Source organism: Escherichia sp. E2586, assembly GCF_005781105.1.
Taxonomy (GTDB): Bacteria; Pseudomonadota; Gammaproteobacteria; order Enterobacterales; family Enterobacteriaceae; genus Escherichia.
The window spans coordinates 57,672-162,278 of sequence record NZ_VATN01000022.1; the positions used below are offsets into that span (position 1 = coordinate 57,672).

General features: G+C 53.0%; 105 protein-coding genes, 1 tRNA gene and 1 pseudogene (1 of these 107 cut by a window edge). 58 read left to right on the plus strand and 49 right to left on the minus strand.

Translation table 11 applies throughout. The features are described from left to right. From mdtO to yjcS, 4 genes and pseudogenes are all read right to left on the minus strand, one after another. Positions 1-1,543: pseudogene (mdtO, locus tag FEK50_RS19545) on the minus strand (multidrug efflux transporter permease subunit MdtO) (it extends 508 nt beyond the left edge of the window). Next, on the minus strand, positions 1,543-2,574 hold the full coding sequence (mdtN, locus tag FEK50_RS19550) for a multidrug efflux transporter periplasmic adaptor subunit MdtN (RefSeq protein WP_000446357.1): 1,032 nt from the start codon (positions 2,572-2,574) through the stop codon (positions 1,543-1,545). The pseudogene mdtO and the gene mdtN overlap by 1 nt, the downstream one beginning before the upstream one ends. Positions 2,575-2,592: 18 nt before the next feature. Continuing rightward, positions 2,593-2,868: a YtcA family lipoprotein gene (locus FEK50_RS19555; RefSeq protein WP_001308208.1), complete on the minus strand. Its 276-nt coding sequence runs from the start codon at positions 2,866-2,868 to the stop codon at positions 2,593-2,595. 208 nt (positions 2,869-3,076) lie between these two features. Further along, positions 3,077-5,062 (minus strand): alkyl sulfatase YjcS, encoded by a 1,986-nt coding sequence (yjcS, locus tag FEK50_RS19560; protein WP_131161372.1) that lies wholly within the window; start codon positions 5,060-5,062, stop codon positions 3,077-3,079. Between the two features lie 290 nt (positions 5,063-5,352). On the opposite strand from yjcS, the gene FEK50_RS19565 reads away from it, so the two are divergent. Beyond that, complete coding sequence (locus FEK50_RS19565; RefSeq protein WP_130224323.1) at positions 5,353-6,060, plus strand: response regulator transcription factor; 708 nt, start codon at positions 5,353-5,355, stop codon at positions 6,058-6,060. Here FEK50_RS19565 and FEK50_RS19570 read toward each other — a convergent pair. The 6 genes from FEK50_RS19570 to FEK50_RS19595 are packed head-to-tail and all read right to left on the minus strand — an operon-like array spanning position 6,057 to position 12,131. Further along, positions 6,057-7,058 (minus strand): carbohydrate kinase family protein, encoded by a 1,002-nt coding sequence (locus FEK50_RS19570; RefSeq protein ID WP_131161371.1) that lies wholly within the window; start codon positions 7,056-7,058, stop codon positions 6,057-6,059. The two genes, FEK50_RS19565 and FEK50_RS19570, sit on opposite strands and share 4 nt — an antisense overlap. After that, positions 7,055-7,915: a ketose 1,6-bisphosphate aldolase gene (locus tag FEK50_RS19575; RefSeq protein ID WP_130215626.1), complete on the minus strand. Its 861-nt coding sequence runs from the start codon at positions 7,913-7,915 to the stop codon at positions 7,055-7,057. The genes FEK50_RS19570 and FEK50_RS19575 overlap by 4 nt, the downstream gene beginning before the upstream one ends. A 14-nt stretch (positions 7,916-7,929) precedes the next feature. Then, positions 7,930-8,613: a D-lyxose/D-mannose family sugar isomerase gene (locus FEK50_RS19580; protein WP_130205865.1), complete on the minus strand. Its 684-nt coding sequence runs from the start codon at positions 8,611-8,613 to the stop codon at positions 7,930-7,932. Between the two features lie 54 nt (positions 8,614-8,667). Further along, on the minus strand, positions 8,668-9,609 hold the full coding sequence (locus FEK50_RS19585; RefSeq protein ID WP_131161370.1) for an ABC transporter substrate-binding protein: 942 nt from the start codon (positions 9,607-9,609) through the stop codon (positions 8,668-8,670). Positions 9,610-9,639: 30 nt separating this feature from the next. Then, positions 9,640-10,614, minus strand: a complete 975-nt coding sequence (locus FEK50_RS19590) for a ribose ABC transporter permease (RefSeq protein ID WP_130215630.1) — start codon at positions 10,612-10,614, stop codon at positions 9,640-9,642. Next, complete coding sequence (locus FEK50_RS19595) at positions 10,611-12,131, minus strand: sugar ABC transporter ATP-binding protein (protein ID WP_131161369.1); 1,521 nt, start codon at positions 12,129-12,131, stop codon at positions 10,611-10,613. Before FEK50_RS19595 ends, FEK50_RS19590 begins: the two co-directional genes overlap by 4 nt. A 113-nt stretch (positions 12,132-12,244) precedes the next feature. Between FEK50_RS19595 and FEK50_RS19605 the strand changes: the two genes are divergently transcribed. The 3 genes from FEK50_RS19605 to yjdP all read left to right on the plus strand — a co-directional run bounded on the left by FEK50_RS19605 (position 12,245) and on the right by yjdP (position 15,620). After that, positions 12,245-14,509 (plus strand): hybrid sensor histidine kinase/response regulator, encoded by a 2,265-nt coding sequence (locus tag FEK50_RS19605; RefSeq protein ID WP_131161368.1) that lies wholly within the window; start codon positions 12,245-12,247, stop codon positions 14,507-14,509. A gap of 80 nt (positions 14,510-14,589) precedes the next feature. Further along, positions 14,590-15,222, plus strand: coding sequence for a GNAT family N-acetyltransferase (locus FEK50_RS19610; protein WP_131161367.1), 633 nt, complete (start codon positions 14,590-14,592; stop codon positions 15,220-15,222). A 68-nt stretch (positions 15,223-15,290) separates the two neighbouring features. Continuing rightward, positions 15,291-15,620 (plus strand): DDRRRQL repeat protein YjdP, encoded by a 330-nt coding sequence (gene yjdP / locus FEK50_RS19615; protein WP_130205873.1) that lies wholly within the window; start codon positions 15,291-15,293, stop codon positions 15,618-15,620. Positions 15,621-15,646: 26 nt separating this feature from the next. Here the strand turns inward: yjdP and phnP are convergent, their stop codons facing one another. The 16 genes from phnP to FEK50_RS19695 form a co-directional block, all read right to left on the minus strand. Then, entirely contained in the window at positions 15,647-16,405 is a 759-nt protein-coding gene (phnP, locus tag FEK50_RS19620; RefSeq protein ID WP_131161366.1) for a phosphonate metabolism protein PhnP, read from the minus strand. Between the two features lies 1 nt (position 16,406). Next, complete coding sequence (gene phnO, locus FEK50_RS19625) at positions 16,407-16,841, minus strand: aminoalkylphosphonate N-acetyltransferase (RefSeq protein ID WP_131161365.1); 435 nt, start codon at positions 16,839-16,841, stop codon at positions 16,407-16,409. After that, a complete protein-coding gene (phnN, locus tag FEK50_RS19630) occupies positions 16,828-17,385 on the minus strand; it encodes a ribose 1,5-bisphosphokinase (protein WP_131161364.1) in 558 nt (185 codons plus the stop codon). Before phnN ends, phnO begins: the two co-directional genes overlap by 14 nt. After that, the gene (gene phnM, locus FEK50_RS19635; RefSeq protein ID WP_131161363.1) at positions 17,385-18,521 is read right to left on the minus strand and encodes an alpha-D-ribose 1-methylphosphonate 5-triphosphate diphosphatase; all 1,137 of its coding nucleotides are present in this window, start codon (positions 18,519-18,521) and stop codon (positions 17,385-17,387) included. Before phnM ends, phnN begins: the two co-directional genes overlap by 1 nt. Beyond that, a complete protein-coding gene (gene phnL / locus FEK50_RS19640) occupies positions 18,518-19,198 on the minus strand; it encodes a phosphonate C-P lyase system protein PhnL (protein ID WP_000611425.1) in 681 nt (226 codons plus the stop codon). Before phnL ends, phnM begins: the two co-directional genes overlap by 4 nt. 110 nt (positions 19,199-19,308) lie before the next feature. Then, positions 19,309-20,067: a phosphonate C-P lyase system protein PhnK gene (gene phnK, locus FEK50_RS19645; protein ID WP_097750848.1), complete on the minus strand. Its 759-nt coding sequence runs from the start codon at positions 20,065-20,067 to the stop codon at positions 19,309-19,311. Further along, positions 20,064-20,909: an alpha-D-ribose 1-methylphosphonate 5-phosphate C-P-lyase PhnJ gene (phnJ, locus tag FEK50_RS19650; RefSeq protein WP_000002284.1), complete on the minus strand. Its 846-nt coding sequence runs from the start codon at positions 20,907-20,909 to the stop codon at positions 20,064-20,066. The genes phnK and phnJ overlap by 4 nt, the downstream gene beginning before the upstream one ends. After that, on the minus strand, positions 20,902-21,966 hold the full coding sequence (gene phnI, locus FEK50_RS19655) for an alpha-D-ribose 1-methylphosphonate 5-triphosphate synthase subunit PhnI (protein ID WP_131161362.1): 1,065 nt from the start codon (positions 21,964-21,966) through the stop codon (positions 20,902-20,904). The genes phnJ and phnI overlap by 8 nt, the downstream gene beginning before the upstream one ends. Further along, a complete protein-coding gene (gene phnH / locus FEK50_RS19660; RefSeq protein WP_089574897.1) occupies positions 21,966-22,550 on the minus strand; it encodes a phosphonate C-P lyase system protein PhnH in 585 nt (194 codons plus the stop codon). The genes phnI and phnH overlap by 1 nt, the downstream gene beginning before the upstream one ends. Next, positions 22,547-22,999: a phosphonate C-P lyase system protein PhnG gene (phnG, locus tag FEK50_RS19665; RefSeq protein ID WP_131161361.1), complete on the minus strand. Its 453-nt coding sequence runs from the start codon at positions 22,997-22,999 to the stop codon at positions 22,547-22,549. The genes phnH and phnG overlap by 4 nt, the downstream gene beginning before the upstream one ends. Further along, entirely contained in the window at positions 23,000-23,725 is a 726-nt protein-coding gene (phnF, locus tag FEK50_RS19670) for a phosphonate metabolism transcriptional regulator PhnF (protein ID WP_001295387.1), read from the minus strand. 20 nt (positions 23,726-23,745) lie between these two features. Then, complete coding sequence (gene phnE, locus FEK50_RS19675) at positions 23,746-24,525, minus strand: phosphonate ABC transporter, permease protein PhnE (protein ID WP_130259490.1); 780 nt, start codon at positions 24,523-24,525, stop codon at positions 23,746-23,748. Positions 24,526-24,585: 60 nt separating this feature from the next. Continuing rightward, entirely contained in the window at positions 24,586-25,602 is a 1,017-nt protein-coding gene (gene phnD, locus FEK50_RS19680) for a phosphonate ABC transporter substrate-binding protein (protein ID WP_000991997.1), read from the minus strand. 24 nt (positions 25,603-25,626) lie between these two features. Then, positions 25,627-26,415 carry a phosphonate ABC transporter ATP-binding protein gene (gene phnC, locus FEK50_RS19685; protein WP_001193408.1) on the minus strand — a complete coding sequence of 263 codons (789 nt, stop codon included), beginning with the start codon at positions 26,413-26,415 and terminating at the stop codon, positions 25,627-25,629. Positions 26,416-26,547: 132 nt separating this feature from the next. Next, a complete protein-coding gene (gene yjdN / locus FEK50_RS19690) occupies positions 26,548-26,991 on the minus strand; it encodes a VOC family metalloprotein YjdN (protein WP_131161360.1) in 444 nt (147 codons plus the stop codon). A 284-nt stretch (positions 26,992-27,275) separates the two neighbouring features. Then, positions 27,276-27,611, minus strand: coding sequence for a zinc ribbon domain-containing protein YjdM (locus FEK50_RS19695; protein WP_001300891.1), 336 nt, complete (start codon positions 27,609-27,611; stop codon positions 27,276-27,278). Between the two features lie 397 nt (positions 27,612-28,008). Between FEK50_RS19695 and crfC the strand changes: the two genes are divergently transcribed. The 4 genes from crfC (at position 28,009) to pmrR (ending at position 33,081) form a co-directional block, all read left to right on the plus strand. Then, positions 28,009-30,237 carry a clamp-binding protein CrfC gene (gene crfC, locus FEK50_RS19700; protein WP_131161359.1) on the plus strand — a complete coding sequence of 743 codons (2,229 nt, stop codon included), beginning with the start codon at positions 28,009-28,011 and terminating at the stop codon, positions 30,235-30,237. After that, positions 30,234-31,112 (plus strand): diguanylate cyclase regulator RdcB family protein, encoded by an 879-nt coding sequence (locus FEK50_RS19705; RefSeq protein ID WP_131161358.1) that lies wholly within the window; start codon positions 30,234-30,236, stop codon positions 31,110-31,112. The genes crfC and FEK50_RS19705 overlap by 4 nt, the downstream gene beginning before the upstream one ends. 262 nt (positions 31,113-31,374) lie before the next feature. Next, positions 31,375-32,877 (plus strand): glycine betaine/L-proline transporter ProP, encoded by a 1,503-nt coding sequence (proP, locus tag FEK50_RS19710; protein WP_131161357.1) that lies wholly within the window; start codon positions 31,375-31,377, stop codon positions 32,875-32,877. Between the two features lie 114 nt (positions 32,878-32,991). Continuing rightward, positions 32,992-33,081, plus strand: a complete 90-nt coding sequence (pmrR, locus tag FEK50_RS19715; protein ID WP_074399408.1) for an LpxT activity modulator PmrR — start codon at positions 32,992-32,994, stop codon at positions 33,079-33,081. On the opposite strand, the gene pmrB is transcribed toward pmrR, so the two are convergent. The 7 genes from pmrB to melR form a co-directional block, all read right to left on the minus strand. Continuing rightward, positions 33,057-34,157, minus strand: a complete 1,101-nt coding sequence (gene pmrB, locus FEK50_RS19720; RefSeq protein ID WP_165383162.1) for a two-component system sensor histidine kinase PmrB — start codon at positions 34,155-34,157, stop codon at positions 33,057-33,059. The two genes, pmrR and pmrB, sit on opposite strands and share 25 nt — an antisense overlap. Then, the gene (basR, locus tag FEK50_RS19725; protein WP_130205907.1) at positions 34,158-34,826 is read right to left on the minus strand and encodes a two-component system response regulator BasR; all 669 of its coding nucleotides are present in this window, start codon (positions 34,824-34,826) and stop codon (positions 34,158-34,160) included. Beyond that, positions 34,823-36,466, minus strand: a complete 1,644-nt coding sequence (gene eptA / locus FEK50_RS19730) for a phosphoethanolamine transferase EptA (protein ID WP_130205909.1) — start codon at positions 36,464-36,466, stop codon at positions 34,823-34,825. The genes basR and eptA overlap by 4 nt, the downstream gene beginning before the upstream one ends. 104 nt (positions 36,467-36,570) lie before the next feature. Beyond that, positions 36,571-37,908: an arginine/agmatine antiporter gene (adiC, locus tag FEK50_RS19735; protein ID WP_131161356.1), complete on the minus strand. Its 1,338-nt coding sequence runs from the start codon at positions 37,906-37,908 to the stop codon at positions 36,571-36,573. 136 nt (positions 37,909-38,044) lie between these two features. Continuing rightward, entirely contained in the window at positions 38,045-38,806 is a 762-nt protein-coding gene (gene adiY, locus FEK50_RS19740) for a DNA-binding transcriptional activator AdiY (RefSeq protein ID WP_130221796.1), read from the minus strand. 333 nt (positions 38,807-39,139) lie between these two features. Continuing rightward, positions 39,140-41,407: an arginine decarboxylase gene (gene adiA / locus FEK50_RS19745; RefSeq protein ID WP_130206100.1), complete on the minus strand. Its 2,268-nt coding sequence runs from the start codon at positions 41,405-41,407 to the stop codon at positions 39,140-39,142. A 198-nt stretch (positions 41,408-41,605) separates the two neighbouring features. After that, positions 41,606-42,514: a transcriptional regulator MelR gene (gene melR, locus FEK50_RS19750; protein ID WP_131161355.1), complete on the minus strand. Its 909-nt coding sequence runs from the start codon at positions 42,512-42,514 to the stop codon at positions 41,606-41,608. A 282-nt stretch (positions 42,515-42,796) separates the two neighbouring features. On the opposite strand from melR, the gene melA reads away from it, so the two are divergent. Further along, positions 42,797-44,152 (plus strand): alpha-galactosidase, encoded by a 1,356-nt coding sequence (gene melA / locus FEK50_RS19755; RefSeq protein ID WP_130259498.1) that lies wholly within the window; start codon positions 42,797-42,799, stop codon positions 44,150-44,152. On the opposite strand, the gene FEK50_RS19760 is transcribed toward melA, so the two are convergent. From FEK50_RS19760 to FEK50_RS19780, 5 genes are all read right to left on the minus strand, one after another. After that, entirely contained in the window at positions 44,149-44,799 is a 651-nt protein-coding gene (locus tag FEK50_RS19760; RefSeq protein ID WP_131161354.1) for a DUF2238 domain-containing protein, read from the minus strand. The genes melA and FEK50_RS19760 overlap by 4 nt on opposite strands. A 122-nt stretch (positions 44,800-44,921) precedes the next feature. Beyond that, positions 44,922-46,568: a class I fumarate hydratase gene (fumB, locus tag FEK50_RS19765; RefSeq protein ID WP_131161353.1), complete on the minus strand. Its 1,647-nt coding sequence runs from the start codon at positions 46,566-46,568 to the stop codon at positions 44,922-44,924. A gap of 77 nt (positions 46,569-46,645) precedes the next feature. Further along, the gene (gene dcuB, locus FEK50_RS19770; protein ID WP_000899528.1) at positions 46,646-47,986 is read right to left on the minus strand and encodes an anaerobic C4-dicarboxylate transporter DcuB; all 1,341 of its coding nucleotides are present in this window, start codon (positions 47,984-47,986) and stop codon (positions 46,646-46,648) included. A 556-nt stretch (positions 47,987-48,542) separates the two neighbouring features. Next, complete coding sequence (gene dcuR, locus FEK50_RS19775; RefSeq protein WP_130205923.1) at positions 48,543-49,262, minus strand: two-component system response regulator DcuR; 720 nt, start codon at positions 49,260-49,262, stop codon at positions 48,543-48,545. Continuing rightward, positions 49,259-50,890: a sensor histidine kinase gene (locus tag FEK50_RS19780; RefSeq protein ID WP_131161352.1), complete on the minus strand. Its 1,632-nt coding sequence runs from the start codon at positions 50,888-50,890 to the stop codon at positions 49,259-49,261. Before FEK50_RS19780 ends, dcuR begins: the two co-directional genes overlap by 4 nt. A gap of 179 nt (positions 50,891-51,069) precedes the next feature. On the opposite strand from FEK50_RS19780, the gene yjdI reads away from it, so the two are divergent. The 4 genes from yjdI (at position 51,070) to ghoT (ending at position 52,298) form a co-directional block, all read left to right on the plus strand. Then, on the plus strand, positions 51,070-51,300 hold the full coding sequence (gene yjdI, locus FEK50_RS19785; RefSeq protein ID WP_130205927.1) for a 4Fe-4S mono-cluster protein YjdI: 231 nt from the start codon (positions 51,070-51,072) through the stop codon (positions 51,298-51,300). 11 nt (positions 51,301-51,311) lie between these two features. Continuing rightward, on the plus strand, positions 51,312-51,584 hold the full coding sequence (locus FEK50_RS19790; RefSeq protein ID WP_000405647.1) for a GNAT family N-acetyltransferase: 273 nt from the start codon (positions 51,312-51,314) through the stop codon (positions 51,582-51,584). Between the two features lie 217 nt (positions 51,585-51,801). Next, positions 51,802-52,098, plus strand: a complete 297-nt coding sequence (ghoS, locus tag FEK50_RS19795; RefSeq protein ID WP_130205929.1) for a type V toxin-antitoxin system endoribonuclease antitoxin GhoS — start codon at positions 51,802-51,804, stop codon at positions 52,096-52,098. Positions 52,099-52,124: 26 nt separating this feature from the next. After that, positions 52,125-52,298 (plus strand): type V toxin-antitoxin system toxin GhoT, encoded by a 174-nt coding sequence (gene ghoT / locus FEK50_RS19800; protein WP_130205931.1) that lies wholly within the window; start codon positions 52,125-52,127, stop codon positions 52,296-52,298. Positions 52,299-52,416: 118 nt separating this feature from the next. Here the strand turns inward: ghoT and lysS are convergent, their stop codons facing one another. The 6 genes from lysS to FEK50_RS24230 all read right to left on the minus strand — a co-directional run bounded on the left by lysS (position 52,417) and on the right by FEK50_RS24230 (position 61,830). Beyond that, positions 52,417-53,934 carry a lysine--tRNA ligase gene (gene lysS, locus FEK50_RS19805; protein ID WP_131161351.1) on the minus strand — a complete coding sequence of 506 codons (1,518 nt, stop codon included), beginning with the start codon at positions 53,932-53,934 and terminating at the stop codon, positions 52,417-52,419. A 237-nt stretch (positions 53,935-54,171) separates the two neighbouring features. Next, on the minus strand, positions 54,172-55,629 hold the full coding sequence (gene dtpC, locus FEK50_RS19810; protein WP_130205935.1) for a dipeptide/tripeptide permease DtpC: 1,458 nt from the start codon (positions 55,627-55,629) through the stop codon (positions 54,172-54,174). 58 nt (positions 55,630-55,687) lie between these two features. Then, positions 55,688-57,835, minus strand: coding sequence for a lysine decarboxylase CadA (gene cadA, locus FEK50_RS19815; protein WP_130205937.1), 2,148 nt, complete (start codon positions 57,833-57,835; stop codon positions 55,688-55,690). A gap of 79 nt (positions 57,836-57,914) precedes the next feature. Further along, a complete protein-coding gene (gene cadB / locus FEK50_RS19820) occupies positions 57,915-59,249 on the minus strand; it encodes a cadaverine/lysine antiporter (RefSeq protein ID WP_130205939.1) in 1,335 nt (444 codons plus the stop codon). 361 nt (positions 59,250-59,610) lie between these two features. Next, complete coding sequence (gene cadC / locus FEK50_RS19825) at positions 59,611-61,149, minus strand: lysine decarboxylation/transport transcriptional activator CadC (RefSeq protein ID WP_131161350.1); 1,539 nt, start codon at positions 61,147-61,149, stop codon at positions 59,611-59,613. Between the two features lie 602 nt (positions 61,150-61,751). Continuing rightward, positions 61,752-61,830: transfer RNA gene (locus FEK50_RS24230), tRNA-OTHER, on the minus strand. 61 nt (positions 61,831-61,891) lie between these two features. Between FEK50_RS24230 and FEK50_RS19835 the strand changes: the two genes are divergently transcribed. The 11 genes from FEK50_RS19835 (at position 61,892) to FEK50_RS19890 (ending at position 70,569) form a co-directional block, all read left to right on the plus strand. Next, positions 61,892-62,770 carry a ParA family protein gene (locus FEK50_RS19835; RefSeq protein WP_001023817.1) on the plus strand — a complete coding sequence of 293 codons (879 nt, stop codon included), beginning with the start codon at positions 61,892-61,894 and terminating at the stop codon, positions 62,768-62,770. Then, the gene (locus FEK50_RS19840; RefSeq protein ID WP_089643058.1) at positions 62,764-63,024 is read left to right on the plus strand and encodes a hypothetical protein; all 261 of its coding nucleotides are present in this window, start codon (positions 62,764-62,766) and stop codon (positions 63,022-63,024) included. The genes FEK50_RS19835 and FEK50_RS19840 overlap by 7 nt, the downstream gene beginning before the upstream one ends. A gap of 270 nt (positions 63,025-63,294) precedes the next feature. Beyond that, entirely contained in the window at positions 63,295-64,662 is a 1,368-nt protein-coding gene (gene dnaB-PI / locus FEK50_RS19850; protein ID WP_094276114.1) for an SPI-7-type island replicative DNA helicase, read from the plus strand. Beyond that, a complete protein-coding gene (locus FEK50_RS19855; protein ID WP_094276113.1) occupies positions 64,662-66,338 on the plus strand; it encodes a ParB family protein in 1,677 nt (558 codons plus the stop codon). The genes dnaB-PI and FEK50_RS19855 overlap by 1 nt, the downstream gene beginning before the upstream one ends. Beyond that, the gene (locus FEK50_RS19860) at positions 66,331-67,056 is read left to right on the plus strand and encodes a DUF2786 domain-containing protein (RefSeq protein WP_089644308.1); all 726 of its coding nucleotides are present in this window, start codon (positions 66,331-66,333) and stop codon (positions 67,054-67,056) included. Before FEK50_RS19855 ends, FEK50_RS19860 begins: the two co-directional genes overlap by 8 nt. Beyond that, positions 67,053-67,631 carry a DUF2857 domain-containing protein gene (locus FEK50_RS19865; protein ID WP_001065818.1) on the plus strand — a complete coding sequence of 193 codons (579 nt, stop codon included), beginning with the start codon at positions 67,053-67,055 and terminating at the stop codon, positions 67,629-67,631. The genes FEK50_RS19860 and FEK50_RS19865 overlap by 4 nt, the downstream gene beginning before the upstream one ends. Further along, positions 67,628-67,876 (plus strand): hypothetical protein, encoded by a 249-nt coding sequence (locus FEK50_RS19870; protein WP_135524434.1) that lies wholly within the window; start codon positions 67,628-67,630, stop codon positions 67,874-67,876. Before FEK50_RS19865 ends, FEK50_RS19870 begins: the two co-directional genes overlap by 4 nt. Before the next feature lie 100 nt (positions 67,877-67,976). Next, positions 67,977-68,363, plus strand: coding sequence for a hypothetical protein (locus FEK50_RS19875; protein ID WP_000994918.1), 387 nt, complete (start codon positions 67,977-67,979; stop codon positions 68,361-68,363). Position 68,364: 1 nt separating this feature from the next. Then, on the plus strand, positions 68,365-68,730 hold the full coding sequence (locus FEK50_RS19880) for an HNH endonuclease signature motif containing protein (protein WP_001229294.1): 366 nt from the start codon (positions 68,365-68,367) through the stop codon (positions 68,728-68,730). Then, complete coding sequence (locus tag FEK50_RS19885) at positions 68,727-69,221, plus strand: hypothetical protein (RefSeq protein WP_126510105.1); 495 nt, start codon at positions 68,727-68,729, stop codon at positions 69,219-69,221. The genes FEK50_RS19880 and FEK50_RS19885 overlap by 4 nt, the downstream gene beginning before the upstream one ends. Before the next feature lie 103 nt (positions 69,222-69,324). Next, positions 69,325-70,569, plus strand: a complete 1,245-nt coding sequence (locus FEK50_RS19890; protein WP_094276112.1) for an STY4528 family pathogenicity island replication protein — start codon at positions 69,325-69,327, stop codon at positions 70,567-70,569. 18 nt (positions 70,570-70,587) lie between these two features. On the opposite strand, the gene FEK50_RS24235 is transcribed toward FEK50_RS19890, so the two are convergent. Next, positions 70,588-70,854 (minus strand): hypothetical protein, encoded by a 267-nt coding sequence (locus FEK50_RS24235; protein ID WP_164717070.1) that lies wholly within the window; start codon positions 70,852-70,854, stop codon positions 70,588-70,590. Between the two features lie 225 nt (positions 70,855-71,079). Here FEK50_RS24235 and FEK50_RS19900 point away from each other — a divergent pair, with 225 nt between their 5' ends. From FEK50_RS19900 to FEK50_RS19970, 15 genes are all read left to right on the plus strand, one after another. Continuing rightward, a complete protein-coding gene (locus tag FEK50_RS19900) occupies positions 71,080-71,826 on the plus strand; it encodes a MipA/OmpV family protein (RefSeq protein ID WP_000161351.1) in 747 nt (248 codons plus the stop codon). Between the two features lie 164 nt (positions 71,827-71,990). After that, the gene (locus FEK50_RS19905; protein WP_094276111.1) at positions 71,991-72,683 is read left to right on the plus strand and encodes a PFL_4669 family integrating conjugative element protein; all 693 of its coding nucleotides are present in this window, start codon (positions 71,991-71,993) and stop codon (positions 72,681-72,683) included. 15 nt (positions 72,684-72,698) lie between these two features. Continuing rightward, positions 72,699-74,708, plus strand: a complete 2,010-nt coding sequence (locus FEK50_RS19910; RefSeq protein WP_094276110.1) for a DNA topoisomerase III — start codon at positions 72,699-72,701, stop codon at positions 74,706-74,708. Positions 74,709-75,298: 590 nt separating this feature from the next. Continuing rightward, positions 75,299-75,754: an STY4534 family ICE replication protein gene (locus tag FEK50_RS19915; RefSeq protein WP_000115787.1), complete on the plus strand. Its 456-nt coding sequence runs from the start codon at positions 75,299-75,301 to the stop codon at positions 75,752-75,754. A gap of 90 nt (positions 75,755-75,844) precedes the next feature. Continuing rightward, positions 75,845-76,048, plus strand: a complete 204-nt coding sequence (locus FEK50_RS19920; protein ID WP_021555970.1) for a hypothetical protein — start codon at positions 75,845-75,847, stop codon at positions 76,046-76,048. A 15-nt stretch (positions 76,049-76,063) separates the two neighbouring features. Beyond that, entirely contained in the window at positions 76,064-76,600 is a 537-nt protein-coding gene (gene ssb, locus FEK50_RS19925; RefSeq protein WP_021555969.1) for a single-stranded DNA-binding protein, read from the plus strand. Between the two features lie 48 nt (positions 76,601-76,648). Further along, positions 76,649-77,545, plus strand: coding sequence for an Rpn family recombination-promoting nuclease/putative transposase (locus FEK50_RS19930; protein WP_097292613.1), 897 nt, complete (start codon positions 76,649-76,651; stop codon positions 77,543-77,545). A gap of 191 nt (positions 77,546-77,736) precedes the next feature. Further along, positions 77,737-78,333, plus strand: a complete 597-nt coding sequence (locus FEK50_RS19935) for a PilL N-terminal domain-containing protein (RefSeq protein ID WP_171025407.1) — start codon at positions 77,737-77,739, stop codon at positions 78,331-78,333. Continuing rightward, positions 78,330-79,103, plus strand: coding sequence for a Tat (twin-arginine translocation) pathway signal sequence (locus FEK50_RS19940; RefSeq protein ID WP_135524435.1), 774 nt, complete (start codon positions 78,330-78,332; stop codon positions 79,101-79,103). Before FEK50_RS19935 ends, FEK50_RS19940 begins: the two co-directional genes overlap by 4 nt. A 6-nt stretch (positions 79,104-79,109) precedes the next feature. Continuing rightward, a complete protein-coding gene (locus FEK50_RS19945; RefSeq protein WP_135524436.1) occupies positions 79,110-79,829 on the plus strand; it encodes a TIGR03759 family integrating conjugative element protein in 720 nt (239 codons plus the stop codon). After that, positions 79,808-80,467, plus strand: coding sequence for a transglycosylase (locus FEK50_RS19950; protein ID WP_126510101.1), 660 nt, complete (start codon positions 79,808-79,810; stop codon positions 80,465-80,467). The genes FEK50_RS19945 and FEK50_RS19950 overlap by 22 nt, the downstream gene beginning before the upstream one ends. Continuing rightward, positions 80,464-80,988, plus strand: coding sequence for an integrating conjugative element protein (locus FEK50_RS19955; RefSeq protein WP_135524437.1), 525 nt, complete (start codon positions 80,464-80,466; stop codon positions 80,986-80,988). Before FEK50_RS19950 ends, FEK50_RS19955 begins: the two co-directional genes overlap by 4 nt. Positions 80,989-81,042: 54 nt before the next feature. Continuing rightward, on the plus strand, positions 81,043-83,139 hold the full coding sequence (gene traD / locus FEK50_RS19960; protein WP_135524438.1) for a type IV conjugative transfer system coupling protein TraD: 2,097 nt from the start codon (positions 81,043-81,045) through the stop codon (positions 83,137-83,139). Beyond that, the gene (locus FEK50_RS19965) at positions 83,132-83,884 is read left to right on the plus strand and encodes a TIGR03747 family integrating conjugative element membrane protein (protein ID WP_135524439.1); all 753 of its coding nucleotides are present in this window, start codon (positions 83,132-83,134) and stop codon (positions 83,882-83,884) included. The genes traD and FEK50_RS19965 overlap by 8 nt, the downstream gene beginning before the upstream one ends. A gap of 270 nt (positions 83,885-84,154) precedes the next feature. After that, positions 84,155-85,105 carry a hypothetical protein gene (locus FEK50_RS19970; protein WP_126510098.1) on the plus strand — a complete coding sequence of 317 codons (951 nt, stop codon included), beginning with the start codon at positions 84,155-84,157 and terminating at the stop codon, positions 85,103-85,105. Positions 85,106-85,171: 66 nt separating this feature from the next. Here the strand turns inward: FEK50_RS19970 and FEK50_RS19975 are convergent, their stop codons facing one another. Together FEK50_RS19975 and FEK50_RS19980 are read right to left on the minus strand one after the other, a co-directional pair. Further along, entirely contained in the window at positions 85,172-86,182 is a 1,011-nt protein-coding gene (locus FEK50_RS19975; RefSeq protein WP_000720071.1) for a spore coat protein U domain-containing protein, read from the minus strand. A gap of 241 nt (positions 86,183-86,423) precedes the next feature. Beyond that, on the minus strand, positions 86,424-87,377 hold the full coding sequence (locus FEK50_RS19980; RefSeq protein ID WP_001237404.1) for an omptin family outer membrane protease: 954 nt from the start codon (positions 87,375-87,377) through the stop codon (positions 86,424-86,426). Between the two features lie 347 nt (positions 87,378-87,724). Here FEK50_RS19980 and FEK50_RS19985 point away from each other — a divergent pair, with 347 nt between their 5' ends. The 17 genes from FEK50_RS19985 to FEK50_RS20065 all read left to right on the plus strand — a co-directional run bounded on the left by FEK50_RS19985 (position 87,725) and on the right by FEK50_RS20065 (position 102,026). Beyond that, a complete protein-coding gene (locus FEK50_RS19985) occupies positions 87,725-88,069 on the plus strand; it encodes an RAQPRD family integrative conjugative element protein (RefSeq protein ID WP_001256160.1) in 345 nt (114 codons plus the stop codon). After that, positions 88,069-88,311, plus strand: coding sequence for a TIGR03758 family integrating conjugative element protein (locus tag FEK50_RS19990; protein ID WP_000525827.1), 243 nt, complete (start codon positions 88,069-88,071; stop codon positions 88,309-88,311). The genes FEK50_RS19985 and FEK50_RS19990 overlap by 1 nt, the downstream gene beginning before the upstream one ends. 43 nt (positions 88,312-88,354) lie before the next feature. Further along, positions 88,355-88,753, plus strand: a complete 399-nt coding sequence (locus tag FEK50_RS19995) for a TIGR03745 family integrating conjugative element membrane protein (RefSeq protein WP_170987251.1) — start codon at positions 88,355-88,357, stop codon at positions 88,751-88,753. 12 nt (positions 88,754-88,765) lie between these two features. Continuing rightward, complete coding sequence (locus tag FEK50_RS20000; RefSeq protein WP_135524440.1) at positions 88,766-89,131, plus strand: TIGR03750 family conjugal transfer protein; 366 nt, start codon at positions 88,766-88,768, stop codon at positions 89,129-89,131. Then, complete coding sequence (locus FEK50_RS20005) at positions 89,128-89,790, plus strand: PFL_4703 family integrating conjugative element protein (RefSeq protein WP_069914673.1); 663 nt, start codon at positions 89,128-89,130, stop codon at positions 89,788-89,790. The genes FEK50_RS20000 and FEK50_RS20005 overlap by 4 nt, the downstream gene beginning before the upstream one ends. A gap of 38 nt (positions 89,791-89,828) precedes the next feature. Next, positions 89,829-90,737: a TIGR03749 family integrating conjugative element protein gene (locus FEK50_RS20010; RefSeq protein WP_240782315.1), complete on the plus strand. Its 909-nt coding sequence runs from the start codon at positions 89,829-89,831 to the stop codon at positions 90,735-90,737. Next, positions 90,727-92,217 carry a TIGR03752 family integrating conjugative element protein gene (locus tag FEK50_RS20015; RefSeq protein ID WP_135524441.1) on the plus strand — a complete coding sequence of 497 codons (1,491 nt, stop codon included), beginning with the start codon at positions 90,727-90,729 and terminating at the stop codon, positions 92,215-92,217. Before FEK50_RS20010 ends, FEK50_RS20015 begins: the two co-directional genes overlap by 11 nt. Positions 92,218-92,249: 32 nt before the next feature. Then, positions 92,250-92,642, plus strand: a complete 393-nt coding sequence (locus FEK50_RS20020) for a TIGR03751 family conjugal transfer lipoprotein (protein ID WP_050187686.1) — start codon at positions 92,250-92,252, stop codon at positions 92,640-92,642. A gap of 251 nt (positions 92,643-92,893) precedes the next feature. Next, positions 92,894-95,590 carry a conjugative transfer ATPase gene (locus FEK50_RS20025; protein WP_135524475.1) on the plus strand — a complete coding sequence of 899 codons (2,697 nt, stop codon included), beginning with the start codon at positions 92,894-92,896 and terminating at the stop codon, positions 95,588-95,590. Positions 95,591-95,594: 4 nt separating this feature from the next. After that, complete coding sequence (locus FEK50_RS20030) at positions 95,595-95,975, plus strand: acetyltransferase (protein ID WP_135524442.1); 381 nt, start codon at positions 95,595-95,597, stop codon at positions 95,973-95,975. 100 nt (positions 95,976-96,075) lie between these two features. Beyond that, positions 96,076-96,420, plus strand: coding sequence for a hypothetical protein (locus tag FEK50_RS20035; protein WP_131162456.1), 345 nt, complete (start codon positions 96,076-96,078; stop codon positions 96,418-96,420). Positions 96,421-96,486: 66 nt separating this feature from the next. Continuing rightward, positions 96,487-96,690, plus strand: coding sequence for a DUF1187 family protein (locus FEK50_RS20040; RefSeq protein ID WP_042093783.1), 204 nt, complete (start codon positions 96,487-96,489; stop codon positions 96,688-96,690). Positions 96,691-97,295: 605 nt separating this feature from the next. Further along, positions 97,296-97,691 carry a TIGR03757 family integrating conjugative element protein gene (locus tag FEK50_RS20045; RefSeq protein ID WP_089644293.1) on the plus strand — a complete coding sequence of 132 codons (396 nt, stop codon included), beginning with the start codon at positions 97,296-97,298 and terminating at the stop codon, positions 97,689-97,691. Further along, entirely contained in the window at positions 97,688-98,662 is a 975-nt protein-coding gene (locus FEK50_RS20050) for a TIGR03756 family integrating conjugative element protein (protein WP_135524443.1), read from the plus strand. The genes FEK50_RS20045 and FEK50_RS20050 overlap by 4 nt, the downstream gene beginning before the upstream one ends. A 13-nt stretch (positions 98,663-98,675) precedes the next feature. Further along, the gene (locus FEK50_RS20055) at positions 98,676-100,130 is read left to right on the plus strand and encodes an integrating conjugative element protein (protein ID WP_135524444.1); all 1,455 of its coding nucleotides are present in this window, start codon (positions 98,676-98,678) and stop codon (positions 100,128-100,130) included. After that, positions 100,123-100,470 carry a hypothetical protein gene (locus FEK50_RS20060; protein ID WP_237581285.1) on the plus strand — a complete coding sequence of 116 codons (348 nt, stop codon included), beginning with the start codon at positions 100,123-100,125 and terminating at the stop codon, positions 100,468-100,470. Before FEK50_RS20055 ends, FEK50_RS20060 begins: the two co-directional genes overlap by 8 nt. Before the next feature lie 2 nt (positions 100,471-100,472). After that, a complete protein-coding gene (locus FEK50_RS20065) occupies positions 100,473-102,026 on the plus strand; it encodes a conjugal transfer protein TraG N-terminal domain-containing protein (protein ID WP_053296111.1) in 1,554 nt (517 codons plus the stop codon). Positions 102,027-102,070: 44 nt separating this feature from the next. On the opposite strand, the gene FEK50_RS20070 is transcribed toward FEK50_RS20065, so the two are convergent. Continuing rightward, complete coding sequence (locus tag FEK50_RS20070; protein ID WP_135524445.1) at positions 102,071-102,439, minus strand: hypothetical protein; 369 nt, start codon at positions 102,437-102,439, stop codon at positions 102,071-102,073. 124 nt (positions 102,440-102,563) lie between these two features. Between FEK50_RS20070 and FEK50_RS20075 the strand changes: the two genes are divergently transcribed. Together FEK50_RS20075 and FEK50_RS20080 are read left to right on the plus strand one after the other, a co-directional pair. Beyond that, a complete protein-coding gene (locus FEK50_RS20075; protein WP_138211673.1) occupies positions 102,564-103,139 on the plus strand; it encodes a hypothetical protein in 576 nt (191 codons plus the stop codon). A gap of 261 nt (positions 103,140-103,400) precedes the next feature. Beyond that, the gene (locus tag FEK50_RS20080) at positions 103,401-103,706 is read left to right on the plus strand and encodes a DUF4282 domain-containing protein (protein WP_042093893.1); all 306 of its coding nucleotides are present in this window, start codon (positions 103,401-103,403) and stop codon (positions 103,704-103,706) included. Positions 103,707-104,056: 350 nt separating this feature from the next. Here the strand turns inward: FEK50_RS20080 and FEK50_RS20085 are convergent, their stop codons facing one another. Next, positions 104,057-104,341, minus strand: coding sequence for a hypothetical protein (locus tag FEK50_RS20085; protein WP_135524446.1), 285 nt, complete (start codon positions 104,339-104,341; stop codon positions 104,057-104,059). Positions 104,342-104,607 lie beyond the last annotated feature (266 nt).

A 104,607-nucleotide genomic window follows, 5' to 3' on the forward strand; every position in this document is an offset into this window, starting at 1 on the left:
CCAGCCAGTTTTTGCGGCAGCGTGCGCGCTTCACTTTCGGGCCAGACAAAGGTGTAAATCACCGCGGACACCACGGTACCAATGATGATACCCAGGGCGCGATCGCGAATTTCCACCAGGTCGTACACCGGGCCAAAAACGTTTTCGAGCGTGGCGAGCGCGAAGGTGACCACCATCTGTGTGCCGATATAAGAAGAACGTTCGGAGCTGGTGGCAATCCATGCGCCCAACAGGAAAATCGGTGCCAGCACAAACAGCAATTCGACAATATTGTCCAGCCAGGGCATGACCAGTAGTGTAAATAACAGCGCCAGAATCGCGCCGCAAAAAGCCCCGCCAAAACGCAGCACCATCTTCTGGTACGACGAACCGACATTTGGATTAGCGACGATCACGCAGGTCAGCATACAGGTGTGAATGCCTTCCCAGTCCACGCCGCTGTAGAAGGTGTAACAGATCAAACAGGCGAGCAGCGTTTTTACCGCGTAGCGCATATAGTCTGGATTGGTAAAAGCATCGGCGACCATTGACGGCGGTTTGGCTGCGGGCGTTGGCGGCGTATTCGGGTCCATCTGACCCAGTTGCAATAACGTCTGGCAGATATTCTCCAGGTTACATTCCCGTGCCGCCATCGCTTCATCTTCACTAAGTCGCCAGTCGCTTTGCCAGCACTGACCTTTGGCAATGGCATGCTTCAGCTTGTTGATTTCTGAGGCTAATTTTTGTCGGAATTCAATAATTGTCTGAGAATCAGCAAAAGAGGTGGGATCGTAGCGATTCAGCGTCGAGTAAATGTAGGTTACCGTTGCCACGCAGCTTTGCCACCATGCGCTTTGAGTTCGCCAGTTGGCATCGTCCGCGAGACAAAAGACATTGAGTTTTTGCAGCGCCAGCGCCTCTCTTTCAATCCGCGTTTCGGGTAGCGGTGCGAGGCTGTCTGTCAGGTGACCAATGGCATCATCAAGCCGATCATTAAGCGCCTGATGCATTTGTGTAATGGCACGACTGGGAAACCACAGCACGCCGATTAACGTCATCAGCAAGGTTGGATAGAGGCCAACAACGATACACCACAGCGTTAAGCGCACGACCACTTCCGGATAGTCGAGCAGGCGGGGAAGGTTTGCCCGTAAATAGCGACAATGGCGACGGCGAAAAAGACCAGCCCCAGCCGATGGGTGCGCATCAAAAACATGCAGCCCATCAGGATCGGTCCGGCGATGATCAATCGGATCAACGGTTCGCCGTATGACCATTTGTAGATCAAAAACAGGCTGGCGATCTCCAGCACCGTGGCGACCACAAACAAGATCGCCACAAATTTGGTGTAAAACGCGTTCGACTGAATACCGTAAAACAGCACTGCCAGCGATAACGCCACAAAAGGGATCTCAAAGGTCATCGAGATCAGAATCACCAGCAGGCAGCCTACCCAGAGTTGCACGGTCTGCGGCACGCGGCCTGGTCGCCGCTCGCTTAACTCTTCATGAAAGAACGCCAGCAGCCTGACCACCGGTAATGGCAGGGAGTTGAGCGCGCTCATTATTGCGGCTCAAGATTAGCGACTGCCGAAGCACCGATGCGGAACATTTCCGGATCGGGTTTATCAACCATGATTTTGACCGGAAAACGCTGGGCGACGCGGACCCAGTTAATAGACCGTGACACTTTCGGCAGGCCGCCCAGCACCAGGCCGCCGTCATCCGGTAGCACGCCGTAGCCAATCGAATCCACTTTACCCTCGAAGGTTTTGCCGCTGTCGCTCATCAGGCGAATCGTTGCGGGTGTACCGGCATGAATGTTTTTCAGATCAGTTTCGCGGAAGTTGGCGATAACGTACCAGTGACGAGTGTCGATTAGGGTGAAAATAGGGCGCATGGCAGAAGCAAATTGCCCGACGGAGGTTTTGAGGGAAATGACCCGGCCATCAAACGGCGCGCGAACGGTTGCCATTTCCAGATGCAGTTTCGTCAGCGCGATATCCGCTTCGACTGCCGCACGCTGGGCAACTAATGCATCGACGCCGCTGACGGCGCTGGCGGCTGACTGCGCCTGCAACAATACGGCATTAAGATCCGCTTCTGCGGCGCGCTGCGCCGTTCTTGCACGGTCAACGTCTTCCGCTGAGACAAAACCTTCTTTCAGTAATGGCTCGGTGCGGCGTAATGTATCGCTGGCCTGTTTTGCAGCGGCACGGGCTTTTTCTACCGTGGCATTAACCGAGTCGGCACCAAACTGTTGCGCGTCAACGCTACGCTGGGTGAGCATAATTTGCTTATCCAGCGCCGCGAGGGAGGCTTCAGCTTTCGCCAGATTGGCTTCGTACGGGCGCGGGTCGATGCGGAACAGCAAATCGCCCTGTTTCACCGCCTGGTTGTCGGTGACCGCCAGTTCTACAATGCGACCGCTGACTTCCGGCACCACATCAATGGTATCTGCTGACGCGTAAGCGTCATTAGTTGATGGCGCACTGTCTACGCGCCAGATAACGAAAACAAGGGCAACCAGCGCCAGCGCAACCACTAACAGAGCAGGGAATTTACTGCGAGGAGCTTTTTTCGGCGTACTTTCCATGAGCGCGTCTCAAATAGATTAGAAAAATGCCAGCCAGAACAGCATGGCGTAGAGAGCAAAAAGGGCGGTATAAATAATTCCGACAAATGCCAGATTGATATTTGTCCGCTGAATAATTCGCCTCGTGATGAGCGTCAAAATAAGGCTGGCAATAGCGCAGAAAAACCAGCTGGGATAATAAGCGCCGATCACCGGGATTGCCGGAGATAATGAACATCCCGAAACCATGAAGACGGGAATTATCCAGGCTGTTTTTTTGAGTTGCATCGCCATGCGAGAGAGAACTGTTGGCATATTAAATACATCCTGTCTGCTGCGAACAATATCTGTAGTGAATATCAATATCCATTGAAGGCGTCAGTATGGCTATTTTCTCGATGAATAAAAATAGCTTTATTCAGCCACCGCATTCATAACTTATATATTTTATGTATTAATTTGTTGTATGTATTTTTAAAATAAATACTTTTGGGGGCTTAAGCGCCCCCAAAAGCGAGTGGCATTAATTTGGAGTTACGATATTCACCCACAAATCGAAATTATCCAGACAGGCAATAATTTCTTCCAGTTTCGCGCCATTGCCAATAATTTTGGCTTTCTTCGCTTTTACCAGATCCGCCATTTTGGCTTGCCCGGTCAGCACGGCGTGAAGATCTTCACGGCTGATGTAGAAAGAGGCGTTGGCTTGCGGTTGCAGTGTTTTACGGTAGTTAAGCACGCTATCGTTCAGCGTCAGGTTGAGGTTATCGCCGTTGCTCATATTGAAGTTCAGGCTGATATTTTTACCCGCGGCTTTCGCGCTATCGAGGCGAACGGCCATAAAGTCGAACAGCATTTCGACCGACATTCCGCGAATGGTGTCCGGGGAACCGGTGGTGCCGTGGCTGAACTTATGTACCCCTTCGCGCAGTTCTTTCGCGCCGGTCAGGTAGAAACCGCGCCAGGTAGCGGACTCGGCCTGATAGCCCAGCTGTTCAAAGTTATTCGCTTGCAGATTCTTCGCCACCTGGTCACCCGGGTTGGCGGCGATCACCTGTTTCAGCAACTCTGCGGACCAGCGATAATCACCTTGCTTGTTCGCTTCTTTCGCCAGGTTGATGACACGGGCAGAACCGCCCAGCGCCTGCACATAACGTTTACCCATCTCCACCTGACCATACGGATGCAGGTTAGCCGGGTTACCGTCGTAATAGCCAAGATAGAAGTTATACACCGCGCGGGCGTTGTGGCTGACAGAACCGTAATAGCCGCGGCTGGCCCAGTTATTGGCAAGCGCAGGTGGCAGCTTAATCATGTCGCCGATTTCATTCATGGTGTAGCCCTGGTTCGCCAGGTGCAGGGTCTGGTCGTGAATGTACTTGATAGTATCGCGATATTTACCAATATAATCATTGATATGCTTGTTGCCCCAGACCGGCCAGGTGTGCGGCATAAACAGTACTTCCGCTTCGTTACCCCACATATCCAGCGTTTCGTTCAGATACTCGGTCCACTTGCTGGTGTCGCGGGTTTTCGCGCCGCGCAGAGTGTAGAAGTTGTGCAGGGTATGCGTGGCGTTTTCGGCGGTACACAGGGCTTTCAGGGCCGGAATATAGAAGTGCATTTCGGCTGGCGCTTCGCTGCCTGGGGTCATCAGGAAGTCAAACTCCAGGCCGTCGATAATCATCTTCTCGCCAGTTCTGACGATAGTTTTAGTCGGTGCAATAATGCTCGGGTCGCCCGTTGCCAGCGTCACACCGAGGCCGTTGCCCACGTTGCCTTGCGCGTTGTGCGGCAGTAACAGACCGTAAGAGTAGAGCGCACGGCGGCTCATGATGTTCCCCGCCAGCACGTTTTCGCTGATGGCTTCGTCCATAAAACCAGCTGGGGCAATCACCTGAACTTTGCCGGATTTCACATCGGCTTCAGAGATAATACCTTTCACGCCACCATAGTGGTCGGCGTGGCTGTGAGTGTAGATAACGGCAACAATCGGTTTTTGCGGACGATGCTGGAAGTAAAGGTCAAGTGCGGCTTTTGCGGCAGGCGGCGTCACCAGCGGGTCGATAACAATAATGCCTTTCTCGCCCTCAACGAACGTAATGTTAGAGATATCCTGGCCGCGCACCTGATACATTTTATCGGTGACTTTGAACAGGCCAGAAATACCGTTGATTTGCGACTGACGCCACAGGCTGGGGTTTACGGTTTCCGGCGCAGCGGCATTAATATCAAATTTGTAATCGTCCGCGCGGTAGTAAACTTTACCGTTCTCATCACGCAGAATACCTTCATCCAGCAGCGGGGCGATAAATCCACGCTGGGCATCGTCAAAATCCTGACGATCGCTAAACGGTAATGATTTGGCGTAATTCTGATTAACCTGCTGGGTATATTGAGTGGCGCCTTTCGCTTCATCTGTTGCGTAAGCGGTATTTATCATCATGCCGCTGACGGCGGTTAAGGCAATAACAATCCTGCTCAAACGGAATAACCGAGAGTTATTCATATAAATCTCCATTTATCATTTATGTCGTAAATATGTAATCCATGCAAAATACGTCATTTAAAGCTGGCGTTATCATAATTGGGAATTTGCGACTTTAATAAGTGGAAGTGTGAGCGGAACGAGCCATTTTATTAGGCATTTGTGCTGAAGAGGGAAAATTACGGCATATTTATTATTGTCATCAATAATGTGACCTAACTTATGTTTTTATTATATATATTGCTTTTCTCTTTCACTTCGGCAAGAAGTCCGCACAATGATTAATCAGGTGAATAATTCGGAGTATAACCATGAAACCTGTTGTGCTGGTGGTGGATGATGACACGGCTATCTGCGCACTGTTGCAGGACGTGTTAAGCGAACATGTCTTTACGGTTTCGGTCTGCCATACCGGGCAGGAGGCAATATCACGTGTTGAGGGCGATCCTGATATCGCGCTGGTAGTGCTGGATATGATGCTACCCGATACCAACGGCCTGAGGGTATTGCAACAATTACAGAAAATGCGTCCTGCACTGCCGGTGGTGATGCTGACCGGCCTGGGCAGCGAGTCTGATGTGGTGGTCGGGCTGGAAATGGGCGCAGATGATTACATCTGCAAGCCGTTTACCCCACGGGTCGTGGTCGCGCGACTAAAAGCGGTGCTACGGCGCGTTGGCGCGCTGGCAGTCAATGAGGAGAAAAACGCCGGGCTGTCATTCAATGGCTGGTATCTCGATACCACGCGCTGCCAGTTGCACAATCCGCTACAACAACATGTCGAGCTGACCCAGGGCGAATATGGCTTGTTACTGGCCCTGGCGCAAAACGCTCGTCGGGTATTGAGCCGCGAGCAGTTGCTGGAGTTCACCCACAGCGATAGCGTGGAGGTGTTTGATCGCACCATCGACGTATTAATCATGCGCTTACGCCGCAAAATCGAACTAAACCCGCATCAGCCGATGTTGATTAAAACTCTGCGCGGTCTGGGGTATGTCTTCGCTGCCGACGTGCACTAATCCGACAATTCTGTTTGTAGTTCTTCCAGCGTTTTTGCCCCGTCGATAGCATTGGCACATAACAGGCTTGCCCGCGCGCAGGCGTGTGCCAGTTTGATGCTCTCGGTAAGCGTCCAGCGTTCATGGCAGCCATATAAAAATCCGGCACAAAATGCATCGCCCGCGCCGACGCTGCCGATAATTTCCCGTTGTTCTAACTTTTGCGAAGGGATCCACACGCCGCCCTGTTCCGGTGTCTCTCCCCAGGCACCTTCCGGGCAGTGGATCACCACTCGCTGGCGTACGCCCGCATCTAACAGTTCACGCGCGGCGGCAGCAATATGCACGATATGCGGTTCGCCGTTGGGTAAGCGAATTTCCAGCCCGCTAAACTCCCCGGCCTCCAGTTCGTTAATTATCAGATAATCCAGATGGCGCAACGCGGGCAGCACCATCGGCTGATAACGCGGATCGCCCTTGCGGGAGACAAGGTCGAGCGAGGTTTCAAAGCCATTATCACGCATTTGCGCCAGCAGACGCGCGCTACGAGTACCGTAAACATCGTCCGGCATATCTAGGCTATCGAGCAACAGTAAATAGCCGAGATGGAAAATCTTCATGCTGTTATCAAGCTGATCGAACGCCGGAAGATCAAGCAGTCGGTTAGCGCCCGGCGAATGGAAAAAGGTGCGCTGCCCGCCGGGGTCGCTCATCACCTGCGACATCGACGTCGGGGCAAAGGTGGTGCGCTGCACATGCTGGCGATTGACGTGATATTGCTCAAGCATCGCCATGATGTAATCGCCGTCGCTGTCCTGACCGATTAGCCCGACCGCCTGTAACGGCAACCCGGTGCGCATTTTCGCCAGCGTCAGCAGGACGTTAAGCGGCGCGCCTCCGGTTGAGCGTTCGCTGTGGGTGATTTCCGCCAGCCAGCCGCGCTCTGGCCACTGGATAATCTGATGGACGTGGTCAACCAGCATATTGCCTGCGGCGATAATCCCTTTACGTTCCATCATGCTTGCCCCGCACTGCCGAAAATACGCATCTGTTGTGCAACCGTATCGCTGATGGCGGCTTCCACTGCCAGCAGTAACTCGGCAAACTCGTCATACATCGGCTGACGGCGCGCCATTCGGGCCTCAACGGCTGCCAGCGCCGCTTGCGACATACCCGTGTAGAAATTGATTTTGTGGATACCCCGTTCGATGGCGCGGCGGAAATCGGCATCGCTAATCCCTGAGCCGCCGTGTAACACCAGCGGGATAGCCGCCTGCTGGCGGATAGCGTCGAGGCGCGGGAAATCGAGTTTCGGTTCGCCGCGATATTTGCCGTGTGCATTGCCAATCGCCACGGCCAGCGCGTCAATGCCGGTACGGTCGACAAAATCACGCGCCAGTTGCGGATCGGTAAACAGAGATTCATCGGCATGACCGTAAAGCGCACCGCCTTCGTCGCCACCTACCGCGCCCAGTTCAGCTTCTACCGATACGCCAACGGCATGGCACATTTTCACCACTTCCCGCGTCTGGCGGACATTTTCTTCATACTCCAGCGTGGAGCCGTCAAACATTACCGAGCTGAATCCCAGCCGCAACGCTTGCACCACCGATTCAAAATGCAGCCCGTGATCGAGATTTAACACCACCGGAATGGCATGGCGCGCCGCTTCAAATTTCACGGCTTCGACCAGGGAATCCAGCGAGATATATTTAAAATGTACTTCGGCAATGTTGATAATAAACGGCGAGCGTTCCTGTCTGGCCGCAGCGAATAGCGCGCGTAAAAAGTGTGAGTCCAGCACATTAAACGCGCCTAACGCATAGTGATGTTCGCGGGCATGAGCCAGCCCTTCAGCGAGAGAAATCAACGGCATAACGTTCTCCTTATTCAGCGGAACTGGCGGTATTCGTTACACAACACCAACTGGGCCGGTTCGTCTTCGTCAATCAGGTTGTAGCGGTCCAGCGGCTGTAAAAAGTGGTTATCGTGGTCGTCGTCATTAACAGAAGAGACTTCGCCAACCAGCACATCGCCAAAACCGGCTTCTGCCCAAAAGCTGTGATAAAGGCCAGGCGGCAGGCAGATACTTTCGCCGGGAGACAGGCGCAACTGACTGCCTGCGGTATGTTTCTGGCGGCAGCCGTCGATCACCACCGTAACGTCGCTATCAACCGTTTGCTCGTTGCTATCGGCATTCCACAGTTCAACAATCAAATTGCCGCCGCCGCGATTGATAATGTCCTCACGCTTACGCCAGTGAAAATGCATTGGCGTTACCTGCGCATCGCGCACATGCATGATCTTCTCGGCGTAACATTTCACATACGGCATTCCTTTTGGTGAGCCGTTACGCAGGGTAAACAGCGTCAGCCCCTGTGCAGCAAAGTCGTTGCCACCAAAAGCGGTAACATCCCAGCCGAGTTTGAGCTCAAAAACTTCCTCCCACGCAGTGGAGTCGAGTTGTTGCCATTGGGCAGGCGTGAAACTGGCAAAGGGCGGAAGATGCACGTCATGTTGCGAAAAGAATTGCCGTGTATGGCCGAGAATGTCGTTTATAGCGGAGCGTTTCATCGAAAGCGTTCTCCTTAGCGGTGGCCGGGCAGCTGCGCCGCCCGGCGTGTGGACTTATTTCACCGTCCAGCCTTTGTAATTGCCGACGTTGTTTTTGTCGATCATCGTCACCGGGATCAGCACCGGCTCTTTCGGCGCGGGTTTGCCCTGCAAAATGTCGTAGCCAATTTCCACCGCTTTCGCTGCCATCACCTGGGGATCTTGCGCAGGGGTGGCGACAAACAACGAGTTCTCACGTTTCAGCGCCTCTTCGGCGTCCGGGCTTCCGTCAACGCCGACAATAAAGAACTCGCTACGTTGTGCCTGTTTGGCTGCCAGATCGGCACCGATCGCGGTGGGATCGTTAATGGCAAATACGCCGTCGATCTTCGGATTTGCCGCCAGCAGTCCGGTCATTACCTCCAGCCCGCCTTCACGACTGCCTTTGGCGTTCTGGTTGTCAGAGAGCACCTTGATATCAGGATGGCGTTTAAATTCAGTCTGGCAGCCTTCAACGCGGTTTTGCACGGCGGACACCGGAGGCCCGTTGATGATCACCACGTTGCCTTTGCCTTTCAGGCGATCGGTGATGTACTTACAGGCCATTTCGCCTGCCTGGGTGTTATCGGAAGTGATGGTGGCATCGGCGCCTTCTGCCGCTACGTCAACTGCGACGACCACGATCCCGGCGTCTTTCGCCCGTTTCACCGCCGGGCCGATCCCTTTTGAATCGGCAGCGTTGAGGATGATCATATCGACGTTAGCGGCGATAAAGTTGTCGATCTGCGACACCTGCTGGCCCAGATCGTAGCCGCTGGAAACCAGCGTCACTTTGACGTTATCGCCTGCCAGTTTGCGTGCTTCCAGCTCCGCGCCTTTGGTTATCTGTACGAAGAACGGGTTCGCCAGGTCGCCCACCGTCACGCCTATCGATTTCAGATCTTTCGCCTGGGCGAACGGTGCCGCTGCCAGCAGCGCGCCTGCACAGAGCGCGGTCACTAAGGGCTTCAATCTCATGCTGTATTCCTCATGTGTAGGGTATTGTTGTTATGCGCTTTGATGATGTCGGGTACGGTATTTATCGATCAGCACCGCAATGATGATCACCGCCCCTTTGATCACCAGTTGCCAGAAGTAAGAGACGCCCATTAGGGTCATGCCGTTGTTTAGCGTGGCGATAATCAGCGCCCCAACCAGCGTGCCGGTGATGGTGCCGATGCCGCCAACGAAACTGGTGCCGCCGAGGATCACCGCCGCAATGGCATCCAGTTCGTACCCCATGCCTAAGTTGCCGTTGGCGCTGTACAGCCGCGAGGCGCTCATAATCCCGCCAAGCCCTGAAAGCAGGCCGCTCATGCCATAAACAAACAGCAGCACCAGCCAGACCTTAATGCCGGTAAGACGCGCTGCCTGCATATTGCCGCCGACGGCGTAGATATGAACGCCAAGCGTGGTGCGGCGCAGAATAAACCAGCACAGCACAATCACTGCGAGGGCAATCACCACCAGCCACGGGACAGGCCCAAGATAGTTGTTGCCTATCCACTCGAAATTAATGTTGGAGTTGATGACCGTGGTGCCATCCGCCAGCAGATACGCCGCCCCGCGCAGCGCCGTATAGGTGCCGAGTGTGACAATAAAGGGCGGCAATCCGGCAAAGGCCACCAGCGCGCCGTTGAACAACCCCAGCAGCAGGCCGAGCATCAGCGCCGCTGGAATCGACAGCATGGCGAACTCCGGGCTAAGGGAGACGACCATCGCCGCTACCGCCGTGGTGCCGAGGATCGACCCTACGGAAAGGTCGATCCCGCCAGTCAAAATGATGAAGGTCATCCCCGCCGCCAGCACAATGTTGATCGACGCCTGGCGGGTAATATTCAGCAGGTTACTTTCGGTAAAAAAGTTAGGCGCGATAAAGCCAAATACCGCCACGATCAGGATCAAAATGGGCAAAATGCCGACCGTTTGCATCAGATCGCTCATCAGCATTTTTTTGGCAGAGGTCTTTGCAGAGGTCATCATGAGGGCACCGCCTGGGAATGGGCGTCGTTGACGCCAGTCGCTAAGGTCATAATGTTTTCCTGGGTGATGTTTTTGCCGTTTAACTCGTCGGCAATGCTGCCTTCGCGCATCACATAAACGCGATCGCTCATGCCAACTATCTCCGGCAGTTCGCTGGAGATCATCAGGATCGCCACGCCTTTGCGCGCCATCTCGTTCATGATCCGGTAGATCTCGCTTTTTGCGCCGACGTCCACACCACGCGTGGGTTCGTCGAGCAGTAAAATACGCGGGCCAATCGCCACCCAGCGGGAGATCAACAGTTTTTGCTGATTGCCGCCCGAAAGCCCGCCCGCTCGCACCTGGGCATGAGGCACGCGAATGTTGAGCAACTTGATGGCGTCATCGGAGATGGTTTGTGCTTTTTTGCGGTTGAGCATTCCCCAGCTGGCATCGCGCTCCAGGGTTGCCATGGTGATGTTTTCGGCTGCCGCCATTTCAAGGAACAAACCTTGTTCTTTGCGATTTTCGGTGAGAAAACCAATGCCAAGATCGATAGCTTCGCGCGGGGAGTGGATCACCACCGGTTCGCCATCGACTTCAATCATTCCGCCCGTCGCTTTACGTACGCCGAAGATCAACTGCGCCAGCTCTGAACGTCCGGCTCCTACCAGCCCGGCGAGGCCGACAATTTCGCCGGAACGCACCAGCAGGCTACTCGGCTGGACTTTGCCACCGTCGGTCAGGTGGTGAACATTCAGGCGGGCTTTGCCGAGCGGGATATCGCGCTCTTTATTGAACAGATCGCTCAGTGGCCTGCCGACCATCATCCGTACCAGTTCAGCGGCGTTGAGGTTATCGCGGGTCAGGCTGCCAACGTATTGCCCGTCGCGCAGCACGCTGACGCGATCGGAAAGCTCATACACTTCCGCCATGCGGTGGCTGATATAGATAATCGCCATCCCTTCATCGCGCAGCCGCATAATCAGTTCAAACAGGCGGTGAGTTTCACGCGAGGAGAGGGCGGCGGTGGGTTCGTCCATCACCAGAATGCGGCTGTTGCGATGCAGCGCGCGGGCGATTTCGACCTGTTGTTGCTCGGCAATGGTCAGCGTCATGACTTTATCGCTGGCGTTAAACTGCGCGCCGAGGCGGTCGATCACTTTTTGCGCCTGCATCAGCATCTCTTTGCGCTGCACCAGCCCGCCGTGGGAAAGCTCGCTGCCGAGGAAAATGTTTTCAGCTACCGTCAGATTCGGTGCCAGCTGCATCTCCTGATAAATCAGCGTAATACCGGCGCTTAAGGCATCTTTTGGCGTGCGAATGTGAAAGGGCTTGCCGTCAATCAGGATCTCGCCGCTGGTGGCGGTATAAGCCCCCGCCAGCACCTTCATCAGCGTGCTTTTTCCCGCGCCGTTTTCCCCCATCAGGGCATGGATCTCGCCAGGGTAAACCGTCAAATCCACCCCCTTGAGCGCATAAAATTTGCCGAAGGCTTTGGCAATATTGCGCATCTCCAGAACCGGCGTGCTGTTCATGGCGGACTCCTGCGAGGTTGTCGATATCAGCACTCCATCACAGGAAAGTAAATGCAAAATGTCAGAAGCCGTTCATATTTGTCATATTGCGATTTTTCTTTACGGAGCGTGATATGGCGCACCCCGGACGTCACTTTTTTGCCAGCGCGCGCGGGCGATTGCTGCTTTTGAATTTGCTGGTGGTGGCGGTGACGCTGATGGTCAGCGGCGTGGCGGTAATGGGCTTTCGCCATGCCAGCCAGATGCAGGAGCAGGTGCAGCAGCAAACGGTGGATGATATGACCGGCAGCCTGAATCTGGCGCGCGACACGGCAAACGTGGCGACGGCGGCGGTGCGATTGTCGCAGGTGGTGGGGGCGCTGGAATATAAAGGTGAAGCCGAGCGATTGCAGGAGACACAGCGGGCATTAAAAAGCTCGCTTGAGCAACTGGCGGACGCGCCTTTAGCGCAGCAGGACGCCGGGCTGGTGACGCGAATCATCACGCGTAGTAACGAACTGCAAACCAGCGTCGGCGGAATGCTGGAGCGCGGGCAAAGGCGGCATCTGGAGCGTAACGCGCTGTTAAGTTCGCTATATCAAAACTTAAGTTATCTGCGACATTTGCAAAAAGTCACTCACGCGGAAGATGACATTTTGCTTAACGAGATGAACCGACTGATTGTTGCCGCTATTGCCACCCCCGCGCCACAGGCGATTATTCATCAACTGGTCGGGGTAATGTCTGTATTACCGACCCACAGCGATACGCCGTTGGTCAATACGCTACTCACTGATTTCAATGATGAACTGCGCAAGCTGGCGCCGCTTTCGGCCGCTCTCGAGCAAAGCGATCTGGCGATCAGCTGGTATATGTTCCACATCAAAGCGCTGGTGGCGATCCTCAATAGTGACATTAACCGTTACGCCGAACAGGTGGCGACGCTCTCCGGTCAGCGGGTGGCGCAAAGTTACCAGGATCTGCGCTCCGGCGAGAGGCTGATCATGATTTTCGCTCTGTTAGCGGTGGTGATCACCGCGTTTGCAGGCTGGTATATCTATCGCAATCTCGGCTCTAACCTGACGGCAATTTCCCGCGCCATGAGCCGCCTGGCGCACGGTGAAGCGGACGTCACTTTTCCGGCGTTACAGCGACGCGATGAGTTGGGTGAACTGGCGCGCGCCTTTAACGTTTTTGCCCGCAATACCGCGTCACTCGAACGAACCTCATGGCTGTTGAAAGAGAAAACCACGCAGATGGAGATTGCCCAAACCGAGCGGCAGGGGCTGGAAGAGGCGCTATTGCACAGCCAGAAGTTGAAAGCGGTCGGGCAACTGACGGGCGGGCTGGCGCATGATTTTAATAATCTACTGGCGGTGATCATTGGCAGCCTGGAGCTGGTGAACACGGACTCTCCCGACGCGCCGCGAATACAGCGGGCGCTGCAAGCCGCCGAACGTGGGGCGCTACTGACCCAGCGGCTACTGGCGTTTTCCCGCAAGCAGTCCTTACATCCGCAAGCCGTTGAACTGAAAACTCTGCTGGAAGAGTTAAGCGAATTAATGCGCCACTCCTTACCGGCAACCCTGGCGCTGGAGATTGAAGCTCAGTCTCCGGCGTGGCCCGCGTGGATTGACGTCAGCCAACTGGAAAACGCCATCATCAACCTGGTAGTGAACGCCCGCGATGCGATGGAAGGGCAGACGGGAATCATCAAAATTCGCACCTGGAATCAGCGTGTCACCCGCAGCAGTGGGCAGCGACAGGACATGGTGGCGCTGGAGGTTATCGATCATGGCTGTGGTATGTCGCAGGCGGTGAAAAGCCAGGTGTTCGAGCCGTTCTTTACCACTAAACAGACGGGCAGTGGCAGCGGTCTGGGCTTGTCGATGGTCTATGGGTTCGTGCGCCAGTCCGGCGGGCGCGTGGAAATTGAAAGCGCGCCAGGGCAAGGAACAACGGTCAGATTACAGCTTCCCCGCGCGCTGGTGGCGGAGAAAAACGTATTGCCAGCGGTGGTAGAGCAGACAGCCGTCAGCGGCGATAAACTGGTGTTAGTGCTGGAAGATGAAGCCGCGGTGCGCCAGACCATCTGCGAGCAGTTGCACCTGTTGGGCTATTTGACGCTGGAAGCGAGCAGCGGCGAACAGGCGCTGGACCTGCTGGCGACATCAACGGAAATCGATATTTTTATCAGTGACTTAATGCTCCCCGGCGGTATGAGCGGCGCAGAAGTGGTCAATGCAGCCCGCAAACTTTACCCGCACCTGACGCTGCTACTCATCAGCGGCCAGGATTTACGCCCCAGCCATAACCCCGCGCTGCCCGATGTGGCGCTACTGCGCAAACCTTTTACCCGCGCGCAGCTGGCGCAGGCGCTGGGGCAAATTGAGGGATGATTTTCAGAATTTATCAAGAGGCCTGAAGCAAACGTGCTGCTATTGTGAGCAATTCTGTTCTGAATTGAAGTGATTTACATATGATCGTGATGCCAACCACCTATAGCCCTATGACGGTTGCTCGTTCTTTTCGCGTGGTGGAAGAGATCGAGCTTTCTGGACGTCTGTTACAGGTAATTTATGACAAGCAGACGCCAAGAGCGGCCATCATTGAAGCGGACATTGAAGTTTTTGCAGGCGTGCCGCGTCATCGGGTACTTGCCGCTCTCGATCTGCAGCGTAAAAAAGAGTTCGGCAGCGATATCATTGCCGTTGAACGCTGGTGGGAAGACTCGGATCTGGTACAGGTGGAAGGTATTTGTGTCTCTCCTGGTGAGCGCGATAAGGGGCTGGCAACTCGGCTGTATGAAGCGCTAATTCTGCAATGCGGTATCACGCTAATCAGCGATTTTGATCAATATGATGGCGGGAAGATGCTCTGGCAGAAGATCGCGCGCGAGTCCGATCAGATTTCCGTGTTTGTATTAGACACTGAACAAGGGGCATTTTGGCCTTACGATAGCACGAAAGTGATCTACGATGGCGGTTGCATTCCGGAAGAGCGTATCTGGAGTATTTCACCGGATCAAAAATGTCATGGCATTGTGCTGGTGGCGGAAAATAAACAGCGAGCTAACCAGCTAATGGAAGAGTCTGCGCCTTACCGAATTTGAGATTACTCCGCTACTCCGCTCATTCACACTCAACTAACGTTAAGCCAGTCCATTGCAGAGACTGGCTTATGAAACCTTACTCCACGCTCTTTCTTTTCACCCTGCTCACGCTGTCCACCGTTCCGGCCCAGGCCGATATTATCGACGATACCATTGGCAATATTCAGCAGGCGATTAACGACGCTTATAACCCTGACCGTGGGCGTGACTATGAAGATTCGCGCGACGACGGCTGGCAGCGTCAAGTGAGCGACGATCGTCGCAGACAATATGACGACCGCCACCGCCAGTTTGAAGATCGCCGCAGGCAGCTGGACGATCGCCAGCGCCAGCTTGATCGGGAGCGTCGGCAACTGGAAGATGAAGAGCGGAGAATGGAAGATGAGTATGGGCGGTGAGGGGGCCAGTGCGCACATTCTCCCCATCACGCTACCCCAATCTCCATCCTATCAAATCCCGCCTCAAATCCCGACGGCAGCGCGTTCTCCATCAGCCACGCATCAAACTGGTGGCTGATGTGCGTCAGAATCACGCGCGGCGAGCGGATAACTTCATTCAGCGCCAGCACGGTGTTTAAATCGCAGTGATTACGCGGCGCATCCTCGCGCGGCGGGTGGCTGCAATCAATCACCATCACTTGCGGCTGGTTATTGCGTAAAAATTTCAGCGTTTTTTCCGGCAGGCCAGCGGTGTCAGACAGCCACGCCACCCGGCTATGTGCCGTTTCCAGTAAATAGCCGAAAGTGAGTTTTGAGTGGTTGAGCGGCAGGGGCGTGACCTGCACCCCCTGCAAATCAAACACTACAAACGGTTCCACCGTGTGGCTGAAATCAAGCAGGCCCGGATGTTTAAACAGATCGTCGCAACCCTGTTCATCCGGCGGGCCGTAAACCGGGATCGGATCGCCAACGCCCCAGCGCAGCGGAAACAGCCCCTGCACGTGATCCATATGATAATGCGTCAGCAAAAACTGCTGGAACGATCCGGGTGACCAGCGATCGGCGAGATCGTGCCGCCCGGCGTCGATCAGGGTGACAGCCTCGTTAAACTTCACCACGCCGCTGCATGGCTGGCGGCGATACCGCGGTGAGCGCCGCGCTCTGACGCAGGCCGCGCACTCACAGCCCCATGCCGGAACGCCCTGTGCGCCGCCAGTGCCGGTGAGCGTGAGAGTCAGGCTCATGTTACAGCGCCTTCGTGAAGCGGAAATGGCTCTGCTCGTAGCCTTCGCGCAGGTAGAAACGGTGCGCGTCGTGGCGCTTCACGTTGGTCGAAAGTTCGGTCATTTCTGCCCCGGCCTGGCGGGCTTCTTCTTCTGCCCATGCCAGCAACTTGCTACCCACGTTCAAACCGCGCGCCTGCGGCATCACCACCAGTTCCTGAATTTCGCCGATCCAGTTGACATGATGCAGATGAAACTGCAAATGCAGGCCGATCATGCCGACAACTTCGCCATCCAGCAGCGCCAGATGGTAGCGCATATTCGGGTCGCGCAGGTTGGCGTTAAAGCCCACGCGAAACGCGTGATGGTCAAACTCCGCCTGTTTTAGCTCACAAATCAGCGCGTAAACCGCGTCGGTATTGTACTGCGTGGCCGGGCGAAGCTCACAAGCAGGCATGGTGTTTCTCCTTCTGATGGATCAGCGTCAGCAGCGTGTCGACCGACTGGCGCAGGCTGCCGTCATTGTTGAGCGTATGGCAATCCTGCGGAGTATAGCGGGCGGCGCGCGCCAGCCGGGCGTTAATTTCACTGGGGTTTTCGCGCCCACGGTTTTCCAGGCGCTGGCGGAGGATCTCCGGCGAAACCTGTAAACAAATGGGCAGCAGCGCCGATTGATAGCGCGCCCGCGCCTGCGGCAAATGCGCGCGTGAGCCGTTGACTACCACGTCGAATCCAGCGTGCAGCCAGAGGTCAATCTCGATGCCGACGCCATAATACAGACCGTTAGCGTGCCAGCTTAAGGCCAACAGATTTTGCCCCGCGCGGGTAAAAAACTCCTGCTCGCTCAGGGCGATATGGTTTTCGCTTCCGGCACAGGCATCGCGCGTGATGTAGCGATGTGCCACCAGTAACTGCGCCTGTTCCCGCTGGCGCAGCGCCGCCAGCAGGCTGTCTTTCCCGGAGCCGGAAGGCCCCATCAACCAGATTAGCTTTCCCATCATCAGAACACCCTTTTACCCTGACGCCAGACGTGGTCGATATGAATATGATTGCCCTTGCGATGCGCCAGCACCAGGTCGGCGCGTTTGCCCTCGCCAATCACCCCGCGATCCTGAAGATTCAGCGCCTGGGCCGGATTTTTGGTCACCAGCTTCACCGCCTGCGGCAGCGTAAAGCGGTTGCTCTGGTCATCGGCGACGCGAAATGCCGCATCCAGCAGGCTGGCGGGGTAGTAGTCGGAAGAGAGGATATCCAGCAGACCAAGCTGCGCCAGTTCACTTGCCGCCACGTTGCCGGAGTGCGAGCCGCCACGCACGATATTCGGCGCGCCCATCAGCACGTTCATGCCATGCTTACGCGAGGCTTCCGCTGCTTCAAACGTGGTGGGAAATTCGGCGATCACGCTGCCAAGCTGGTGGGATTCGGCGACGTGGGCGTGCGTGGCGTCATCGTGGCTGGCAAGCGCAATCTGGCGTGTGCGGCAGATCGCGGCGATGGTTTCGCGATTCGGCTGCGACCAGCGTGCGGCGAGCGCCAGCTGCTCCTCTTCATACTGCTGCATCTGCGCATCGGTGAGCGAGTATTTGCCCTGATAATATTCGCGATACTTCTCGCGGTTGGCGAACTGGCGCTGGCCCGGTGAGTGGTCCATCAGCGACACCAGCGTGACCGGCTCGCGCTGCACCAGTTTTTCAAACAGCGGCAGCGTAGTGTGATGCGGCAGTTCACAGCGCAGGTGCAGACGGTGCTCGGCGCGGTTGACACCGCGTTTCTGCGTCTCTTCGATGGCGTTGATCATCTTCTCCAGATTCTCCAGCCGATCGCCGCCGTCGCGCACATCACCAATCGCCACGGCGTCCAGTACGGTGGTGATGCCGCTTGCCACCATCAGCGCGTCGTGGCTACTCATCGCCGAGTGGGCGGGCCAGTCTACTTTCGGGCGCGGGGTGAAGAATTTATCGAGGTTATCGGTATGCAGCTCAATCAGCCCCGGCAGCAGCCAGCCGCCTTCGCCGTCCATCGCGTCCGGCAAGCGGCTCTGGCTTTCGGCAAAGGCGCGGATTTCGCCATCCTGTACTTCCAGCGAACCGTGTACCACCTCGTTTTCCAGCACCAGCTTAACGTTATTGATAATCATGCAGAGGCTCCCATTGGGTGCAGGCGGTCGGCGACGTCATTGCGTACGGCTTCGTCATGGAAGATGCCGACGATGGCCGCGCCACGGGCTTTGGCTTCGCGGATCAGTTCCACTACGGCGGCGCTGTTTTTGGCGTCCAGCGAGGCGGTGGGTTCGTCGAGCAGCAGAATGGGGTAGTCGACGATAAAGCCACGGGCAATGTTGACGCGCTGCTGTTCGCCGCCGGAGAAGGTTGATGGCGCAAGGTGCCACAGGCGTTCCGGTACGTTCAGGCGCGTGAGCAGACGCGCGGCTTTAGCGGCGCAGGCTTCACGCGGTACGCCGGTATCGAGCAGCGGCTGCATCACCACTTCCAGCGCCGAAATACGCGGGATGACGCGCAGAAACTGGCTCACCCAGCCGACGGTGGTTTTGCGGATTTCCACCACTTTGCGCGCTGGTGCAGTGACCAGGTCTACCCATTCGTCACCGTGTTTGATCTGGATTTGCCCTTCGTCGGGCAGATAGTTGGCGTACAGCGAGCGCAGCAGGGTTGATTTGCCGCTGCCGGAGTGGCCGTGGAGCACCACGCATTCGCCCGCGTTGACGGTGAGCGAGGCGCGTTGTAAGACGGGCAGGCGCACGCCGTTTTGTTGGTGCAGGATGAAGGTTTTACTGACGTTTTGTACGTTAATCATTTTTCGCCTCGTGGTTCGGGTGTCGGATGCGACGCTGACGCGTCTTATCCGACCTACGGGGAACGCATTTGTAGGCTGGATAAGGCGTTTACGCCGCATCCGGCACCGGCTCAATTCTGCAAAACCGATGACACCAGCAGCTGGGTATACGGGTGATGCGGGTCGTCGAGCACACGGTCGGTTAACCCACTCTCCACCACTTGCCCCTGCTTCATCACCAGCAAACGGTCCGCCAGCAGGCGGGCGACGCCCAGATCGTGGGTGACAATTACCACCGCCAGGTTCAGCTCCACCACCAGGCCGCGCAGCAGGTCGAGCAGGCGTGCCTGCACTGACACATCCAGCCCGCCGGTTGGTTCGTCCATAAACACCAGCTTCGGATGCGTCACCAGGTTGCGGGCGATCTGCAAACGTTGCTGCATGCCGCCGGAAAAGGTGGTCGGCAGGTCGTCGATCCGGTTGGCGGGAATTTCCACCTCTTCCAGCCACTTCTGCGCGGTGGCGCGAATGTCGCCGTAATGACGCGCCCCGGTCGCCATCAGCCGCTCGCCGATATTGCCGCCCGCCGAGACCTGGCGGCGCAGGCCGTCGAGCGGATGCTGATGCACCACGCCCCATTCGGTGCGCAGCAGGCGGCGGCGGTCGGCTTCGCTCATGCCATAGAGGGAACGGTTCTCGTAGTAAATCTCCCCCTGTTGCGGCGTCAGACGGGCGGAGATTGATTTCAGCAGCGTGGTCTTCCCGGAGCCGGATTCCCCGACAATGCCCAGCACTTCCCCCGGCCATAAATCAAAAGAGACATCGCTGAAGCCTTTGCCCGGCGCGTAAAGATGAGTCAGGTTATTGACCGAAAGTAACGGTTGATTCATTGGCTTTTCGCCTCACTCTGTTGGCGGCAATAATCGGTATCGGAGCAGACAAACATGCGGTTTCCGGCGTCATCCAGCACCACTTCATCAAGATAGCTGTGGGTCGATCCGCAGATGGCGCACGGCTCATCCCACTGCTGGACGGTGAACGGGTGATCGTCGAAATCGAGGCTTTCCACGCGGGTAAACGGCGGCACCGCATAGATGCGCTTTTCGCGCCCCGCGCCGAACAGTTGCAGGGCGGGCATCATGTCCATTTTTGGGTTATCGAATTTCGGGATCGGCGACGGGTCCATCACGTAGCGTCCGTTTACTTTCACCGGATAGGCGTAGGTAGTGGCGATATGACCGAAGCGGGCGATATCTTCATACAGCTTCACCTGCATCACGCCGTACTCCTCCAGCGCGTGCATGGTGCGGGTTTCCGTTTCGCGCGGCTCGATAAAGCGCAGCGGTTCCGGGATCGGCACCTGGAAAATAATGATCTGATCTTCGGTCAGCGGCGTTTCGGGGATGCGATGGCGTGTCTGGATAAGCGTCGCATCGTCCGTGCGCTCGGTGGTGTTTACCCCGGTCACGCGCTTGAAGAAGTTGCGGATCGACACGGCGTTGGTGGTGTCGTCTGCGCCCTGGTCAATCACCTTCAACACGTCGCTTTCGCCAATCACGCTGGCGGTGAGCTGAATGCCGCCGGTTCCCCAGCCGTACGGCATCGGCATTTCGCGCCCGCCAAACGGCACCTGATAACCGGGGATCGCCACCGCTTTTAAGATGGCGCGGCGGATCATGCGTTTGGTCTGCTCGTCGAGGTATGCAAAGTTGTAGCCGCTCAGATTAGCCATGGTTCTGCTCCTGTTGCAGACGTTTGAGTAGCTCCAGTTCGGCCTGGAAATCGACGTAGTGCGGGAGTTTGAGGTGCGAGACAAAGCCTGCGGCTTCGACGTTGTCGGCATGCGCCAGCACGAACTCTTCATCCTGCGCCGGGCCTGTCGCGTGCTCGCCGTATTCCGGGGCTTGCAGAGCGCGGTCAACCAGCGCCATCGCCATCGCTTTGCGCTCGCTCATGCCGAACACCAGACCGTAGCCGCGCGTGAAGTGCGGCGGCTCATCCGGTGGGTCGATAAAACCGTTGACCATTTCGCATTCAGTCATCAGCAGTTCGCCGACGTTCACCGCAAATCCCAGCTCTTCCGGCACAATCGACACGTCGATGTAACCACTGCGGATTTCACCCGCGAACGGGTGATTGCGCCCGTAACCGCGTTGGGTGGAGTAGGCCAGCGCCAGCAAATAGCCTTCGTCACCGCGCATTAACTGCTGCAAACGGGAAGAACGTGAACAGGGGTAAACCGGCGGGGTGCGGGTGATGTCGTCCGGCTGTGCGCCGCTCTCTTCTTCACACTTCGCCAGCCCCTGACGCGCCAGCAGACTGAAAACGTGCGGCGACGGCTGTTGTTCGCTGTCGGCGGTGGTTAGCGTCGGCGCTTCACCGTTTGCCAGCAGAGTGAAATCGAGCAGGCGATGGGTGTAGTCGTAGGTTGGGCCAAGCAGCTGGCCGCCGGGAATGTCTTTATAAACGGCGGAGATACGGCGTTCGAGACGCATCTCGGTGGTGTCGAGCGGCTCGCTCACCGCCAGTTTCGCCAGCGTGGTGCGGTAGGCGCGCAACAGGAAAATGGCTTCAACGTTATCGCCGCTGGCCTGTTTCAGCGCCAGTGCCGCCAGTTCGCGGTCGGCAATGCCGCCTTCGGTCATCACGCGATCCACCGCGAGATTAAGCTGCTGTTCAATCTGGGCGACGCTCAGTTCAGGCAAATCAGTATCGCCCCGGCGTCGGCTCTCTTGCAGAGCGTGGGCGGCGTCGATCGCCTTTTCGCCCCCTTTCACGGCAACGTACATCAGCACACCTCCACATGAGTGGTTCGCGGGATAGCCAGCAGGCGCTCGCCGCAGGTCAGAATCAGGTCGATGCCGAGCGGGAACGGGTGCGGGCGCTCGGTGAGTTCGTGCAGAATGCACTCCGGTAGCTGCGGGGCGATCATTCGTTCTTCGGCAATACCCGCGCCGGTAAGACGCAACATGCGCCCGCCGCTCAGGCTGGCGACCTGTAAAATCAGCGTCGCGCCCGCTTCTGGCGCAACGGCGGTGCCGGTGGAAAGGGCGTTGAGCTGTTCGCTGGAAATCGCCTCATCCGTTACCGCGAAGGTCGCCTGTTCCGGTTGATTGACCAGCGGCGCGTTGGTATGAAAACGCAGGCTCTGGCTGACGATATCGTTACTTAATGGCGCGGAAAGCCACACCGGCGTGTCGTTATCGGCCAGCGTGAGCAGCACGCTGGTGGTGGCGATATTCAGCGGCTGCCAGCCGCGTTTGAGCTGATGCAGGGCGACAATCACGCCCGGCTCGCTCATGGCCTTTAACAGGCGACGAAAACTGTGCTGGGCATCCTGCACGGGAAGCATAAAAGCGGTTTCCAGGGTCATGCGTTGTCTCCGCGAACCATCGTAAAGAAGTCGACCCGGCTGGCGTTCACTTCGGCCTGACGTGCGGCAATGCGTGCCATACGGTCAGCGTCCAGCGGGGCAATAAGGGTTTCTGATAAGTTTTGAAAATGGCGGGTTTGCTGCATCAGTGCGTCAATCAGCGCGCAGCGTTCGGCGTGCTGTTTGTCGCGCCCCAGCACCCAGCTGTAGCCGAGCGTGCCGTCAGTCAGGCGTACGGCGGCGCGGGTGAGCGTGGCGTCGCCGGCAAAAAAGCGTTCGCCGGTGCCGCCCATCCGCGCCTGAATCTGCACCAGGCCAGTTTCGGCGGCGCGGATAACGTCATAGTCGGCGGTGATGTTCAGCGCGTTCAGGCGGGCTGCCAGTTCAGCCGGTTGGCTGTGCGCCAGTACGGACATCCAGTGCTGGCGGGTCGCGGTATCTGCGTGCATTCAGTGCTCCATAGTGAATTCAATCATGTCGGCGCGCGTCAGGCTGACGGAGTACTCCGCCGGGCTGCTTTCACCGTCACGGTGGTTAAGGGTGCGCACGCATAGCAGCGGCGACATATTCGGGATTTCAAGGCGCTGACACTCTTTGGCCTGGGCGCGGCGGGCGCTGATCCGCGTCTGGCTGCGGCGCAGCGCAATCCCCGTTTGCTCGCGCAGAAAATCGTGCAGCGAGCCGCTGTCGAAGCGTTGCAGCGTCGGCCAGAGCGTGAGGTCCGCAAAGTAGTGGTCGATTAAACAGAGCGCGACGCCGTTGACCCGACGCAGGGTGCGCAGGTGGATGACGTTCTCCCCCTCGGTTATCCCCAGCGCATCAGCGACGTGACCGGAGGCGGGGCGCAGCACCGACAGCAGTTTTTCGCTGGTGGGATGGCTACCCTGGTCCAGCAGGTTCTGGCTAAAACGCGCCTGGGCGTTGAGCGGATAATCGAACGGGCGCATCAGCACCAGCACGCCGACGCCCTGACGGCGTTGTACCCAGCCTTTTTCCACCAGTTGGTCGATGGCGCGGCGCAGGGTGTGGCGATTCACCTCAAAGCGCGCCGCCAGTTGCTGCTCGGCGGGAAGATAGTCGCCGCAGCGATAGTGTTGACGAAGCTCCTGCTCAAGTTTTGCGGCTATCTCCTGATAGCGTGTTGGGTAGCTGGTCGGATGTGTAGACAAGTGCATAGCTATCAATGCCTCGCTTATCAGATAAAGTGCTTACGCAACCGTTGAGAGAGGAAATCCAGCAGGCTGACCGTGACGATAATCAGCACCATCAGGGCGCAGGTTTGCTGGAACTGGAAACCGCGAATCGCTTCCCACAGGGTGACGCCGATCCCACCCGCGCCGACCATGCCGACGACGGTCGCCGAGCGGACGTTGGATTCGAAGCGATAGAGGGAGTAGGAAATTAGCAGCGGCATCACCTGCGGCAGCACACCGTAGAGGATCTCTTCGAGCTTGTTGGCGCCAGTGGCGCGAATGCCTTCCACCGGGCCGGGTTCAATCGCTTCCACTGCTTCGGAAAGCAGTTTGGAGAGCACGCCGGTGGTGTGGATAAACAGCGCCAGCACGCCAGCGAACGGACCGAGGCCGACGGCGACCACGAACAGCATGGCGAAGACCATTTCGTTAATGGCGCGGCAGGCGTCCATCAGGCGGCGCGTGGGCTGGTAAACCCACCAGGGCACCAGATTTTCGGCGCTCATCAGACCGAAGGGAATGGAGAGAATGATGGCCAGCGCAGTTCCCCAGACGGCGATTTGCAGCGTGACGGCCATTTCGGTGAGGTAATCCTGCCACTGGCTGAAATCGGGCGGGAAGAAGTCGGCGGCGAAAGTCGCCATGTTGCCGCCATCTTTAATCAGCGTGAGCGGGGCCATTTCCGCGCCCTGCCACGAGACGACCAGCACGGCGAGAACAACGGCCCAGCTGAAGATCGAGAACCAGCTGCGCTTGGGTGGGGCGATGGTGATGGTTTGCATGTTTGGCTCCGTTTAATGTTTTCTCCCTCTCCCTGTGGGAGAGGGGACCGATCGAGCACATTACTGCACCGCTTTACTCACCGAACTCATCGCGCTTAACGCGTTGTTCAGGCGGTCCAGGTCATCCAGCTGTGCCTGAATCTCGGTGGTTTTCGCCAGCTTGTCCTGCTCATTCAGTCCTTTATTGCCTTTTACGCCCTGCATCTCTTTAAACAGCGCGAGCTGGCGAATGGGTACCAGTTGCAGGTCGCTGGAGGCGCGGAACGGCGCCCAGCCCAGACGCTCCAGCACCGCTTTCTCTTCCGGCGTTTTGCCGTAGTTCATAAAGAAGTCGTAGATCTTGTCTTTGGTGGTTTCGGACAGATTTTTGCGCCAGACGATCGGATCGCCTGGGATCAGAGGCGACTTCCAGATCACTTTCAGTTCTTTCAGCTTCTCTGGTGCGGAGGTTTTCAGCTTGTCGAGGTTTTCAGTGTTGTTGGTGGCAACATCCACCTGTTTGTTGGCGACGGCGAGGGCGTTGGTTTCATGCCCGGCGTTGACCGTGCGCTTAAAGTCGCTGGCGGAGATATTGTTTTTGGCAAAGACGTAGTAACCGGGGACGAGGAAGCCAGAGGTGGAGTTAGGATCGCCATTGCCGAAGGTGAGATCTTTCCGCTTTGCCAACAGATCGTTCAGGTTGTTGATCGGGCTGTCTTTGTTGACGATCAATACGCTCCAGTAACCCGGCGATCCATCCGCCGCAACCGTCTGGGCGAAGACCTGGCCGTTGGCGCGATCCACCGCTTCCATCGCCGACAGGTTGCCGTACCAGGCGATATCCACTTTGTTGAAGCGCATTCCCTGGATAATGCCCGCGTAGTCCGGGGCAAAGAAGGCGTTGACCTTCACGCCCAGCTTCTTTTCCATATCCTGTAAGAACGGCGTCCATTGCGGTTTCAGGTTTTGCTGTGATTCCGTTGAAATAATGCCGAAATTCAGCGCCTTTTCCTGCTCTTCGGCGTGTGCCGGGCTTAACAGGGTGCTGAGGCTGAACATGCTGGTGAAGGCCAGCGAGGCAATTATCTTAGCGTTCATTCGTTTTCCTCAATGATGGGGATGTCAGGCAGCTTTCGCGTTCTCTTCGATGCGATTAATGCTGCGGTAGAGATGGTCAAAACGTTCGTTATCAAACTGTTGGCTGCTGCCGTCGTAGAAGACGTGCCCCTGGCGCAGGGCGACGATGCGTTCGCAGTAGCGCAGGGCGTAATCCACCTGATGCAGCGTGACGACCACGGTGATGCCGTCGTTCTGGTTGATGTCGCGCAGGGTGTCCATCACGATGCGCGCTGATTCCGGGTCCAGCGAGGCGATCGGTTCGTCCGCCAGAATTACCTTCGCCTGCTGCATCAGCGCACGGGCAATCGCCACACGTTGCTGCTGGCCGCCGGAGAGGGTGGAAACGCGCTGATGAGCAAAGTGCACCATGCCAACGCGGGTCAGCGCCTGTAACGCGCGCTGTTTCTGCTCGCCGGTGAACCAGCTAAAACAGGTGCGCCAGAACGGCGTGCTGCCGAGCGCGCCAATCAGCACGTTCTCCAGTACGCTCAGGCGATTCACCAGGTTGAATTGTTGGAAGATGTAGCCGGTATGGGCGCGGCTTTTGCGGATATCGCGCGCCAGACGGCCTTCGCGCTGGACAGTGCGGCCCAGCAGCTCGATATGGCTACCGACAGATTTATCGCCGGTAATCAAACCGCTTAAGTGACGTAAAAGGGTGGATTTGCCGGAACCCGACGGCCCAAGCAGAGCCACCATTTCACCATGATGAATATTCAGATCAACCGCGTGCAGCGCCTGATGCTGATTGAAGGTTTTGGCGAGCTTCTCGACACGGATAATCGTTTGCATGATGCAGCCTCCCTAAAAAAGTGGCTCCATCGTGGCGGATTATTGTGACGATTTGGTTAATTAAAAGTGACTAACAGATGAAGAGTTAACGGGAATTCGATGACAGTGCGGGAGGGCGGGCCTCCCGGCGGGTTATTGCGTTGGTTGTTGTTTGACGACATTAATCATCCACGGTACGCCAAATTTATCGGTGACTTTGCCGAAGCCATGCGCCCAGAAGGTTTCCTGCCAGTCCATTTCGATTTTTCCGTTAGCTGCAAGGTTATCAAACCAGCGTTTTCCTTCTTCGACCTGTTGCGAATCGAGCACCAGCGTAAAGCCGGAGTAGCTGGCTTTTCCTGACGGCATGGCATCGCTCATCATGATATCGCTTCCGGCAATACGCACGTTAGCATGGGCGATGGCGGTATCGGGAAATTGCAACCCGGAAGGGCAGTTCTCGGCGTTGTCCTGCGCTGATTTCGGCATTTCGCCGAAGCTGATTTTATAGAGCAGTTCCGCGCCCAATGTGCGTTGATAATAAGCAATTGCGTCGGCACAGTTACCGGCAAAAGAGAGGTAGGGACTTAACGGCATGATGGTGACCTCAGTTAAGAGAAGCCAGTTAAGTGTAGTTCGAAATTTGTACAGATGAGAGGCGGCCTGATAAGACGCGCGAGCGTCGCATCAGGCAGTCGCACTGTTGCCGGATGCGGCGTGAACGCCTTATCCGGCCTACGGATGGTGCGGGTGTGCGGGAATTTGTAGGCCTGATAAGACGCGCGAGCGTCGCATCAGGCATCTGGCACCGTTGCCGGATGCGGCGCGAGCGCCTTATCCGGCCTACCGATCATGTGCCAACATTACATTGAGCAATACAATCAGTTCTTTTTCACGAACTCAGATTTCAGTTTCATCGGACCAAAACCGTCGATTTTGCAATCGATGTTATGGTCGCCTTCAACCAGGCGGATGTTTTTCACTTTGGTGCCGATCTTCAGCATCGAAGAGCTACCTTTCACCTTCAGATCTTTAATGATGGTAACGCTGTCGCCGTCAGCCAGCAGGTTGCCGTTAGCATCTTTAACGATCAGCTCGTCACTTTCCTGTGCAGGTTCTGCGTCGTTCCATTCGTAGGCGCATTCCGGGCAGATATACATGCCGTTATCTTCGTAAGTGTATTCGGAGTTGCATTTTGGGCAGTGTGGTAATGACATGTGGATTTCCTCAAAAGTCAGCGGGGCAAAAGCGCCAAAAAACGGCAGATTGCCGAAAAAGGCCGCAATTATACACAAAATCCCTGAGTTTGTCGGGGGTACTGCTGATTTTAGACGACGATCGTTTTCATTTGAAAGAGAAGGCAAAAAGAAAATAATCTTTTTGCCTCAGTTTATTATTTGAGATAAGGTTAACTTTATTCTTGTTCTTTTTTTTATTTAATTGTTTTCTATCTTTCTGACTTTTAAACGTGTCGGAAGAGACGTCGTCATTCTAATAAAAACAACAAATTAAATATAAATTATTTCCCGCAGTAATTATAAAAGCCGAAAACAGAACTAAAAAACGATCTGGCTAAATAAAAGTAATAAAATTTGCTTTAAGGAAGAACTTTCCATGTGCACACAGACAATATATGAGTTAAGTCAGGAGGCGGAACGTCTGTTACTGCTTTCCCGACAACAGTTGCAGTTACTGGAAAAAATGCCTCTCGCTGTACCTGGAGAAGTGGCGCCGCCTCTGACTTTACCCTGGAGTCAGCATAATATCGTCGAGCGCCACGCGATGCTGAATAATGAGCTGCGTAAAATTTCCCGTCTGGAAATGGTGCTGGCGATTGTCGGCACAATGAAAGCAGGGAAATCAACCACCATTAATGCCATTGTTGGCACTGAAGTTCTTCCTAATCGCAATCGCCCTATGACTGCGCTGCCAACGCTTATTCGCCATACACCGGGGCAAAAAGAACCCGTGCTGCATTTTTCACATGTCGCGCCAATTGACCGTTTAATCCAACAATTACAACAACGCCTGCGTGATTACGATATTAAGCATCTGACCGATCTGCTGGAAATAGATAAAGATATGCGTGCACTTATGCAGCGGATCGAAAATGGCGTCGCTTTCGAAAAATATTACCTGGGCGCCCAGCCTATTTTTCATTGTCTGAAAAGTTTGAATGATTTGGTGCGCATGGCGAAAGCGCTGGATGTTGATTTTCCTTTTTCTGCTTACGCCGCCATTGAACATATTCCGGTGATTGAAGTGGAGTTCGTCCATCTGGCGGGACTGGAAAGTTATCCGGGGCAGTTAACATTACTGGATACTCCCGGGCCAAACGAAGCCGGACAACCACATCTGCAACAAATGCTTAATGAGCAGCTGGCGCGTGCTTCTGCGGTGCTGGCGGTGATGGATTATACGCAACTGAAATCGATCTCCGATGAAGAGGTGCGCGCGGCGGTTATGGCCGTCGGCAAGTCAGTACCGCTGTATGTATTGGTCAATAAATTCGATCAGCAGGATCGTAACAGCGACGATGCCGAACAGGTGCGGGCGCTGATTTCCGGGACGTTGATGAAAGGCTGTGTTACGCCAGGGCAGATATTTCCGGTATCGTCGATGTGGGGCTATCTGGCGAATCGGGCGCGCCATGAGTTAGCCAGAAGCGGCAGGTTGCCCGATCCTCAACAGCAACGCTGGGTGGAGGATTTTGCTCATGCGGCGCTCGGTAGGCGCTGGTGTAACGCGGATCTGGAGGATATCGACCATATTCGCCATGCAGTTGAGCAATTGTGGGAAGACTCGTTATTTGAACAGCCGGTGCAGGCGTTGCTTCATGCCGCGTATGCCAACGCGTCGTTGTACGCTCTGCGTTCTGCCTCGCATAAATTGTTGAATTACGCCCAGCAGGCGCGGGAGTACCTTGATTTTCGCGCCCACGGCCTGACTGTCGCCTGCGAGCTATTGCGGCAAAATATCCACCAACTCGAAGAAAATTTGCAGCTATTGCAACTCAATCAGACGCAGGTGAGCGGTGAGATTCAACATGAAATAGAGCTGGCCCTGACATCAGCCAACGACTTTTTGCGTCAGCAGCAAGAGCAGGTGAATGCCCAGTTAGCCGTGCTGTTTCAACATGATTCGTGGCCATTAAGCGAGATTCGTACTCGCTGCGAGACACTGTTACAGACGGCACAGACCCAAATCAGCCGGGATTTCACGCTGCGTTTTGCTGAACTGGAATCAACCCTTTGCCGGGTACTAACCGATGTTATTCGTCCCATTGAACAACAGGTTAAAGTGGCATTGAGTGAGTCTGGGTTTCGCCCTGGATTTGAGTTTCCTGTTTTTCGCAGCGTGGTTCCCCACTTCAATACTCGCCAGCTATTCAGCGATGCAATATCACTCCAGGAAATACCGGATGAGCAGGTCACCCGTTTAGGTGTTGTACGTGAGACTTTCTCGCGCTGGTTGAATCAACCAGACTGGGGACGGAGTAGTGAGAAATCCCCGACGAAGACCGTTGATTACAGTGTGCTACAACGTACGTTAACCGAAGAAATTGACCTCTATTGCCAACAAATGGCTAAAGTTTTAGCGGTTCAGGTCGATGATTCTGTCACGGCAGGAATGAGCACATTTTTCGCTGATTTCGCTGTATGTTTGACGGAATTACACACGCGTTTACGCGAAAGTCTGGCTTTGCGACAGCAAAATGAATCCGTGGTGAAAATTATGCAGCAGCAATTGCAGCAGACTGCAACAACGCACGGCTGGATTTATACGGACTCTCAGTTGTTACGCGATGATATTCAAACTCTTTTCACGGCAGAACAGTATTGACAAAGACGTTACTGGACGGCCCCGGTCGCGTGCTGGAGTCGGTTCATCCCCGCTTTTTAGTGGATCTGGCGCTGGGCGATGATACCCGCCATCCGCAAGCCCATCAGCAGCAGTTTCGTGAACGACTGATGCAGGAGATCCTTGCTCGCACACAGCTTCAGACGTGGGCGAATGCCGGAATGTTAAATGCGCCGCTTAGTCTACGCCTGGCATTGGTGGAAAAATTGGCGGCAATGCTTGACCCCGGTCATCTGGCGTTGACACAGATCGCACAATATCTGGCGTTACTGCAAAAAAGGGATCTCCGCCCACAATCCGCTTTCCCGGAACTCCAGCAGCAAATTACTGCTTTATATGAGTGGTTTTCAGCCCGTTGTCACTGGAAGGAAAAAGCCTTAACGCAACGAGGGTTGCTGGTGCAGGCGGGCGAACAGAGCGAGCAAATTTTTACTCGCTGGCGTGCCGGTGCGTATGACAGTTGGTCGCTGCCTGGACGTGGTTTCATCGTTCTGGAAGAACTGCGTTGGGGGGCGTTTGGCGATGCCTGCCGTCTGGGAAGTCCGCAAGCGGCAGCGTTGTTGCTTGATGATTTGCGCGTGAAAGCGACGCAATATCTGGCTGAAAGTATCAACGCGGCACCGACTACTCGTCATTATTACCACCAATGGTTCACATCACCCACAGCTCTAAGCGGTGGGGAACATGCTGACTTTTTAGGTTGGTTGGGTAAGTGGTCCGATGCAGATAAACAGCCCGTTTGCTGGTCGGTGACCCAACGTTGGCAAACTGTCGCGGTAGGGATGCCACGGCTCTGTTCAGCACAACGTCTGGTGGAGGCCATGGTCGAGGAAATCTTCTCTGTAAATTGCGTGTAAATAATCAGTTACATTGATGAGTGTTTAACGAAATCCATATGTGAAGTTGATCACAAATTTAAACGCTGGTAGGGTAAAAAGGTCATTAACTGCCCAATTCAGGCGTCAACTGGTTTGGTTGTACAATTCTTAATCGGAACGTGTAAGTAAACCCGCTACGCTTGTTACAGAGATTGCACCCTGCAATTCCCGCTTCCCTTTTGCGGGCGCCACGTTATTTGCCTGACGTGTGCGGAAATGGGCTTACTCTGCGAGGAAAGCTATGCTGAAAAGGAAAAAAGTAAAACCGATTACCCTTCGTGACGTCACTATTATTGATGACGGTAAACTGCGCAAAGCCATTACCGCAGCATCGCTGGGTAATGCAATGGAATGGTTCGATTTTGGTGTTTATGGTTTTGTTGCCTACGCATTAGGTAAGGTCTTTTTCCCGGGGGCTGACCCTAGCGTGCAGATGGTTGCTGCACTTGCCACCTTCTCCGTTCCCTTTCTGATTCGACCGCTTGGCGGGCTCTTCTTCGGTATGCTGGGCGATAAATATGGTCGCCAGAAGATCCTTGCGATCACCATTGTGATTATGTCGATCAGTACGTTCTGTATTGGCTTAATACCGTCCTACGCTTCTATTGGTATTTGGGCACCGATTCTGTTGTTGATCTGTAAGATGGCGCAAGGATTCTCGGTAGGGGGCGAATATACCGGGGCGTCGATATTTGTTGCGGAATACTCCCCTGACCGTAAACGCGGCTTTATGGGCAGTTGGCTGGATTTCGGTTCTATTGCCGGGTTTGTGCTGGGTGCGGGCGTGGTGGTGTTAATTTCGACCATCGTCGGTGAAGAAAACTTCCTCGACTGGGGCTGGCGTATTCCGTTCTTTATCGCTCTGCCTTTAGGGATTATCGGGCTTTACTTGCGCCATGCGCTGGAAGAGACGCCAGCTTTCCAGCAACATGTTGAGAAACTGGAGCAGGGCGACCGGGAAGGTTTGCAGGATGGCCCGAAAGTCTCGTTTAAAGAGATTGCCACCAAACACTGGCGCAGTTTGTTGACGTGTATTGGCCTGGTGATTGCCACCAACGTCACTTACTACATGCTGCTGACCTATATGCCGAGTTATTTGTCGCATAACCTGCACTACTCCGAAGACCACGGAGTGCTGATTATTATCGCCATTATGATTGGTATGCTGTTTGTGCAACCGGTGATGGGGCTGCTTAGTGACCGTTTTGGCCGTCGTCCGTTTGTGATCCTCGGCAGTGTTGCGCTGTTTGCGCTGGCGATCCCGGCGTTCATCCTGATTAACAGTAATATCATCGGCCTGATTTTCGCCGGGTTGTTGATGCTGGCAGTGATCCTTAACTGCTTTACGGGTGTTATGGCCTCAACGCTGCCAGCGATGTTCCCGACGCATATCCGTTACAGTGCACTGGCGGCGGCATTTAATATTTCGGTGCTGATTGCTGGTCTGACGCCAACACTGGCGGCCTGGCTGGTCGAAAGCTCGCAGAATCTGATGATGCCCGCCTATTATCTGATGGTCGTGGCGGTGGTTGGTTTAATCACCGGCGTAACCATGAAAGAGACGGCGAATCAGCCATTGAAAGGTGCGACGCCAGCGGCGTCAGATTTACAGGAAGCGAAGGAAATTCTTGTCGAGCATTACGATAATATTGAGCAAAAAATCGAGGATATTGACTACGAGATTGCCGATTTGCAGGCGAAACGTTCTCGCCTGGTGCAGCAACATCCGCGTATTGATGAGTAATCTGAAATGGATGGCTTGATGCGACGCTGTCTTATCAGGCCTACAACCGAACTCTTAAGGTTCACTTAATCTCTGGCGCGCATACTCTCCTCCAGGTTAACGGAGGAGAGTGCAATGAAAAACCGTATTTATGAACGTTTAACCACCGTGTTCAGCGTGCTGGTAGTCAGCAGCTTTCTCTATATCTGGTTTGCCACGTACTGATCTTTCTTCAGCCGTACCCAGGCACGTGTGCCGGAGGTTTCTTCCCGGTTTTGCAGGAAAAACTGCCCGTGATGCAACTGCGTGATGCGGCTGACAATACTTAATCCCAGACCAATTCCGCCATAACGGCTGTCCATTCGTACAAACGCTTTGCTTAACTCCCCGCATTTACTCTCATCAATACCTGGCCCTTCATCTTCAACCGCCATTACCGCACCGCCATCTTCTTGCAGCTTAATCATAATGTTGCTGCCTTGTGGGCTGTAACGATGGGCGTTTTCTACCAGGTTTCGCAATAACATCCGCAGCAGGGTTGCATCACCCTGAACGGTGATGTCGGCGGCGCTCTCTGGCAACAGCAAAGTTTGCTGACGCTGGTCGAGCATGGTACTTAACTCGTCATACGAGGGCAGAATCACATCTTCCAGCAGTTTTACATGCTGATAATTACCGGATGAAAATGACTGACCCGCACGCGCCAGTTGTAACAACTGGGAGACGCTCTCCATCATCTGATCAAGCCGCGCCACTAACGGCGCTACATCAATGTGATGCGTTTTCGCCAGCAACTCCAGATGCAAACGTACCCCCGCCAGCGGCGTTCGCAGTTCGTGAGCGACGTCAGCGGTAAACAAGCGTTCGTTATCCAGCGTGCTGGTCAGGCGAGATACCAGATCGTTCAAAGCCGAAACCACCGATTCGATTTCGAGGGTGGCACTGTGAATGGCAATGGGCGTTAAGTTGTCGGCGGTGCGCGCTTCCAGCTCTTTTTGCAACTCCGCCAGCGGACGGGTGATGCGCCGTACCGCTTGATAGCAGATAAATAGCGTCAGGCTGACCATAAACACGCCGGGGACAATCAGGCTGGCGACCGCCTCGCGGATCTCACGCATGATGTGGCGGTCGTTGTTGCGATTGTCGCGTAACGCCTGCTCAAATAGCTGAATCTGCTCGGTACTTTCATGCCATAGCCAGAAGACGCTGATCAGCTCAAACACCAGCAAAATGGCCCCGATGGTCAATATTAGCCGCTGGCGTAGCGATATTGGACGACGCAGAAAACGCATCAGATTCAATTAGTTCTCCTCATTTAAGACCAGCATATAGCCAAAACCGCGTACGGTACGGATGCGCGACTTACCCACTTTATCGCGCAGGTTGTGGATATGCACTTCCAGGGTGTTAGTCGAGGGTTCGTTGTCCCAGTTATAGATGTCGTTGTAGAGAATTTCCCGATGCACGGGGCTGCCTGCCTTGAGCATCAACCGTGACAGCAGAGCATATTCTTTCGGCGTCAGAATCAGTTCTTCACCGCCCATCCATACCTGACGGCGACCCATATTCAGCGTCAGGTTGCCAACAATCAACTCGCTTTCGCCCTGATTATTATGGCGTCGCAGCAGGGCGCGAATGCGGGCGTGCAACTCTTCCAGCGCAAAAGGCTTCACCAGATAGTCGTCGGCCCCGACATCCAGCCCGGCGATTTTGTCGGTCAGAGTGTCGCGGGCGGTGAGGATCAGCACCGGCAGGGTGTATTTTTTCTGCCGGATACGGGCGAGAAAATGCAGCCCGTCTTCGTCAGGTAAACCTAAATCCAGCACCACCAGACTGTAATGACCAGCTTCCAGGCTTTGTTCCGCCATCCGTGCGGTTGTGACGCCATCACAGGCGTAGCCTTCCGTTTGCGCCGCCAGAATCAATCCCTGCAATAACAGTGTATCGTCTTCAACAATTAGAATTTTCATTCAGTCGTTCTCCTGCAAGTTTGCAGAATATCATCCGCAGCCTGGTAATACTTCGTCTCAACGCCGGTTAATCCCAACAGCGTTGAGAATAAATTGTCTTGTGAATAGTGCTGCGTTTGCGCCTGTTTTTGCAGGCAATTCTGGTCAACCTGATACCGCTTTTGATAATCCTCCGACAGCCACAGCAGCATTGGCACCTGTTTTTGGCTATCCGGGGCGATGGCATAAGGCAGGCCGTGCAGATAGATGCCATTTTCACCTAACGATTCACCGTGATCAGAAAGATAAACCAGGCTGGTGGTAAATTTATCCTGATGTTCTTTCAGCAGATTAATCGCTTTATCAACAATATAGTCGACGTAGACCAGCGTGTTGTCGTAAGTGTTCACCAGTTGTTCTTTCGTGCAGGTTTGGATCTCGTTGGTGTCGCAAGTAGGGGTAAATTTCCTGAACTGCGGCGGATAACGGTTGTAATAGGTCGGGCCGTGGCTGCCGATGGTGTGTAATACAATCACGCCATCTCCCTGCAGGTTATTGATGTACTCTTCCAGCCCGTGGAACAGCACTTCGTCATAGCATTCGCCGTTGATGCACTGACCAGGCAAGTTCAGCGCAGTGACGTTCTGGTGAGGCACGCGGTCGCAGACGCCTTTGCAGCCGCCATCGTTGTCATTCCAAAGCACGTTGATACCCGCCCGCTGAATGATATCCAGCACGCCTTCCTGGTGTTGTGCCAGCTCTTCTTTGTAATGCTCGCGCGGCATATCCGAGAACATGCACGGTACAGAAACAGCCGTTGCTGTGCCGCAAGACGCAGTATTTGGGAAATAGACCACGTTATCTTTCGCCAGCCGCGGGTTAGTTTCACGCGGGTAGCCGTTGAGCGAGAAGTTTTCCGCCCGTGAAGTTTCACCGACGATCAAAATGGTCAGGTTTTTCCGATCTCCATTTTGCATTAACGGGTTGCGGCGAGCATCCTCACCAATGCGTACCAGCGGCAGATTCGCCAGTCGTTGATGAGAATACCATGACCAGCTGGCAACAATGCTGTTAGACGGGCTTAAGGATTTCACCAGCTCTTTGTTGTTGCGAAACAGCGAGGCGTAGTCTTTATAAAATAGTGCGGCGACCAGCACAATCAGCAGTATAGAAATCAGGATGCTGGCTCCGCGGAAAAGAACACTGCGCAGGCGCGAGGTGGCAGGTTTGATTTTTATCCAGCAGGCAATCAGCGCGGCAAGTACGCCGCTTAACCCTAGCGTTAATAACATCCGCGGCGTCATCAACGCATAACTTTCCGCCGCTGTGGTATCCATAATATTGGCAATCATTGAACGGTCGATGACGATGCCATAAGTCATGATGAAATATTGCGCTGATGCGCCGACAAGAATAAACAGACATGCCAGCGGGCGATTAAGCCATAAGAAAGAGCTTAGTGTCAGGACAATATTAATCACGCTGAAGGCGACGACCGGCATCGACAAGAAAACCAGCACGTTATGCAGTGAATCCAGCGGTAACGCCTGTAATACCTGTTTAAAAAAGGCAATATTCAGGCAGATAGAGATATAAAAAGAGGCCAGCAATAGCCAGGCGAGTAAATTCAAAGAGGGTCTTTTTAGAAGGCGCTTCAACATCACGGTGTTTCCATCGAACAAAGTGCGCATATGTTCGCAAAGCAAAGTTAAGCCAACCTTAAGTTCTTAAGGTTGGCTTATGCGTTTGCTGGATTAAGAGAGGCTTAATCTTTACTGGTCGGTGCATCTAAAGGATAGGGGTTTTTATGCATCCGGTTGTAGTTCAGCGTGTACATGGCTGTGATCACCATCAGAGTGACGAATGACCACATGACCTCTTTTGCGCCAGAACCGACCACCGCCCAGATACAGTAAAGGAAGGCGATAGTCGTGATGGTCACATACGCCGGACGCGTTTTGCCAAAGTGACCGTGACCTAAAAGCAGTAAAGCGGCACAGGTGTAAAGATAAGGCACGAGGGTAAAGATTACCGATACGGAGGACACCAGACCAAACTCTTTGGTGGCGTTTGGCGAGATGCTACTGAACTGGAAGATAGTCATCAGAATACCAACGATAATCAACCCGGCAACCGGAGTACCCGCTTTGTTAACGCGGGCAAAAATGGGGGGGAACAGGCCGTCATCGGCAGCCGCTTTCGCCGTTTGCCCGGCCAGTAGTGTCCAGCCGCCCAGCGAGCCTAAGCAACCTGCCGCTGCGCAGAAGGAGACAATGGCCCCAGCGGTATCACCCAGCGCCATCCGCGCCGCATCGCCAAAAGGTGAGTCGGAAACGCGCAGCGCGGCATTAGGGATCATTCCCATAATTGCCGTGGTCGAGAGTACATAGCAGACGGCGGCAATCAACACCCCGCCAATGGTGGCGATAGGCACGTTGCGTTTCGGGTTTTTCACTACGCCCGCCGCAACGGAAGCACTTTCTACCCCGATAAACGACCACAACGTGACGTTTAAGGTACTTTGAATCGCACCGAAAGTACCCTGACCACTCACGTTCCAGGCTGCCATATACGTTTCACTGTGGAACCAGAACCAGCCGAATACTGCAATTCCGACAATGGGGATCAGCGCCAGCACAGTGGCGACAGCCTGCACGCGGGTGATCATTTTTGGACCGACGATATTAAGCAGAACGAAGATCCACAGTACCACCACACAGGTGATGGTTAATACCAACGGATCTTTGAGGATAGGGAAGAAGTAGCTTAAATACCCCACGCCAATGACCACCATGGCAATATTGCCGATCCAGCAGGCCAGCCAGTAGAGAACGTTTGTTTGATACCCGAGGAAAGGGCCAAAGCAGCGGCGCGCGTAGGCATATGAACCGCCAGGGCTGGGATCAAGGAAAGACATTTTGGCGTAGACCATCGACAAAGCCAGCGCACCGATAATCGTCACCAACCAACCATATATGGCTATCCCGCCTGTCGAGGCCAAGTTTGCAGGTAACAGAAAAACCCCTGACCCCATAATATTCCCCGACACCATCAGGGTGACGGGGATTAAGCCCACTTTGTGAGCGTCAGCATCCGAAGACATAATTAAACTCCTGCGAAGGCGAGCTTCGTGACAATAAATTACGTCATATCATACGCCTACACTCGCGCGTTGAATTATCCTCAACCGGGTTATCGCTGATGCTGTTATTAATATAGCTCTTCGTTCAGATTATAAATCAGGCGACAGAACGTTCTCTGTGCTGACTAACATAATGGAGAGGCGTCATACCATAGAAGTCTTTAAATACAGATATAAAATAGGAAGTGCTGTTGTAGCCGCAGGATTGTGATACCTGTGAGATATTTTTGCCGTCCATCATTAATTCATTTACGGCATAACGCATACGGCAGGTGGTGATTATTTGGCTATAACTGGTGTTTTCACTTTTCAGTTTTTTCTTTAACAGGCTGGGGCTTAGACATAAACAGCTGGCTACCATACTAAGATTCCAGTCTTTATGAATATCGCTTTCAATTATTTGATAAACGCTATCACTTACACAATTACGTAACATATACATCATAAGAGAAAGGAATTTTTTACTGTCGAGAAAGCGTGATAGCACAGTGAATAATAATGCACGAGTGCGTTCTTTTTCTGACTCTGTTTCAGCGGGCATCATGCTATGTTGAGCAGCGACGCGAAAGAGGTCCAGAGTCAGGCATGGTAAGGCCAGGACTGGGGTGGCGCTTCGTTGCCAGACGGGTATTTTTGAGAGATCTTTATTCAGAAAACGGAGGTAATCTTTGATGATGTTATGACTAATATGCGCAACCAAAGTGTTATTAAGTGAGGAGACATCAATAATATTATTTTCACAACTTAATAACGCCATGTGGTTAGCCTTCAGGCTTATAGGTTCTTTCCCATTCACCCTTAACCAGACATCTTTTTCAGTCAATAAAACAATACAAGGTTGGTCGCTGCAAATCCTCATACATGTACTCCTGAATGCAAATAAAAGACCCGTTTTCGCCAGGAAGAGCGATACGGGGAAATGGTTATATAATTGTATGACGAATCAAAACATGCATAAAAATAACGTGTTTTACTAATATTACAAATTTTTATAGTAATTTCTCATGTACAAAAAATTTTACATGCTGAAAAAGTGTAAATAACAGGCAAAAAAAAGCGCGGGGTGGGGCCGCGCAAAAAGTATGACATTTTTGTTTGCAGCAATTTTTATGAAAACGTTGCCATACTCAAAAGGCCTCAGGCCAGGCGGCGTAATGTTATTTAAACAATTACGCCTTCAGCGGAATAGTGGTTACGCTTTCACACACATCACGTGGTAAATACCGTCAATAATTTCGGTACCTTCAGTTTCGTGTTCGAAACCAGGGAAATGATGATCCCAGGATTGTAGTGAGCGTAAATAGCTTACCTGCGGACTGTTTTTATCGCCGAAGTTTTCGCCAGAGAGCAGCATTGGGATTCCTGGCGGATACGGGATGACAGAGTTCGCCGCAATACGTCCCGGCAGGTTTTCAATGGATACCAGTTCGACGTTGTTATCGACAATCGCGTTGTAGGCTTCACGCGGGGTGATTTCAGCCACCGGCAGGCCAGAATAGGCTTCGTTCAACCGTGCGCCTGGGTTGTTTTCTTTCAGCCAGGCAAACATTTTGTCACCCAGATCGTGAATACCCATATTCGCGTAAGTGTCAGGATATTGTTCAGCAAGTTCCGGCATCACCTGCGCCAGCGGTGTATTAGCATCGTAGTGGCGTTTGAAAGAGCAAAGTGTGTTAACCAGAGTTCCCCATTTCCCACGGGTTACGCCCATAGAGAACAGGAACATAATCTGGAAGTCAGTGGTGCGGGTTGGCACGATGCCGTGACGACCAAGCCAGGCGGTGACCAGTGCGGCAGGTACGCCAGTCTCTTCCAGTTCGCCGTCTTCTCCCATCCCCGGTGCGAGGATGCTGACTTTAATCGGGTCGAGCATGCTCCAGTTGTCCGGGATATCTTTAAAGCCGTGCCAGCTTTCGCCTGGGTGCATTACCCAGCAGTCCTGAACGGTGGTCAGCAGTTTGCTCGGCGCGTCGGCAAAGTCATAGGTTTTGCCAGTTTCCGGGTCGGTAACCACTTCTTTATTCCACGGTTTAAAGAACCAGTTTCCTTCGTCGGTAAATTCTTTATACAACCGCGCCATTGCCTGACGGAAATCGACCGCTTCGTCGATCACTTCCTGCGTCAGAGACTGGCCGCTGTTGCCGTCCATCATCGATACTGCAACATCGTTTGATGCACAGATGGCATACAACGGGGAAGTGGTGGCATGCATCATATATGCCTGATTAAAGCGGGAGAAGTTGATCGCGCCACGGCCTTCGCGCACATGAATGTAAGACGCCTGCGACAGCGCATTCAGCAGTTTGTGAGTGGAGTGGGTAGCGAACACGGTTGGGCCGTTATGATCGCCAGGTTCACCGCGCATGGCATAGTGATCGGCATAGATCGGATTAAAGCGCGCATAACCGTACCAGGCTTCGTCGAAGTGCAGACGATCGGAGGTTTTTTCCAGCAGATCCTGCGCTTCTTTGGCGTTGTAGCATACGCCGTCGTAGGTGCAGTTGGTTACCACGCAGTAAGAGGGTTTTTGCCCAACTTTATCTTTGGTCAGCGGGCTTTCGCTGATTTTCTTCTGTAAAGTTTCAGGCTGCATTTCCTGCGGGTAGATTGGCCCGATAATGCCGTAGCGGTTGCGGCTTGGCACCATGTAGACGGGTTTCGCGCCAGTCAGCATTAAGCCTTGTTCGATGGATTTGTGGCAGTTACGGTCAACGACCACCACATCGTTATCGGTCATGCAAGCCTGCATGATAGTGCGGTTAGAGCCGGAAGTCCCGACGACGACCGACCAGGAGCGATCGGCACCAAATACGCGCGCGGCATATTTTTCGCTTTCGCCAAATGCGCCAGTATGGTCGAGTAAAGAACCGAGGGAAGTTCTTTCGATGCCCATGTCGGTACGGAACAGATTTTCACCATAATAGTCATGGTAGAAACGCCCGGCTGGCGTTTTGGTGAAGCCAACGCCGCCCTGGTGGCCCGGTGCGGCCCAGGAATACTCGTGGATGTCGCTATATTTCATCAGCGCGCTGAACAGTGGCGGCAACAGTTGCTGACGATAGCGGGTCATCGCGGCAACGGCGCGTCCGGCGATAAAGTCGGCGGTATCTTCCAGAATCCAGGCGAATTCATCGACAAGCTCCAGCAGGTCGCGATCTATTGCGGCGAGGGCTTTTTCCCGATCGCCCAACAGGAAGACCGGCACATTTTGCTGGCGTTCGTGAAGCTTACCGATCAATTCTCTGACGTTTTGATGTTCGTCCGGATGTTCCATTTGATAGCTGAACATCAGACAATCAATGGCCTCATTTGAAGAGAGAATGGCAAAGCCGTCATCAAATGAGGTTGATTTAATGACAGTGACATTTTGCTGGCTTAAGGCATTCGCCAGACGCTCAACGGCGTTACCGACCCAGGTGTCCTGATGGAGAAACTCGCTTTCAACAATTAATACTTTCATCATTGCTTACCCGGTTATGAAGGAATCTTCGTTGCGGGCAAGTATCTTCTGGGTATTTCAGGCTGTAAAGCGAGTAAAAAACAGTCGCTTTTGTTTTTTTTATTTTTATAAACAAACAATTACATTGATTTCTAAAGTTGTTTTCACTGCTTATTATCGACAGCTAAACTATTTTTTTGGCTGATACTGATATCATCTTTATCCGGGAAGCGTCTGGCGGTGTTGTTGGCTAAGTTTGCGGTATTTTTGCGGCGACATGCCGACATATTTGCCGAACGTGCTGTAAAAGCGACTGCTCGAACGAAAGCCTGCTGTCAGGGCAATATCGAGAATACTTTTATCGGTATCGCTCAGTAACGCGCGAACGTGGTTGATGCGCATCGCCGTAATGTACTGTTTCATCGTCAATTGCATGACCCGCTGGAAGATCCCCATCGCATAGTTGGCGTTAAGTTTGACGTGCTCGGCCACGTCGTTGATGGTTAGCGCTTGATCATAGTTTTCTGCAATAAAGCCCAACATCTGGCTGACATAAAACTGTGCATGACGCGAGACGCTGTTTTTGTGCGTACGCGAGGTTTTATTGACCAGAATCGGCTCCCAGCCAGAGAGGCTAAATCGCTTGAGCATCAGGCCAATTTCATCAATAGCGAGTTGGCGGATTTGCTCGTTTGGGCTGTTGAGCTCCTGCTGCCAGCGACGCACTTCAAACGGACTAAGCTGCTGTGACGCCAGTGATTTGATCACCATACCGTGAGTGACGTGGTTTATAAGGTCTTTATCCAGCGGCCAGGAGAGAAACAGATGCATCGGCAGATTAAAAATTGCCATGCTCTGACAGGTTCCGGTATCTGTTAGCTGATGTGGCGTACAGGCCCAGAACAGCGTGATATGCCCCTGGTTGATCTTCACTTTTTCATTGTTGATCAGGTATTCCACATCGCCATCGAAAGGCACATTCACTTCGACCTGACCATGCCAGTGGCTGGTGGGCATGATATGCGGTGCGCGAAACTCAATCTCCATTCGCTGATATTCTGAATACAGTGATAGCGGGCTGCGGGTCTGCTTTTCATCGCTGCTACACATAAAGTTATCAGTATTCATGGATGGCTCTCTTTCCTGGATTATCAGAATTATGACATGAGTGGGGGAGGATGACTGCGAATGGGAGCACGGTTTTCACCCTCTTCCCAGAGGGACGCGGGGAGCGTCCAAGGATAAGGAGGCCGAAATCTCTGCTTTTCAGCTAATTTATTTCCATAAACTCAGATTTACTGATACTTCACTCAGGATCTGAGTTTATGGGAATACTCGACGGGGAAGCCGGAAGTTTTCTGCGGTATCGCCTGCCATGATGAAGTTATTCAAGCAAGCCAGGAGATCTCCATGATGTCTGCACCCAAAATTACATTTATCGGCGCTGGTTCGACAATTTTCGTTAAAAATATTCTTGGTGATGTGTTTCACCGTGAGGCACTGAAAACGGCGCATATCGCTCTGATGGACATCGACCCCACACGGCTAGAAGAGTCGCACATCGTGGTGCGCAAGCTGATGGATTCAGCAGGAGCCAGCGGCAAAATCACCTGTCATAGCGAACAGAAAGAAGCCTTACAGGGCGCCGATTTTGTGGTGGTGGCGTTTCAGATTGGCGGTTATGAACCCTGCACAGTGACTGATTTTGAGGTCTGTAAGCGCCACGGTCTGGAACAAACCATTGCCGATACGCTGGGGCCTGGCGGCATTATGCGTGCGCTACGTACCATTCCGCACTTGTGGCAGATTTGCGAGGACATGACGGAAGTTTGCCCCGATGCCACCATGCTCAATTACGTTAACCCGATGGCGATGAATACCTGGGCGATGTATGCCCGCTATCCGCATATCAAACAGGTGGGGCTGTGCCATTCGGTGCAGGGAACGGCGGAAGAGTTGGCCCGCGACCTGAATATCGAACCGTCCACGCTGCGTTATCGTTGCGCTGGTATCAACCATATGGCGTTCTACCTGGAGCTGGAGCGCAAAACCGCAGACGGCAGTTACGTGAATCTCTACCCGGAACTGCTGGCAGCGTATGACGCAGGCCAGGCACCGAAACCGAATATTCATGGCAATACTCGTTGCCAGAATATTGTGCGCTATGAAATGTTCAAAAAGCTGGGCTACTTCGTCACGGAGTCGTCAGAACATTTTGCCGAATATACGCCGTGGTTTATTAAGCCAGGTCGCGAGGATTTGATTGAGCGTTATAAAGTGCCGCTGGATGAGTACCCGAAACGCTGTGTTGAACAGTTGGCGAACTGGCATAAAGAGCTGGAGGAGTATAAGAACGCCTCCCGGATTGATATTAAACCGTCGCGGGAATATGCCAGCACGATTATGAACGCTATCTGGACCGGTGAGCCGAGTGTGATTTACGGCAACGTCCGTAACGATGGTTTGATTGATAACCTGCCACAAGGATGCTGTGTGGAAGTGGCCTGTCTGGTTGACGCCAATGGTATTCAGCCAACCAAAGTTGGTGCACTGCCTTCGCATCTGGCTGCCCTGATGCAAACCAACATCAACGTACAGACGCTGCTGACCGAAGCCATTCTTACCGAAAATCGTGACCGTGTTTACCACGCCGCAATGATGGACCCGCACACCGCCGCCGTGCTGGGCATTGACGAAATTTATGCCCTTGTTGACGACCTGATTACCGCTCACGGCGACTGGCTACCTGGCTGGTTGCACCGCTAAGGTGTAATCGCTTCCGGCGCTCTGGTGATTAAGCCATAGCGCCGTAACTGGCGGCAGTGAAGACGAGCGAGCAATATCACTGTCGTTAATGCGCCAAGCAACGCACAGAACATATCGGATTGCGTGTCCCACTGGTCGCCCTGGGTGCCGAGAAAATCATCCGCTCCCTGGCCCATCGCCAGCGCCGCCCACCACTCGATCAACTCATACATGGCGCTTATTGCCAGCGCTACGCAGCAGACCAGGAACGCCACCATTTTCCGTCCACGAACGTACATTCCGCGCACGAGAATTTCTCGTGCCACCAGTGCAGGCACCAGCCCCTGGAAAAAATGCCCCAGCTTGTCATACGGATTACGGCTCAACCCTAACCATTCCTGCACCTCAAAACCGATGGGAACTTTCGCGTAGGTGTACTGCCCGCCGACCATCAGGATGATGGCGTGAAAGAAAATGAGCGTATAGAGCAGCGGCGTTAACGGGTAACGTCTGGCGGTGGCAAGCAGTAGCGGCACGACAATAATCACCGGTGTTACTTCCATCAGCCAGGTGAGTTTGTCATGGGCCGAAATGCCGGTATAAATCAGGATTAACGTTAGCGCCAGTGCGCCGGTGTTAAGAATTAACGGCTTGAGTGTGCGGGTCATGGTGAGTTCGCAAGTCAGGGAAAATACTGACTATTCACCAGCAAGCGTGAAATTACAATCGCAAAAGAGGTGGCCCAGGGGGATCACCTGGCAGCATGCTGCCAGGCGCTGGGCCGAAGAGGTTACTTAGTGCAGTTCGCGCACTGTTTGTTGACGATCTGCTGGAAGAAGTCGTTGCCTTTGTCATCGACCAGGATAAACGCCGGGAAATCTTCTACTTCGATTTTCCAGATAGCTTCCATACCCAGCTCCGGATAAGCGACACATTCCAGATGCTTGATGCTCTGCTGTGCCAGTACCGCTGCCGGACCGCCGATGCTACCGAGGTAGAAGCCGCCGTGTTTATGACACGCGTCGGTAACCTGCTGACTGCGGTTACCTTTCGCCAGCATGATCATGCTGCCGCCGTGGGATTGCAGCAGATCCACGTAGGAGTCCATACGACCTGCGGTGGTTGGGCCAAGTGAACCAGAAGGATAACCGGCAGGGGTTTTCGCCGGACCCGCGTAGTAGATCGGGTGATCTTTGATGTACTGCGGCAGTTCTTTACCAGCGTCGATCAGCTCTTTCAGCTTGGCGTGTGCAATATCTCGACCCACGATAATGGTGCCGGTGAGCGACAAACGAGTGGAAACCGGATATTGCGAAAGCTGGGCGAGGATCTCTTTCATTGGGCGGTTGAGATCGACTTTCACCGCTTCGCCTTCACCCGCCTGGCGCAGTTCTTCCGGAATGTACTGGCCTGGGTTGTGTTCCAGTTTTTCGATCCAGATACCTTCGCGGTTAATTTTCGCTTTGATGTTACGGTCAGCGGAACAGGACACGCCCATACCGACCGGGCAGGAAGCGCCGTGACGCGGCAGGCGGATTACGCGGATATCGTGAGCAAAATATTTACCGCCAAATTGCGCGCCGAGGCCGAGTTTCTGGGCTTCTTCCAGCAGTTCCTGTTCCAGCTGGACATCGCGGAACGCCTGACCGTGTTCGTTCCCTTCGGTCGGCAGTTCATCGTAATAGTGAGCGCTTGCTAACTTGACGGTTTTCAGGTTGGTTTCCGCAGAAGTGCCGCCAATCACAAACGCGATATGGTACGGCGGGCAGGCTGCGGTCCCGAGGGTGCGCATTTTCTCGACGAGGAAGTTTTTCAGTTTAGCCGGAGTCAGCAGGGCTTTAGTTTCCTGATAGAGATACGTTTTGTTGGCAGAACCGCCGCCTTTGGCGACGCAGAGGAATTTATATTCATCGCCATCTACCGCGTACAGGTCGATTTGCGCAGGCAGGTTAGTGCCAGTGTTGACCTCTTTGTACATGTCCAGCGGCGCGTTCTGTGAATAGCGCAGGTTATCTTCGATATAGGTGTTGTAGACGCCTTTCGACAGCGCTTCTTCATCACCACCGCCGGTCCATACGCGCTGACCTTTTTTACCAACAATGATCGCGGTGCCAGTATCCTGGCAGGTCGGCAGCACGCCTTTGGCGGCGATTTCGGAGTTTCTCAAGAATTGCAGCGCCACGTACTTATCGTTCTCGCTGGCTTCTGGGTCGTGAAGAATAGAAGCAACCTGTTTCTGGTGTGCCGGGCGGAGCATAAAAGAGGCGTCGTGGAAGGCTTGCTGCGCCAGCAGGGTCAGGGCTTCTGGTTCCACTTTCAGGATGGTTTCGCCGTTGAATTCGGCAACGCTAACGTAATCGGAAGTGAGCAGATAGTATTCGGTGTTGTCTTTCCCCATCGGGAAAGGCGCCTGGTAGATAAATGGTTTGTTTGACATAGCTTCCAGCCTGTAACTCTGTATTTGTTATACGAAAATGGCGTGCCGCACAGCGACGGGCGGCACGCAAAGTGCATTTATAAGAACCCGTACATCGCGGCGAAGATCCAGCCAAAGACGCAAGATACGCTCACGCCAATCAACCCTGGCAGAATAAAGCTGTGGTTGATGACGAAGCGACCGATGTGGGTGGTGCCGGAACGGTCAAACTGAATCGCTGCCAGATCGCTCGGATAGGTCGGCAGGATATAATAACCGTAGCAAGCCGGTGCTGAAGCCACGATGTAAGCCGGGTCAACGCCAATCGCCAGTGCGACAGGAACAATCGCCGCCAGCGCCGCGGCCTGGGAGTTTACAAACTTGGAAACCAGCAGCAGAACAATGGCATAGGCCCACGGATACTCTTTCACCATTTCGCCCAGTACGCCCTGAATTTCAGACATATGCGCACCGAACATGGTTTCTGCCATCCATGCGATACCGTACACCGCCACGATGGCGATCATACCGGAACGGAAGACTTCGTTTTTTGAGATAGACGCGGGATTGGTTTTGGTCAGGATAATAATCAGCGCCCCGGTCAGCAGCATAAACATCTGAATAACCAAGACCATCGACAGCGGTTTGCCGCCGAAGGACGGACGCAGGTCCGAATCAGCACCGAGAAGTGCGACCACGGCAATTGCCCCGAGGAAGATCCACATTGCCAGCCAGTTGCTTTTCGGCAGTTTTTTATCCAGCAGCGTCGCGGTGTCACCGTAAACGTACTCACGGTTTTCCGGTACGGAGATGAATTTCTGGAACTCTTCGTCTTTATCCAGATCTTTACCGCGGAACCAACTGAAGATACCGATCGCCAGGATACCGAGTAACGTCGATGGAATGGTGATCGCCAGCAGGTCGAGGAACTCAAGGTGACGACCATCAAAGGTAACGTTACCCAGCATCGCAACCAAAGACACTACCGCAACCGACACCGGACTGGCGATAATCCCCATCTGTGCACCGATAGAACTTGCCGCCATCGGACGTTCCGGACGGATATTGTTCTTAATTGCCACGTCGTAGATGATTGGCAGGATGGTGTAAACCACGTGACCTGTACCGCAAAGAATGGTCAGCGTACAGGTAACAAACGGCGCGACAATGGAGACATATTTCGGATTGCGGCGCAGCAGTTTCTCGGCAATTTGCAGCATGACGTCAAGGCCGCCCGAGGCTTGCAACGTGGCCGATGCCGCCACCACCGCGATGATAACCAGCATAACATCAACCGGTGGTTTACCTGGCTGAAGATGGAAGACGAATACCAGAATGACGAGGCCGATACCGCCTAATAGACCTAGCGCGATACCGCCCTTTCTGGCGCCATAGAACAGACATATCAATATTATGATAAGTTGGATCGTAAATAACATTTGTGAACCCTCGCGATAATCCCATTTAAATTTCTACTGAATAGAACGCAGTCTCGTTCTGTTTGTATGAACTTTTTTCAGAGCCTGACTAATATCCTTTTGGTCGTTACTGGCCTGAGTAATTACTTCACAGTGAATATTGGCTGATTCAGGCAGCAATAAATTAATACACTGTGATAAGCGACTTTTTCAGAGAAAAATACTCTCTGGCGATGGGGTTATAGTTTGTGCTGCGCAGATGTTAATAGTTTGTTTTCTACTATCTTATTGATATTTATTGGTATATTTTTTGTTCTAATGACGGTTATAGATTATTCTGATCTACCCATTTATGGGTAAAAATACACATAATGCGGGTGACATAATAGTTAATTAACTTTTGTTAGCGTTTTGAAATTAAAAACACTATTTATCCTAAAGAATATTAAATCGATGAAATGAGAAGGGGATAATTATATTTGATCTGGCACAAGTTTTACTGATGGACGATGTAACTTGTGCCAGTGCTCTTTTGCATTACTGCAATAATTGTTACTTGCGGATAACCAATGGTGCGTTATTGGCAATATTGTTTCAGCAATGAGTAATGTTCCGCTTGAATACGGTAACGGTAAACCGGACGACCCGTGACGCCATAATGGATGCTGGTAAATAAGATGTGGCAGTTGACCAGCCAGATCAGGTACTTGCGGCAGGAAACGCGCGAGATGTTCACCTCGTTGGCCAACTCGTCGGTTGAAAACTCATAGTCCTGATGCGCGTCAATCCACTGGCACAGCGTGCGTAATGTCTGCGGCGTTAAGCCTTTTGGCAAGCGGCGAGGATCCTGCTCGTTGGCGCTGCTGCCGTGGATTAGCTGATCCAGCTCGGCCTGGTCATAATACTGATGTTTTTCCAGCGCCATTTTCTTTTGTCGCCAGCCGGTGAGTGCCTCTTCAAAGCGTGATGCCTGGAAGGGTTTTATCAGGTAATCAACAACGCCGTAATGCAGCGAATCTTTAATCGTCGCGGCATCGGCGGCGGAAGAGATGACTATCACATCGCTTTTGCAGCGAGCGTTATGCAGTACCGGAAGTAAATCGAGCCCGTTCTCCTTCTGCATATAGATATCGAGCAATATCAGGTCAATAGACGTGTCGCTGTTGAAAATTATCTCTTTGGCTTTTTCCAGTGTCGAGGCCGTTCCGCAGCATTGAAAGCCCGGGATCTGCGCCACGTATCGGCGATTCAGCTCCGCCACCATTGCGTCGTCATCGATAATTAATACATTGATCATTTGCTCGACTTCTCCCCGTCCCAGGGTATCTGGACAAAAAATTGTGTGAAAATCCCGGGTTCCGATTCTACGGCGATACTGCCGTCGAGATTTTCTACCTGTTGTTTGACAAGAGCTAAACCGACGCCTCGTTCGCTTCCTTTTGTCGAGACACCTTTGTCAAAAATGTGATCGATTTTGTCGGGTGCGATCCCCGGTCCATCATCGTTAACTTCACAGTGCAGCCAGCCGTGACGGCAGTGCAATGTTACGCTAATTTCGCCTCCAGCTTCCGGCCCTAATGCCTCCAGCGCGTTTTCTATCAGATTTCCCAACGTGGTAATCAGCGTCGCGACCTGGTCTTCACTGCCGCTGTCGGGCAACTGGCTTTCGCTGTTTAAAATCAGCGTATGGCCTAAATCGGTCGCGCGGTTAATCTTGCTGATTAAAAAACCAGCGATAACCGGCGATTTGATCTTGCCCAACAGAGAGCCAATCTCTTCCTGATAGTTATTGGCTGTTTTGAGAATGTAATCTTCCAACTGCTTATAACTCTTCAGATGCAATAATCCGAGAATCACGTGCAATTTATTCATAAATTCGTGGGATCGTTCACGAAGTGCGTCAGCATAGTTGACCAGACCATCCAGTCGCTGCATCAGTTTACGTACTTCAGTTTTATCCCTGAAGGTTGAAATGGCACCGATGATAACGCCATTACTGCGCACCGGAACGGTGTTGATCAGTAATAGCCGATCTTTGACGGTAATCTCTTCGTCGCGGCGCGGCGTACCGTCGCGTAACACTTCCGAGACATCTACTACCTGTGACCACGAGTGGCTTAGCGTCGACAGTTTCTCATCGTCCTGCGACTTACGGTAATTCAGCAATTCTTGTGCGGCATCGTTGATCAGCGTGACTTCGCCGCGATCGTCCACGGCAACGACGCCTTCTTTGATAGACTGCAACATGGCCTGGCGTTGCTCAAACAGTGTGGATATTTCGTAGGGTTCCAGGCCGAAAAGGATTTTTTTCAGCACCTTAACCAGAATGCAGGTGCCGATGAGGCCGACCAGCATGCCAAATAACACCGACCAGATAATGCTCCAGCGACTGTCATTGATTTGTTGGGTCACGCGGCTTAATTCAAGGCCGATCGCCACCACGCCAATCTGTTTATTATTCTCATCATAGATGGGGGTAAATACGCGTAAAGCCTGCGCCAGAAAACCGCGATTGATAGCGACATTTTCTTCGCCATTCAGCGCTTTAAGGATGTCATCACCTTTAAATGGCTGACCAATACGCTGGGCTTCAGGATGCGAGTAGCGAAGACTTTGCATATCGGTAACGACAATAAATAGCAGATCGTTACGTTTGCGCACGGCTTCCGCGATGGCCTGGATCCCGCCCTCCTGCGGTTTTTTCTGCAAGCCCTGACGGATTTCCGGCGAATCGGCAAGGGTACGTGCTACCGCCAGCGCCTTGTTGGCCAGTCCGTCATGCGTCATATCACTGATTTGCGAGAAGTAAATCAGATGCACCACCAACAGCACCGAGAACAGCACCGCGCTGACCATTAAGATCACTGTGGTACTCAATTTCATCGGACGTTTGCGTAACTTGCGGTAGGGCAATGGATGTCTCATCAGCTTCCTTGTGTGACAAATTTCTTAAGCATTATCTCTGATGAGGCAGGTAATTCAAAGGGAGTAAGAATAATTGGCTATATAGGGGGAGAGACTCTGGAAACTGAAACTGCCGGTGCTGTATGAAGATTCCGGGCTATGCTTATTGCGAAAACCATACTGATGAGAGAGGGAAGGTCATGGATCAGGATCTACTGGACGGTGGTTATCGCTGCTATACCGGCGAAAAGATCGATGTCTATTTCAACACTGCAATATGTCAGCATTCTGGCAATTGCGTACGTGGCAACGGCAAGTTATTTAATCTCAAACGTAAGCCGTGGATCATGCCGGATGAAGTGGACGTCGCCACTGTAGTGAAAGTGATTGATACGTGCCCGAGCGGCGCACTGAAATACCGTCATAAATAAGCGAGGGAAAAATGGAAATACGTGAAGGTCACAATAAATTTTACATCAATGACGAACAGGGTAAGCAAATCGCTGAAATTGTCTTTGTGCCGACTGGAGAGAATTTAGCGATTATCGAACATACCGATGTTGATGAAAGCCTGAAAGGGCAAGGGATTGGTAAACAGTTGGTTGCGAAAGTCGTGGAAAAAATGCGCCGGGAAAAACGAAAAATTATCCCACTGTGCCCATTTGCGAAACACGAATTTGATAAAACGCGTGAGTATGATGATATTCGCAGTTGATGAGTAACGATATTTTTCATGCTCTGCGTAATGCGATGCAGGGGAGTATCTGAAGGGTCGGGGGATGCACAAAGAATGGTCAGAGAGAGCTTTTTCTTGTCCCAAGTCATCCCCTTTAGTGAGCAAAAAAAAAAGAATATCTCCTATATGAGAATCATCAATCGGGGTTAATAAACTTTGCATACCCAGGGCATTTAATATTGATAGGAGTCTTATTATGGAAGGTAAAAAAAAGTTCAATACTTATGTCGTTTCTTTTGATTATCCATCATCTTATTCCTCAGTTTTCTTAAGGTTAAGATCATTGATGCATGATATGAACTTCTCCTCTATAGTGGCTGATGAATATGGAATACCACGACAATTGAATGAGAATTCTTTCGCAATAACGACATCATTAGCCGCAAGTGAAATTGAAGATTTAATCAGGATCAAATGCTTAGACTTGCCAGATATTGATTTTGACCTCAACATTATGATAGTTGATGACTATTTCCGTCAGTTTTACAAATAGATGGAAGGGATAAGAAGATATTCAAAATGACACTATTCTATAAAATATTAATTTTTTATGTGATTGGTGTGAACATATCCTTTGTCATTATCTGGTTTATCTCACATGAGAAAACACATATTCGTTTACTTAGTGCATTCCTGGTAGGAATAACCTGGCCAATGAGTCTGCCTGTGGCATTACTTTTTTCTCTCTTTTAGGAGCTGTGGTTGAGTGGATCCGCTGGTTATCTTGAAACGAAGCGTCTCTCCTCAAAACTTGATTTGCGGAACGACGAACGAAGCAGTCGCCTGGCTGCTTCGTTCATTAAAGTGAAACTTATTTCTGTGGACGCATCGCCGGGAAGAGAATAACGTCGCGAATAGTATGACTGTTAGTAAACAGCATAATCATTCGGTCGATACCAATTCCCAGACCTGCGGTTGGCGGCAGACCATATTCCAACGCAGTCACGTAATCTTCGTCGTAGAACATCGCTTCGTCGTCACCTGCAGCTTTGGCGTTAACCTGTTCCTGGAAACGTTCAGCCTGATCTTCTGCGTCGTTTAATTCGCTAAAACCATTACCGATTTCACGACCACCGATGAAGAATTCAAAACGGTCGGTGATTTCCGGGTTAACATCATTACGGCGCGCCAGCGGTGACACTTCTGCCGGATACTCAGTAATAAAGGTTGGCTGAATCAGATGTGCTTCTGCAACTTCATCAAAGATTTCGGTGACAATACGTCCCAGCCCCCAGCTTTTCTCTACTGTAATACCGATAGATTCAGCTAATGCTTTAGCGGCATCAAAATTATCCAGGTCGGCCATATCGGTTTCTGGACGATATTTTTTGATTGCTTCGCGCATGGTGAGTTTTTCAAACGGTTTGCCGAAATCAAACACATGCTCGCCATAAGTGACTTTAGTGGTACCCAGTACCTCTTGTGCCAGGGTGCGGAACAGTGACTCTGTCAGTTCAATCAAATCGTGGTAATCCGCATACGCCATGTAGAGTTCCATCATCGTGAACTCAGGATTATGACGAACAGAAATACCTTCATTACGGAAGTTACGGTTGATTTCGAATACCCGTTCAAAACCACCTACAACCAGACGTTTCAGATACAGCTCCGGCGCGATACGCAGATACATATCTAAATCCAGAGCATTATGATGGGTAATAAACGGGCGAGCAGATGCCCCACCTGGAATTACCTGCATCATCGGGGTTTCTACTTCCATAAAGCCGCGTGCGACCATGAACTGGCGGATAGCGGCCAGAATTTTTGAACGGACAACAAACGTTTGACGGGATTTATCGTTAGCGATGAGGTCCAGATAACGTTGACGATAACGGACTTCCTGATCCTGCAGACCATGGAATTTATCTGGTAAAGGACGTAGTGCTTTAGTCAGCAGGCGTAACTCAGTACAGTGAATGGAAAGCTCACCAGTTTGCGTCTTAAACAGCGTACCGCGGGCACCGATAATGTCACCCAGGTCCCATTTTTTAAACTGATCGTTATAAACACCTTCTGGCAGGCTATCTCGTGCAACGTACAGTTGAATACGGCCACCGACATCCTGCAATGTTACAAAGGAGGCTTTCCCCATGATTCGACGGGTCATCATTCGGCCAGCAATCGAGACTTCAATGTTTAAGGATTCCAGTTCCTGGTTATCCTTCGCATCAAACTCTTCGTGCAACTGGTCAGAAGTATGGTCGCGGCGAAAATCATTGGGAAACGCCACGCCTTGCTGACGCAGCGCTGCCAGTTTTTCGCGACGATTTCTCATTTCATCGTTAAAATCAATAGCCTCATTGGCTCCCTGTGTTTCTCGTTCAGACATTTTGGTTCCTCTTAATCCAGCTTTCAATTTAGCGTAGATAAAGAGACAGATCGGTACACTGTATTATCTGCCTCGACTATTAGTAACTCAGTTCATCTTATCTAAACCAACGCTTACCTCAAGTTGATATCACTAATAAATAACCATAAAAATGGTTTAAATATCTTATTAATCTGGGATTTGCTAGTGTGATTAACTGAAAGTAAATTGATTCATAACTAATTGTTTTTACGGAAGTTAATCGTTGCTTTCCTGTATCATATTCGTCGGAGTGCTAAACAGAAATCGGGTAGCAAAGGCCAATGCCACGATGATCGCGACACAAGCCAACGTCCACTCTCCCATCTGGGAAAAGAATCGCTGGTAAGCTGCAATTGCCATACCGCTAATTTGCGACTCTGTCGTCTGTTGTGCCACTACGCCTGCCAGCCAGTTGGCGACCGCGCCTGTTGCCAGCATATAAATACCGGTTAATACGCCAGACATTTTCAGACGCGTGATTTGCGCAATCGCCACCGGGTCAATAAAGAGTTCGGCAAAGCCCATTAGCGCCAGCCCGGATATCATCACACCCATTGACGCTTGACCGCCAGCCGCTGCATGTCGGGCATCAAATGCCAGCAACATAAAGCCACAAGCCATCAGCAGTAAGCCAAAGGCAAACTTCAGCCAGACGCGCAATGTTGAGTTGCCGTGGCTTTCTGGCGACGCCAGCCAGGCAAGTACAACTCCAGCGAGCATCACCGCAATTGCATTCACTGACTGGAATAGCGCAGTAGGTACTTCAATATTGAATGCCTGACGATTCACAAAGCGATCGATAAACAAGCTGATGGTACTGCCGCCCTGTTGTGCCAGTACCCAGAACAACGTCCCGACAAACATCAACAATACAATTTGCCAAAGAGCACGGCGGTGTTCGGGGAATTTGATCATCATGCGGGCAATGATTTGTGCAGCAATAAGGCAAACAATCGCCAGCAAATATCCGGACCAGTCGTTCTCCAGCAGCAAGGTAAAAAATACTGGGGCTAAACAGAGCATCACCACTAACCAGCTCCATACCGGTAAGGCAAACTTCACGCGAGTGAGCGCTTTTTTATCCATACTACGCGTGGACTGGAAATGACGATGACCGCTTAAGAAAATCAACAAACCGATAAACATGCCGCCACCCGCAAGGGCAAAGCCAACATGCCATCCATACCACTGAGCAGCCAGGCCGCAGGCGATGGGGGCTGCGATAGAACCGATATTGCCCGCAGCATACAGCAGCGAAAAACCGCCATCACGTCGATGATCGTTCTCGTCGTAGAGCTCGCCAAGCAAACAGCTGATGTTTGATTTGAATAAACCGTAGCCACAAATAATGATTGCCAGCGCCAGATACAGGCTAAAGGTTGAATTTGTATCAATGCCCAGCACCACATGGCCAAGGGTCATTAACAGCGCGCCGGCAATTACCGCAGTGCGGTTGCCGAGCAGGCGGTCGGCAAGCCAGCCGCCGAGAATAGGGGTAACGTAAACCAAAGAAGCGTATGCGCTGAACAGGCTGATGGCATGGTTATCATCAAAACCAAGCTGATGGGTGAGATAGAGAATGAGTAAGGCACGCATGCCGTAAAAACTGAAGTACTCCCAGATCTGGATCGCCACGATATAGTATATCGCGCGCGGCTGTGAGGGTGTTTTCATGTGTTCTCCTTATGAGCAAAAAAGGGAAGTGGCAAGCCACTTCCCTTGTACTAGCTAATTATTTTTTGCTTTCTTCTTTCAATACCTTAACGGTATAGCGGCCATCAGCCTGACGGTATGCACCGTGAATATCGGTTTCAAAGCCCGGATAGTGAGCGCCGATTTCACACAGCATCTGCAGGAACTCCAGAACCGGACGGCTTTCTTCGGTGATCATTTCACCCGGCATTACCAGAGGAACTCCCGGCGGATACGGAAGGATCATATTGGCGTTAATACGACCTACCATTTCGTCGAGGTAAACTTCTTCGGTCATACCGTGCAGCTCTTTCTGGAACGCAGCATACGGAGTCATTACCATTGTCGGCAGCACTTCAAATGCGCGATACATCAGATCCGGCAGATTGTGGTGAACAATCAGTTTGTGGATATTCTGAGCCAGTTCCTGAATACGCATGTTTTCATAGAATTCAGGATCTTCACGATACAGAGACGGCAGCATGTTTTTCACACGCAGGTTCAGGTCGAACGCACGTTTGAAGTCAGTCAGAGCACGCAGCAGGCTCAGTGCTTTGGTCTTATCAATACCGATGCTGAACAGGAACAGCAGGTTATACGGACCGGTCTTCTCAACAACGATGCCATGTTCGTCGAGGTATTTCGCCACGATGCTGGCCGGAATACCAAAGTCGCTCATGGTGCCGTCTTTTTCCATCCCCGGAGTCAGCAGAGTGACTTTGATCGGGTCAAGATACATGTGCTCGTTATCGATGTTTTTGAAGCCGTGCCAGGTGCTGTCAGAACGCAGCGGCCAGCATTCAGTAGTATCGATATGATCCGGCTGCCATACATCAAAGAACCAGCCATCAGATTCTGTTCTCAGACGTTTGATCTCTTTACGGAACTTGATCGCACGTTCAATGGAACCGTCGATCAGGCGTTTACCGGCATTACCTTTCATCATCGCCGCAGCGGTTTCAGTGGACGCCACGATACCGTAGTGCGGAGAAGTGGTGGTGTGCATCATGTAGGCTTCGTTAAAGGTTTCTTCGTTTACGTCACCTTTAACGTGGATCATGGAAGCCTGAGAGAACGCCGCCAGCAGTTTGTGAGTGGACTGGGTTTCGTAAATCACTTTCCCTTCGACACGGCCACCGCTCATACCGCATTTACCTTCGTAAATTGGTGAGAAGTTGGTGTAAGGCACCCACGCGGAGTCAAAGTGGATGGATTTCACATCCAGCGTTTTCTTAATGAAGTCGGTGTTGTACAGCAGACCATCATAGGTAGAGTTAGTAATTACGGCATGTACCGGCCAGGTCGCGTTTGGTGTTTCTTTCACGCGCTTAGCAATGGTAGCGTGCTGGAATTCACTCTGTGGAATACCGCCAAGAATACCGTAAGCGTTACGGGTCGGGCGGAAATAGATTGGCGTAACATCGCTCATCATCATCAGGTGGGTCAGCGATTTGTGGCAGTTACGGTCAATCAGAATGGTGCTGCCTGCCGGAGCAGAGTACATACCAACAATTTTGTTCGCAGTGGAAGTACCGTTGGTCACCATGTAGCTGCGCTCTGCGTTAAAGACGCGAGCGATATACTGTTCTGCTTCTTTGTGTGGACCGCTGTGATCCAGCAGGGAACCCAGTTCAGATACTGAAATGGAAATATCAGATTTCATGGTGTTCGGACCAAAGAAATCATAGAACAGGCTACCTACCGGGCTTTTCTGGAATGCAGTACCGCCCATGTGACCAGGAGTACAGAAAGTATATTTACCTTCACGAACATATTTAAACAGCGCTTTGGTCAGCGGAGGCAGAATAGTGTTGATATATTCGTCAGTGGTCTGCTTGATCTTGTTAGCAATATCATCAGCAGCACCCAGCGCATATTCAAAGAAGCTAATCTGTAAACGCAGATCGTTCAGGCTTACATCGAGTGTGGAATATGTATTAGCGAACGCGTACAACGGCAGGTTCTCGTTCATTTTGCTAATTTCTTCGCACAACTCGAGATTATATTTATCCCAGTCAAAAATAACACCGCACAGACGCGCATTGTTTTCGATCAGTTTTAATAAGTCGTCACGGTCGTTCGGGTAAACAATCTGGAAGTTCAGACGTTCAAGCGCGCGATGAAGTTCACGGATGGGTTCTTCTTTAAAATAAACCCCCATGTGATTCAATATTGCAATAACGTTCATAGTCATATCTCCAGGTAAAAAAGGCCCCTCCCAACACATGGGACAAAATGAAAGGAGGAGCCTCGGAAAATACTTTTAATTAATGTGCGTTAGATGCTGTGTGGTTATCCATTGAGTGGCTCTGGCGCTCATGCATTTTGCGAGCGTAGAACATCAGGATAATCAGGCTGACGATGAAGGTACCTGCCAGCTCGAAGGAGCTTGCGCCCATCAGAGCGATGAAGCAGAACACGCAACCCAGTACAGAGCAGATCAGGCTGACAAAGTTGCGGATGTTAACGCCTTCAAAACGAATCAGGTCAACGCAAGAGTAGAAGTACGGCAGCATAGTCAGCAGTACTGCGATACCGGTCAGTTCACCGAACAGGTCAGATGCTTTACCACCGGCAGAGTTCATCAGAGTGATGAGGATCATCAGGGCAGTCATTTTCACTGCAGCCAGCAGCAGACCTTTTTTCGGAATACCGTTGCTGTCGACTTCACCATAAACTTTCGGGAAGTTACCGTCGTTAGCGGCACGTACACCTGCCTGGCCTACCAGCATCATCCAGGAGCCCAGAGAAGTCAGGCACGCAAAGGCGGTGAATGCAGAAACCAGCGGCGCAGCCCAGTTACCGAGGATAGTTGAAGCACTGATTGCAAACGGAGCACCGGAAGCTGCCATTACAGAAGACGGATACATACCGGAAAGCACCTGAGTCGCAGCAATGTAAACAATACCTGCTAAACCAGTACCCAGCATGGTTGCCAGTGGAACGGTACGTTTCGGGTTTTTAACCATACCAGTACTTACAGCTGCGGATTCAACACCCACGAAGGCCCACAGGCAGAGCAGAATACTTTTAATGATCGCATGACCATCAGTGGTACCCGCAGTATTCCAGTTAGCTGCATAAGTTGCAGCATCAAACCAATGCCAGCCAACAATAGCAGTCATAACCACAGGAATAAGAACCAGCACCAGGCCAATAGTGGTTAAACGGCTTACCCAGGTACCGCCGAGCATATTTACAAAGGTAAATACCCAGACGATAGCAATACAGGCGATACCCGCCGGAACAGGATCATTTAATACTGGGAAGAAGGTGGAAAGATAAGATACAGCGGTAATACCAATCGCCAGGTTACCAATCCAGTTAGCATGGTAATAAAGAACACCTGTCTGAAAACCAAATGCAGGGGAAATTTCTCCAGCATAAGCAATTGGGCCACCTTGTTGCGGGTTCTTTGTTGCCAGTCGGGCATATACATAAGCCAGCGACATTGCACCAATAATAGAGATGATCCAACCCCAGATAGCAATACCACCGATACTTGCAAGGTTCGCAGGTAATAATGCAATACCGCTCCCCATCATATTACCGGCAACAACACCGGTACAGGCAAATAGCCCAATCTTCTTGGCAGAACTCATGCTCTTCTCCTAATTTCATTTTAGAATTTGGAGTCCGGGTCATGATGTATAACTATTTACTGACCAGACCAAACTGGCGACAAGACTACTCAAAAAAAAGATTAATCCTAAAGATTAGGTGAAATAATACAAAAGTTTATGTCAGTGATTATTTTAGCTCTTCATTAACAGATCAGAATCGCAAGTTGATATCATGAAAAGATAAACATTCAATATTTACAATGAATTACGAGAAAGTTGCTGGTTAAATTTATGTAATAAAAAATTATGCAGCAAATAAATTGCTGCAACATGTTATGTCAATAAATATACAAGCGTTTAACGCTAAAAATCCCCGCGAATGAATCAACCCAGGATTCGTTTATTCTGAAGCGAGAAATTTGTCGAGATAAGGAACAACATAAGAAACAGAAGTCTGGAATATGCCATTTTCAATCCAGTAAAGGGTGTTTGCTCCTGGGCGTAAATTAAAGGCGGTGAGGTATGCATCAGCAGCTTCTCGGTTCATCCCCTTCATCTCATAAACTTTGCCAAGCAATACATAATTTAGCCAGGACATTTCAAGGTCAATGCCAGTATTTATCGCCTGATAAGATTCGTCTGTTTTTCCTTTTGTCAGAGCACTGACCGCTTTTATTTGATAGAGAATGGCCAGATTATTCATTCCTGGCAGTGTAGCAATGTTATCAATTTCTGTGTTCAGTGCTGCTAATTGTTTTTCATCTAAAGGATGCTGAGAATGACGTACTATATCAACTAATGCTTTCTCTGCTCTCGCGTAGGTAAATTCGGGAGATGATTGAACAATCTCACCTAATAACTCACTGGCACGGTTCAATGATTTATCATCACCATGCATTAAATAATCATGTGCCTGATAAAAATTAGTTAATAACGCACCACGATGAGGCAAAATTTGTTGGAGCATCTCCTGCATTTGTTGTGGCCACGGTTGATTTAACGCTTTTGACAAACTCTCCAGTAAATCATTTTGAATCGCCAGCTGATTACCGTTAGTGATGACATAACGTTTATCCAGCATGGTTGAACCATCTGCATTGTCTACCAATTTCACCGACATAAAGCACTGTTGAGCGCGGTATTGGCGCTGATTAACAAACGCAATAGATAATGTTTTACCGGAACTGCTCGGTTCATCAATGTTGTAGTTGATTTTGTCATGAACCATAAAAGTGGAGAAGGTATTAAGTGACGTAGCCACCAAATCACCCACGCCTATCGCGTAAGAGAGCTGATACGGGGAAGTCCAGCTGTTACAACTCTTATTCACCATATTAATGTCAATATCGCGTGGATTGAGCAAAATACGCGATTTACTCATAGGAAGGCGCGTTTCAAGACTGGAAAACGCCACCAGTGCTACACAGATACCTAACGACAACAGGAAAAAAAACCATACCCAAAAGGTAGTGAATCGTTTGCTTTTAACTGGGGATTGTTCAGGTGGCGTTGCGGTGTTTTGAATGTTAAGACTGTGGGAAGGGGAATCTTTGTCAGGAATCGCCTCTGGTATAGGGGGAGGCGAAGATTGCATTATTTCTTCTCCCTCCTCTTCGCTGTACCAGATAACTGGCACCATTAATTTATAACCGCGCTTTGGTACAGTAGCGATATAGACAAGACTATCTTCATCATTATCTTTTAATGACTTACGCAGTTCTGAGATACTCTGCGTTACAACGTGATTGGTAACAATACTTCTCTTCCAGACATTATCGATAAGTTCATCTCTGCTAAGTACTTCGCCACTGTGTTGAGCAAAGAAAACCAGAAGATCGATTAGTCTCGGCTCAAGGGTAAGTTGACGCCCATTGCGACTAATTTGGTTTATGGACGGAGTAACAAGCCACTCGCCAACGCGAACTACAGGTTGTTGCATAATAAAAACTCATTCGAAAAGGGAATGGTGCAATGATAATTGCCATAACCTATTTTTACCATCTATAGATGGATGCGTTTACATATTACAGGTGAATGTGAGACGTTATTTTTACCAGCCGTAAACCTCTTGATTACATCGCCTTACGAAATGACTTTAATGAGAATCAGAAGTAATTTGCCTTACCACCAAGATTGATTATCTTTGCCAAAGAAAACGTTCAGAAAATAATCCCCGGAAAATTGCCTGGAACGCTTACTATTTTAATGGATTGTTAGTCTTTGCATGATCAAACGGACTGATACATTTCTCTTTGTTCGCATCCAGGAAATCTCATCAGTCGGCGTTCTGTTTATGGATGCGTTACGCTCCTGATGACGTCATTTGTCGTTCAACAGCATCACGGGGCCGCACGATATTTCGCGTCAGTCAGTGTCATAGCTCAGGGACAAATTTTCTCAAACAGGGGTATACCCGCAAAATGCTGGTGATGTGGGGAGAATTTGGTTGAGTTTGGTGGGAGTGATTTGGAGGAAGAACGGTTAAATCGTCGCGTCCTGAAACGAAAAACGGACCTCCGTGGAGGTCCGTCCATATGAATTTGGTGCCCGGACTCGGAATCGAACCAAGGACACGGGGATTTTCAATCCCATTGTTCTGGCTTTCACGGGTAATCCGGACTGTCAGACAGGAGTCTTCAGTGTAGTTCATTGGTTGCACATTTTAAAGAGAGAGTGTGCCAGTGAACATTCTGCCCGTTGTGTCCACCAAAGGTGGCGAAGGAAAATCAACCCAGTCTGCTAATCTTGCCGGTTTTCTGGCGGATGCCGGCCTCCGTACCCTGCTGATAGACGGAGACCATGCCCAGCCCACGGCAAGCAATATCTTTCCGCTGACGTATGAAGCGCCGGCCGGTCTTTTTGAATTACTGATGCGCACGGCTGACCTCAGTCATCCCGACAACATCATCTCCCGCACGGCTATCGACGGCCTTGACCTGATAGTCTCCAATGACCCCCATGAACAACTGAAAACGGCCATGCTTCATGCACCGGATGGTCGCCTCCGTCTGCGTAATGTGCTCCAGCATCCACTTTTCCAGAGTTATGACGTCATTGTGGTGGATTCACAGGGCGCGCGTTCCGTCATGCTGGAAATGATTGTGCTGTCTGCCACGGAGTCTGTGGTGGGGATGGTGAATCCGGTTCTGCCGGATGTGCGTGAGTTCATTCGTGGCACAGTCAATGTCATGGAAAACCTGTTGCCCTACCGTGAACTGGGTATCCCCCTGCCGAAAGTCCGCACTCTGGTTAACTGTATGGATTATACGGCGCTGGCCAGACAAACACTGGCGGAGCTGACTGACATTATTAACTCCGGTCGTTACAGCAAAGTGCTTCCTGAAGGCGCGGTCACCCTGCTTTCAACACAGATTTATGACCTGAATATTTACAAACAGGGACACGCAGCCGGCCAGCCGGTACACCGTCTTGAAAAAGCATCTGCTCGTCGCAGTGATTCTGCGCTGGTCACCATGCATAGCCTGGCCTGTGAGCTGTTGCCGGAGTGGAGTGAGTTTTTTGATGAATTGCTGGAACACGGAGGCATACGTCAATGGTAAAGCCGTCGTTTAAATCCCTGACAAGGCGTGGACGGATAGTGTGCGTCGGATGTGGTTATTCCGGTGTGCGATTTGGTGATGCTGCAGGTCAGGACACCCGGCAGTGGGTGAAGGTGAATCATGATAGCGGGCTGGGGCTGTGCTCCTGTTGTGACGCCTTTCTTTTGCAGGAACGCCAGCGTCGTCAGCGGCATGACCCGCTTTTTTCATGTGGTTTTACCGGCAAAAAGCGAAAAACGAAGGAGGTGGTATGAGTGTTTCTGTAACACCCACCTCAGTTTGTAGCAAGGTCATCAATGCCGGACGGCAGTTGTTTTTCTGTATTCATAAGATTTTTCCTTTAAATCAACTTGTTATGAATGAACGGATGCTGTCCGTACCTTCTGACCGGGGTCGCCAAACTTACCGGTCTGAAAATGTACAGACAGCCACCGGGATTTTATTCCCGACAGCTGTACGTCCGGCACCCTTTTCCCTTTTTTCACATAGTCAGGTTTCCGGCAGTCAGAGGGGGAGGGTACGCCATGGCTGAAATGTCTATTCTCTGTGCATACGAAGCAGAGCAGGCCGTTCTGGGCGGCCTGATGCTGGAGAATGAGCGCTGGGATGAAGTGGTGCTGATACTGAACCCTGACGATTTTTATGTGGCTCAGCATCGGGCCATATTCCGTGCCATGTCTGAACTGGCGGTGAATGGCCAGCCTCTGGACCTGATTACACTGTCAGAGCACCTGGAACATCAGGGCAGGCTGGACGTACTGGGCGGTTTTGCTTATCTGGCCGAGCTCAGCAAGAACACACCTTCTGCGGCCAACATCATGGCCTATGCAGGCATTGTGGTGGAGAAAAGCGTTCTGCGTCAGTTACAGGCCACCGGAAACACCCTGATTGCTGATGTGGCGGCACCGAACGCCACATCACGGGACGTGCTGGATGCTGCAGAGCGGCGTCTGTTTGCTCTTGCGCAGAACAGGACGCTCCGGGAGCGCACGGAAGCCTCTCTTTCATCCGCGCTCGATACTGTTCTGCAGCAACTGGAAAGTGTGCTCGGCTCCGGTGGTGTGACCGGTACCCCCACGGGATTTGACTGTCTGGATGAAATGACCTGTGGCCTGCAGCCCGGCGACCTGGTCCTGCTGGCTGCCCGTCCGTCAATGGGGAAAACTTCTCTGGCGTTGTCCATGTGTCTCAGTGCCGCCCGGCGACGGACAGAAGAAAGCGTTCTGGTATTCAGCATTGAGATGCCGAAGGAGCAACTGATTCTGCGCATGCTTTCCATGCTGGGGCGTGTGGAACTGAATCATCTGCGCAGTGGCAACATGGATGATGAGGACTGGGCGAGGGTGTCATCTGCGGTCGGCATGGCGCTGGGTGACGGAGGCATGGATGCGCTGGGTGAACGCCTGATAATTGATGACTGCAGCCAGCAGACACCGTCATCGCTGCGTGCCAGTGCCCGCCGTTATACCCGTCTGTACGGTAAACCCGCTCTGATTATGGTGGATTATCTGCAACTGATTCGGGCGCCGGAGCTGGAGAACCGCACACAGGAAATTGCTGAAATTTCCCGTTCCCTGAAAGCGCTGGGGAAGGAGCTGGGGTGTCCGGTGCTGGCCCTCTCCCAGCTTAACCGTCAGGTGGAACAGCGTGCAGATAAACGCCCCAATAACGGTGACCTGCGTGATTCCGGGGCACTGGAGCAGGATGCTGACCTGATTATGTTTATTTACCGCGACGAGGTCTATAACCCCGATTCACTGGCAAAGGGGGAGGCTGAAATTATTGTCAGCAAGCAGCGTCAGGGGCCCACAGGCACGGTGCGGGTCAGATTCGACGGCCGTTACACACTGTTTACGCCCTCTGAAAATGACGGGCAGGGAGGATATGCGTGATGGCACACAAACCACTGAATCTCGGGGCTGCCATTATGCAGCCCGGTCGTCAGGCCAGTGCTGCCGGTAATGTGGTGGCACTGGGGGAGACCCCCATGATTCTGACGCTGGACCAGTTACGTCCGAATCCGGATAACCCGCGCACCACGCGCAATCCGCGTTATGACGACATCAAAAACTCCATTCACGCCCGCGGGCTGGATACGGTGCCCAAAGTCACCCGTATTCCGGACAGTGAGCCGGATGTGTATATCTTCAGTGACGGGGGAAACACCCGTTACCAGATACTGACGGAACTCTGGAAAGAAACGGGGGACCCGCGTTTTTACCGTATTCATGTGCTGTTCAAACCCTGGCCGGGACGGCTTCAGTGTGTGATTGGTCATCTGGCGGAAAATGAAGTTCGCGGTGAACTGACCTTTATTGAGAAGGCGCAGGGCATTCACAAGGCGCGCCTGATTTATGAAGAGCAGTTAAACAAAAGCGTGTCCATGCGCGAGCTGTCGTCATTACTGACGGAACAGGGACTGCCGGTTGATGCTTCCAGTATCAGCAGGATGGAGAACGCCCTGAAATATCTGTATCCCTGGATCCCCGACCTGATGGAGTCAGGGCTGGGGCGACCACAGGTTACGGCATTGCTGGCACTTCGTCAGGACGCAGAGCGTGTCTGGGGACAGTTCGCGCTGGCGTCCGGCACGGACGCGGAATTTGACAGAGTGTTCGGGGAAAGCTGCCGGAAGTTTAATTCGCCGGAACTGTGGTCACTGGAGATGTTCCGCGATGAGCTGATTGGAGATTTATTGCAGGCGCTGCCACATCCCTCCCTGGACTATGACCGGTGGCTGCTGGAGCTGGATCCGAAAGAGCGGAACCGTCGTCACCATTTTGGTGAGCCGGAACCGGTGGTGGTACCGCCGTCAGTCCGCGACAGCGGCACAGGGCAGTCCGGTGCACCGGTATCCCGTATCCGGCCTGAGGTACCGGAAATCTCTGCCCCTGATACTGAGCCCGAACAGCATTGTGCTGCCCGACCGGAGAACGCTGTTTCCGACACAGACCACACTGAAAAATGTGGGCTTCCTTCCCCCGAGGAGCGTGCAGACAAGGCGTCTTCTTCTGCTGAGAAAGTCCTGCGTCCGGAGATACAGCCGGATATGTACGGTGGCGAGCCGGTTTTCAGTGGTGATGCGGTGGAAACGGGTATTGCCGGATCCGCTGTGCCATCCGTTATGACCGGCGATACAGCGCCGTCCGGAACACCTGATGCACTTCCCGCATCGGTGACGCATTTTGCTGAAGGACGGGATGATATCGAGCATCTGCAGAATGAGGCCTTCCGGCTGGCATGGGAACTGGCTGAGTCTGCCGGCTGTGCTGAAGAAATTGCCATGGACAGAGAAAGTGACCTGTCGGCTGGTTTCGGGACTGCAGAGGAGAAATGTTCGCCGGTGACGGCATTTCTGGTGGGGCTGACCGGTGATGCACCGCTGACAGTGTCTCCCGTCAGTCTGACAGACCTGCTGACAGGTGGCAGTGCGCCGGAGGCATGGCCACTGCTGGATGATGAACATGCCGTGAAGCTGCTGCGTCTTCTGAGTGTGCTGCGCCGTCTGCGCGCCCTGCAGCGCAGTGTGTTACCCGAAGATGATGAGGAGGATGAAAGTGATGAGTGATATGCCGCATCAGGAGCGTCTGGTCAGACGGGTCAGGAAACTGCTGGAGCTGAGCCGCAATAACAGCAATGCCCATGAGGCCGGGCTGGCGCTTGCAAGGGCGCAACAGCTGATGGCGAAACACGGTATCACGGAGCAGGATGCGGGACTTTCTTCGGTGCAGACGTCTTCATCACAGGGGGCACCTTCTGAGGCTGAAAAAGTTCCGGCGTGGATGTTTCGTCTGGTCATGGTGGTGTCACAGACATTTGGCTGCAGTGCGTATTACGACTGGCGGTTGATGCCCGGTGGCAGGTATCGCCGGTGTGTGACGTTTTACGGTTTCAGTGAACGTCCTCAGGTGGCGGCTTATGCGTTTGATGTTCTGTGCCGTCAACTGAGGGACGCAACGGATGCGTATCTCCGTACACAGAGCCGGCGGCTGAAACTGAGCACCCGCCGTGCCCGGGCCGCCCAGTTCCGTGATGGCTGGGTTCTGGGCGTTCGTCAGGTGGTGATGCCATTCAGTGTGACAGAAGAGGAAAGCCGGCTGATGCGTCTCTGGCTGGAGCAGCAGGAGATGGAGACGGTGGACCCCCGGGAGGTGAAAGCCTGTCGCGGCGGTGACCTGGCCCGCTGGCAGGGGTATGAAGCCGGGAAAAATGCCTCACTGCATCATGGTGTGGGGGGAACTGCCCGCCAGATGGTGCCGGGGCTGATGATACGGGAGGCGTCATGAATAACAGCTTATCTCAGGCAACCAACGGTCTGCTGATGCAACTGGTGATGGACCTCAAGAGCGGCTATCTGCGCCGTTGTGAATCTCTGGGACTGGCCCGGGAGGAAATGCAGATGCTGCAGGGACTGACCATTGAGGAAATCCATTACCTGTCGAACTCGGAAGTGTCGGTTATCCGGCTGGACATTAATCATGAAAATCTGCTGCGTATGCTGCAGCAGGCCCGGACGGAGCAGAAACGTCTGCAGCGCATTGACCGTGCACTGGCGCTGGGTGGCTCCATTGAGCTGATGGCGTTTTACTTTGGACTTTCCAGTGTGGATGTTGCGGCGCGCCGGCGCATTGCCGGTATTGATGTTCGGCCGGGACGTGGTGTCACGCTGAGCGATGAGGAAAGTGCAGAGCTGTGGCGTTTATGGCAGAAGGCGGGCATCACGGATGTGGAGAGTGCGGATGGACTGGATGTCATGATGCTGGCTGCAGAGCAGATGAATATCCCGCTGACGGCTATCTGGCATGCGGTAAGGGGATGGTGCGCTGACCGGCAGACGGAGCCGGTAAGGAATGCGTCATGAAAATGACAGAACTGGCACCGGGCATTCTGGCCAGCCCGTGCGTTCCGCCGGCCTGCTGTCGTAAGGCGGTTCAGATGGTCAGTCTGTTCCGGCAGGGTGTGCGCAATTACCAGCAACTGAATGACCGGGGGACCCGTTATTACAAGATAAACGTCGGACGCGCCTGGCGTCTGCTGAGCCGTAACCGGGGAGAGACCTGGGAACTGCTCAGCCATGAGCGTTACAACACTGCCAGACGTAAATGAAGTGTGCAGGCCGGACCGGAGTATCAGGTCCGGTCTGCTGATGGCCGGATGTTTAAGTTCTCCACTCAGGTTGAAAACACTGCAGACTAAGGGCTGACACATGAACGCTGTTACTAATGACGAACTCTTTGACGAAATCCTGGGGCGTATTAATCACCATGATGTGCGGGATGATATTGAGCGCCGGGTTTATGAAATTGCTCTGGCGTCGCTGGAAGCGGAGCCTGTAGCGTCATGCATTATTGAAGATGGGGGTATGTGTGTTGACGGGTTCGGTGAGTATGTGGGTCACTCGCTGCCTGATGGAACGCACCAGCTTTACACTGCCCCTCCAGCGCCGGTAGTGCCGGAAGAAGCAACTCCGGAAAACGTAGAAATGCTCTCTGGCTATGTTTCCACGTACAAATTAACCGATAGCGAGCGCGATATTGCTGCCGGAATATGGAACGCCTGCCGCACCGCCATGCTTCAGGGAAAAGGAAAGTAATATGGCACTGACGAAAAAACAACGTGCAGAACTGCGCATGAAATTCGGTGGTCGCTGTGCTTATTGCGGCTGCGAACTTGGCGAAAAGTGGCATGCAGACCATGTAAAACCGGTCATTCGTTTTGCTGGAAATATGCTTCACCAGGAACGTGACGATATATCCAACATGGTTCCGGCATGCCACCCATGCAATCTGCACAAGCATTGCAGTAGCCTGGAAGATTATCGGCGAATTATCAGTGATGGTCGTCGTGAATTCCTTGCGTCCGGGAAAGGCAAGGCGCTGGTTCGTATGGGATTGGTTGAAATGAAATCTGACCCGGTTGTGTTCTGGTTTGAAAAATATCAAGAAGGGGCTACGGCATGACCACTATTACCAAAGAGCGACTGCAATGGCTGGCTAACATTTCTGGCCGCGATGATATTGACGATATAGACGGCGGTGAAATCCGTGAACTGGCGCTTATCGCTCTGGCATCGCTGGAAGCAGAGCCGGTGGTATATCAGTACCGCCTGTGGGATACGGAATATGATGAATGGGGAGAATGGGAAGATTGCGGGGAATGTGCTTTTGAAGGATTTGTTGAGGAAGAGAAATGCCAGGGGGCAGGTGTTCAGACCCGTAAGCTATACACCGTACCACAGGTATCAGCTGTACCGGATGGACTGGTTAAAGCAGTGCGCTTCTGTGAACAGGTTAAGCATGAAAATCCGCCAGTCGAAACCGGAGCATGGAAAGACGCCGTTGACTGGGTACTTAAAGAGGCTTGCCAGGTTGCTGGCATTGAAGTGGTATCTGTGCCAGTTGCCTCTGGCATTCGCATCAAAGGAGAAAATGACGCTGGTATTAAGGATTAATCGGAAGTGTTTAGCCAGCACCCTGCATCCAGCAGGGTGCTGTAATAAGCATTTTTGTACCGGATAAAAAGCGGCGATATTGTCGCTACTGAATGAGGTGATTATGGCGTTACCTGCGGAAAGCCTGATTGCGTATACCCTGGAAAAAATGAAGCATCGTATGGCCACCGGAGCCCGGAAGGAGGAGAGGCGAATACGCAGCGGACTGTTGTTCACCGGCAATGTGCATGATGCCATTCCGCGTCGTCTGTTGCTGGATACGCGTCTTTCACCGCTGGATAAGATGGCATGGATGATGATCCGGCTGTATGCGCAGAATAATGAAGGCGCTATTTTTCCCACTTACGATGAACTGCAACTGCAGCTGGCATCCCCGGGGAAGGGAAAAGCCTCCAGAGAAACCGTCAGCCGGGTATTGCTGATGTTGCGGATCACGGGCTGGCTGAGCCTGTGTAAACGGGTACGTGATGATAAAGGCCGGGTTCGGGGAAACATTTACGCCCAGCATGACGAGCCCCTGACGTTCTGCGATGCAGAGGCGATGGATCCACGTTATCTGGATATGGTGGCAGAAGCCTGTATGAGCCGGAACCGGACCATCAGTCAGACGGCACGGGATATTCTGGGTGAAATAAAAAATGATCCGGGAATGCGCCACTATCACAGCCATATCAGTCAGCTGGAAGCCCGGATAGGAAGTGCCCAGACACCGGAGCAGATGGCTGCCCGTCAGCGGGTGACGGAGGGCAGAATGCAGCCGGGTTCGGAAACCGAACCGGTGGTGAAAACACTGAGTTCGGCACCGGAAAAGCGGAGTTCGGAAACCGAACCGGGTAAAAAAATGGGGCAAGAAAGACAGAGTTCGGATTCCGAACCATCAGGAAAATCAGCAGGTTATCACAGAGTACGGATACCGAACCATTACGTACGTAATATCACACACAGTGTGATTAAAAACACGTACGTACTGCCGGCGTCGCTGACGGGGCAAATCAGAGAAGAGGATGCCATCATGCTGACCAGTCAGTTGCAGGCGTTGCCGGAAACGCTGGCACAGGGTGTGCTGGAAAGCCTGTCTGGGGTGCTGGGCAGTCAGTCACTGCAGAACCCAGTGGGCTGGCTGCTTGCGGTGCTGAAGCGTGCCCGGGAGGGAAATTTTTATCCGCCGAAACAGAAGCAGCGCGTCGCTGCATCAGCCATCACACAGGCGGGGGCAGGAGCGCGCTCCACTTCGCAACCTGTTGTCACCCGGAAACGTACAGAACCCATTTCAGCAGAGCGTCTGAGTGGCATTGTGGCAGGGCTGCGGGCCTCCCTGCGTAACCGTTCTGCGATAAGAATCCGGTAATGGCGTTGTGGTCCACGTTCACAGAGAACAAAAATCAACCAGTGTTGCCAGTGGCAACAGAGAGCAAAAATTAACCAGTGTTGGCAGTGCCAGCAGAGAGCAAAAATCAACCAGTGTTGCCAGTGGCAACAGAGAGCAAAAATTAATCAGTGTTGCCAGTGGCAACAGAGAGTAAAAATTAACCAGCATTGCCAGTGGTAACAGAGAATAAAAATTAATCAGCATTGCCAGTGTCACCAAAGAACAAAAATTATGCTGCGTTAGCAGCATGGAAGGCGGCGGCACTGAATATCCTGAAACATCTGACGGTAAACCGCCGAAGCCCGGCGTCAGCCGGAAATGTCCTGACAGGATGCTGTGTTCCCCGGCCCTGCCAGACCCTGTTTATTTCAGGGGAAAACCAGGATTGCATAAAGGGACTGGAGGAGAGGGGGGAAACTGAATACTTGTCGCCGTTTTTTTCGTCAGTATACTTTCCGCGCTGAAATTTTGACTAAGGAAGGATTTTTTATGACCAAAATTAAAATTCTGGCACTCAGTATGCTGACCGCTATATCGGTGAACACAGCTTATGCTGAAAGCACTCTGACACTGGGAGCCGGTGTCGGCGTGATTGATCAGCCTTATAAAGGTTACGACTCTGAAGCGTATCTTATCCCGGCAGTGTCTTATGACGGCGACAGCTTCTGGTTCCGTGGTCTGGGCGGTGGATATTACCTCTGGAACGATGCTGCAGATACCCTGTCGGTGATGGCCTACTGGTCGCCGATGTATTTCAAACCGGATGACAGCAACGATCATCAGTTACGCCGCCTTGATAAACGTAAAAGCACGATGATGGCCGGAGTGTCCTGGTCCCATCACACGCCGTATGGTTTTCTGCGAACGAGTCTGGCGGCGGATGTTCTGGATAACAGCAATGGCGTTGTTGGTGATGTGGCGTGGTTATACCGCTATGTGAATGGCGGATTCACCCTGACACCGGGTATTGGTGTGGAGTGGAGCAGCCAGAAACAGAACGATTATTACTATGGCGTATCGCGTCGAGAGTCTGCTCGTAGTGGCCTGAAACGATATAAAGCCGATGATGACTGGGCGCCTTACCTTGAAGTCAGCGCAAATTACACCTTTGCCAGCAACTGGGGAATCTACGGAACTGCACGTTACAGCCGCTTATCTGATGAGGTCAAAAACTCTCCCATGGTGGACAGGTCATGGGATGGGCTGTTTTCCACCGGGATCACTTATCGTTTCTGATACTGGGATGGCCTGATGCTCACCGGTGCCGGATTACGGGCACCGGTGTACTGAGCTTCCCCGCTTTCCCCATTTTTCTGTGCCCTGAATCTGGTTTTCTGTTGTTCCTTCTGCGCTTCGTCCTGACGATCTCACTTTATCCCTGATTGTTATAAGGAACTGATATGAGTGAAGATAAACTGAACCAGAAAGAAGTGCGGGTCGGCGCATTGCAGTCCTCGCTGTCCATTCTGTTACATACCCATTATGCCATCCGCCTGTGGGAAGGGCGCAAAGCGGAGAAGGTTTCCGGTGATGGTAAACCCCGTCCGGGTATCATCAGCATGCCTCAGGTCATTGCCCGGGCCGGGCAGGCAACCCGGGATGCGGAGCGTGATAATCCCTGGGCGGATATGCTGCTGGTCAGGCTGGAAGAGGCATTATCGCAGGCATCGGAACAGATCCGTCAGCAGGTCGCCGGACTGGAGGCGGTGCTGAACAGTATTCCCGGCAATATCGTGATCTCTGATATTGCATCATCTTCGCCCGTGAACATTGGTGTTTTCAGCAGCTCTCCTCTGGGGTATCGCTGCGTCTGGTTGCTTGTGGGGTATGACGAACTGGTCATGAAAGCGTTTCATGCCTTTCACTACGGGCTGATTTCGCGGGCGCAGCGGGACAACATACTGGATACCGGGGGGCACGCTGTCCGTAAGGTATATGGCGTGGCGCAGTCCTACAAAACGGTTCATGCCACCCGGCAGGATATTTTATCCGGCACGGAGAAGGGCAGGGTGGCTGTCAGCCGTTTTGGAAAACCTGATCCGGATATCATGAGCGGTAAAAAACGCTCTGTTTTTTCTCCGCCCCTGAAATAATACAGCGGAGGTGCCATGCAACTCTATTTGTGTGAAAAACCGTCACAGGCGCGGGATATTGCCCGGGTGCTGGGGCTCAGCGGGCGGGGAGAGGGCTGTATTGAAGGCGATACTGTTACGGTCACCTGGGCCGTGGGGCATCTGCTGGAGCTGGCTGCCCCGGAAGCTTACGGGGAGCAGTTCGGGGTTCCCTGGCGTATGGAGTCGCTTCCCGTTCTGCCTGAAAAGTGGCAGATGACGGTTAAACCGCAGACGAAATCCCAGTTTACGGTGATCAGCCGCCTGCTGAAGCGTGCGTCTGAAGTGGTGATCGCCACGGATGCGGACAGGGAAGGAGAAGTCATCGCCCGGGAACTGCTGACGTACTGCCGGTACCGGGGGCCAGTCCGCCGACTGTGGCTGTCTGCCCTGGATGAGGCCAGCGTCCGGGAGGCGCTGGCAAATATTCTGCCCGGTGAGCAGACGGCCCGTCTGTATGATGCCGGCCTGGCCCGTGGTCAGGCCGACTGGCTAATCGGGATGAACCTGACGCGCCTGTATACCCTTAAAGCCCGGGCGTCAGGGATCCCGGATGTGTTGTCCGTCGGAAGGGTACAGACGCCGACGCTTGCCATGGTGGTCAGACGGGATCAGGAGATTGCCGGTTTTGTGCCGCGCCCCTGGTGGCAGGTGTTTGCCGGACTGGAGAAAGACGGGATCCGGTTCCGGGCCGTCTGGGTGGCGGCAGAGCAGTACTGTGATGAAGAGAAACGGTGCGTGAACGTTCAGGCAGCCCGGGCCGTTCTTCAGTTGTGTCAGCAGACACCGTCAGCGGTGGTGCATGAGGTGACCCGGAAGCGTGAAAAAACACCGGCTCCGCTCTGTTTTTCGCTGGGTACACTGCAGGAGAGCTGCTCCCGGAAATTTGGTATGGGGGCGCAGACTGTGCTGAATATCGCGCAGTCCCTGTATGAGACGCACAAAGCCACGACGTATCCCCGGACGGATTGTGGCTATCTGCCTGAATCCATGCAACAGGAAAGCCGGGAGGTACTGGCGGCGATGGCGCGTTCAGACCCGGCCCTGACGCCGGTTCTGGCACAGCTCGATCCCGGTTTTGTTTCACGTATCTGGAATGACAAAAAAATCACGGCACACCATGCCATCATTCCGACCCGGCAGGTCTTTGATATCAGGGCACTGAGTGAGGATGAACTGAAGGTGTATCAGCTCATCCGTCAGCATTATCTGGCCCAGTTCCTGCCTCTGCAGGAATCTGATATTACCGATGCAACACTGACACTCGGCGGGCAACTGTTCAGAGCCCGCGGGAAAGTGAATGTGGTGACGGGCTGGCGAGGTCTGTTTTCCGGGGAGGCTGCAGACGCTGCTGAAGGCGAAGATGAACAGACGACGGAAATGGCGTTGCCGGTGCTTGAACGGGGTGAACACTGCCGGATTAGCGGCTCAGAACTGAAGGACCGGATGACGTCACCTCCGGCCCCTTTTACGGAAGGAACCCTGATTGCCGCCATGAAAAACGCCGCCAGTCAGGTCTGCGACCCGAAGCTGAAAAAAGTGCTGCGGGAGAATGCCGGTCTGGGGACGGAGGCCACGCGTGCCGGTGTGCTGGAGGTGTTATTTGCCCGGCAGTATCTGGAGAAGAGCGGGAAGCATATCCGGTCAACGCAACGGGGCAGGGAGCTGACGGCCGCCCTGCCGGAAGCCCTGACCAGCCCGGGAATGACGGCACTGTGGGAACAGGCTCTGGATGATATTGCACAGGGCAGAATGTCGCTGGATACCTTTATGGACAGGCAGCAGCAGTGGGTGCGTCATCTGGTCTCATCCGGACGGGAACAGCCCTTCAGTATGACGATGCCGGTGACGCCGCCGTGCCCGATTTGTCAGGGGCCGACCCGGCAGCGAAAGGGAAAGCACGGGCTGTTCCGGAGCTGTCAGCGGTATCCTGAGTGTAAGGGCGTGGTGAACACGCAGAAAAAGGCCGGGCGGCGAAAAAAAACGGGAAAAACTAAAACGGAGTAATCTTAATTTCTCCCTGTTCAGGATCGGGTAGTGTGGTTAAGCTTTGATGCAATACCCTGCTGACCACAGTGGAGCGGGCAGCTCCAGGGTCCGGTAACCCGTAATGCACACTCGCGGGGTTACAAGGCGCATCCCCTCCGTGAAAACCGCGCCGGGATTTATCCCCGGAGATGATGAGAGTTAACCCCGGGGGCTGGTATCCCCCTCAGGCACCGGAAATCCCGGTGCCTTTTTTATTTGTTTTAGCGTTGACATTTGTCTGTGGTGATTAAAAGATGACCGGGCTTGACTGTCGTTTTTACGACCACCAATGTTCCGGCAGCCTGTGAGGAACGCCTTCGGGTGGCTGCATTCAACACCCCCTGAGCCTGAAAGGGTGGTGCATTCCACGTGAATGGGGTAAATCTGCGCGCTCTTGAGAGCAGAATGTCGTCACAAAAAGCGCATTATGACGCGACGATGAGGGCTTTTTTATCTGTTCAGACAGCCGGAATTCAGCTGATCCGGCATCCCCGACGGGAACATTCACTCCCGTCAGGGGCGGTGATGTTCTCCGTCATCACATTTTTTAACTCCATGGAGAAATCATCATGTCTGTAAATACTGCCAAAACTGAATACTTTAATCTGACCCTCAAAGGTCTGGGGTATCTCAGTAATGTACGTCAGGTGAATCACCAGAACGGCTCGTTTCTCAGCTGTGTGGTGAATGCGCTGAGCGGACCCACGGACAGCCCGTCCTACGTCCGTTTTGATGTCACGGTTGCCGGTAAGGAGGCAACCTCCCTGATTGCCCGCTGCCAGAAGGCGGTGGATGAAGATCGCAAGGTGCTGCTTGGCTTCACGCTGAGCAACCTGTCCACTGACATCTTCACCCTGAACAAGGGAGAGCATGCTGGTGAACAACGCGTCAGCCTGAAGGCCCGCCTGATCAAGGTGGACTGGATCAAGATAGGCCAGGAGATGGTTTACAAGGCTGAAAAATCAGACTCCCTGCCGCCGCAAAACGGCACCATGCAACAGCAATACGCAGAAAATTCTTTCTGATCGTACTTTTCTCAACCGTCCTGATGAAAACAGACTGCCTCATCAGGGCGGTCTGTTTTCTTATTGTCTTTATCTTTAAGGAAACTTCCCATGCAACAGCCAAATGGCATTCTGGCCGCACAGGCCGGTTATACGTTACCCCTTCAGGTTCTCAGCAGCGTACGTGGTTATTATATTGGTACTCAGTGTGATGAGGGACCGGTGTCCCGTGAATCCGTGGAGTATTACAGAGACCATGAGCAGGCGGCACAGGCGCTGGAAAGCGGCACCTGGACGCAGCGGACGTGTGCGTGAGGATGAGGAGGGTATATGGCGTCACGCGGTATTAATAAGGTGATACTGATAGGGCATCTTGGACAGGACCCGGAACTCCGTTACTTCCCCAATGGCGGCGGAGCTGTGGCGAACCTGACCCTGGCCACCAGTGAATCCTGGCGTGATAAACAGAGCGGTGAAATGAAGGAGCAGACCGAGTGGCACCGCGTGGTGATTTTCGGAAAACTGGCGGAGATTGCCGGTGAATACCTGCGTAAGGGTTCACAGGTGTACATCGAGGGCCAGTTAAGGACCCGGAAATGGTTCGATCAGCAGAATGGTGTTGATCGCTATTCGACGGAGGTGGTGGTGAGTGTCAATGGCACCCTGCAGATGCTGGGCTCTCCGCGCCAGCAGGGCAGCGGTGCCGCACCTGCACACAGCGGTCAGGGAACTGCCGGTGCGCCGGCGGGTAACTCACCGTCACCGGCTTCCGGGAACGGCGGGGGAATGCCGATGGATTTTGACGACGACATTCCTTTCAGTGGACCGGGATATGGCGCTGAACGGCGGATTATCCATGCCATGTAATGTTAACCCCGGGGGCATCACCGCCCCCATTTTTATCAAGGAGGTATCGTGAGTGAAAAAAATCATACCACCCCCACGCCACACGATGCGGCGTTCAGGGCGATGATGGAAACCCCTTCGGTTGCAAGGGATTTTCTGGAAGCTGCGTTGCCGCCGTCACAGTTACAGCGGTGTGACATGAACACCCTGAAGCTGGAGCCGGCCACGTTTGTGGATCCGGATCTGCGTCAGTTTGCCAGTGATGTTCTGTGGAGTATGAAAACCACCGATGGCCGTGATGGCTACATCTATACGCTGACGGAACATCAGAGCTCTGCGGATCGTTTTATGGCCCTGCGCATGATGCATTATGTGCTGGCGATAATGTATCGCCACCTGAAAACGCATAATCGGGCTCCCATTGTGATCCCGGTGCTTTTTTATCACGGTGAACCCAGTCCGTATCCGTACAGTCTGAACTGGCTGGACTGTCTGGACGATCCGGCGCTTGGTCGTGAGCTTTACGGCGAAGGAAAGCCGCCCCGCGTTATTGATGTTGGTCTTCTTGATGATGAGGGTATCCGCTGCTATCAGCAGATGGCGGCCCTGATGCTTCTGATGAAGGTCCGTCAGCGGAAGGGCGATCTGATGACGCAGCTTGACTTTCTGTCGCAGCTGCTTCAGATACAGGGATCACACGAACAGGTGGTGGTTCTGTTAAACTATATGGTGAAGGCATGCGATTCGGCTTCACCGGAATTTATACGGGCGATGGCAGAACATCTGCCCCGGTATGAGGATGATATTATGACTATCGCTGAACGACTTCGTCAGGAAGAGAGAGAAAAGGCGCTTGAGAAGATGCTTGAGGCAGCCCGTCGGATGCAGAAGATGGGGATGTCGCCTGAGAGTATTCAGGAGATCCTGCAGCTTTCTGATGAAGAGCTGCAGAAAGCGCTCGGTTAATCCGTTTCCGTGTTATCACGGGGCGGGGTGTGGCTGATATGAGAGGCCATTTTCCGCATTATCAACATCACGCCAGCTTTTACGCTGGCGTTTTTTTTGTTTACTGATAATGAGTTGTTCGTTGAGCCTGCCGGCGCTTCTTTGCACAGTGACCGCTGTTTTATCACTGCAGAGGAGTTATCCGGATGAAGATGCAACCCGGGAGCTTATTTCCCCTGGTTACCCTGGCCCTGCTGGCCGGGTGTAACAGTCCACAAAAACTTCAGCAACGTGCGCCGGCCATGCCGGTACCTTCCGTCAGCGTTTCCCGCAATGTACAGCCGGTGTCACCGGATATTTATGCGCAGCCGGCACCGGAAGTGGTGCGTTACGACCGTTACCTGCTGGTCAGCACTGCACCGCAGGCAGCGCAGCGTGACCCGCTTTCCCAGATGATTGATATCCGTATTCCGGCGTCGTTAAAGCCCACTGTGGCCGATGCCATGCGTTATGCCCTGAAACAGTCCGGTTACACGCTGTGTGCCACCGGGCCGGCTAATGGTGTGCTGTACCGCCAGCCCCTGCCCGCCGTGCAGTATCAGCAGGGACCGGTGCGACTGCGTACGGCCCTGCAGGTGATGGCGGGACCGGCCTGGCAACTGGAAGTGGACGATGTTCAGCGGGTGGTCTGCCACAGTCTGCGGGAGGGGTATCAGTTACCGGCAGGCCAGCTGGCACCGGTGCCGGCTTCTCCGGCAATCACGGCTCCGGTGGCACAACCGGCTAAGGGAGGCTTCCTGAAAAAATGAGCGAACAACAGGAGATGATAACGCCCGTTCCGGCAGATAAACCCACAACACGCAGGTATTCATTTCTGCGGGGCGTGGCAGTGAGTTCCCTGATTCTGCTGGTTGTGGTGACGGGCGTGGCGTTGTATCTGACGGGACGCGGCATGCTGGCGATGGATACCCGTCTGGCAATACTGGAACAACAGCAGGGGGAGCGTCTGACAGCGGCGGCACTGGCACCGCTGCAGTCACGACTGAGTGAACTGGAGACGAAGCTGCAGGCGGAGAGTGCGCGTCTGGCGCAGCTGGTCCGGCAGCCCGTTCTGACGGAGGTTCAGCAGACGCAGCTTAAGGAACTGCCGGCGTCCCTTGAGCAGATTCAGGCTGCACAGAAAGCCTTTTCCCTGCGGCTGGACATACTGGCTGCACAGGCAGAGAAGCTACAGCCTCAGGCTGTTCAGTCAGAATCCCCTTCTGCTTCCGGCACCGGGAAAAAGGACGTATCCGGAACGAAAGAACCCTCTCCGGTGGTACAGAAAATCGCCCGCCCTCTGACTGCTCGTTCAGGAATGTCGCGCACCTCCCGCCGGGCGCCGTTTGTTCTGACCGGCACCGAGCGCCGGGGAGCGCAGTCATATGCGGCGGTGGCACCCCGGGGATATACCAGTCTGTCGCAGGTGGCACTGCTCGGGGAAGGTGAGAGTGTGGCCGGCTGGACACTGATTCATGCCGGTCACGAACAGGCGACGTTCCGGGTGAACGGACGTCAGGTACAGGTCAGGGTGGAGTGAGTGAAGATGAGACTGAAATCCCTGTTACTGGTGATGCTGATACCTGCACTGGCGCAGGCTGCAGACCAGAATACGACCGTGACGGACGCGTCCCGTACGGATACGTCACAGCATACGCAAAGCGCCACGCAGTCGCTGCAACAGCAGGCTGGGCGGTGGGGACTGAGTGAGGAGGACTGGGGGCGTTATCAGGAACTGATGGCGGGACCCCGCGGGATACAGTCGCCGGGTCTGGACCCGCTGACAGCACTGGGTATTGAGGCCCGGACACCGGCTGAGCGCAGGGCGTATGCCGAAAAGTGGGTGAAGGAAGAGCATGCCCGTACAGAGAAGGAGCTGGCTTTTCAGCGGGAGGTTGATGCGGCATGGCAGCGTCTTTATCCCGAAAAGCTGCCGGTCAGTATGGGCAATGCCGGTGTTCTGGCCGGGGACACCGGAGGCAGACTGGCGCTGTTTGTGAAGGCGAAGGACTGTGCGTCCTGTGATATCCGCCTGAGTAAGGTGCTGGCATCCGGTAAGCCGGTGGATATTTACCTGGTGGACAGTCAGGGGAAAGACGGGCTGCTTCGTCAGTGGGCACGTGAGCACAATATCCCACCAGAGAAGGTCCGTAGCCGGCATATCACCCTGAACCATGATGCGGGGCGCTGGCTGCGTTTTGGTGAGGGACAGATACCGGTGGTACTGCAGCAGGGGGCGGACGGATGGCGCGTGGCTGCATTCTGACCGTTCTGCTGATGCTGGCAGGCAGCGGTATGTGTCAGGCTGTTGCGCAGACCATTCCTGACGGGTATGCGCAGGTGGCCCGTGCACACGGTATTCCGGCAGAAGTGCTGTATGCCGTCTCCCTGACAGAGACCGCCATGGCTCCCGGTGATATGGCCGGCGTCATGCAGTATTCCCGCCGCGACGGGCGTCTTCCGGATGTCTCCCGCCCCTGGCCCTGGACAATTAATGTGGCCGGGAAGGGGTACCGTTATGCCAGCCGTCTGGAGGCCTGGCAGGCACTGCAGGTTTTTCTGAAACGTTATCCGGCCAGACGCATTGATGTCGGGATAGCGCAGGTCAATCTGGGGTGGAATGGTCATCGTTTCCCGTCAACATGGGCGGCCTTTGACCCGTACACCAGTCTTGAGACGGCGGCAGTCATTCTGCAGGAGTGCCATCAGCGCCATCCCGACAGCTGGCTGAAGACAGCCGGTTGTTATCACCATCCTGCCGGTGGAAAGCCGGCCGCCCGTTACACCGCCCTGGTCAGACGTCATCTGGACCGGCTGAATGCAAAAAGTATGACGCCACAGCAAACAGCCATGCTGGCACCGGCTGCGGATTATATCTGGACAGAGCCCCGGAGGCGTGAATGAACAGACTGAGACGGATTACTTTTTATTTTCCTGTATGGCTTCTGTTTTCAGCGAGCGTCAGTGCTGAACTGATGGTGATTGCTGACCTGGGGGGCAGGGATGCGGCTCCTTTTTTTGAGGGTATCAACCGGCAGGCACCGGCTTCTGCACCGGTTGTTTCACCACAGCCTCTTCTGCAGGGAGAAGCCGCGATGCTGCCGGTCAGCACACCTGAAATGTCACCCGGAGAGGTGACACCACGCCCGCTTCAGCTACCGGGCATCGGTGCACTTTTCCTTGTGGGGGATGATGCGTATTCCCGCGAGTGGCTGCAGAAAAATGCTGCTGCGCTCCGGGCGCGCCATGCTGCCGGAATGGTGGTGAATGTGGCTGATGAAAACGGCCTGCGCACGCTGCGTGAACTGGCTCCCGGCGTGGCGATGGCACCGACATCCGGTTCTGCGCTGGCCCGCCGGTTACAGCTGAAGTCTTACCCGGTGCTGATAACGGACAACGGGCTGTCACAGGAGGTGGAGCCATGATGCAGGTACCTGTGAGCGGTAGATGCGACGGGACTGAAACAGGAGAAAACATTCATGAGTAATCGTTATGTCATTGAGGCTTTGCTGCGACCGGCGGTGGAGCTGAACACTGCCGTGGTGGCGGCAACGGCGGCCGGTGTCTGTGTGACAGCGCCCTGGGCGGTGGCGCTCGCGCCGTCGGTCAGTTATGCCACTGCTGCCGGTTTTGGTGTTCTGGCAGCGGTCCGTTTTCGCCAGGGAATGAAGGTCATCCGCTACCGTCGCAATCTGCGGCGTCTGCCCCGTTATGTGATGAGTACCCGGCAGATACCCGTGAGCCGTCAGCGCCTTTTTCTGGGGCAGGGATTTCGCTGGACACAGAAACACACCCAGCGCCTTCAGGATACGCTGCGCCCGGAGGTGGCCAGGTACCTTCAGCCGGGCTGGCTGTACCGGATGGCCCGTCAGCTTGAGCTGAAAACGGAGCATACCGTCCCCCGCCTGGGCGCACTTTTGCGTCAGGACTCTCCGCTGAATCCGGTACGCCCCCTGCCGCCGGTGGGCGGGAATCCGGCACTGCATGGTATTGAACCGGATGAACAGGATGTGACGCTGGCGCTGGGAGAGCGGGTGGGACACACCATTGTTTATGGTACCACCCGTGTCGGTAAAACCCGGCTGGCAGAGTTGCTGGTCACACAGGATATCCGCCGGGGAGAGGTCACCATTGTCTTTGACCCCAAAGGGGATGCTGACCTGTTGCTGCGTGTCTGGGCAGAAGCACACCGGGCCGGCAGGGGCGATGAGCTTTATATCTTTCATCTGGGCTGGCCGGAAATCTCTGCCCGCTATAATGCAGTGGGGCGTTTTGGCCGGGTATCGGAAGTGGCCACCCGTGTGGCGGGGCAGTTGTCCGGTGAAGGCAACAGTGCTGCTTTCCGGGAGTTTGCCTGGCGTTTTGTCAATATCATTGCCCGCGCCCTGGTGGCGCTGGGAGAACGCCCGGATTACACGCTGATTATGCGCTATGTGAATAATATTGCTGACCTCTATATTCGTTATGCCGGAAAGGTGGTCAGTGAACAGATGCCGGAACTGGAAAGCGCCATTCTGAATAACATGAATGTGCTGGGTGAGAATGATGTGCCCCGGACCATGCAGAACCAGCCGGATGCTGTGCGTATCTGGGCCATTGAGGTGGCGCTCAGCAGTGAAGCCGGGAAGAAACTTTATGACCCGATACTGGATGGTCTGCGAAGTGCGGTACGTTATGACCGGACCTATTTCGATAAAATCGTGGCATCCCTGCTGCCGTTGCTGGAAAAATTGACCACCGGAAAGACGGCAGAGCTGCTGGCACCGGACTACCTGGATATGAGCGATACCCGTCCCGTGTTTGACTGGGAGCAGGTGATACGTAAAAAGGCGGTGGTGTATATCGGTCTTGATGCACTCAGTGACAGTGAGGTGGCCAGTGCCGTGGGAAACTCCATGTTTGCAGACCTGGTGAGTGTGGCCGGACATATCTACAAACACGGTATGAATGCCGGATTGCCCGGTGCCGGGGAGAGTAAAAATGTGGTCAACCTGCACTGTGATGAGTTCAACGAACTGATGGGCGATGAATTTATTCCGCTCATCAACAAGGGCGGTGGTGCCGGTATGCAGGTGACGGCGTATACCCAGACGTCTTCGGATATTGAAGCCCGCATCGGTAATGCGGCTAAAACTGCCCAGGTACAGGGTAACTTCAATAACATGATTATGCTGCGCGTCAGGGAGAACAGGACGGCAGAGCTGCTGACCAGTCAGCTGCCTCAGGTGGAGATTTACACCAAAACACTGGTGTCTGGGCATCAGGATACCGCCGATGTGACGTCCGGACAGGATTTCACCTCCAGCACCCAGGACCGCGTTGGTACAGTAAAGGTTCCCTTACTGGAGCCGGCGGATATCGTCACCCTGCCAAAGGGGCAGGCATTTGCTCTGCTGGAAGGCGGACAGTTGTGGAAAATCCGGATGCCGCTGCCGGCGCCGGATAAGGAAGATGCGCTGATGCCGGAGAGCATTGCAAAAGTGGCTGAAGCCATGCGGCGTAATTACCACACCGGAGAGGGGTGGTGGCATGAAGCTCCGGCCGTGAATGTGCCGGAAGGAGACGGACATGGCTGATTCCCGTCGTGATGTGAACCGTCCTGACGTTGCACACCCCCCACGCCGGCACGGGCTGCTGTATAACCTGCTGTGGGGGTGGCCGTGGGCACTGGCCGGGATGGTGCTCTCCTCCCTGTTGCTGAGCCTGCTGATTGAGTACGTGGGTATTGCATTTTTCTGGCCTGAACAGGGAGCGAAGCACAGTGAAGCGGTCATGAACACCGAGCTGGGCTGGTTATCCTCGGAGTTTACCCGCAGTCTGCTGCTGTCCACGCCGTCAGTGACGGTGATGAAGTGGGTGTCCACGGCGTACCAGTGGCTGTTTGTGGACAGCGGATTTATGGCCTGGATGAAACAGGGAGCTTCGGCTGATAACAGTGTGATACAGGAAGTGGATACTCTGGGCCGCTGGCTGGCGCATTACCTGCATGATTACCTGATGGCCACGGTATATGTGACGGTGGTGACGCTGGTCCGGGTGACGATTCTGGTGCTGTCAGTGCCCCTGTTTGTGATGGTGTCACTGGTGGCTGTGGTGGAGGGTCTGGGAAGACGTGACCTGCGCAGGTACGGTGCTGCGTATGAATCCAGTTTTGTTTATCACCATGCCAGAAAGTCCATTAAACCGGCGATATACATTCCCTGTATTCTTTATATGTCCTGGCCCACGGCAGTATACCCGAACCTGCTGATATGGCCGGCGGCCATGCTTCTGGGAGTTGCCATCACCGTGACCATGGCATCCTTCAAGAAGTATTTATAATCCACAGATGCCGGACACTCCGGTGCAAAACTGGTTTTGTGCCGGGGTGTCGGCAGACAAGCCATGTTACAGCCTTTTCTGCGCGTCAGTCAGCTGATAAGCAGAATTTAAATTAATGGCTTTTTGTTAAATTAACTGCTGTAACAGCGCAAATACAATAATACGTCAGTACTTTTTTCATAAAATTTTTTTGTAATCTTTTGTGTACGAAGTTTCATAGCGCGGACGCATTCACTGATACGTTGTGATTCTGTGTCGCAGGGAGGAAAAATGCTGATTTCTCGTTGCTTTTTTCTGACAGCCTTTTTTGTCAGTTTTGGTGTAAAAGCAAGCACAATTTGTGTTGGTCATTATGTCGGGAATAATGTTGGGTTTACAAGCTCTTTTGTGGGGGACCAGTTTAACAAGGTAAATATTAAAACCCATGGGCGATGGAATGGTGGTGGTCAGGATTCTCTTTATAAGTCTTTGCGAGATTTTGCCGGTTTCTCTTCCTATTCCGTTGCTGTCCCTAAACAAATATCACTGCCAGGTTCTTCAGCACAGTTGACGCTGACATTATCTGGTAATGTCATTACAGTCCCCACAGATAACAGGTGGCAGGCTGTTTTTGTTCAGCAAACAAATGAAGGGTGTGGCGTTAATACACAGGGAGTCTGGCAACGAATTCATGCCGCTATTCGGGCCGGGCAGGTAAATATAGCCTTATCAGGCAACGGGCTTCCTTCGGGACGATATCAGCTGGATGTACCATATATACTGGCATGGGGCTCCTCAACGGATGGTAATGCAAACAGGGATTTTCAGGATACATGGAAAGCGGGAAATGTCGGGACGAGTAATGTGACCGGATATTTTTCTCTTGAATTTACGATTAAAAATAAGTGTGAAATAACATCAGTGAATAATGAGCTGGTATTAAAACATGGGGCAATGACCCCGGATGTGGTTTCCGGAAGCAAGGTTATCAGTAAAGAGTTGTCTTTATCATGTGAGATACCCACAGGGGTGAGATTTCAGTTCCAGCCTCAAAAGGTGGAGCTGGGGAATGGTGTCAGTAGCCGACTTACGCTTAAAATATCAGACAAAGAATATTCTGATAACCCTGTTTCTGCAGTGATAGATAACAGTAAATTAAGGGTGATTTCAACTCTGCAGGGGAAATCCGATGCTGCCGGCGAATTATATGGTGTTTCAGTCCTTACGGCACTTTATGATTAACAAAATATCAAACAATGGCGCCTTCATGATGCGCCATTGTTTGATGAGTATCTTTTTTCTGATTAATCAGTTAACGAGAATCTGCATAATCCCGCTTCCTGTAAAGGAGCCAGCAACCGGATGACTGATATCGTTCAGATGATAAGTGGATGTGACGGCAAGCGTTTTGGTGCCGCTTATGCGGAATGTGTCTTTATATTTATCTCCGTTTCCGTCGTTAAAGAGCAGCTCACAAACACCTCCATCTCCGCATCGGGTAAAATTTTCAGTTTTTCCTGATATTGTGTGACTCCCTGTCAGCTTTACAGAGACAGAAGTTCCCTCACGACAGGTAAGATTGACGTTATAGGGTCGGGTTTTGTTTTTGTCGGCAAGCCTGCCTGCCATTTCACCGTGAGACAGATTTATGGATTTCGTACTGATATCGCATTTAGAAACTACTGTAACACGTGCATTAATATATTTATCCGGGACAGAAAGAACATCTGAAATAATGCTGCTGCCAGGATATGTTGAACCTGCGTGTTTGTGTTCCTCATAGGCGTATTTATAGGGGATGGATACATTATATACACCTGCAGGCACGGATTGTCTGGGAATGGTCATTTTTATGGATGCTGCGGGTGCCCACCAGTCGACCAGAGTGCTGCTTCCCAGAGTCCAGCACTCCCCCAAAGGTGTGTTTTTGGTTATCTGATTCACTGCCATTGAGTATGTTGCGGGATAAGGGAAGACAGGCCTTTCCCATCCTCCACCCAGAACCGGTTCAGCCCTGAATTTCAAACCGCCGCTTTGAATTTCTCGTGTGGGAATGGCTATCCATCCTGTTTTTTGTTGTTCTGCGGGTAATGTTCCGGGGCCTCCGGAACAGATAGTACGAATCACTTTCCCTGAAGAAATCCCACTCAGTGAAGATGGCATGGAAGTGGTGGCCGAAACGGTATAATCGTCATAAGTGACATCAATATCCCTGAACACATCATTCTTAGGCTCAAAAAGAAACCATCGGTAGTTAGCATGAACAGATGAAGAAACTGAGATGCCAGTCAGTGCTAACAGAAAAATTATTTTTTTCATTACAATTTCTGCCATAAAAAGAATACACTGCGGCAGTTGTAATATAATTACATCAGGAAAAATGAATTTAAAGAACCCAGATTACAACAAAATTATAAGAAGTCATTTATTTTTATCAGGGCTATATGTTAACGGTGAAACATCTGGGGGCGCAGGAGAACGCAACCAGTTCCGGGGATTAACTGTGTTTGCTTAAGGAGGAGCTGTGTCAAAAGGCCGGGCGGACAGCCCGACCAGAGTATCAGAAGTAGTACTTGAGGCCTGCTGTGGTTATGAAACTGTAATTTTCGATACCTGCGCCATTTTTGCTGTAGTCATAAGTGTTATCATTATGGTCATAAAGTGCTGTATCACCTTTCTTATTAGTGACCCGATTCCACGTACCTTCAACATAAACTTTTGCATTCGGCGTTACATAATAACCAGCGTTAATGGCTACAGAGTAGTAATTCTGGTCTTTGACTTTTTCTCGATATGTGATTCTTTTACTCGGGTCATAATGCTCATCATTATCAGAGGATTCCACCCAGCCACTGTATTTAAATGTGCCCCCCAGTTCAAAATCTTCATAACGGTAACTGCCCGTCAGGCCAATGTAGGGCATCTTAAAACGCTGTTTGTAGCCTATGGCTCTTTCTCCGTCTGGGAATGTGCCAACATCATCTCTGAACCCCTCATCAGAACTGTAGATATAGGAACCGCCTCTGGCGGTGAAGCTGTAACGACTTTCCTGATATCCCGCCATGAGGCCAAGGCGGTAATTGGGTTCATTTAAGAGCCATCCTTTGACATTAAGGTCAAATTCGTTGGCAAAATTAAGGCGGGTATCAGGATGCCTGCTTTCATGTGTCCAGATGTCCGGTTTGTTTTTATCCAGCCAGTCACTGTCAACCATATTCCCCCCTTTGTGATCGAGGGTCGTCCAGCCTGATGCACCAACAGACAAACGGGGGAGCAGATCCCAGTTAATGGTGCCTTTAATAATAGCGGCATTACTGTATTTCCAGTCCAGCTGACTGACTTTTCGCCCACCATTTTCAGGATCATAAACACGCTCTTTGGTTTTACCGCTCAGTGTTCCCAGGCTCAGTTCTGTACTGACCTTTTCAGGGGTAAAAGCAAAAGGTTCAGTGGTGGCCAGAGCATTGAGTGCAACGGGAGCAGATAATGCCATTACCAGAAGCTTTAATCGCATAATAATATGACTCCTTTCAGTCTGATTACTCAGACAAATATTCGTTTGTTTTTTATTTTTCCGTCAATTGTGAAACATTGTTTTGTTTGACTTTTGTTTAAAATAATTGCTCCGGATGCCAGAAATCAGAAAATTTCATTTGTCATGTCATTGATAATTATCATGTTAATTGCAGCGGTTTGTTTGAATTAAATATCTGTATTCTGTTATCACCAGGAATGAAAAACCTGTGCCTGTATTGATATGCAATACGGTTAATTTTTTATTTTATAAAAAGAGTTTATCGCTGACTCATCTCCTGCCCTTACGCATTCTGTACGCACCGTTTAACTCTGAAGGAGGTGCGTATGCGTTCTTTTTCGGCATCATCCCGCCGTGCCGGCCGTCTGGCCGGTGCTGCGGGGATGCTGTTTCTTTCCACCTTTGCCATATCCGTTCAGGCGGCTGAACAGGATGAACTGGCCACTGCCATGCGCCAGCTTGACCAGGTGCAGGCGGCGCTGGAGCGGGCCCGGGTGGCCGCTGTACAGTCCGGCTCGTCTGAGCCATCCCGTTACTTCTTTGATTATCCCCGGGTGCGTGCCGATCTGGAGACCATTCGTGATGGCATTGACCGCTATCTCACGCCTTCCCGGGCTCAGCCCCGCACAACGTCAGCCGTGAACGGGCACTACCGGCGGGAGCGTCCCTGATGGGCATGTCTGCCGTGCAGTCCTCCGCCTTTAAAGCAGCATCCGGGGAAATGGATATCAGTACCCTGCATCTGCTGTCACTCGGGCTGCTTTTTGCTGTGATGTTTCTCTGGGCGGCCTGGGCGCTGCTGGATGTCTGGGCGGGCTGGAGTAATGAGAAGGTCCGCAGCGCAATGCTGGGGCGCTTTTTTATCCGGCTGACTCTCCTGCTGGTTCTCAGTATCTGGATGTTTGCCAGCTGAGGTGAGTTGTTATCTGAATCATGATTATGAGGATTTTGTATTTATGAAGTGGTGTTTTCGTTTTCTGAAACGTGTTGTTTCTCTGCCGCGCACAATGCTGTTACGCCTGTGGAAGGCTGTGTTCTCACTGTGTCTGCTGCTCCGGATGAGTATGCAGCCGGCGCTGGCTGATCTGCCCACCATGGAGCCCCCGTCCTCCGGCGGTGGCAGCGGGCTGTTCGGGCAGATTAAAGGCTATTCCCAGGACGGTGTGGTGCTGGGTGGCCTGATTATTGCGGCCATTGCTTTCATTGTTGTGGCGAATGCGGCGATTTCCACCTTTCATGAAGTGCAGGACGGTAAAAAGGGCTGGAGCCAGTTTGGGGCCATTGTGGTGGTGGGGGTGATCCTGCTGGTTGCGGTGATCTGGCTGCTGACCAAATCGGCTTCCATCATTCTGTAAGGAACGCCGCCCATGCAGACCATTCATTTTTTACCCGATCGCCTTAACGTGGAGCCGGCCGTGTTCCGCGGTTTTACCACGCCGGAGCTGGGACTGGCCGCACTGACCGGTGCCGGTCTCGGCCTGCTCTGGCCGTTACCGCTGCTTCCGCTGACCGGCTGGGTGATTATCCCGACAGGAATAATGGTTACGCCGCTGCTGCTGGTCTGGTTTGGCGGAAGCTGGATCACCCGGATGAAGCGCGGTAAACCGGATAACTGGCTCTGGCAGCGGCTGGAGGAGAAAAAGTGTCGTGCCGGTATGGGCCGTTCATCGCTGATTATGGAGGCGCAGGGCTGGTCCCTGCGCCGTTCCCGGCCGGTAAGGAGAGTCTTATGAGTCGTTTTCGTCACGCCCTTCAGGACAGGGACCAGCATATCCGCAGCCTGCGCATTATCAGTGCCGTACTGGCAGGATTTCTGTTGCTGGCCTGTATTGGCTGGATGACTGCTCCCAGCCGTCTGACCATTCATAACCCGCCGGATTTGCGTTCCGGCAGTACCCGACCGTGGTGGGAAGTTCCCCCGTCGACGGTTTACTCCTTCGCCTTTTATATCTTCCAGCAGTTAAATGCCTGGCCGAAGAACGGTGAAGTGGATTACCCGGCTAAAATTCATGCCCTGTCGGCCTATCTGACGCCGTCATGCCGTGAACTGATGGAGAACGATGCCCGCCGCCGTAAGGATGCGGGGGAACTGCTTGACCGTGTGCGCGTGGTGTATGAAATCCCTGAGCACGGGTACGGAGGGCGCTACAACAAAAATCCGGTGACCGTACAGGGCCGGGATAACTGGCTGGTACGTCTGGACCTGGTGGCGGATGAGTATTTTCATGCCGAGCCGGTCAAACGTGCGCTGGTGCGTTATCCCCTGAAAGTGGTGCGTTGGGAGGGGGACCCGGAGCATAACCCCTTCGGGCTGGCACTTGACTGCTACAGCGGTACACCACAACGGCTGGAAGCCGCGCCGGTGTCTTCAGGCCCGGGAGGTGCGCAGTGATGGTAGCCACCGTTCGTCATTTCCTCCGGAATAGCCTGATGGCGCTTCCGTTACTGATATCCCCGTTTGTGCTGCATGCTGACGAACTGATGAAGTGGGAGCGTATTCCGTTATCCGTACCCCTGAAGGTAGGGCAGGAGCGGGTGATTTTTGCGGACAAAAATGTGCGGGTGGGATTCCCGCCGGCACTGAACGGTAAGCTGCGGGTACAGAGTACCGGTGGTGCCGTGTACCTGAAGGCGGACAGTGCCTTTTCACAGACACGGCTGCAGTTGCAGGATGTGGAGACCGGGGAAATTATTCTGCTCGATGTCACCGCCGGTGAACAGGGGCCTTCTGAGCCGGTACGTATTGTGTATGGCGGTGAGGTCAGCACGGTCATTCAGGCGACTGACCTGATGAAACCGGCGTCCTCATCCGGCAAAACCTCCGCCGGTCAGTCGCGGGCACCGGGACAGGATGACGGTACGCAGGCCCGTCGTCAGCCGGTTCGTTACAGCGCACCCCTGCCGGTGTTACTGACCCGTTACGCCGCCCAGTCCCTGTATGCCCCGCTCAGGACTCTGGAGGCGGTGCCGGGTGTTCACCCGGTCAGTCATCATCTGCCCGGACGCATCACCACCCTGTATCCGTCAGAGCCCCTGACCGTCACGCCACTGGCGGCATGGGGCGCTGGCGGACGCACGGTGGTGGCGCTGAAGCTCATCAACACGGTCAGCCGTAAGGTGGTGCTGGACCCCAGGGCACTGCAGGGAAACTTTGTGACCGCCACGTTCCAGCATCGCTGGCTGGGACCTGCCGGTACACCGGAGGACACCACAACACTGTATCTGGTGACAGAGGGCAGACCGGACAGGGCGTTTATCGCAGAGCCAGTCCGACGTAAAGTCACCACAGCCCGTAAGACAGGGGGCAGCACCCGCGGGGAGGTGAATCGTGCAGATTAAATCCAACATGCTGGTCAAATTTGTGGTGCCCGTTGTGGTTGTGGGCGGGGTATTCATCGGGCTTAAAAGCTGTGGTGATCCCGCGTCGTCATCAGATCCGTCAGCACAGCAGACACAGGTCCTGGGGACTCTGTCTCAGGAGGAACTGAAGGCGCTGGGTGTTGAGGGCGACACGCCGGAAGATACCCTGCGCACGCTTATCGGGCGTCTCAATCAGGTTCGTGAACGTCAGCAGACGCTGGACGAACAGAACAGCAAACTGCTGAAGGAGAATGAACAACTGCGCAAACGCGGAACGGATGTGTCCGGTCAGCTGAACGATGCCGTGGCAGGACTGCAGAAAAGTTATGAGGAGAAGCAGCGCCAGTTACAGAACGAGCAGAACGCCCTGATGGCAAAGGTGCAGTCCCTGACGGAGCAGCTGGCGCAGCAGGGTGGCACCAGTAAGGCAAATACTGACAGCGATATTCCCCTCGGGCTGGGGCTTGACGGACTGAGTGGTTCTCCGGGAAGCACGGTGTCACAGGGGGGCGATGGCCTGATGTGGGTGACGCCGGCTGACCAGTCACAGCCTGACCCGCGGGATGTGGCAGGGGGCAAAAGTGGTCCCCGTTTCCCCACCTCCTTTCTGGATGATAACCCGCTGACCCGTCAGAAGGCGGCGTATGAACAGCAGGTGAAGGGATACAGTAACGAGAAACAACAGGCCACCACACAGGCCGTCTACACCCTGCCGGAGAATGCCACCCTGGTCGGGAGCCGGGCAATGACGGCCCTGCTGGGGCGGGTGCCGGTCAACGGTACGGTGACAGACCCTTATCCGTTCAAGGTGCTTATCGGTAAGGACAACCTGACTGCCAACGGCATTGAACTGCCGGATGTGGAAGGGGCCGTGGTGTCCGGTACCGCCAGTGGTGACTGGACGCTCTCCTGTGTGCGGGGCCAGGTGAACAGTATCACCTTTGTGTTCGCTGACGGGCGGGTTCGCACGCTGCCGGCACCGGATGTGAACGGCACCACCAACAGCAACCGGAATGCGAAGAACGGGAATAACACCGGCGGCATTGGCTGGATTTCGGATGAGGATGGCATTCCGTGTATCAGTGGCACCCGTAAGTCCAATGCTGCCACATACCTGCCCACCATTTTCGGTCTGTCTGCCGCGGGGGCGGCCGGTGAGGCCCTGAGTCAGGGGCAGTACACCACGCAGAATAACGTCAACGGCCTTTCTTCTGCGCTGACCGGCAGTGCCGGGGAGGCGGCACTGGGTAAGGCGATTTCCGGCGGAATGAATGAGACAGCAGAGTGGGTGAAGCAGCGTTACGGGCAGACGTTTGATGCCATTTATGTGCCACCGGGAAAAAGGCTGGCCGTTCACATCACCCGCCAGCTGGCGATTGATTACGAAGACCAGGGCCGTAAGGTGCGTTATGACTTCACCCTGCCGGGAGAGGCGGATGCACAGGGTGGTCTGGACTGAGGGAGTAAACCGTGAAGCATTTTTTTTCTGTAATGACCCTGATTACCGTCACGCTGACACTGTCTGGCTGTGCGACGTCAAAAGAGGAACTGCTGCCCGCCGGGGACCAGTCGATGCTGGAAATCTGGCAGGGGCAGTCTGGCGGCGGAAGCGCCCGCTCTGCTGCGGCAGCCCGTGACACACTGCGGCGTCCGCTGACAGAAACGGAACAGCAGGACGCTGCGCAGACGGACCGCAGTTACAGCCGGACACAGGAGAGTGAAATCAGCCAGCAGTTTCCGCGTCTGCCCAATCCGGACATGGTGATGTATGTCTTTCCGCACCTTGCAGAAGGGAATTCACCGGTACCGGGCTACAGCACGGTGTTTTCATTTTACAGCCAGACGCAGTATGCGATGCCCGGTGAACGCACGGCAGCGTTCTGACGGGGCGGATGAGCTGAGTGACTGTGCCGGTGTGATGCCGGCGGTTTATCAACGCATTTTCGGGAGGAACGCTGAAAGGCTGTTGTGTCAGGCAGACGGGATGCGTTCATGTCAGTCAGATGGTTTTTCCTTTGTTTAAAAAGAAAGTAAAGACGGAAGCGCCTGCACAGGCAGTGGCATCAGCCGCGTGTGCGCATGAAACCGGTGCCGGTGACGCCGGTATTCCCCGTAACCTGACCCGCCCCGGGCGAATGACGCGCCGGGAAGAGGCGAAGATTTACCATGCGGGCCCGTCCATTATTGATTTTCTGCCCTGGGTGGAATACCTGGATGAAGAGCAGTGCCTGCTGCTGGATGACGGGGTGTCGGTCGGGGCGGTGTATGAGGTGACACCGGCGGCCACGGAAGGGCGCACGGCAGAGCGTCTTGAGCAAATCCGTGACACGGTGGAGGATGCCCTGCAGGACAGTTTTGATGAATACGACACCCACCCCTGGGTGGTGCAGTTCTTCTGTCAGGATGAAAATGATGTGGATGCGTATCTTGACCATCTGAGGGGGTATGTGAAGCCCCATGCGCAGCGCACCGCTTTTACAGAGGCCTGGCTGGGCGAGATGGAACGGCATCTTCGGGGAATTGCCCGTCCTGAAGGGCTTTTCACGGACACGCTGGTGACCGGTCAGCCCTGGCGTGGTCAGCAGCGACGGACCCGGATGGTGGTGTACCGCCGTATCGGGAAAAACAGCCATGACCCGATGCCGCCGGTGGCGATGCTGAACCAGGTGTGTGAACGCGTGGTGGGGGCGCTGGGCGGGGCGGGGGTGCGCTGTACCCGTATGAACGGTCTGCAGGTACATGGCTGGCTGCTCAGACTGTTCAACCCCCGGCCAGAGTGGGTGGACAGGGACACACTGTACCGTCTGGCCACCCGTGCAGCGCCGCAGGAGACCCCGGAGGGCATGATGCCGGTGATGACCGACTTTGCGGAAAGTCTCTGGTTCACGCCGCCGGTGTCGGATCCGGAAAACGGTGTGTGGTGGCTGGACGGACTTCCGCATGCCGCCGTGGTGGTGGAGAAACTGCGTACGCCTCCGGAGGCAGGGACGCTGACCGGTGAGAAGGCCCGGGGCGAAAAGACGGTGAATGCCCTGATGGATACGTTCCCTGAAGGCACCCTGTTGTGCATGACCATTGTGGTACAGCCGCAGGACACACTCGAGGAGCGTTTTACCCGTCTGTCAAAAAATGCGGTCGGGGAAAACACAGAGTCCATTCGTGCCCGTCAGGATGTGGCCACCGTGAAGGAATATCTGGGAAACCGCCACAAACTTTACCGGGCGGGGATCAGTTTTCTGTTACGGGCTGAGGATATGGACAGCCTGAAGCGTAAGCGGGTGGCCCTGACCACGGCACTGCTGGGTGCCGGCCTGCAGCCGGTACGTCCGGAGTTTGATGTGGGGCCACTGAACAGCTGGCTGCGTGCGCTGCCCATGTGTTTTGACCCGGATACGGACAGGAAACAGTGGTACACGCGTCTGATGTGGGTGCAGCATCTGGCGGGGCTCCTGCCGGTGACCGGGCGGGAAACAGGCACCGGTCATCCCGGGTTCAGTTTCTTTAACCGGGGAGGGGATGTGCTGACTTTTGATCCGCTGAATAAAATGGACCGCACCCAGAATGCGCACCTGCTGCTGTTTGGTCCGACCGGCGCAGGGAAATCCGCCACGCTGTGCTCCTCGCTGTCGCAGATCATGGCCGTACATCGCCCCCGTCTTTTTATTGCTGAAGCCGGGAACTCGTTCGGGCTGCTTGCCGATTATTTTGAGAGCCTCGGGCTGAGCGTCAACAAAATCAGCGTGAAACCGGGCACCGGTGTCAGCCTGCCGCCGTTTGCGGATGCACATCACCTGGTGGCACAGGGACAGACCCTGCAGGATGTGGATGAACAGGCGTTGCCGGAGATTGATGATGACACGCAGGATGAGAACGGGGACCAGCGCGATATCCTGGGAGAAATGGAGATCTCTGCCCGCATGATGATCACCGGGGGAGATCCGAAGGAAGAGGCGGCACTCAAACGGGCGGACAGGGCGATGATCCGCGAAGCCCTGCTGATGGCCACGCACACCACATACCGGGAGGGACGCCAGATGCTGCCGGCGGATTTGCAGTCGGCACTGTGGGAAATCTCCCGGGACAGTCAGCGAAATGAACTCCGGCGGACGAAAGCGGCAGAGATGGCGGAAGCGCTGGGGATGTTCACCCAGCCGGGCAGTTTTGAAGCGGAGCTGTTTAACCGGGAAGGTGCGCTGTGGCCGGAAGCGGATGTGACGCTGATTGACCTGGGGCATCTGGCCCGTGAGGGGTATGAAGCCCAGATGGCGCTGACCATGGTGTCGATGACCAACATGATTAACAACATCGCGGAGCGTGACCAGTATCTGGGGCGGGATATTCTGTTTGCGGTGGATGAGGCACACATTGTGACGGTGAATCCGTTGCTGTCCCCGTACATGACCAAGGTGGTGAAAATGTGGCGCAAGCTGGGTGCCTGGCTGTGGCTGGCCACGCAGAACCTGAAGGACTATCCGGATGTCGCCGAGAAGATGCTGAATATGGCCGAGTGGTGGGTGTGTCTGACCATGCCGCCGGAGGAAGTGAATAACATTGCCCGCTTTAAAGCCCTGACAGAGGAGCAGAAAGCGGTGCTGCTGTCAGCCGGCAAACTGCCGGGGTGTTACACGGAAGGGGTGGTCCTGGCGAAGAAGGTGGAGGCGCTGTTCCGGGTTGTGCCCCCGAGTATTTACCTGGCGCTGGGGATGACGGAGAAGGAGGAGAAGGCGGAGCGCCGGGCGTTAATGAAAACGCATCAGTGCAGCGAGCTGGAAGCGGCATTTCATGTGGCCCGGAAGCTGGACAGGTTGCGTGGGCTGACTGACGGGGAGTAAGACGATGCTGTGCCTGAAATATCCGGAGCCGGAAGAGTTGTCACAGGGGCACCCTGCCGGAAGTGTGTTTGTGTTGCCGCCACAGGGGCAGCCCGGTGCCAGTCGTGCCACCCGGGATAATCTTGAGCGTCTGCGCGGGCATCTGCAGAAGCAACTGGGGCAGGTGACGCGTATCTGTTGCCAGCCACAGCGTGTGGGGGTAAACAGCAGTGTGGCGGTGACACTGGAAGGGCGGTCGGGCCGGCAGGTAAATCTCCTGCTGACCGTGAGCGGTCATGAGAGCTGGCCGTCAGAGGAGGAGTATGCACATCCCCGCTGGTATATCCTGGTGACCGATGCCGCTGATTTGTGTTATCTGCTGCTGTGGCTGGCCGGGTTAAAGTGAAGGGGATGTACATTTACTTTGATGCGGTTCTGGCTTGCGTACTGACCGGGGCCGTTGTGCTCAGATTAAGTCGCTTCCCGGGAGTCTGCTGGCGGAGTTAATGAAAAAATCTGAAAAACAAACCAGAATATTACAGAAGGCTGCATATTTTTATTATTATTGCATTGCAGACACTTTTATTATGTATTCTGCTCTTGTCAGTAAGATTTCCAGCATTTTTCCATGTTCTTTTTCCGCACTTCGGTGCGGTTTTTTTATTTCTGATTTCGGTGATTTACTGAAAAACTCTGAAAATTTTGTTGGCGGATTGAAAAATCCCGGAAAGCCCGGGCACAATTTCCCGGGTTGTGTTGTTTCATTGTTATCATTACTCAGGACGTTTTGCCCGCAGGAATGGCGGGCTCTTTTTAGTGTGTCTTCGCATGAGTCATTGCCGTCCCGCTGACTTTTTTTCGCGCTTACGTCACAGGTGATGGCTCAGTCGAAGATATATTGATTGCAGAGATGATGTATGGCGGTTCGTTATAAAATTACGGCAACGATAATGAAGCCCGGCAATCCACCGGTATTCTGGACCCGTTATTCCGGAAGTAAAATGACTCGTACTGAGTGCGAGAAGATGTTCTCTGTTCCCAAAGAACCGGAGCAGACCTGTATGCTTAAAACCCGAATTGAAAATTTCTATTGTGAAAGTATTGTGGATGAAAAAGTCTGAAAATATACTGGTAATAATGACGATGACTTTGACTGGCTGATATATTGTGTTGCCTTACAGTGATACTGTAAGGGCATGCAAACTGATGAATAATCCCTTATGTTGAGACGTTGAGGTCTCTGCCGGGCATATCTGCCCGGCTTTTTTTTATGTCCGGGATTGACGAAAATCCGAAAATTATCATATCTGCAGAAAAATGAGAAAACAATTCCGATTATTATCTGATTTATTAATGGCTGGCTCTGTTATGGATAATACCAGAATTCAGGAGGATGCTTTGGGATAAAGCGTTATCACTGGGGGTGTCAGCTTCATGAGGTTAAAAGAGACGTGATAACGCCTTATCCCGAAGGATGAGAGTGTTCCCTCTCGTGTCAGATTTCCAGGTCGTCAAAAAAGAGAGAACACTCTCTGATTTTGGGGACAGCATACTTCCGTTTGTTATTTTGTTGCCTTTCAGACAGAAGGGCAATGAAAAATATCAGAAAAAATCTTAATTCTTCATTTCATCGTTAATTTTCAGTTTCCGGTTTTGAATTTATTGATGACCTTCCCTGTGCTTCTGAGCACGCTGTCAGACATGTATTGTCTGAAGGAGTTATTTCATGTACCGGAAGCTGTTGTATTCCTTTCTTGCCCTGCCGGTGATATCCGTTGCCGGCACCACTGTTTATACCGATTCGGCGCATCCGCCGGTTAACCTGCCTCCTGAAGTGCAGGTCGTGTTACTCGACGGGCCACAGCAACTGCAGGACGCTTTTTTCGGTCCGTTGCCGGCTGACCCTGAAGCCGCTGAGGCTGTTGTTCGTGAGCACATGCAGTCCCCTGAATGGGCGTCTGCACAGGCTGACCTTGCAGAACGTTACCGCCTGGTGACCCACGCCTGGTTGCTGGGGCTTGAAAAATACCCTGCGGTGGTGTTCGACGACCGGGAAGTGGTATACGGCACCACCGATGTGGCACAGGCTGAGCGGCTCAGGAGTCAGGGAGGTCAGCCATGACGGAGCTGCAAACACGACGTTATGCCGGCGCATTTTTGTTGTGGACAGCGACTGTTTCCGTGGCCGGCGCTTCCCTGAATACGACACAGATAGTGGCCAGTGCTGTCTCTCAGAGCTGCATCAGCTGGCGGGTCAGTGGTATCTGTTACTGGCTGTACTGTACGCCCTTTGGCTGTAAGGTCCGGACGTCCGTGAAGGTTTCACATTTTATTCCTGAAGCGGTGGTGTCCACTTATACCGCACCGGGCGGTAATCCCTGGCAGGAGATGGCTCTGGTCAGTCAGGCATCCGGCGGTGTGGAGAACGCCATCAGCAGCGGGATTGCCGGGTTGTCTGCCGGCGGGGGAAACCCGGCAGATATGAAATTACCGGGGCAGCGTAAATCCGCCATCCGTTTCAAATACGCGGATGCGCTGGGACATCCGGCCACGTTGCTTATCGGGGGCAGCATTCCTGGGTATTCGTGTGAGTCTGCTGCCACTCCACTGAAGCCTTATTTTCTCAGCACACTGGACACTCTTGCCTGGCGCACCGGCATGCCTGAATCCCTGTATCCCGAAGCCATGATACCCGGCAGACGGGAGCTGGGGAGTCAGCGTAATGCAGACATGTGGGGAAATATCTACCCCCGTTCCGGTTTTGTCAGCCAGACCGATGATGACAAAGCGGCAGCCCTGGTTGCCCAGCGGGTGGCGGACATCATCACACGCACCGGAGAACCTCACGTCTATCAGTCGCTGAAAGGCCGAAAAAAGGATGGCTACTGGCCACCGAATGCGGTGGAAGAAAATACCGGCACCCGTAATCACAAGTGGCAGCGCCTGACCCCTTCTGTTTCTTCATCCTGCGCCGTGTTTCCGGATGGCAGCCATGCCGCGCCGGAGGACGGTAATGCCGCTTTTGCCCTGTGGCGTCCCTACAGTTGCTGCAAAAAGCGGGGCCAGAAATTTCTGGGCAGTACGAATTTTTAGAGGAAAGCAAATCATGAAGCATAAACCACAACTGATAAATGTCGTGGCACTGGCAGTCATGCTGGCCTGCAGCACAATGGCCGGCGCGGCGGAGAATGAACGCGGTACGTTCGGTCTCTCCCTGCCACAGGTGAATGACAGCGCCATCGGGTACGGGAAATCCATTGACGGTGCCATCTCGGACAAACTGTTTTACACCCTGGGGGGCGGGTCAGTGATATCGCAGCCGGCAACCCGAAGCAACATGAAGAAGCTCGGGGTGGATATTGGCTGGAGCAGCAATCTGATGTGCGGCAACTTTGACCTGAAAACCACGGTGAGCAATCAGCTGAACGGGGTAACGGACGGTTTTAAAAACCTGATGGGGGATGTGATACAGGGGGCGACGGGCGCGGTGGCCAGCCTGCCGGCGATGGTTATCCAGCGGGCTAATCCGGGACTTTATGACGCCCTGACTAACGGGGTATTACAGGCAAATGTAGCATTCGACAAGGCACAGCTGAACTGCCAGAACATGGCGAAGCGCATGATGGAGTTTTCGGACAGCAGTAAGTGGACACAGGCAGCAATGCTGGATGAGTACAAGAAAATTGTGAACTCAGGGGATGGTGATGCCGTCCGGGGGGATGATGCCGGCCGTAAGGTTACCGGGAAAGAAGGCCGGAAATGGATTGGCGGTCAGGCCCGTGGTGGTGCCGGGCAGTCGGCTATTCGCCCCACACATGATCTGGCCGCAGCGGGCTTTAACATGATGAATAACCTGCCGGTTACCAGTACATCAACGGTCGGAACCTCCAGCTGCACCGGAAGTGTCTGCAGTAAGTTCAGTAATGCTGAAGAGGCGGCAAAGGCGGTGGTGAAAGTGCTGGGTGATCGTTCCATGCGGACCTGCGGGAACGCAGCGGAGTGTACCAGCGGGGATGAAGACCAACAGCCGGGAGTGGCGGTTGCAGGAACCGGGTTCACGCCGATGCTGGAAGAAGCGGTGAAAGTGAATACAGAACAACTGGTGAAGCTGGTTAATGGCACGGAAAAACCGACAGCAGCGAATCTGGCCAAACTCCGGTCCGGCAGTCTGACGGTAACGGCCGGAGTGATTAAGGCGTTGCAACGGGATCCGGATAATGCCGCACTGACCGGACGTCTGGCCGGCGAACTGGCAATGGCGGATACGGTGGAGACGGCACTGCTGATGCGCAGAATGATTATGACGGGGATGTCTGAGCCGTATGCTGCAGCGCAGGATGTCGCGATTGAAGAAGGAAGTCGCCGTATTGAGGCGCTGGACCGGGAGATTGCAGCACTGAAAAACGAGATGGAGCTGAAGCGTGAGCTGGCCCGCAACAGCGTACTGACCATTATTGAGCGTGAAAATCAGCGTGTTGGCGTTAACCCGCAGACGGAAAGTGCGGATAACACAGATACCCGTATTAACCAGCTGGAGCAGGGGAGAAATGAGGATGAGTGAGCGTCTGAAAACAGATAACAAAAAACAAAAACTAAAAAAAATCGTATATACGAGCGGTGCATTGTTGATTTTTATGGTGCTGGCGTTGTTTATCGCAGATGTTGCCATTCGTTATCCGGGGAGCGTATCTGCGTTCAGTGAATGGATGAGGGCTCACCGTTCTGGCTGGCTGATCTGGCGTCTGTTCATTTATATCCTGCTGGGCTGGGGGATCTGGCGTATTGTGCATGCGCCGGGATTCCGGGCGGAATACCGCCAGCCACTGATACGTATCTGTTGCGCCAGTGTGGCGTTTATTCTGGTCTGTGAATACGCGCTGCTGAAGGCGCAGGGAGGCTGATGATGACAACAAACAGCTATCTTGAATATTTTCTGACCCTGCTGGGCTGGCTGATTAATAACGGCCTGTGGAATGTGCTGCTGGGAACCGGGCTGTTTGCATTGCCGCTGGTATTTAAGGTTATTGGGATCTGGCTGCGGGTCAGGGAAGAAGGGGAGGATGAGGGGAATAAGGGGCTGCTTTCACTGCCCCGTATTGAACATGCTCTGTACATGGGGTTCTTTGTGATTATCAGTTGCTGTGTGCCGCTGGTTAATGTCAGTCTGGGGACTATTGAGTATGACGGCAACCGGGCGAAGCAGTGTGGAACATGGACGCCGAAGGCACCGGATAAGACCGGGTATGCAGGCGTGATTTCCAGCATGGACGGTAAAACGGCGCAGATCCCGCTGTGGTGGCTGATGGTGCACAAACTTTCAAAAGGGGTGACTCAGGCTGCCGTGGCGTCCATTCCCTGTACGCCGGATATGCGGCAGATGCGCTTCGAGGTTCAGCATACCCGGCTCAATAACAAGGCACTGATTGAAGAGCTGCAGGATTTTACCAACGACTGCTACTCACTGGCACTGTACAGCTGGAAGCACCAGGATCAGGGAATGACAACGGATAAAAATACGCTGCGGGATATTGAGTGGATTGGCAGCAGGACATTCCAGTCGCGTTATTACAATGCGCTGCAGTCGAAGATGCCGAGAAGTGCATTCCCGTGGAATGAGGCCAGGGACAGTGGGCGACCAAACACAGGTCGTGGTGGTTACCCGACCTGTAATGAGTGGTGGAATGAGGCGGATGTCGGGCTGAAAAGCAGGGTGATGAAACAGGCCGATCCCGGTATGTGGCTGCGTCTGTCGGCTACGATGAAAATGATCGGGAATACGGGCAAGGAGTATGAAGAAGCGGTGATACGCCGTCTGGTCAGTCCGGTGAACATGACGGTGTCGCATGGGGGCAGGGCCTATGCCGGTTATGGCGGGAATGCAGATTTTACGTTTTTTAATGCCATCAACCGGACAGTTTCCACTGTTGGGGCTGGCGTGGGAAGTGTGCTGGCCTTTCCTGCACTGGATTCAATGCGACAGGCATTACCCATGATGCAGGGGATCCTGTTGATGGCTATTTACGTGATGTTGCCGCTGATTCTGGCGTTTGCGGCGTACGAGATAAAGACGGTGATTACGCTGACATTTGTGATTTTTGCGACCAATTTCCTGACGTTCTGGTGGGAGCTGACCCGGTGGGTTGATTCAAACATGTTTACTGCGCTGTATTTTTCGGATACTCACAGTATGGCCAATCTTGCCGGTTTTCAGAACACATCAGATGACACAATTCTGACCATGGTGGTAGGAAGCATGTTCTTACTGTTACCAGCAGTCTGGCTTGGTGCATTATCGTGGGCTGGAGTGAATATTGGTAGAGGAATTGAATCAACAGTATCAGGTGGAGGAAAACAGGCTTCTGATGTGACAGATACAGGGACGCAAATGGCTATGCAAGGCAAGGGTAAAATCGTAAGCGAGGTGGATAATGTAATGAAAATGAGCAAAAAGTCATAAATACGCAGGAAGTACCACGCTACGGCTAAGTAGCGTGGTTTTATTTAGTCGTCGTCGACTCTGTAGCCATTTACATAATAACCTAGCCCTTGGGGGCCAATAGTAAAACCTTCGGCCGTATCTTTTTTCTCAATTTCTATTTCCGGCAAATTTTTCATCATTGCCATAAGGCAGAAAGGGGCTGCAATAAGGAAGAAACAGCATAACGCTGCAAACAGGCTGAAAATGCCACAGATTGCGATGACCGTTAACAGCAACATAACAGGAATGCGACCAGTCCAGCCGGGCAGGTGATGTTTGCTGGCTACATTTATACAAAACATATCAATGTGATAGAGAAAGGTTTTGATACGCTTCCATCGCATTGCAATTCGTCTTCCCCTGAGGTAAGCAGCATTGTTGTTGCTCGTCATGAAAAACTCCTAATTTTCAGTCCAATGAGATGAATTTAATGTTCAAACCATAAGCTATTTTTGTATAAATATAGGTGAAAAACCATACAGAATCTACTGATAAACATCTTAAAAAGAGGTGCAAATGTTGAGCAAAAAATTGTTATTTGTTTGTGTCTCATGTCTGACGTTAACCGCCTGTTCTGTTGATGAGATTGCTGCAGTTAACAAGAAAATCAGTGATGGTGCCTTTGCTTTGACTGGTGCATTACGCGGTAATAATTCATCAACTGCTGATAATGGTATGCCGTGGCTGTCACAGAAAGCGCCGACTAAAAGGGATAAACGGGAAAATGTAACGGAGATCCCCGTTGATGTTGATACAGCTGCAGGAAGATTAAAACGGTACTATAAATTTTATTCGAATGAGGAAGTTGACGCTATTCGTAATAATGGAACTACGGATGGGAAATGGCAGGCTTCGGCAATAAAAGATAATGGACATATATGGGATGCGATGCCTGGTAGCTATTACAAAATGGGGAGTGACTGGGATGGCGGTCAGTTTGATGATCATCTTACCATTGAAGTTGAAAAAAATGGTAAAGGGAGTCGTCTTTATATAACGTACGCATCACCGGCTCCAGGGCATCTGAAAGAAGCAACGCTTGCGCCGTTATTTAATCGAGTAAAGGATGTGGCAGAAGGAAGAGTCAGATAACATTATGGACAGGAGTAATGGTTTGATGATGGGATGTAATTATCAGAAAGAAAATTGTTCTTAGTTTGTTTATTATTGTGTTTGCTACTTTGTCGTTTAATTTCGGTTGAAGTTGGAGGGTAAAAGATAACAGAATACTGTTCTTCAATTGACAAATATAATTTATTAATGGCGGATAAAATAAGGAGTGAAGAGAAACTGTTTTACTTAAGCTTGTATTATTTTGTTAGAGTAGTTGGTTTTATATGTAGAGGTTGATATATGAATAATACTTTGCGGCAGTGGCTTGAATTTGATGAGATGATTACTCCAAAGATAATAAAAGTTATCTATTGGATTTTTCTTGTTATCACAATCGTTGGCGGCGTCATAGGAATGTTCGCCAATTTCTTTGCAGGATTTATTGGTCTTGTATTTGGTGTTATAGGTTTGAGAGTTGGGTGTGAGATGGTTATTTTGATGTTTAATATATATAAGCAGCTTAAGAAAATAGCTGATGCAGTTCCCGAAAAAATAAGAGATGTATCTGAGACTGAAATACCTTCTTCTTCAGATAATCATATCTGATATAACAGCTAAGGTCGGTGTTAACCGGCCTTTTTTATAAATAAAATCCTCCTGTAAAAGGGTTGACATATAAAAGTCCGTCTTGCTAATCTTTCCCCGCAATAATTGTCGCTATGCGACCACCAATGTTCCGTATAGCCTGTGAGGAACGCCTTCGGGTGGCTAGCTAAACACCTCCTGAACCTGAAAGGATGGTGCATTCCACGTGAATGAGGTAAATCTGCGCGCTCTTGAGAGCAGAATGTCGTCACAAAAAGCGCATTATGACGCGACGATGAGGGCTTTTTTTACTTCCATTCAGTACCGCTATGATCGGTCTGTAGTCGTCCGTAAACAACGGACTGACGTCTTTAATCTGTTCGGGCATTCGCCCCGGGCTTCTTACGACTGTACACACCGCATAAGGCCATTTGAAATCTGGCTGCTTGCGTGCGTACGTGGAGTTTGAAGCTGCGCGGCGTCACTTTTGTCGGCGTGTAACGATGACAAAGTGACGCATGCGCGTCTGCTTTACGAACCCGCACAAACCGTCGCGTCACGGGATGTTTTTTAACATTTGAAGAAGTGACCAGACGTGAGAGTGCTTTTTCAACCTTCTCTGCAAACGTACAGACGATACCGTGAATAACGTTCATCGGCCGTTCTTCTTGCAGAATTTTATTGTTTTTTAAGGAGTTTTATGTAGTGAGATGCCGAACCGGCGATACCACTTATTAGGGGTGGTATCGGGGGCGACCTGGAAACAGGTACAGCGAATGCTGCAGTCGGTGTGCAACACCGGTTTGTTACCCCTCAATACCTAAACAGTCTGCGCTACCCTGGCGCTCAGGCACTCATTACCCGAAGGATCGCAACGCTTAACCGTGTCGCCAGGGAGAATGCAGATGAATTTTTCTGTTGT

Coding starts and splice junctions, on each gene's coding strand:
- mdtN (WP_000446357.1), bottom strand. CDS start 2,574: ATGGAAAGTACGCCGAAAAAAGCTCCTCGCAGTAAATTCCCTGCTCTG.
- FEK50_RS19555 (WP_001308208.1), bottom strand. CDS start 2,868: ATGCCAACAGTTCTCTCTCGCATGGCGATGCAACTCAAAAAAACAGCC.
- yjcS (WP_131161372.1), bottom strand. CDS start 5,062: ATGAATAACTCTCGGTTATTCCGTTTGAGCAGGATTGTTATTGCCTTA.
- FEK50_RS19565 (WP_130224323.1), top strand. CDS start 5,353: ATGAAACCTGTTGTGCTGGTGGTGGATGATGACACGGCTATCTGCGCA.
- FEK50_RS19570 (WP_131161371.1), bottom strand. CDS start 7,058: ATGATGGAACGTAAAGGGATTATCGCCGCAGGCAATATGCTGGTTGAC.
- FEK50_RS19575 (WP_130215626.1), bottom strand. CDS start 7,915: ATGCCGTTGATTTCTCTCGCTGAAGGGCTGGCTCATGCCCGCGAACAT.
- FEK50_RS19580 (WP_130205865.1), bottom strand. CDS start 8,613: ATGAAACGCTCCGCTATAAACGACATTCTCGGCCATACACGGCAATTC.
- FEK50_RS19585 (WP_131161370.1), bottom strand. CDS start 9,609: ATGAGATTGAAGCCCTTAGTGACCGCGCTCTGTGCAGGCGCGCTGCTG.
- FEK50_RS19590 (WP_130215630.1), bottom strand. CDS start 10,614: ATGATGACCTCTGCAAAGACCTCTGCCAAAAAAATGCTGATGAGCGAT.
- FEK50_RS19595 (WP_131161369.1), bottom strand. CDS start 12,131: ATGAACAGCACGCCGGTTCTGGAGATGCGCAATATTGCCAAAGCCTTC.
- FEK50_RS19605 (WP_131161368.1), top strand. CDS start 12,245: ATGGCGCACCCCGGACGTCACTTTTTTGCCAGCGCGCGCGGGCGATTG.
- FEK50_RS19610 (WP_131161367.1), top strand. CDS start 14,590: ATGATCGTGATGCCAACCACCTATAGCCCTATGACGGTTGCTCGTTCT.
- yjdP (WP_130205873.1), top strand. CDS start 15,291: ATGAAACCTTACTCCACGCTCTTTCTTTTCACCCTGCTCACGCTGTCC.
- phnP (WP_131161366.1), bottom strand. CDS start 16,405: ATGAGCCTGACTCTCACGCTCACCGGCACTGGCGGCGCACAGGGCGTT.
- phnO (WP_131161365.1), bottom strand. CDS start 16,841: ATGCCTGCTTGTGAGCTTCGCCCGGCCACGCAGTACAATACCGACGCG.
- phnN (WP_131161364.1), bottom strand. CDS start 17,385: ATGATGGGAAAGCTAATCTGGTTGATGGGGCCTTCCGGCTCCGGGAAA.
- phnM (WP_131161363.1), bottom strand. CDS start 18,521: ATGATTATCAATAACGTTAAGCTGGTGCTGGAAAACGAGGTGGTACAC.
- phnL (WP_000611425.1), bottom strand. CDS start 19,198: ATGATTAACGTACAAAACGTCAGTAAAACCTTCATCCTGCACCAACAA.
- phnK (WP_097750848.1), bottom strand. CDS start 20,067: ATGAATCAACCGTTACTTTCGGTCAATAACCTGACTCATCTTTACGCG.
- phnJ (WP_000002284.1), bottom strand. CDS start 20,909: ATGGCTAATCTGAGCGGCTACAACTTTGCATACCTCGACGAGCAGACC.
- phnI (WP_131161362.1), bottom strand. CDS start 21,966: ATGTACGTTGCCGTGAAAGGGGGCGAAAAGGCGATCGACGCCGCCCAC.
- phnH (WP_089574897.1), bottom strand. CDS start 22,550: ATGACCCTGGAAACCGCTTTTATGCTTCCCGTGCAGGATGCCCAGCAC.
- phnG (WP_131161361.1), bottom strand. CDS start 22,999: ATGCACGCAGATACCGCGACCCGCCAGCACTGGATGTCCGTACTGGCG.
- phnF (WP_001295387.1), bottom strand. CDS start 23,725: ATGCACTTGTCTACACATCCGACCAGCTACCCAACACGCTATCAGGAG.
- phnE (WP_130259490.1), bottom strand. CDS start 24,525: ATGCAAACCATCACCATCGCCCCACCCAAGCGCAGCTGGTTCTCGATC.
- phnD (WP_000991997.1), bottom strand. CDS start 25,602: ATGAACGCTAAGATAATTGCCTCGCTGGCCTTCACCAGCATGTTCAGC.
- phnC (WP_001193408.1), bottom strand. CDS start 26,415: ATGCAAACGATTATCCGTGTCGAGAAGCTCGCCAAAACCTTCAATCAG.
- yjdN (WP_131161360.1), bottom strand. CDS start 26,991: ATGCCGTTAAGTCCCTACCTCTCTTTTGCCGGTAACTGTGCCGACGCA.
- FEK50_RS19695 (WP_001300891.1), bottom strand. CDS start 27,611: ATGTCATTACCACACTGCCCAAAATGCAACTCCGAATACACTTACGAA.
- crfC (WP_131161359.1), top strand. CDS start 28,009: ATGTGCACACAGACAATATATGAGTTAAGTCAGGAGGCGGAACGTCTG.
- proP (WP_131161357.1), top strand. CDS start 31,375: ATGCTGAAAAGGAAAAAAGTAAAACCGATTACCCTTCGTGACGTCACT.
- pmrR (WP_074399408.1), top strand. CDS start 32,992: ATGAAAAACCGTATTTATGAACGTTTAACCACCGTGTTCAGCGTGCTG.
- basR (WP_130205907.1), bottom strand. CDS start 34,826: ATGAAAATTCTAATTGTTGAAGACGATACACTGTTATTGCAGGGATTG.
- eptA (WP_130205909.1), bottom strand. CDS start 36,466: ATGTTGAAGCGCCTTCTAAAAAGACCCTCTTTGAATTTACTCGCCTGG.
- adiC (WP_131161356.1), bottom strand. CDS start 37,908: ATGTCTTCGGATGCTGACGCTCACAAAGTGGGCTTAATCCCCGTCACC.
- adiY (WP_130221796.1), bottom strand. CDS start 38,806: ATGAGGATTTGCAGCGACCAACCTTGTATTGTTTTATTGACTGAAAAA.
- adiA (WP_130206100.1), bottom strand. CDS start 41,407: ATGAAAGTATTAATTGTTGAAAGCGAGTTTCTCCATCAGGACACCTGG.
- melR (WP_131161355.1), bottom strand. CDS start 42,514: ATGAATACTGATAACTTTATGTGTAGCAGCGATGAAAAGCAGACCCGC.
- melA (WP_130259498.1), top strand. CDS start 42,797: ATGATGTCTGCACCCAAAATTACATTTATCGGCGCTGGTTCGACAATT.
- FEK50_RS19760 (WP_131161354.1), bottom strand. CDS start 44,799: ATGACCCGCACACTCAAGCCGTTAATTCTTAACACCGGCGCACTGGCG.
- fumB (WP_131161353.1), bottom strand. CDS start 46,568: ATGTCAAACAAACCATTTATCTACCAGGCGCCTTTCCCGATGGGGAAA.
- dcuB (WP_000899528.1), bottom strand. CDS start 47,986: ATGTTATTTACGATCCAACTTATCATAATATTGATATGTCTGTTCTAT.
- dcuR (WP_130205923.1), bottom strand. CDS start 49,262: ATGATCAATGTATTAATTATCGATGACGACGCAATGGTGGCGGAGCTG.
- FEK50_RS19780 (WP_131161352.1), bottom strand. CDS start 50,890: ATGAGACATCCATTGCCCTACCGCAAGTTACGCAAACGTCCGATGAAA.
- yjdI (WP_130205927.1), top strand. CDS start 51,070: ATGGATCAGGATCTACTGGACGGTGGTTATCGCTGCTATACCGGCGAA.
- FEK50_RS19790 (WP_000405647.1), top strand. CDS start 51,312: ATGGAAATACGTGAAGGTCACAATAAATTTTACATCAATGACGAACAG.
- ghoS (WP_130205929.1), top strand. CDS start 51,802: ATGGAAGGTAAAAAAAAGTTCAATACTTATGTCGTTTCTTTTGATTAT.
- ghoT (WP_130205931.1), top strand. CDS start 52,125: ATGACACTATTCTATAAAATATTAATTTTTTATGTGATTGGTGTGAAC.
- lysS (WP_131161351.1), bottom strand. CDS start 53,934: ATGTCTGAACGAGAAACACAGGGAGCCAATGAGGCTATTGATTTTAAC.
- dtpC (WP_130205935.1), bottom strand. CDS start 55,629: ATGAAAACACCCTCACAGCCGCGCGCGATATACTATATCGTGGCGATC.
- cadA (WP_130205937.1), bottom strand. CDS start 57,835: ATGAACGTTATTGCAATATTGAATCACATGGGGGTTTATTTTAAAGAA.
- cadB (WP_130205939.1), bottom strand. CDS start 59,249: ATGAGTTCTGCCAAGAAGATTGGGCTATTTGCCTGTACCGGTGTTGTT.
- cadC (WP_131161350.1), bottom strand. CDS start 61,149: ATGCAACAACCTGTAGTTCGCGTTGGCGAGTGGCTTGTTACTCCGTCC.
- FEK50_RS19840 (WP_089643058.1), top strand. CDS start 62,764: ATGGTAAAGCCGTCGTTTAAATCCCTGACAAGGCGTGGACGGATAGTG.
- dnaB-PI (WP_094276114.1), top strand. CDS start 63,295: ATGGCTGAAATGTCTATTCTCTGTGCATACGAAGCAGAGCAGGCCGTT.
- FEK50_RS19855 (WP_094276113.1), top strand. CDS start 64,662: ATGGCACACAAACCACTGAATCTCGGGGCTGCCATTATGCAGCCCGGT.
- FEK50_RS19860 (WP_089644308.1), top strand. CDS start 66,331: ATGAGTGATATGCCGCATCAGGAGCGTCTGGTCAGACGGGTCAGGAAA.
- FEK50_RS19865 (WP_001065818.1), top strand. CDS start 67,053: ATGAATAACAGCTTATCTCAGGCAACCAACGGTCTGCTGATGCAACTG.
- FEK50_RS19870 (WP_135524434.1), top strand. CDS start 67,628: ATGAAAATGACAGAACTGGCACCGGGCATTCTGGCCAGCCCGTGCGTT.
- FEK50_RS19875 (WP_000994918.1), top strand. CDS start 67,977: ATGAACGCTGTTACTAATGACGAACTCTTTGACGAAATCCTGGGGCGT.
- FEK50_RS19880 (WP_001229294.1), top strand. CDS start 68,365: ATGGCACTGACGAAAAAACAACGTGCAGAACTGCGCATGAAATTCGGT.
- FEK50_RS19885 (WP_126510105.1), top strand. CDS start 68,727: ATGACCACTATTACCAAAGAGCGACTGCAATGGCTGGCTAACATTTCT.
- FEK50_RS19890 (WP_094276112.1), top strand. CDS start 69,325: ATGGCGTTACCTGCGGAAAGCCTGATTGCGTATACCCTGGAAAAAATG.
- FEK50_RS19900 (WP_000161351.1), top strand. CDS start 71,080: ATGACCAAAATTAAAATTCTGGCACTCAGTATGCTGACCGCTATATCG.
- FEK50_RS19905 (WP_094276111.1), top strand. CDS start 71,991: ATGAGTGAAGATAAACTGAACCAGAAAGAAGTGCGGGTCGGCGCATTG.
- FEK50_RS19910 (WP_094276110.1), top strand. CDS start 72,699: ATGCAACTCTATTTGTGTGAAAAACCGTCACAGGCGCGGGATATTGCC.
- FEK50_RS19915 (WP_000115787.1), top strand. CDS start 75,299: ATGTCTGTAAATACTGCCAAAACTGAATACTTTAATCTGACCCTCAAA.
- FEK50_RS19920 (WP_021555970.1), top strand. CDS start 75,845: ATGCAACAGCCAAATGGCATTCTGGCCGCACAGGCCGGTTATACGTTA.
- ssb (WP_021555969.1), top strand. CDS start 76,064: ATGGCGTCACGCGGTATTAATAAGGTGATACTGATAGGGCATCTTGGA.
- FEK50_RS19935 (WP_171025407.1), top strand. CDS start 77,737: ATGCAACCCGGGAGCTTATTTCCCCTGGTTACCCTGGCCCTGCTGGCC.
- FEK50_RS19940 (WP_135524435.1), top strand. CDS start 78,330: ATGAGCGAACAACAGGAGATGATAACGCCCGTTCCGGCAGATAAACCC.
- FEK50_RS19945 (WP_135524436.1), top strand. CDS start 79,110: ATGAGACTGAAATCCCTGTTACTGGTGATGCTGATACCTGCACTGGCG.
- FEK50_RS19950 (WP_126510101.1), top strand. CDS start 79,808: ATGGCGCGTGGCTGCATTCTGACCGTTCTGCTGATGCTGGCAGGCAGC.
- FEK50_RS19955 (WP_135524437.1), top strand. CDS start 80,464: ATGAACAGACTGAGACGGATTACTTTTTATTTTCCTGTATGGCTTCTG.
- traD (WP_135524438.1), top strand. CDS start 81,043: ATGAGTAATCGTTATGTCATTGAGGCTTTGCTGCGACCGGCGGTGGAG.
- FEK50_RS19965 (WP_135524439.1), top strand. CDS start 83,132: ATGGCTGATTCCCGTCGTGATGTGAACCGTCCTGACGTTGCACACCCC.
- FEK50_RS19970 (WP_126510098.1), top strand. CDS start 84,155: ATGCTGATTTCTCGTTGCTTTTTTCTGACAGCCTTTTTTGTCAGTTTT.
- FEK50_RS19975 (WP_000720071.1), bottom strand. CDS start 86,182: ATGAAAAAAATAATTTTTCTGTTAGCACTGACTGGCATCTCAGTTTCT.
- FEK50_RS19980 (WP_001237404.1), bottom strand. CDS start 87,377: ATGCGATTAAAGCTTCTGGTAATGGCATTATCTGCTCCCGTTGCACTC.
- FEK50_RS19985 (WP_001256160.1), top strand. CDS start 87,725: ATGCGTTCTTTTTCGGCATCATCCCGCCGTGCCGGCCGTCTGGCCGGT.
- FEK50_RS19990 (WP_000525827.1), top strand. CDS start 88,069: ATGGGCATGTCTGCCGTGCAGTCCTCCGCCTTTAAAGCAGCATCCGGG.
- FEK50_RS19995 (WP_170987251.1), top strand. CDS start 88,355: ATGAAGTGGTGTTTTCGTTTTCTGAAACGTGTTGTTTCTCTGCCGCGC.
- FEK50_RS20000 (WP_135524440.1), top strand. CDS start 88,766: ATGCAGACCATTCATTTTTTACCCGATCGCCTTAACGTGGAGCCGGCC.
- FEK50_RS20005 (WP_069914673.1), top strand. CDS start 89,128: ATGAGTCGTTTTCGTCACGCCCTTCAGGACAGGGACCAGCATATCCGC.
- FEK50_RS20010 (WP_240782315.1), top strand. CDS start 89,829: ATGGCGCTTCCGTTACTGATATCCCCGTTTGTGCTGCATGCTGACGAA.
- FEK50_RS20020 (WP_050187686.1), top strand. CDS start 92,250: ATGACCCTGATTACCGTCACGCTGACACTGTCTGGCTGTGCGACGTCA.
- FEK50_RS20025 (WP_135524475.1), top strand. CDS start 92,894: ATGACGCGCCGGGAAGAGGCGAAGATTTACCATGCGGGCCCGTCCATT.
- FEK50_RS20030 (WP_135524442.1), top strand. CDS start 95,595: ATGCTGTGCCTGAAATATCCGGAGCCGGAAGAGTTGTCACAGGGGCAC.
- FEK50_RS20035 (WP_131162456.1), top strand. CDS start 96,076: ATGAAAAAATCTGAAAAACAAACCAGAATATTACAGAAGGCTGCATAT.
- FEK50_RS20040 (WP_042093783.1), top strand. CDS start 96,487: ATGGCGGTTCGTTATAAAATTACGGCAACGATAATGAAGCCCGGCAAT.
- FEK50_RS20045 (WP_089644293.1), top strand. CDS start 97,296: ATGTACCGGAAGCTGTTGTATTCCTTTCTTGCCCTGCCGGTGATATCC.
- FEK50_RS20050 (WP_135524443.1), top strand. CDS start 97,688: ATGACGGAGCTGCAAACACGACGTTATGCCGGCGCATTTTTGTTGTGG.
- FEK50_RS20055 (WP_135524444.1), top strand. CDS start 98,676: ATGAAGCATAAACCACAACTGATAAATGTCGTGGCACTGGCAGTCATG.
- FEK50_RS20060 (WP_237581285.1), top strand. CDS start 100,123: ATGAGTGAGCGTCTGAAAACAGATAACAAAAAACAAAAACTAAAAAAA.
- FEK50_RS20065 (WP_053296111.1), top strand. CDS start 100,473: ATGACAACAAACAGCTATCTTGAATATTTTCTGACCCTGCTGGGCTGG.
- FEK50_RS20070 (WP_135524445.1), bottom strand. CDS start 102,439: ATGACGAGCAACAACAATGCTGCTTACCTCAGGGGAAGACGAATTGCA.
- FEK50_RS20075 (WP_138211673.1), top strand. CDS start 102,564: ATGTTGAGCAAAAAATTGTTATTTGTTTGTGTCTCATGTCTGACGTTA.
- FEK50_RS20080 (WP_042093893.1), top strand. CDS start 103,401: ATGAATAATACTTTGCGGCAGTGGCTTGAATTTGATGAGATGATTACT.
- FEK50_RS20085 (WP_135524446.1), bottom strand. CDS start 104,341: ATGAACGTTATTCACGGTATCGTCTGTACGTTTGCAGAGAAGGTTGAA.